A 93,603-nucleotide genomic window follows, 5' to 3' on the forward strand; every position below is an offset into this window, starting at 1 on the left:
TCGACGAGCAGCGGCGGCTGGTGGACCTGTGCGCCAAAGGCATCCGGGAGGTCCAGTCCATCCAGAAGGCCGCGTTGGGAGGTTGACCGGAATGAAAGTCGTACTCGCCAGCAAAAACGCCCACAAGCTCCAGGAGCTGCAGGACATCCTCTCCGCCCAGGGCGTGGAAGTGATTCTGGAATCCGCGGCGGGGGTGGATGTGGAGGTGGAGGAGACCGGGACCACCTTTGAAGAAAACTCCCTGCTCAAGGCCAGGGCCGTTATGGAGGCCTCCGGCCTGCCCGCCATCGCCGACGACTCGGGCCTGATGGTGGACGCCCTCAACGGGGCTCCGGGCGTCTACTCCGCCCGGTACGGCGGACCCGGCCTGGACGATGCGGGCCGGTACCGACTCCTGCTGGAGAACATGCGCGGGGTGCTGGACCGGAAGTGCCGGTTCGTCTCGGCCATCACGCTATGTATGCCCTCCGGCGACATCGTGACCGCCCGGGGGGAGTGCCCCGGCACCCTGGCCTACGCCCCTCAGGGGGAGAATGGCTTCGGCTATGACCCCATCTTCTTCGTACCGGAGAAAAAAAAGACCTTTGCCCAGCTCACGGCGGAGGAGAAAAACGCCATCTCCCACCGGGGACGGGCGCTCCAGCTCTTCCAGGAGAAGCTGTCGGCCTATCTGGCCGGGCAGAAAGAGCAATCAAACAGAATATAAGGAGTATATATGGAACTGACAAGCAAGCAGAGGGCCCAGCTCCGGGGAATGGCCAATTCCCTGGACCCCATCGTCCACATTGGAAAGGACGGCCTCGGGGACAACCTGGTCAAGCAGGCCAGCGACGCCCTGGAGGCCAGGGAGCTCATCAAGTGCCGGGTGCTGGAGAACTCCATGCTCACCGCCCGGGAGGCCGCCGACGCGCTGGCCCGGGCCGCCCGGGCCGAGGTAGTCCAGGTCATCGGGACGAAGTTCGTCCTGTACCGCGAAAGCCACAACAAGGAGAAAAAGGACAAAATCGTGCTGGTCAAGGACAAAAGGCGTCCGGAATAATACCTCCGCACGGGAGGGCAGTGAGGAAGAGGGAGTGTTCGCTATGAAGATCGGCGTCTATGGCGGAACGTTTGACCCGCCCCACATGGGGCATCTCGAGGCGGCCCGGGCGGCCATGGATCTCCTGGGACTGGACCGGATGCTGTTTATTCCGGCGGCTGTGCCGCCCCACAAGGTCCTGCCGCCGGAGGCTGCCGCCGCCGGAGACCGGCTGGCCATGGCGGAACAGATGGCCGACGGGCTGACCCTCCTGACCGGGCGGCCCGGCTGTGCCCAGGCCGACTCCACGGAGCTGCACCGGCAGGGAAAAAGCTATACGGCGGATACCCTGGACCAGCTTCGGGAAAGATATCCAGACGATGAGCTGTGGCTGCTGATGGGCACCGATATGTTCCTGACCCTGCAGACCTGGCACCAGCCCGGGCGCATCCTGGCCCAGGCCCGGGTGGCCGCCTTCGCCCGGGCGGAGTCGGACAGTATGGAGGCGATGGAGCGGCAGGCGGCCTTCCTGCGGGACAGCTACGGCGCTCAGGCGACCCTTCTCCGTCTGCCGCGGGTCACTGAGGTGTCCTCCACCTTCCTGCGCTCCCGGCTGAGAGAGGACCGGGCTGAAGTCCGGGACCTGCTTTGGTGCCAGGTATACGGCTCCATCCTGCGCCGGGGCCTCTACGGGGTGAAGGCCGACCTCCGGCATCTGGATGACGAGGACCTGCGCCGCTGTTCCTGGTCGATGGTCAAGGCCAAGCGCATCCCCCACATCCGGGGCTGCGAGGAGGAGGCCGTCCGGCTGGCCCTGCGCTGGGGGGCGGACGCGGAAGCGGCCCGCCGGGCGGGCATTCTCCACGACTGCACCAAGTACCTGGACCTGGCGGAGCAGTTGAAATTGTGTGACGAATATGGTATCGTATTGGATGATTTGGAGCAAAAGGCGGTCAAGCTGCTGCATTCCAAGACCGGCGCGGCCATCGCCCGCCATGTCTATGGGGCGCCGGACGAGGTGTGCGACGCCATCTACTGGCACACCACCGGAAAGGCGGATATGACCCTGCTGGAAAAGGTGCTGTACCTGGCCGACTACATCGAGCCCTCCCGCGAGGAGTTCCCAGGGTTGAAGGAATTGCGCCGTCTGGCCTATGAGGACCTGGACCAGGCGCTGCTGCTGGGCTGCCGGCTCACCATCGAGGATATGGAGGAGCGGGGCGTGCCGGTGCATACCAATACCCTCCAGGCCAGAGACTGGCTGAAAGGACGTAATCCATGAGCGACGAAAACGGCGCCAAGCCACAGAAAAAAAGAGGCGGAGACCGGCTGATGAAGTCGGAGAAGCGGGAAAAGCGGCCCAAGGTCCAGCGGACCGGACGGGAGTTGATCCTGCACCGGGTCTATGTTGCCCTGACGGCCGTCTCCGCCGTCATTGTAGCGCTCTTTGTGCTGTATAACATCCTGGTGGTGAAGCCCACCGTGGGCGGCAGGACGGAAAAGGACCCGGCCGCACCCGGCGCCACGGAAGATGTGACCCAGGCGCCCAACCACGTGAAGGGCGACGACGGTGATCGCAAGGAGGACTTCTTCACCTTCCTGGTGGTGGGCCGGGACACGGGCGGCGGCGGTAATACCGACACCATCATGCTGGTGTCCTACGACGTGCCCAACCAGAAGCTGTCCGTCATGAGCATCCCCCGGGACACCATGGTGAACATCCCCTATGACATCAAGCGGATCAATGCCGTCTACAACTATTACGGCGGCGGGGAGGACGGCATCGATGCCCTCTACAAGGAGGTCAGCCAATTGGTGGGCTTCCGGCCCGACTTCGAGGTGGTCATCGAATGGGCGGGCGTGGGCGAACTGGTAGACGCTATTGGCGGTGTGGACTTCGAGGTGCCCATGCGCATGCGCTACTACGACCCCACCCAAAACCTGAACATCGACCTGCAGAAGGGCTACCAGCATCTGGACGGGGACAAGGCCATGCAGCTCATCCGCTTCCGCCACAACAACGACCTGTCCGTGGGCTATGCCGACGGCGACATCGGCCGCATCGCCACCCAGCAGGCCTTCCTGAAAACCGTCATCCAGAAGTGCCTGTCCAGCATCACCGACATCGGGACCATCACCCGCCTGGTGGGGGTGTTCCTGGACAACGTGCAGACCGATCTGACCGTCAACAATCTGCTGTATTTCGGGGAAAAGGCCATTCTGGGCGGACTGAGCATGGACAACGTGACCTTTGTCACCATGCCCGGCGACTATAACGGCTACGCCTGGAGCCGCACCTACCAGAACAATCAGTCCTATGTGCTGCCCTATGCCGACGAGGTCATCGGGGTGGTCAACGAGTATTTCAACCCCTTCCTGGAGGAGCTGACCACCGAGCACCTGGACATCATGTCGGTCAATTCCAACGGGAGCCTGTCCTCCACTACCGGCGTGGTAGAGGACGCCAAGGCGGCCAGAGCCCCGGTCAAGCCCTCCAAGCCCTCCAAGCCCGCCTCCAGCCCCGCTGTGGAGCCGGTCGAGAGCGTGGAGCCCCAGGAGACCGGCACGGTGGAGCCCTCCCCGGTCCCGTCGGAGAGCGCCGCCCCCTCCCAGAGTCCGTCGGGCGGCCCCGGCGGCCCCGGCAGCACTGTTTCGCCCGGCGTGAGCCCCTCGCAGCCGCCGGCGGAGAGCGTCAGCCCGGAGCCATCTCCGACGCCGTCGGAGCGCCCCGGCGTCCTGCCGCCCGTTCCGACGCCGGTGGAGACCGGCTCCGCTGGAAGCGGCGGGGAGCAGCCGCCGGAGGGCATCCCCATCTACTGACCTGCCACACTGGAAAAAGGATAAGGAGAGCTGTCTATGATGAATCCGAAGGATATGGCCCTGACCATTGCCAAGGCCCTGGACGACAAGAAGGGTCAGGACATCAAGGTTCTGGAGACCAGCGCCCTGACCACGCTGGCCGACTATTTCGTGCTCTGTACCGCTACCTCCAGCACCCAGATTAAGGCGTTGGGGGACGAGTGTGAGAAGGTGATGAAGGAGGCGGGAGAGCTTCCCCACCACATCGAGGGGCACCGGGGGGGCACCTGGGTCCTGCTGGACTTCTCCTCGGTGGTGGTCCACATCTTCAACGACGAGGCCCGGAAGTTCTACGATCTGGAGCGCCTGTGGCGGGACGCCGCAGAGCTGGACCTGAGCGAGGTCCGAAAGCCCGACTGAAATAAAGCTTTATGCCGCTGCCCGCTTTGCGGGCGGCATGGCCGTTTTTGCGTTACGTTTGCGCAAAAAAAAGACCGCGGCACCCGCCGCGGTCTTTTTTGTGGGGAAGGCTCCCGCATCAGCTCTTGGCAAAGAGGAAAAGGGTGATGGCGACCATGGCGGATCCCACAGCGGCCAGACCCAGCAGGAAGTGAAACCCCATGTCCTGCTGTGGGTGGAAGCGCACCCACAGCCCGCAGATCAGCATACAGGTCAGCAGGAACAGGGAGAGCCCACCCAGAAGCCGGAGAAAAACCGTCATCTACTCACCTCCCAGAAACAGATCGAGCTGAGCGTCCAAAAAGGCGGCTGCGCCAGCGTCGCTGTAGATTTCAGGCCCGTAATACCGCTGAAATTCCTCTCCGCGGTAAAAGGCGAGCTGCATGGTATAAACCAGGCCGAAGGCGGCCAGCCGGCAGGCCTCTTCCGATTTGGCGGGGCCGAAATGGGCCCGGAGGTCGGGCAGAATATCCAGGGGAAGCGAGATGGGTTCTTCCAGCAGAAGGTAGGGGATGGAGGCCTGGGTCAAAGCGCGGTATTTGAGCATGGCCAGGCAGACGGGCAGGAGGCGGGCGCGGAGCTGTTGCCGAGGGGTGCTGCCTGGGGGGGCCTCTCCGGCGTGACGGCGGAACTCCGCCGCCACGATCTCATCCACGGCCGCCTTGAGCAGGGCGTCCTTGGAATGGAAGCAGTAGTTGATCATGGATAGATTGACGCCCGCTTCGGCGGTCAGCCTCCGGGTGGTCAGCTCATCGGGCGGGACGCCCTCCTCCAGCAGCCGCCTGGCCGCCTGAAGAAGTTTTTCTCGGGTGCTCTGCTGTGCCATATGCTCACCTCATATAAAACATGTTTTAAATATGTTTTATATTATACCCGGTCGGCGGCGCTGTCAAGGGAAAAGTGCGGCCTGCCCCGCCTTACTCCGGTGAAATGCTTGCAATATCAGCCCATTTCGAGTATAATAGCACGGAATGTGTTGCGAAGGTGGGAAGGGTCCCGCCGGACGCCGAACGATAAGGAAGTGCAAACGATGAAGTACGATTTTGCCAGCATCGAGCCCAAGTGGCAGAAAAAGTGGCGGGAAGAAAAGACCTTTGCCGCGGCCAACGGTGGGGACAAGCCCAAATTTTACGGCTTGGTGGAGTTTCCCTATCCCTCCGGGCAGGGCCTGCACGTGGGCCACGCCCGGCCCTACACCGCCATGGACGTGGTAGCGCGGAAGAAGCGGATGGACGGCTATAACGTGCTGTTCCCCATGGGCTATGACGCATTCGGGCTGCCCACCGAGAACTACGCCATCAAAAACCACATCCATCCCGCCCAGGTGACCTACGACAACATCGCCAACTTCACCAAGCAGCTCCAGATGTTGGGCTATTCCTTCGACTGGGACCGGGTCATCAACACCACCGACCCAGAGTATTACAAGTGGACCCAGTGGATCTTCCTTCAGCTCTATCAAAAGGGGCTGGCCTACAAGACCACCATGCCCGTGAACTGGTGCACCTCCTGCAAGTGCGTGCTGGCCAACGAAGAGGTGGTGGAGGGAGTCTGCGAGCGCTGCGGCGCCCCCGTGGTCCGCAAGGAGAAGAGCCAGTGGATGCTCAAGATCACCGAGTACGCCCAGCGGCTCATCGACGACCTGGACGATCTGGACTTCATCGAGCGGGTGAAGATCCAGCAGAAGAACTGGATCGGCCGCTCCACCGGCGCGGAGGTCACCTTCCGGGCTACCACCGGGGACGACATCGTGGTCTTTACCACCCGGCCTGACACCCTCTTCGGCGCAACCTATATGGTCATCTCGCCCGAACACGCCTATGTGGCCAAGTGGGCCGGTCAGCTCACCAATCTGGACGAGGTGCAGGCGTATGTGGCCGCCGCAGCCCGCAAATCCGACTTCGAGCGCACCGAGCTGGCCGCCGACAAGGAAAAGACCGGCGTGGAGCTCCAGGGCGTCCGGGCCGTCAACCCGGTCAACGGCAAGGAGATCCCCATTTTTATCTCCGACTACGTCCTGGCCTCCTACGGTACCGGCGCCATCATGGCTGTGCCCGCCCACGATACCCGGGACTGGGCGTTCGCCAAAAAGTTCGGCCTGCCCATTGTTGAGGTGGTCCAGGGCGGCAACGTTCAGGAAGAGGCCTTTACCCTCAAGGACGACACCGGCATTATGGTTAACTCTGGCTTCCTGGACGGCCTGACCGTCAAGCAGGCCATCCCCACCATCACCAAGTGGCTTACCGAGCAGGGCATCGGCCACGAACAGGTGAACTATAAGCTCCGGGACTGGGTGTTCTCCCGCCAGCGCTACTGGGGCGAGCCCATCCCCATGGTGTGGTGCGACCAGTGCGGCTGGGTGCCCCTGCCGGAGGAGCAGCTCCCCCTGCTGCTGCCCGACGTGAAGAGCTACGAGCCCACCGACAACGGCGAGTCCCCTCTGGCCCACATGACCGACTGGGTGGAGACCACCTGCCCCCACTGCGGCGGCCCCGCCCGGCGGGAGACCGACACCATGCCCCAGTGGGCGGGCTCCTCCTGGTATTTCCTGCGGTATATGGACCCCCACAACCAGGAGGCTCTGGCCTCCAGGGAGGCGCTGGATTACTGGTCCCCAGTGGACTGGTACAACGGCGGCATGGAGCATACCACCCTGCACCTGCTCTACAGCCGGTTCTGGCACAAATTCCTCTACGACCTCGGCGTGGTGCCCACCAAGGAGCCCTACAAGAAGCGGACCAGCCACGGCATGATCCTAGGCGAGGGTGGCGAGAAGATGTCCAAGTCCCGGGGCAACGTGGTCAACCCCAACGACGTGGTGGCCGAGTTCGGCGCTGACACCATGCGGCTGTATATCATGTTCATCGGCGACTTTGAGAAGGCTGCCGCCTGGTCTGCCAAGGCGGTGAAGGGCTGCAAGCGTTTCCTGGACCGGGTGTGGAACCTGTCCGAGCAGCTCGCCGGGGAAAAGGGCTATTCCAAGGCCAACGAATCCGCCATCCACAAGGCCATCAAGAAGGTATCCGAGGACATCGAGGCCATGAAATTCAACACCGCCATCGCCGCGCTGATGGCTTTGGTCAACGACTTCTACGCCAACGGCTGCTCTCGCGGGGACTACCAGGCTCTGCTGCTGATGCTGTCTCCCTTCGCCCCCCACGCGGTGGAGGAGCTGTGGGAGAGCCTGGGCTTCGCCGGCGAGACCGGCGGTATGGCCTGCCAGCAGTCCTGGCCCGCCTACGACGCGAGCAAGACCGTGGATGCTGAGGTGCAAATGGCCGTTCAGGTGGGCGGCAAGCTCCGCGGCACCGTCACCGTGCCCCTGGACAGCGAACAGGACGCCGTGGTGGCCGAGGCTCTGAAGGACCCCAAGGTCCAGAAGTTCACCGAGGGCATGGACATCGTCAAGGTCATCCTGGTCAAGAATAAGCTGGTCAACCTGATCGTGAAGCCGAAGAAATAAAAGTCCTCTTGACAAGACCTCTTGAATTGCATATAATAATACTGTTAAAGCCATAAGAATGGCCCTTTCGTGACGGGATTCCCCGCCACTTCGGAGGGAGGGGAAACAACAATGTCGGAAGTTCATGTCAGAGAGAACGAGTCTCTGGAGAGCGCGCTGAAGCGATTCAAGCGTAGCTGTGCCAAGTCCGGTGTTCTGGCTGAGGTGCGTAAGCGCGAGCACTATGAGAGTCCCAGTGTCAAGCGTCGCAAGAAGTCTGAGGCCGCCCGCAAGAATCGGAAGAAGTTCTATTGAGATTTAAAGCCCAGCGCCTTTCGGCGCTGGGCTTTTGTCATCCGGCCGGCGGAGCCGCCGGTTCATGCCTCGGGCACGGCCCCCATCAGGGAGGAGGTCCACCGGATCAGCGCCTGGTAGCAGGCGTCGCAGTCCGAGTCATCCAGTCCGGTCTCGGGGTAGAGGCGCTTGAGCTCGGCCATGGTGGCGGCGTAGCAGCCGGAGCGGCGGTAGTGGTCCAGCCGCAGCAGGAAAAAGGCGGACTTGGCCAGAGAGGCCAGACACCCTGCCGGGTCATCCTCGTGGAGGTAGCAGTGGCAGGCGGCGTGGTACAGATTGGCCGCCCCAATGTGTACCGCCGCCGCCGTATCGGCGGGGGAAAAGGCGGGAAGCAGATTCTCCAGTCCGCCGTACAGCGGCTTGGTGTCCAGCACGAGCTGCAGCAGATCATACCGGGGCCAGTGGAGCAGCTCCTCCCGGCCGCAGAAAAAGCCGCAGGTCAGCCCGCCGTGGGGCAGGGTCCGCAGAAGCTCCCGATAGGCCCGCAGGTCCTCCAGACCCACCTGGTCCAGCACCACCACCATGTCGATATCGCTGTCCGGTTTGCTTTCACCCCGGCCTCGGCTGCCCTGGATGCCCAAAAAGATCACACGGCCGGGAAAAGTATCCAGAAGCCGGTGGGTAAACAGCTCCAGCCAGGTGTCCAACTGAAATTCCATGGGATATTCCTCCTTCTCTCAGATTGCTCAGTATAGCAGAGCGAAGGCGGGATGGCAAGGGTAAATTATCTCAAAATTTCCGATAAAAGATCGGAAACCTCCGGATAGAGCAGAAGCGCATCGGCGATGTCCAGGCTCCGGGCGGTGTGGAGCTTCTTCCGGATGGAGGCGGCGTCGTCGAAAAGAATGAAGTGGGCTCCGTTCTGACGGTTCATATAGGTGAAGTAGTGAGCGCACAGCTCGTTGGAGAAAAAGATGACGGGTTCCCGCTCCTGGATGCGCTGTTGGAGCTCTTCCTGGGTGAGGCGGATGCCCTGTCCATTGGGGGAGGGGAGAAAAAAGTCCTCGGCGGACCGCTCCACCGCCAGGGCTACCCGTGCCGCGCCGTACTGCTGGACGGCCTCCTGAAGCCGCACCTGGAGGGAGCCGCCGGACAGGGCGGTGGGGATGAGCACCTTGGCCGTGGCGGAGTAACGGCCATACGGCTCCGGGACGTAGAGGGGCCAGCCCCGCTTGGCCAGCAGCGGGGAGAGCCCGGCGATCACCTGCCCCAGCAGGGGCAGGTGCCGGTCAAAATCGCAGATCACCCCGGTATAGCCCCGGGCGGCGCACTCCCGCACCACCTCCTGGCAGAAGGGCGCAGGGTCTCCCCGGCCGTCAAAGCCGGCGTCGTCGATGAGCATCACGCCGCCCCGGACCGGAACGGGCAGATTGGCCCGGAACAGGTGCGGACCGCCCCCTACCCGGTAGGCCATATGGGCCAGCGTGAGGCCAAAGCCCTGCGCCGCCATCATCTCGGTGGGCGGTACGGCCAGAAGCAGGTTGGTTTTTGAAAGCATATGGGTCATCCCCCTTGTCCATTTTTCCTGAAACTGATATAATGCACTCTATGCGGACAAGATAGAAAACATGAGGTGTATCCATGGGATTTTCACTGATACCGGACCGGGTCTTTTCCTCTGTGGCGGAGATCAGGCCGGAATGGCTGACCGCGCGGGGGATCACGCTGCTGCTGGCCGACCTGGACAACACGCTGGTCCGGTACGGACCCGGGGACCCCGCTCCGGAGGTGCTGGCCTGGAGGGAGGGACTGCGGACGGCGGGGGTGGAGTTGTTCCTGCTGTCCAACAGCCGGAAGCCGGACCGCCCCGGGCGTTATGCCAAACGGCTGGACATCCCCTATCTGGGACACGCGGGCAAGCCAAGGACCGCGGGGTTTGAGCAGGCCATGGCCCGCATGGGCCGGACCGCCGGTCAGACCGCCATGGTGGGAGACCAGATCTTTACCGATATCCTGGGGGCCAGGCGGATGGGAATCCTGGCCCTACTGGTGGAGCCCATCCAGTTGGCGGGCAATCCGGGGCGCTACCTGCGCTACGCCGTGGAGCAGCCCTTCCGGGCTCTGGGGAAAAGGAGGAGCCGATGAGCGTATGGTTCGGCCCTGCGGGGCTGCCGGACGATTTCCCAGGCAAGAGCTCGGTCCAGGCCCCGGCCTGGCTGGCCTCGCTGGGCCTGGACGCCTTCGAGTACCAGTGCGGCAAGGGCGTCAACGTGGGGGAAGAGACCGCACGGGCGGTGGGGACGGCCGCGCGGGAACACGGAATCCGGCTGTCCCTCCACGCCCCTTATTTCATCAACCTGGCCAACCCCGATCCGGACAGCCGGAAAAAGACCACCGGTTATATCCTGGCCGCCTGCCGGGCCGCCGACTGGATGGGGGCCGGGCGCATTACCGTTCATACCGGGGCCCTGATGAAGCGTGCCCGGCGGGAGGCCCTGGACACCGCCATCCCCTCCCTGCGGGAGGTCCTCCGGGCCTGCGATGGGGAGGGCTACGGACACCTCACCCTATGCCCCGAGACCATGGGCAAGATCAACCAGCTTGGGGATCTGGATGAGGTATTGGAATTATGCCAACTGGATGAGCGGCTGCTGCCCTGCGTGGACTTCGGCCATCTCTATGCCCGCTCCCTGGGGGCGGACGAGGGGGAGGAAGCCACGGAGCGCATCCTGGACCGCATCGCCTCCGCGCTGGGGGAGGACCGGGCGTCCCGGTTCCACAGCCACTTCTCCAAGATCGCCTTTACCCCCAACGGCGGCGAGAAGGTCCACCTGACCTTCGACCAAAAGGACTTCGGCCCGGACCCGGAGCCCCTGATGCGGGCTCTGGCCCGCCGGGGCTGGAGCCCTACCATCATCTGTGAGAGCGCCGGAACCCAGGCCAGGGACGCGCTGCATATGAAAGAGCTTTATGAAGGGTTTCTAAAATCGAAAGGAGATCACACGATATGAATCATCTGAAACAGATCGCGGCCAAGCTGCCCGAATACGGCGTTGACGCCATGATGCTCACCAGCGCACCCGGCGAGTTCTATGCCGTGGGCTTCCATGGGGAGGGCATCGTCCTTGTCGCCGCCGGTGAGGCCTATTACTTCACCGACTCCCGGTACATCGAGGCCGCCGAGAAGCAGGTCGCCGGCGCGGCCGTCGCCGTGACGGATCGGAACCGCAACTACAAGGCCATGGTCCAGGAGGTCATCGACCGCTGCGGCATCAAAAATCTGGGCTTCGAGGAGGAATACATGTCCGTGGCGGCCTTCCACGACTGGAAGGAGAGCCTGACCGCCGAGCTGGTCCCGGCCCAGAAGCTGGTGAACGGGCTTCGGGCAGCCAAGGACCAGGAGGAGATCGCCCGGATGGTCCAGGCCCAGGAGATCACCGACCGGGCCTTTGACGCGATCTTGAAATTCATCCGGCCCGGCATGACGGAGAAGGAGATCGCCGCCAAACTGGAGTACGACATGCTGCGCTTCGGCGCCCAGCGCATGTCCTTCGAGCCCATCGTGGTGACCGGCGCCAACGGAAGCCTGCCCCACGGCATTCCCGGCGACACCGTGGTGGAGCCAGGCAGCTTCCTTACCATGGACTTCGGCTGCGTCTACGGGGGGTACTGTTCCGACATGACCCGCACCATCGCCGTGGGCGAGCCCACCGAGGAGATGAAGAAGGTCTACCACATCGTGCTGGAGGCCCAGCGCGCCGGGATCGCCGCCGCCCGGGCCGGCGTGCCCGGCAAGAGCATCGACGCCGCCGCCCGGAAGGTCATTGAGGATGCGGGCTACGGAGACTATTTCGGCCACGGCTACGGCCACAGCGTGGGCATCGAGATCCACGAGTCCCCCAACGCCAACACCCGGGAGGAGACCATCATGCCGGTGGGGGCCGCCGTCTCCGCCGAGCCGGGCATCTACCTGCCGGGACGATTCGGCGTGCGCATCGAGGATGTGACCATTCTCACCGCCGACGGCTGTATCGATATCACAAAATCCCCGAAGGAACTGATAATTCTGTAAAAAGCCTTGCAAAATGGGAAAGAATAGGGTAAAATAGCTTAGTTAAATTTCAACTCTACTTTGGAGGATGGATACCAATGCCTACGATTACTGCCAGTGATTTTCGTAACGGTGTGACGTTCGAGATGGACGGCCAGGTGATGCAGGTCGTCGAGTTTCAGCATGTAAAGCCCGGAAAGGGCGCCGCTTTCGTTCGGACCAAGATGAAGAACGTGATCACCGGCGGCGTGACCGAGACCTCTTTCAACCCCACCGCCAAGTTCGAGAGCGCCTATGTGGAGCGCAAGGACATGGAGTACAGCTACAACGACGGCGATCTGTACTACTTTATGGACCCTGAGACCTACGACCTGGTGCCCATCGCCAAGGAGACCCTGGACGACTCCTTCCGCTTTGTCAAGGAGAACATGGTCTGCAAGATCAACAGCTACAAGGGCAGCATCTTCGCCGTGGAGCCCCCCACCTTTGTGGAGCTGGAGGTCACCGAGACCGATCCCGGCTTCAAGGGCGACACCGCCACCAACGTGACCAAGCCCGCTACCGTGGAGACGGGCACCGAGATCAAGGTGCCCCTGTTCATCAACCCCGGCGACCGGATCAAGATCGACACCCGCAGCGGCGAGTACCTGGAGCGCTGCAAGAAGTAAGCGCGCCCCCGCGGCCGCGATTGTATGGCCTTTGGCCAAATAAAGGAGAATTTCTGCTATGACTATTTCTGAGAAGGTTGCCTATCTGAAGGGCCTGTCCGACGGTCTGAACATCGACACCGAGAAGTCCAAGGAGGGCAAGCTGATCTCCGTGATCATCGACATCCTGGAGGAAGTCGGCATGTCCATCGAGGATCTGGAGGAGAACGCCACCGCCATGGGCGAGGAGATCGACGCCATTTCCGACGACCTGTCCGACGTGGAGGAGATCGTCTACGAGGACGACGACGAAGATGACGACGACTGCTGCTGCGACGACGACGATTTCTTCGAGGTGGAGTGCCCCAACTGCAAGGAGGAGCTCTGCATTGACGAGGACGTGTTGGAGGCCGGCTTCATCGAGTGCCCCAACTGCCACGAGAAGTTCGCGCTGGAGGTCAATGAGGATGAGTGCGGCTGCGGCTGTGGCTGCGAGGACGAGGACGACGACGAGTAATCCTGTCCCACCTGTTTCGAACAAAAAGGCCCGGCGCTCCGCGGAGCGCCGGGCCTTTTTTGATGCGGAAAGGGCGGTACACTTGGTTTTTCGGGTGTAAAAGGATGAAAAAGGAGGGGAACTCCGTGAGAGAAAAAATCCGGGTAACGCTGTTGGCCAACGCCGGGATTCTGCTGGAGGGAACGGGGGCCCGGCTGCTGATCGACGGTCTCTACGACCCGGCGGGAACGGAGTTCCAGGCGGTACCGGAGCCGGTGAAGGCCCGGCTGCTGGCGGGGGAGCCGCCGGTGGACCTGCTGGCCTTTACCCACCTGCACCCCGATCACTTCAGCCGGCGGGAGACGGAGACTTATCTGGCGCGGAACCGGGTCCGGGGAGTTCTGCTGCCGGAGGACGGTGGACCGCTGGCCGGGCCGGTGCGTCGTATGACCGGCGTGCGGGGGGCGTGGGAGCCGCTGCCTGGCGTGCGGATCACGTGGGTTTCCAGCGGTCATATCGGGCCTCAATATGCCGAGACGGCGCACTTCTGCCTGCTGGCGGAGCTGTCCGGCGTGGGGGTCTTGGTGACCGGGGACGCCGACCCGGAGCGGGGAGAACCCACCTGGCAGGAGCTGGGATGGGCCCGGCCGGATGCGGTGCTGGTCAATCCGCTGTTTTACCAGAGCCCCCGGGGCCGGGCCCTGCTGCGGGAGGTACTGCGGCCGGAGCGGGTGGTTTTATACCATATCCCCGGCGCGGACCGCGACCCTTGGGGACTGCGCCGGATGGTCCGGCGGCAGTTGGAGCGGAGCCGGGACGAGCCCTACCACCTGTCCGCCCTGTGGGGGCCTCTGGACCGTATGACGGTCACGGGGCGGGGGGAGTAACGCCGCCCCGGGCGATCAGGGCCAGCTTTCCACGCCGGGAGAGCTGCTTGAGGGCATACTCCCGGCGCAGGGCGGCGGACTTGTCGGGGCAGGCCTCCCGGTAGACCAGGGCCACGGGGACCCGGCCCCGGGTGTATTTGGCGCCCCTGCCGCTGTTGTGGGCCGCCAGGCGTCGCTCCAGGCAGTCGGTGATGCCGGTGTAAAGGGTGCCGTCGGCGCAGCGGAGGATGTAGACCCAGTAGGTCATGGCGGGAAGCCTCCCTTGTGCCCCTTTGGGCAGAATGTTGAAACAAGGAGAAACGGATTGTCTACCTTGGAGATTCCAATACCGATGGCTACGCCCCCCACGCTCCGTTCTGGGCGGGCGGGATCCGGCGGCGGTCCGCTGGACCGGGCCTCAGACCGGATGCTCCAGACGGATCAGGCCCTTGCGCAGGCAGGCGGTCAGGTCCAGCTTTTTCGTCCCGTGTTCCCGGAAGGAGACGGAGGCGATGCTGCCCGTTTTGTCCAGGAGGATGCCGCGGCCAAATTGCCTGTGGACCACCGCCGCCCCGGGGATGTAATCCTTTTCCCAAAGCGCGACGGAGGATGCGGAGGGCGGGGCCTTCCGGGGCGGAGGGAGAGGCTTCGGCCGGGGCACGGCCCTGTCTCCGGGCGGGACGGAGCCCAAAAGCTGGCGCGCGAAGGTGGAGCCCGGGGCTGGCTCTCCGAACCGGGCGGAATAGGTGAGCAGCTCAAACTGGTATTTGGCCCGGGTGACCCCGACGTAGAACAGCCGCCGCTCCTCCTCCAGGGCCTCCCGCTCCTCGGGGGAGAGGGAGCCCTCCTCCTCCGGCGCGTCCACCGCGGGGAAGACGCCGTCCATCACGTCGATCAGGACCACCCGGTCGTACTCCAGCCCCTTGCTGGAGTGGATGGTGGACAGGACAAGGGGGCAGTCGGGGTAGCGCTCCGGCCCCTCCACCACCCGCTGGAGCGCGTCCAGCCGGTCCAGCAGGCCCTGGATGCCGGAGGACTGCCGAGCCAGGGAGAGCAGGATGTTCACCCGGGCGGCGTCGGCGTGCCTGGCGGACAGGTAGTCTCCGTAGCCCATGTATTTGACAATGCGCTGGAGCGCGGCGAAGCCGCCCAGCGCGGGCAGCTTGGAAAAGTGGGTCCGCAGGGCCCTCAGGCGGCCCGCCTGCCAGGGCTCGATCTGGCCGCTGTCCAGCAGCACATCCAGTACCGACGCGTCGCCGCCGTACCGGGCCAGCACGTCCTGAAGCACCCTGCGCTTGAGGCGCAGGTCCAACTTGTAGTAGAAGCGGAGAAAGCGCTCCGCATCCCGGCCGTCCAGGGCAAAGCGGAGCATGTCGGTCAGATCCCGCACCACCGGGCTGGAGAAAAAGTAGCTCTCCCTCTGGCGGCAGCGGTAGGGGACCCCTTCCCGCTCCAGCAGATCGATCAGCGGCAGGGCGCTGTCGTTGTTGCGGTAGAGAATGGCGGTGGACCGGCTGCATTCCCGGGCGAGCCGGAGCAGATAGCGGTACTGACGGCTGTAATCCTCCAGCTCCACCACCCGAATGGGCTCCCCCTGGGGGTTGTCTGTGGTCATATGCTTGGCATGGCGGCTCTGGTTGCGCTGGATGAAGGCGTCCGCCTTTGCTACGATGGACCGGGTGGAGCGGTAGTTGGTCTCCATCAGAAGCACCCTGACCTCCGGGTAGACGGTCTGGAACTCCAGCAGGGCCTGGGGCCAGGCGGCCCGGAAGCCATAGATGCTCTGGTCCTCGTCGCCGACCAGGAACAGATTCCGGCTTCGGGCCGCCAGCAGGCGAAGAATCTTGTGCTGGATCTTGGAAGTGTCCTGGGCCTCGTCCACGCAGAGGTAGGGAAAGCGGGTCTGGTAGTAGGCCAGCAGATCGGGGAAGCGGCGCAGGATGCGGCAGGCAAAGACCATCTGGTCGTCGTAGTCCATGCGGCGGCTGCGCTCCAACTGCTGCCGATAGGCGAAGTAGACGGCGGGAAAATCCACTCCGTCCAGCCTGATCTCCCGGACCTCTTCATCGGTGAGCAGCATGTTCTTGCAGTAGGTAATCCGGGTGCGGACCTCCTTCACGTCCTGATCGGTGGGGTAATCGCCCCCGGCGGCCATCAGCTCCCGGACCAGGGCGGACAGGCGGCTCTCGCTGCTCTCCAACTCGAAGGGGACGGTCCCCTTGACCCGGGCGTAGCGGTGGATGATGGACTGGCAGACGCCGTTGATGGTGCGGAACGGGAGGGCTTCGGCGTACTCCGCTCCGAAGAAGGAGCGAAACCGGCGCTTCATGTCCCCGGCGGCGGCTACCGTGTAGGTGACGGTGAGGATATGCCCCGGATCTATCCCCAGACAGTAGAGCATATACCCCAGTCGGGTGACCAGCACGGTGGTCTTGCCGCTGCCCGGAACGGCCAGCAGGAGGGTGGGCCCGTCCACCTGCCGCACGGCGGCCTCCTGCTGGGGGTTGAGCTGGATATGGAAACTGGATTTGAATTCCTCGTAGGTCATTCGGTTCCTCACTTTCGGGATAAAAGCGCCTCAAAGCCGCGGCTTTGAGGCGCTTGGCTTACCCCAGCATGTAGGTCCAGGGGAGGTTTTCCCAGGTGGCTGCGCCGTACTGCCGGATTAGCACGTCGGTGAGATAGCGGATCTTCTCGCGCGGGGCCTCGGAGCGGCCGGTGGTCAGCATGGCGTCCAACCGGTCGCGGTTATGCCACAGGTCGGCCCAGGTTCCGCGAAGGCCTCGGGGTGGCTGACCATGGCATAGCTGGAGGCGAAGCCCTCGGACCCGGAGCCGGCGGAAAAGGGGGCTCACTGGCCGCAGGAGGCGCTCCAGCCATTGACGATCCGAGCGGTGGAGACCACCATGTGTCCCATCTCGTGGCTGTACTCATAGGGAGAGCCGAAGCCGGTGCAGTAGATGCGGTCCACCTTGGCCGCGGAGTAGTCGTAGACGTGTTCGCCATGGAAGCCGCCGCCCATGCCGCTGGGCTCGCCGTTGAAGAAGATCCTATCGACGGGGAAGAGAACGATCTCAGTGGGACGGCGGCTCCACTCTCTCAGTGCCGGAGTGCGCGGGGTCCTGCGCTCTTTATTGTAACGCATCGCTCCATAAAAAAGCAACCTTTGAAGGGCGGCAGCCGAAATTACGGCCAGGAGCACAGGGGAATGCCTGCCGAACGGAGGGGGAGGAGAGGGAAAACAACTTTTCCTTGACAAGCGGAAGGGAACTGACTATACTGACAACAACAACTGAATATGGAAAGTAGAATTCTAGGGGGACTCCATGCGGAGTTGAGATAGATTAATCTGACCCTTTGAACCTGATGGTTAAGACCAGCGTAGGGAAGCAATTCGAACAGAACGACATGATTTGTTTGTGGCCAAAAGAGTGCTTTTTCACGTGAAAAAGCACTCTTTTTATTTTTGCCTGATGAAAGAAAGGAAGATGTGCAATGCAACAGGAAGGCTGCGGCTGCCAGCGGGAGGACCTCCCCTGGTCCGGGCGGGGCACCAAGCTGGATATCTCCGGCTGCCGGTTCTCCCTCTATCCCATGGACAGCGATTTTGTCTCCATCATTTTGGGGGCGCTGGAAAAGACCGACACCTCGGCGGTGTGGAGCCAGTCCGACGCCCTGTCCACCGTCTACCGCGGACGGCTGCCCTACGTGGCCGACGCGGTGAAGGGGCTGTTTATCAACGCCTGGCGGCCGGGCGTCCACATGGCGCTGGAGGGGCAGTTCTCCAAGGGCTGCCCGGGCGACTGCGACGGGGACAGCCTGCTGGACCGTCAGGGCCCAGCGCCCAACCAGGCGCTGGCGGCGGAGCGGCACTTTCCCGTGCTGTGCAAGCTGGCCCTGTACCCCATGGGGGTGGGGGACTACATCGACCAAATCGCCCAGGTCTGGCGCATGGCGGAGGACGCCGGTCTGGCCCCCGTCACCATCCACTATGCCACCCGCATCTCCGGCGACGTCCACCAGGTGTTCGACTATCTGGAGGCGGTCTGCCGCCGCATGGAGGAGACCGTCCCCCACTACATCCTGCATTTCACCCTGTCCGTCAACAGCCCCACCCAGGAATAACGAGAGGAGAAGATCCATCATGAACGAGAAATACGGCTGGAAGCTCCAGGAGATCATCCTGGTGGCGATGCTCTGCATCGTTTTCGGCGTCGTCTATCTGGCGGGGGTCTATCTGGCCTCCTTCCTCAGCACCCTGCTCACCCCCGTCGGCCTGGCCCCCCTGGCCAACGAGCTCGTCTTCGGCGTGTGGTTCATGGCCTCCACCCTGGCCGCCTACATCCTCCAGAAGCCCGGCGCGGCCATCGTGGCCGAGGTGCTGGCCGCCCTCATTGAGGTGCTGCTGGGCAACATGTACGGCCCCATGGTCATCGTGGCCGGCATCATCCAGGGCGCCGGCGGCGAGATCGTCTTTGCCGCGGGCGGCTACAAGAAATTCGACCGCAGGATGGTTTGCCTGGCCTCGGTTGGCTGCTGCATCACCAGCTTTTTGTGGAGTTTTGTCCGCTCCGGCTACGGCAAGCTGGCCGTTCCCCTGCTGGCGGTGATGTTCCTCATCCGGCTGGTCAGCTCGCTGATTTTCTCCGGCGTCCTCAGCAAGGCCATCGGCGACGGGCTGGCCCGCACCGGACTGCTCAAGGGCTACGCCCTGGGCCGGGCCCATGCCTGAGCCGCTGCTGGTCGGCCGGGAACTGACCTTCCGCTATGGAAAGCAGTCGGCTCCCATCTTTTCCAACCTGTCTCTGACGGTGGAGGAGGGAGAGACGGTGCTGCTGATGGGGCCCTCCGGCTGCGGCAAGTCCACCCTGGCCTACTGTCTGGCGGGGCTCTACCCCGAGTATGCCGGCGAGCTGGCGGGAACGGTCCGGCTGGCGGGACGGCCGCTGGAGTCCTATGGGCCGGCGGCCCGGGCACGGACGGTCTCCATCCTCTTCCAGAATCCGGACAACCAGTTCTGCATGGACCGAGTGGACCATGAGGTGCTCTTCGCCCTGGAGAACATCAACTACCCCGGCGACCTGCGGGCCCGGATGGACGAGCTGCTGGAGCTGGCGGGCCTGAGGGAGCTGGCCCAAGCCCCCATTCGCACCCTGTCCGGCGGCACCAAGCAGAAGCTGGCCCTGTGCACCGCGCTGGCCACCGGCGCAAGGCTGCTCATCCTGGACGAGCCCTTCGCCAACCTGGACCCGGCCTCCTGCGCCCAGCTCTCCGCCCAGCTCCAGGCGCTCAACCGGCGGGGCCTGACCCTGCTGGTGGTGGACCACCGGCCCGACTGGTGGCGGAGCTTCCTGACCCGTGTGGTGCTGATGGAGGACAAAGGAAATCTGGATGCAGGGGCGTTCCCTCCGTCGGAGCTGGAGGCCCGCCGGGAGGCGCTCACCCGCCGGGGCCTGTTTCTGGACGACGGCTGGCTCAACGGGCGGAGACCGCCCGCGGTGCCCCGGCCGCCGGAGACGGCGGCGGAAGCGGAGGATCTGGCGCTGTTTCACGCCCGGGAAAAGAAGCCCTGTCTGGAGCACCTCTCCTTCCGGCTGGAGAAGGGGAGCGTTACCGCTCTTATCGGCCGCAACGGGGCGGGTAAAACCACTCTGCTCACCGCCTTGGCCGGGGTGGGCCGCCACAGAGGAAGGCTCCGGGTGGCTGGGCGGGTCGGGCTGGTCTTTCAGAACCCCCGCTTCCAATTTCTCACCCTGACGGTGGAGGAGGAGGTCCTCACCACCCTGCGCGCCGCCCGGCCCCAGGCGGCGGAGGAAGCGCGGGCGGCGGAGGCCGAGGCCCTGCTGGGAGAGTTCGGCCTGCTGCCCTGGCGGAAGCACTCCCCCTATGAGCTGAGCCAGGGACAGCAGCGGCGGCTGGCCCTGCTGTCCATGCTGGCGGGGGAGCAGTCCCTGCTGCTGCTGGACGAGCCTACCTACGCCCAGGACGAGCGGTCCACCCGCTTCATCCTGGACCTGCTGGAGCGGCGGGTGGCGGAGGGACTCACCGCCGTGCTGGCCACCCACGACCTGGCGCTGGCCCGGGCCTGCGCCAATCAGATCCTGCTGCTGGAGGACGGACGCCTGACCACTCTCGCCCCAGCGGAGCTGGACGCCTATGCCGCCGAGAGGAGGATGCCGTCATGCGAAGCCTGAATCCCGGCTATAAGCTGCTCACGCTGATTTTGGCCTCCCTGCTGCTGTCGGTGACCTTTCGCACCCGGCTGAATCTGCTGACGGCGGGGCTGGCGCTGCTGGTCACCTTCTGTACGCCCGGTGTCCGCCGGCGGAACCTGCTGCTGGCCCTGATCCCTTTTTTTCTGACGGCGGCCGGCATGTTCACCACCGGCCTGTTCTTCTCCAACGGCGGGCAGGAGGGGGTGGAGGTAACGCTGCTGGGCCAGCGGACCCTCTACGCCACCAACCTGACCACCGCCGCCCAGCTCGCCTCCCGGGTGCTGGCCTTCGGCGGCCTGGGGATGCTCTTCGCCTTTACCACCGACTCCATGGAGCTGATTATGAGCCTGATGCAGCAGTTCCGCCTGCCGCCCAAGTTTGCCTATGGCATCCTGGCAGCCTACCACTTCTTTCCGGTGGTCAAGGAGGAATACGCCGTCGTGGGGGCGGCCCTACAGGTGCGGGGTGTCAAGGCGGGCCTCTGCTCCACCAGACGGCTGTTCCCCATGCTGGTCCACGCCCTGGAGCGTTCGGAGAGCCTGGCCATGGCCATGGAGTCCCGGGGCTTTGAAAGCGGGAGCCCCCGGGCGGTGGCGTTTCGGGTGGAGCTGCGCCCGGTGGATTTCCTGTTTCTCTTCGGACTCAACGGCGCGCTGCTCGCCGGACTCATTCTGCTGTGAGAAAGGAGACGCGTTCATGATTGCGGCCAAGCGGGGGGAGTGGGCTCAGGCCTGCGCCGACTACCCCGACCTGTCCCCCTTCACCCTGCTCAAGCTGAGCATGGTGCGCTACGGCGCGGAGCTGAGCCGGGGCGCGCTGGAGCGCCTTCAGGACCCCCGCTATTCCTTCGGGCAGACGGAGCCCTTCGGCATCCGCTTCGAGGGCCGAGCCCCCGCCCTGGCCCTGCCCGGCCCCATCCTGCTGCGGGACGGCTCCTTTGTCTACATCAACTACGGGGAGCGCTTTGACGACCCCTACCGGATCGACTACGACCGGGACAGCGGCGTGTTCCTGCTGCGGGAGGGGGAGGAGACCCTGGAGGAGGTGGACTTCGTGCCCCGGCCCGCCTTCTTTGGGAAAAAGACCAGCCGGGGCACCCCCATGGAGATGCTGGCCGACGTCCGGGCCCAGAAGCTGATTCTCACCGCCTTCCAGCGGTGCCGCCTGTGGGAGGGAGGCGACCAGTGCCATTTCTGCGCCTTCTTCACCGACGGCCGCAGCCAGGGGGAGGTGGACGGTCAGGACATCTACGAGACCGTGCGGGAGGCCATCCGGGAGCCCGGACGCTTTTCGGAGATCTACCTCTCCGGCGGTACGGATTTCAGCGGGGACCCGCCCTTTGCGGCCGAGGCGGAGCGCTACATCCGGGTGCTCCAGGCCGTCGGGCGGAACTTCTCCGGCCGGTTCTCCAGCCAGCTCATGGCTCCCGCCTATCCAAAGACGCTGCTCCGGCGCATTTACGATCAGACCGGGGTGACCTCCTACTGTCCCAACATCGAGGTGTGGGATGCGGCCATTTTTAAGGAGCTATGCCCGGGAAAGGAGAAATGGGTGGGCCACGCCGAGTGGGTCCGCCGGACCCTGGACGCGGTGGAGATCTTCGGGAAAGGGCAGGTGTGTACCCAGGTGGTGGGCGGCGTGGAGCTGGCCGCCCGAAACGGCTTTGCCACCGTGGACCAGGCCCTGAAATCCAACTTTGAGGCCTGCGAATTCTTCGCCCGGCACGGGGTCAGCTACCTCAGCGTTCTCTGGCACCCCCACAAGGCCTCCCGGCTGGGGTTCCGGCCCCTGCCGCCGCTGGACTACTATATCCGGCTGGCCAAGGGCCTCCACGAGATCCGGCGGGACTACGGTTTGACCTCCACCAACGACGACTACAAGCACTGCGGGAACCACCCCGACAGCGATCTGGAAAGGTTGGATTGATATGCTGCGACTGCCTGGAAAGACCCCGCTCCCAGCGGCGGCCGCCGGCGGGCTGGAGAAGGCGGACTGCCGCAGGCTGCTCCAGGTCCCGGGGGCGGCGGCAGGGGAGCGGCACGCCTTTTTGTGCCCCTCTCTCACCAGCCTGAACGGCGTGACGCTGGCCCTGAGCCTGCCCCAGGAGCGGACGGAGCTGGGCCGGGGGCTGGTTCGCGGGCTGTGGTTTGACCAGCCTCTCACGCTGTGGCTGTGCGGAGCGGGGACCACCCTGCGGGCACGGGCGTGGGCCTACCGCTGCCACATTGCCGGTCCGGCATTTACCCGCCTGTTGGCCCGGGCCAGGGAGGCGGACCCCGCCGGCGACATCGCCTGCGCCTGGGAGCTGCTGGCGGAGGAGTGGCGGGAGACGGGGGAGCTCCCTCCGGCCCCCGAGCCGCTGCCGGACGGCCCGCCGGAGCTGCACCTGGATCACCCGCTGTTGCACACAGACCGATGAAGACAGCCCGCCCCCGCGCCTATGGCGCGGGGGCGGGCTGTGCGTTAGGGTACGGTATCGGGGCGCTGCCTGGACGCCACATAGTCCAGATAGGCCTGACGGATGGCCTTCAGGCCGCGCTGCCGGATGTAGACCACGTCCCCGGTCACCAGCAGAAACTGCTTGTCCGCCTGCCGGATGTAGTCCATGTTGACCAGAAAGCTCTGATGGCACCGGAGGAACCGCCGGTCCCGCAGCTCGCCTTCGATCTCGTTGAGGGTCTTGTAGATCACGTAGGTCCCGCCGGTGCAGCAGTGCAGGATGCATCTGGAGTTGCTGCTCTCGACATACAGGATCTCGTCGTAGGAGATGTGAAAGACCGTGGTGCGCTGCCGGATCTGATAGACGCAGGCGCTTCGGACCTGAGTGATCCGGTCCATGACCCTGCACAGCTTTTCGTAGTGGTACGGCTTGAGCAGATAGCCGTCGGCCCCCACGTCGTAGCTGTCCACCGCAAACTCCGGCGCGACCGTGAGGAAGATGATGCTCCCACCATAGCCGAACTCCCGCAGCCGATGGGCCAGAGCAAGCCCCAGCATATCGCCCAGGTAGATATCCAGAAGGACGGCGTCGAACCAAGCGCCGTCCTCGATGTCGTACAGCAGGTCCATTCCCTTTTCATACGGTACGATATCGAAGGGAATGGTCTGGGCCGAAGCATAGTGGCGGATCAGCTCTGCGATCAATTCTCGGTCGATAAAACTGTCGTCGCAAATGGCAATACGCATGTTCCAGAATCCTTTCTTTGGAAAGACTGCTTGGCAGCGATCCCATAACCGGCTCGAACGGATCAAAAAGAAGCGTATTTCGTTCTGGACGGAGGCGGGAGTTGGATGATTGACGAATTCATCGGTTTTCCATGCGTTTTCGACATGTCGAGGCACGGATACCGGAATATGCTACAATGTTTCCGGGATGGTAAAGAAGGGCTGCTTGCCCGATGGGAGTAGCGGAATGAGGAGGATAGTATGTTTGAATATCAAGCAGAGCAGGAGCGGCTGTGCCGCTCAGATGTGGGGGAATATACCGCGTTCGCTGTGCGGGCCTGCTGCAGGTGCGGCGGACAGAGGGAGACGGTAGCCTTGATCTCGGATGTGTTTTTGGACGAGGGGACGGCGGAACGGTGCGTCAGACAATGGAACCGGATGGAGCTGGATGTGATCCATTTGTGGGACGTCATTGACGATCTTTTGGCACTGTAAACCGGAAAGCAGAGCGTCATAGCAAAAAAGTCAGCAAACCATCGTTTGCTGACTTTTTTTGGTGGACCTGAAGGGATTCGAACCCTCGACCTCTCGGATGCGAACCGAACGCGCTCCCAACTGCGCTACAGGCCCATGAAAATCGCCCGGCACGAACCGAACGCCATATTATTATAGCATATTTTCTCTTTTTGTAAAGCCCCTTTTTCACAAATAGCAAAAGCGTCTTGATAATTTAGGATAAGTGTAGTACAATAACTCCTACCGGCTGATACCGGGCCTGCCCGGCCCGGCGCAAAGCAAGGCCGCGCTAGTCGGGGAGTTAGCGGTGCCCTGTACCTGCAACCCGCTACAGCAGGGATGAACCCCGGCCCCCGGAACTGCATTGTGTCGTCTGCCCCAGGCAAGTAGTGATGATAGATCGGTCCCGCGCAACGGGAACCCGTGAACCATGTCAGGCGGGGAACCGAGCAGCATTAAGCGGAACCTCCCGTGTGCCGCGGGGGCGCCGTTCTTGAGCCAACTGCCCGGGTAACGGACATAGCGCAGCATTTCAAAGGTCGGTGTGCGGCCTTGCTTTGCGCCGGAAGGGCAAATCAGATCAGCGCGAGGGGCACGGTTCGCCGCGCCCCCTTTTTTCGTGAGGTGACAGGAGCGATGTACCAGGCCCTATACCGCAAATGGCGGCCCCGAACCTTTGACGATGTGGTGGGGCAGTCCCATATCACCGAGACCCTCAAGCGGCAGGTGGCTGCAGGCCGCCTCTCCCATGCCTATCTGTTCACCGGCACCCGGGGCACGGGCAAGACCACCTGCGCCAAGATCCTGGCCCGGGCGGTCAACTGTGAGCATCCGACGGATGGCAATCCCTGCAACCAGTGCGCCTCCTGCCAGGGCATTGAGAACGGCTCTATCCTGGATGTGCTGGAGCTGGACGCCGCCTCGAACAACGGCGTGGATCAGGTCCGCGCCCTACGGGATGAGGCGGTCTATTCTCCTGCCGCGGTCCGCAAGCGGGTCTATATCGTGGACGAGGTCCACATGCTCTCCACGGCGGCCTTCAACGCCCTGCTGAAGATCCTGGAGGAGCCCCCAGCCCATCTGATGTTCATTTTAGCCACCACGGAGCTGCACAAGGTACCGGCCACCATCAAATCCCGATGTCAGCAGTTTTCCTTTCAGCGCATCCTGCCGGCGGACATCGCCCGGCGGCTGAGCTATGTGGCGGAACGGGAGGGGATCGACCTGAAGCCCGAGGGGGCGGCGCTGCTGGCGCGTCTGGCCGACGGCGGCCTGCGCGACGCGCTGTCGCTGCTGGACCAGTGCGCCGTCTCCGGCGGGCCCGTGGGGGAGCAGCGGGTACTGGACGCCCTGGGACTGGCAGGCGGTCTGGAGACCGGGCGCCTGATGGGACGGGTAGCGGATCATGACGCCGCCGGGGCCCTGGAGGACATTGCACGGCTGTATGCGGGCGGGAAGGATGTATCCGCCATTCTGGGAGAGCTGTCCTCGCTGGCCCGGGATTTGCTCATTCGAAAGACCGCGCCCACGGCAGGCGGAGCGCTCCTCACCGGCGGCTTTGACGATGCCACGCTGCGGGGCCTGTCCCAGCGCTTTACCCCCGCCAAGCTGGCCTGGGTGCTCTCCACGCTCCAGTCCACCCTGGCGGACCTGCCCCGGAGCAGCAACCGTCGGACCGACGCCGAGCTGTGCCTGATCCGGCTGTGCGACGAGACTCTGGATGACAGTGTCCCGGCCATCCATGCCCGGCTGGCCCGGGTGGAGGCCCAACTTGCCTCCGGTGTACCGATTCAAACGACAGGTGAAATGCCTTTACAAGAGAAAAGAGAAGTCAGGCCGAAGGAGTCCTTGAAAACAGAGGACCGGCAAGGAAAAATACTTGCTAATTTGGACGCCCCGGCAACGGAGACTCCCCCCCGGGAGGAGTCCTCCACAGTCCAGGAACCGGCCTCTCAGGAGGCTGTCCGGCCGGTCCGGACGGCCGAGCCGGTTTCCGCTCCCGCGTCCATGCCCAGCGGAGACTTCTGGCCCGCTCTGGCGGAGAGCCTGCGGGATCAGGTGGGGCGGAATGTGTGGTCTTTCCTGGGAAATGCCGCCATGACCAGGGGGACGCTGGAGGACGGGGTGCTCACCCTGTGGGCGGACGACGATCTGGTCAAGGGGGTCATCGGCCGGCAGGCGGTGCTGGACACGGTGGCTCGGGCGGCCAGCGCCCGGGTGGGGAGCCCGGTGCGGGTAACGGTCAAGGTGGGCAAGCCGGAGAGCGCTCCAGCGGCTCCCGCTCCCGCCCACGACAACCTGGATGATCTGCTGGCCTTCAGTCAGCAGTTTGACAACATCACCATTAAATAAGGAGTGTATGCGATATGGCGAAAGGCTTTGGAGGCCGCGGCGGCATGGGTATGGGCGGCGGCATCAACATGAACATGATCAAGCAGGCCCAGAAGATGCAGGAGAACATGCAGAAGATGCAGGCCGAGCTGGAGGCCAAGGAGTATACCGCACAGGCGGGCGGCGGCGTGGTCTCGGCCACCGTCAACGGCAAGCGGGAACTGCTGTCCATCACCATTGATCCGGAGGCCGTGGACCCCGATGATGTGGAGATGCTTCAGGATATGATCGTGGCGGCGGTGAATGAGGCCATCCGGGCCTGCAGCACCGACGCCGCCTCCAGCATGGAGAAGCTGACCGGCGGGCTGGGCCTGCCATTCTGAACGTTGAGCCATCCTATGTGAAAGGAGGCGCATATGAAGCTGAAGATCCCCAAGGTGGGGATGCGCACCATCAAGACCGCCGTGGCGGTGATGCTGTCCTATCTGCTGTTCGTCCCCTTTGATCTGATGTATCGGGAGGAGTATGGCGGCATCTGGGGGCAGATGGGACCCCTATATGCCTGCATCGCCTGCATTGTGTGTATGCAGAGCTCCCTGGGCCAGACGGTCCGCCAGGGAGTGTCCCGGCTCATCGGTGTGGCCATCGGCGGCGCTCTGGGGGTGCTGGCCCTGACCTTGGGCCCTGTGCTGTCCCATCCGGCGGTGCAGACCCTGACCCTGGGCGCGGTCTGTGTGGCGGGGATTTGGACGGGTCTGCTCCTGAAACGGCCTGCGGCCTGCCCCATGGCCTGCATTGTGCCATGCGTCATTCTGATCGGGGGGCATACCGGGGTGGAGCGGTATTATTATGCCGCCGCCCGGATCATCGAGACCGTGGTGGGCGTGGCCGTTGCCTTTGGGGTCAACGCCCTGCTGCCGGATCACCGGCGGGCGGAAGAACCGACGGAGAAGCCGGCGGACCCTTCGACCAGTGAAGAACATAAGAAATGAAAAAAGGGGGGCCCTCCAGCGCAGGAGGGCCCCTTTTCTGCCGTTTTGTTCAAACCTCCAGGGCTTCCTCCCCGGATTTGAGGAACATGGCGCTGAAGACCACGACCAGAAGGCCGCAGCAGACCAGCACGGCTCTGCCCCGCCACTGTTCCGTGCACCAGACGCCCAGGAAGGCGCCCAGAATGAAAAGGAGGATAATGGCGTAGTATTGGAGCCCCCGGCGGCGGGCGGTGGGATCGCGGTCCTGCACCGCGTGGAACAGCAGCTCAGTGCCGCTGCGGAGATTTCCGGTGCACATGGTGGTGGCACAGGGGTTGCCGCGGATCTTGCGGAAGGACTGCACCTGCACGGCGCACACAAAGGAGACCAGTACGTTGGCCGCCGTGTCCCACTCGCCGGTGGGGAGCAGGGCGACCAGACCTAAAATAGCGATCTCCAGGGCGATCACGATCTGCCGCCAGTGGATGGCCGGATGGCTGCGGAAACGGCGGCGGGTCAGCTCCGCCACCACCACGCCCAGGGCGAACGCCAGGATGGGGATGAGGTAGTGGAGCAGGGCGTCGAACTGCCCCTCGGCCAGCTTGACGCCCAGCAGGACGATGTTGCCGGTCTGGGCATTGGCAAACACTTTGCCTCGGCACAGATAGGTGTAGGCATCCAGAAAGCCGCCCGTGACGGTCAGAAGGGCACCCAGAAACAGAGTTTCGGACATCTGGTGTCCAGCGCGGTTCATGCGGTCGCCTCCTTTGACATGGATCGGGCCCCGCCGGAGCAGGACCCGGAAAATTCAATAGGTGTGGGTGCAGATCTCCCGAATCTTAGCCTGGAGGACCTTCAGGTCCTCAAAGGTTTCCGGCCGTTTCCGGGGGTCCCGCAGCAGGGCGGCGGGATGGTAGATGGCCATCATCTGGACCCCAGCCTTTTCAAACCACTGGCCGTGCTCCTTGGTGATCTTGAAATCCTCCCGGATGAGGCGCATGGCGGCAATGCGGCCCAGGCAGACGATGATCTTGGGGCGGAGCAGCGCCACCTGGTTGCGGAGATAGCCGATGCAGGCCTCCACCTCCACGTTGAGGGGGTCCCGGTTCTGGGGCGGACGGCATTTGACCGTGTTGCCGATAAACACCTTGGAGCGGTCCAGGTCGATGAGAGTGAGCATATCGTCCAGCAGCTTGCCCGCCTTGCCCACGAAGGGCTTGCCGGTCAGGTCCTCCTGTTCGCCGGGGCCCTCCCCGATGAACATGACCTCGGCGTTCCGGGCCCCGTCGCCGAAGACCACGTTGTGCCGGGTCTCGGCCAAGGCGCACTTTTGGCAGGAGAGGCAGGCGGATTCCAATTCAGGCCAATCAAGCATGTCGTTTCCTCGTTTCTTTTCCATGTTTTTTTACATTGTATCATAAAGTATGGGGGCAGGGAAAGATGCGGTTTAGCTAAAATTCACCGTTGACTTTTTTGCAGGAACTGCATATAATACATGCATCAAAGGCAATGACGAAGACCGCGCCCCGTGAGGGCCGCCAGAGAATCCGGGTCACCGACTGAGAGCCCGGTCCGGCTGGATGGGGATGCGCAACGCTTCACGAGCTGAAAGTTCGAGTCCGCAAGGAGGAGGGCTTTTCGTCGTCCCGCGTTAAGGGAGCCAAGAGGCCGGCTCAAGGGTGAGGCGGCAATGTTTGGGTGGTACCGCGGATTGTTCCGTCCCGAAACTGCAAAAAGCAGCTTCGGGACTTTTTTTATTCATTTTTGGATTTTTTAGAAAAAAGCTGTCTTTTAAAGGTACCGAAAACAGACGGAGCGGTGTACAGTATAGTTTGATGAAAGGACGTGAACGGTCATGGAATTCCTGAAAGGCGCCCCCAAAACACAGCGGCTGGAACTCAAAGACATCCTGGGAGGTGCCCATCGGAACGAGACCGTCCAGGTCGCCGGTATGGTCCATGCCAGACAGACGGTGGGCGGCGGGCTCACCTTCCTGAAGCTGCGCAAGCGGGATGGCATCCTGCAGTGTACCTGCGCCGAGGGCGTGGACGTGTCTGGCGTGCCGGAGGAGGCCGCGGTCGTGGTCACCGGCACCCTCCGGGAGGAGCCCCGGGCTCCCGGCGGGGTGGAGCTGGCGGCTCAGGCTGTGGAGGTCCTGTCCCGGCCCGCGGCCCCCCTGCCGGTGCCGGTGCCCAAGGCCAGACTGAATATCAACCTGGACACCGAGCTGGGCCTGCGGCCCGTGGTGCTCCGCCACCTGCGGGAGCGCAGCGTATTCAAGGTCCAGGAGTGCCTGGGCCGGGCATTTCGGGAGTATCTCCAGGGCCAGGGCTTCACTGAGGTCCACACCCCCAAGATCGTTCACGCCGGGGCGGAGGGCGGTTCCAACATCTTCCGGCTGGACTACTTCGGCCGCAAGGCGTTTTTAGCCCAGTCCCCTCAGTTCTACAAGCAGACCATGGTGGGGGTTTTTGAGCGTGTGTTCGAGGTGGCCCCGGTGTTCCGGGCGGAAAAGCACTCCACGGCCCGGCATCTCAACGAGTACACTTCCCTGGATTTTGAGATGGGCTTCATCGACTCCTTTGCGGACGTGATGGCCATGGAGACCGGCTTCCTCCAGTATGCTATGGAGCTGCTGCGGACGGAGTACGCCGCCGACGGGAAGCGGCTGGGCATTGCTATCCCCAACGTGGAGCGCATCCCCTGCGTCCGCTTCGATGAGGTCAAGGGCCTGGCGGCGGAGAAGTACGGCTACCAAATCCGGGACCCCTACGACCTGGAGCCGGAGGAGGAGCATGCCATCGGCCGCTACGCCAAAGAGGAGTGGGGCAGCGACTTTGTGTTCGTCACCCACTACCCCAGCAAGAAACGGCCCTTCTACGCCATGGACGACCCCGCAGACCCCCGGTACACCCTGTCCTTTGACCTGCTGTTCCGGGGCGTGGAAGTCACCACCGGCGGCCAGCGGGTCCACAGCTACGCCGAGCAGGTGAAGAAGATGGAGAAGCGGGGGATGCATCCCGAGGAATTCGAGAGCTATCTGATGATCCACAAGCACGGCATGCCGCCCCACGGCGGCCTTGGCATCGGCCTGGAACGGCTGACCATGCAGCTGTGCGGGCTGGAAAACGTGCGGTGCGCCTGCCTGTTCCCGCGGGATCTGAGCCGGCTGGAGCCTTAAGGAGAAGATCAAAATGAAGATAACCGAAGAGATGGTGGATTATGTCTCCGCCCTGTCCCGACTCAGGCTTCCAGAGGAGGAGAAGGTCAAAGTGGCCGCCGAGCTGGAGCAGATCATCGGCTACATGGATGTGCTCAATACTCTGGATACCAGCGGGGTGGAGCCCATGAGCCATGTGTTCCCGGTGAAGAATGTGCTCCGGCCCGACGTGGTGGAGCCCTCGGCGGACCGGGCCGAGCTGCTGAAAAACGCGCCGGTTCCCGACGAAGCGGCCTTTCTGGTGCCCAAGACGGTGGAATGAGGGGGAGTGGATATGGAATGGTATGAGCTGACCGCCCTCCAACTGGGCGAAAAGATCCGGGCCGGGGAGGTCTCCGCCGTGGAGGCCGCCCAGGCGGCCCTGGACCGGATGGCCGCCCTCCAGCCGGACAACAACGCCTTCATCACCACCCTGGCCGACCATGCGCTGGCCGAGGCAGAGGCGGTGCAGAAAAAGCTGGCCGCCGGGGAGGAGCTGGGCCCGCTGGCCGGTGTGCCCATGGCCCTCAAGGACAACATCTGCACCCGCGGGGTCAAGACCTCCTGTGCCTCTAAGATTCTGGGGGATTTCACCCCGCCCTACGACGCCACGCTGACCGAGCGGCTCCGGGCCGCCGGCTCGGTGCTGCTGGGCAAGCTGAACATGGACGAATTTGCCATGGGCTCCACCTCCGAGACCTCCTTCTACGGCCCGGTGAAGAACCCCTGGGATCCGGGCCGGGTGCCCGGCGGGTCCTCCGGTGGGGCCGCCGCCGCCGTGGCGGCGGGGGAGTGCTGGTACGCCATCGGCTCGGACACCGGCGGGTCCATCCGTCAGCCCTCCGCCTACTGCGGCGTCACCGGCATGAAGCCCACTTACGGCGCCGTCTCCCGCTACGGCCTCATCGCCTACGCCTCTTCTCTGGACCAGATGGGCCCCATCGCCCGCACCGCCGCCGACTGCGCCGCCGTGCTGGACGCCGTCATGGGGAAGGACCGGCGGGACGGCACCAGTCTGGATGTGTCGGCGGGCGGACTGCTGGCCGGCCTCACCGGAGATGTGCGGGGCATGAAGATCGGCCTGCCCGCCGACTGCTTTGGGGCGGGGCTGGACCCGGAGGTCCGTGCCGCCGTACTGGCCGCCGCCGACGTGTTGAAGGCCCGGGGGGCCGTGGTGGAGGAATTTGCTCTGCCCGTGATGGAATACGTGGTCCCCACCTACTATATCATTGCCGCCGCCGAGGCCAGCTCCAACCTGTCCCGGTTCGACGGGGTGAAGTACGGCTGGCGGGCGGAGGGCTACGAGGATCTCACCGATCTGTACAACAAAACCCGTACCGAGGGCTTTGGCTCCGAGGTCAAGCGCCGCATTCTGCTGGGGACCTTTGTGCTGTCCACCGGCTACTACGACGCCTACTATAAAAAGGCCCTTCAGGTGAAGGCCCTCATCAAGCGGGCCTACGACGAGGCCTTTGGGACCTATGACCTGCTGCTCACCCCCGTGGCGCCCACCACCGCGCCGCGTCTGGGGGAGAGCCTGTCCGACCCGCTGAAGATGTACCTGTCCGATATCTACACCGTGCCCCTCAATCTGGCGGGGCTGCCGGGGCTGAGTATGCCCTGCGGCTTTGACGCCCGGGGCCTGCCCATCGGGGCCCAGCTCATCGGCCCCGCGCTGGGGGAGGCCAGGGTGCTCAACGCCGCCCACGCCTTCCAGCAGGACACGCAGTTCCATACCAAGATGCCGAAGGGAGGCGCCGCGCAATGACCTGGGAGATGGTTATCGGCCTGGAGACCCATGTGGAGCTGGCCACGAAAACCAAGATCTTCTGCTCCTGCACCACCGCGTTCGGCGGCGACCCCAACACCCACTGCTGCCCGGTGTGCACCGGGATGCCTGGCGCTCTGCCGGTGGTCAACGAGAAGGTGCTGGAGTTCGCCGTCAAGGCGGGGCTGGCCCTGAATGGGACCATCACCCGCGATTGCAGGTTCGACCGGAAGAACTACTTCTACCCCGACCTACCCAAGGCCTACCAGGTGTCCCAGCTCTATCTGCCCATCGTCCGGAACGGCAAAGTGCCCATCCAAACGGCCTCCGGGGTGGAAAAGATCATCCGCATCCATGAGCTCCATATGGAGGAGGACGCGGGGAAGCTGGTCCACGACCCCTGGATCGACCAGACCCGGGCGGACTACAACCGCTGCGGCGTGCCCCTGATCGAGATCGTCACCGAGCCCGATTTCCGCTCCGCCGAGGAGGTCATCGCCTATCTGGAGAAGCTGCGCTCCATCCTCCAGTACCTGGGGGTCTCCGACTGCAAGATGCAGGAGGGTTCTCTGCGCTGCGACGTGAACCTGTCCGTCCGGCCCGCCGGGAGCGAGGAGCTGGGCACCCGTACCGAGATGAAAAACCTGAACTCCTTCAAGGCCATCGCCCGGGCCATCGAATATGAGGCCCACCGCCAGGTGGAGCTCATCCAGGAGGGAAAACGGGTGGTTCAGGAGACCCGGCGCTGGGATGAGAACAAAGACGCCACCTTTGCCATGCGCTCCAAGGAGAACGCCCAGGATTACCGCTACTTCCCCGAGCCGGACATCCCACCTATGGAGCTCTCGGAGGAATACCTGGAGCATGTCCGCGCGGAGATCCCCGAGATGGCGGAGGCCAAGATGGCCCGGTATCAGAGGGACTGGGGCCTGCCCGTCTATGACACCCGGATGATCACCGGTCAGAAGGCCCTGGCCGATTTCTTTGAGGAGACGGTGGCGCTGGGGGCGGCCCCCAAGCAGGCGGCCAACTGGATCATGGGAGAGGTGCTGCGGCAGCTCTCCGCCCAGGGCCTGGAGGCCAAGGATATGACCCTTACGCCCGGGACTCTGGCCCGGCTCATCGAGCTGGTCCAGACCGGGAAACTGAACCGCAACACCGCCGTGAAGGTATTCGACGCCGTGTTCGTGGCAGACGGCGACGTGGACGCCTATGTGAAGGAGCACGGACTGGAGCAGGTCTCCGACGCCGGGCTGGTGGGCCGGGCGGTGGAGCAGGTCTTGGCCGCCAACCCCAAGTCCATTGAGGACTATCGGGCGGGAAAGGAAAAGGCCTTCGGCTTCCTGGTGGGTCAGGTGATGCGGGAGCTCAAGGGCCGGGCCTCGCCCCAGGTGGTCAACCAGACCATCCGGGAGAAGCTGGAGCAGATGAAGTGAAGGACGGGGGACCGGCCGTGGCCGGTCCCCCGTTTTCTGTGCGGACGGTCTTTTACCGGCGGGGAAAAGCTGATATAATACCGGTAACCGACGGAGAGGGGAGAGATGGGATATGAAGTCCATTCGACGCATGGGAGCGCTGCTGTGGTGTGCGGTCCTGCTGCTGGGCGGCCTGACCCTGCCCGCGGCCGCCGACGCGCCCAGCCAGACCCTGACCATCCTGTTTACCCATGACACCCACGATCACTTTTTGCCCATGTCCGCTGAGGGGGGCGGGGAATACGGCGGCTACACCCGCCTGGCCACGCTGCTGAAGGAGCAGCGGAAAAGGCCCGCGGTGCTGGCCGACGGCTCGGCCGTCCAGGGTCCCACCGTCACCCTGGACGCCGGGGATTTTTCCATGGGCTCGCTGTTCCAGACCATCTACGCCACCGACGCGCCGGAGCTCCGGGCATTGGGGGCCATGGGCTATGACGCGACCACCCTGGGCAACCATGAGTTTGACTACCGGGCCGCTGGGCTGGCCGACATGCTCCGGGCCGCCGTGGCCAGCGGAGAGGCGCTGCCCGCCCTGGTCCAGGCCAATTACAAGCCGCCGGAGAGCGATGCGGATTCCTGGGCTGCCTGGAACGCCTATGGCGTCACCGACTACGTGGTCATCGAAAAGGAGCGGGAGTCCCGGGAGGGACCGGCAGAGCCCGTGCGCGTCGCGGTGTTCGGCGTGCTGGGGGTGGACGCCGACGAATGCGCTCCCATGTCCGGCATGGAATTCGAGCCCGTCGCCGCGGCGGCGAAGCGGGTCGTGGCCCAGATCCAGGCGGAGGCTGACGCCGATTTTGTCATCTGCCTGTCCCACTCGGGCACGGAGAACGGAAAAGGGGAGGACTACGAGCTGGCCAAGGCGGTGGACGGCATCGACGTGATCCTCTCGGGCCATACCCACGCCACCACGCCGGAGCCCATTCGGGTCAACGATACCCTCATCGTCTCCTGCGGGGAGTACACCCAAAATCTGGGGCGGCTGACCATCGCCAAAAAAACGGGCCCCGGCCAGAGTCTGAGCGTGCTGGAGTACAAGCTCCTCCCCGTCGATGAGACCGTCCCCGAGGACCCGGCGGCGGCGGCTCTGGCGGCGGCGTTCAAGGAGAAGGTGGATCGGACCTACCTGTCCGGATACGGCCTCACCTTCGATCAGGTCATTGCCCACAGCCCCTTTGACTTTACGCCCGTTGACCAGTTCGGCCAGGAGCAGGGGGAGGACGGCCTGGGCAATCTGATCGCCGACTCCTACCTTTTCGCCGTCAAAGAGGCCGAGGGGACAGATTATGTGCCGGTGGACTTTGCCGTGGTGGCCTCCGGCGTGGTGCGCGCCTCCCTGGCGGAGGGACCGATCACCGTGTCCGACGCCTTCCAGGTCTCCTCCCTGGGCTCCGGCGGGGATGGCACGCCGGGTTACCCGCTCATCTCAGTCTACATCACCGGGCGGGAGCTGAAGGATGCCTTTGAGGTGGATGCCTCGGTGACGCCACTGATGCCGGCGGCGCAGCTCTGGGGGGCGGGCATGACCTGGACCTGGAACCCCCGCCGGATGATCTTCAACAAGGTCACCGACTGCGCCCAGGTGCTGGGGGATGGGACGACCCTCCCCATCGAGGACGACCGGCTCTACCGGGTGGTCACGGGGCTCTACTCCGGCCAGATGCTGGGGGCGGTAAACGGCAAGTCTTTCGGCATTCTTACCATTACCCCCAAGGATGCGGACGGGGTGCCGGTCACCAATTTTGAAGAACAGATCATCCGCACCTCCGGCGGCTCGGAGCTGAAGGAGTGGTACGCCTTGGCAGCCTACCTGCGCAGCATGGGCACGGTGGATCCGCGCTATGCCGCGCCCGAGGGGCGAAAGCTCTCCGCCCCCTCCTGGAACCCGGTCCAGCTTCTGAAAAACCCGAACCGAATCACCCTGGCGGCTCTGGCTGGGGTCCTGGCAGTACTCCTGCTGGCGGTCCGGCTCGTCCGCCGCGCCGCGGCGGGCGGAGGCAGGCGGCGCGGCCGCGGCCGATACCGGCCCTACCGGGGCAGATAAATGGGAAACACGCCTCTGTGCAAAACACAGAGGCGTGTTTCTGCCTCAGCCCTTGGGCCGGGGCTTGAAGATGAGAGCCACCAGGTAACCGAAGAAAATGGCGGCGGCGATGCCGCCTGCGGCGGCGGTGATGCCGCCGGTGAAGGCCCCCAGAAAGCCGTTTTCGGCCACGGCCTGGGCCACGCCCTTGGCCAGCAGGTAGCCGAACCCGGTGAGAGGGACGGTGGCGCCGGCGCCGCCCCATTCCACCACATATTTATAGAGGCCCAGACCACCCAGCACCACACCGGAGACCACATAGAGTACTAGGATCTTGGCGGGGGTAAGAGGGGTGCGGTCAATGAGGATCTGTCCGATGGCACACAGGATGCCGCCGCAGACAAAAGCCCGCAGATATTCCAGAAAGACGTCCATACGCTAACCCCCCTTCTGTGTGCTGATGGCCACGGCGTGGCAGATGCCGGGGACGCTCTCCCCCTGCATGGAGGAGGTGGGGGAGAGCAGTGCGCCGGTGCCGCAGAAGAGGAGGTTCTTCCATTTCCCCTCCCGCATCCCGTTGAGCAGGTAGCCGGTGAGGACGGCGGCGGAGCAGCCGCAGCCCGAGCCGCCGCAGTGGACGTCCTGCGCCTGGGCGTCGAAGATGAGGCAGCCACAGTCGTCGTAGTTGGTCAGGTCCACGCCGTCCTTCTGGAAGAGGTCCAGGACGATCTCTCTGCCCAGGCTGCCCAGATCGCCGGTGACGATCAGATCATAAAAAGACGGCGCGCGGCCGGTGTCGGAGAAGTGGGCGGTCAGGCTCTCGTAGGCCGCCGGAGCCATGGCGGCGCCCATGTTGTTGGCGTCACAGATGCCCTTGTCCACAATCTTACCCACGGTGGCGTGGGTGACATAGGGGCCGTCCCCCTCCCGGGCCAGCACCACCGCCCCCGCGCCGGTCACCGTCCACTGGGCCGTGGGGGTCCGCTGGCCGCCGTACTCCAGCGGGGTGCGGTACTGCCGCTCCGCGGAGCAGAAGTGGGAGGAGGCCATGGCGGCGCACCACTCCCCGAAACCGCCGTCCAGCATCATGGCGGCCAGCGTGAGGCTTTCCGCCATGGTGGAGCAGGCCCCGTAGAGGCCGAAAAAGGGGATGTCCTGCCCCCGGACGGCGAAGGAGGAGGCGATGCACTGGTTCAAAAGGTCTCCGGCGAAGATATAGTCCAGCGTGGCGGCGGACTGCTTGGCCTTGTCCAGGGCGTTTTGCAGCGCCATTCTCTGCATGGCGCTCTCGGCCTTCTCAAAGCTGGCCTCGCCAAAGGTGTCGTCCTGATTGATGAAGTCAAAAGAGGCGGACAGCGGCCCTTCCCCCTCCTTTTTGCCCACCACGTTGGCGTGGCCGGCGATGGAGGGCGGGTTTGCGAAGGCCACGGTCTGCCTGCCCAGTTTTTTCGTGGTCATGGTATCTCTCCTATGCTTCAGACTGGCAATAGTTTGAACAGTTTTCCGCAAAATATCAAAAGGCTTTTTGGCAGGGGACGTGCTGGTCAAAAGCTGGAAAATGAGGTATAATACTACTACTTGCATAAAGGAGAGAGCTGACATGGTGGAAGAGCCAAAGCTTACCCTTGCATATCTGTGTCCGGAGTGCCGGCAGCCGGTCCTCGCGGAAAAAACAGTGTTCTCCCTGGCCGCCGGACCCTCCAGCGTCCCCTGCCCCTGCGGAAAATCCGCGCTGAAGATCGACATGCTGGGCGACCATGTGAACCTGACGGTGCCCTGCCTGCTGTGCGAAAAGGAGCATTCGGTCTCCTGCTCCACCCACGCCTTCCTTCATGAAAAGGCGCTGGCTTTCGCCTGCGCCGCCTCGGGGCTGGACTGTTGCTACGTGGGAGAGGAGGGCGCCGTCTTTGCCGCCATGCGCCGCCTGGAGGAGACGGTGGACAAGCTGGAGGCCTCCGCCGGAGCCGAGGGCACCTTCCTGGACGACATCATCATGCACGAGGTTCTCTCTGAGCTCAGAGACATCGCCCAGCGGGGCGGCGTCTCCTGCACCTGCGGCTCCAGAGAGTGGAAGCTCCAGGTGAATTTCAGCTCGGTGGACCTTTCCTGCGCCCAGTGCGGCGCCGCCCTGCGCATTCCAGCCGCCACGGCGGACGACTTGGAGGATCTCTGCTGCAAAAACACCCTGGTCATCCGGGGAAGAAGCGGGAACTAGAGAGGAAGCGGAAGCGTGAGTGTTTTTTATGAGCGGAGCTTTCGGGTTGACTCCCGGGATGTGGACCCCTTCAACCAATGCCGCCCCTCGGCCCTGCTGGGCTATCTCCAGGAGGCAGCCACTGAGGCAGCCTGCGCGCTGCACGTCTCCCGGGAGGAGATGATCGACAAGTACCACGTGTTCTGGATGCTGGCCCGCATGTGGTACCGGCTGGACCGGCCGCTGTTTTGGGACGACACCGTCACGATCCGGACCTGGCACCGGGGGGACAAGGGCGCCTCCATGTACCGGGACTTCGACCTCTTCCGGGACGGCGAGCGCGTCGGGGAGGCGGTGAGCGTGTGGGTGCTGGCCGATCTGGACACCCACAAGCTGTTCCGGCTGAGCAATGTAATGGAGTTCCGGGATACCACCGGCGGCGAGCTGTGTAAGGACAAGACGCTGGGGCGGCTGCGGGTTCCCGTGGCGCTGCACCCGGCGGAGGAGCGGCCCATGCGCTACAGCGACGCCGACATCAACGGCCATGTCAACAATGTCCGCTATGCCGATTTTGCCTGCGACGCCCTGGACATGCAGCGGCTGGGGGCGGGGCGGCGCGTGTCCTCGCTCCAGATCGGCTATCTCAAGGAGTGCCGGCCGGGGGAGAAGCTGCACCTGCATACCGGCTTTCAGGACGGCACCCACTATGTCCGCGGCCAGGGGATCGAGGGAAAAGCCAGATTTGAGGCCGCATTGATCCTTTCCCCCCTTGACAAGCCCGGGGCCGGGGCGTAGAATAGGCGCAATATATTTTGACCCGGGGACAGCCCAGGATGCTTTTATCTGAGATAGAAAAGGAGTGGAGTCCATGATCAACACTGACGCCGCCAGCAAATTCGCCCGGCAGGGCCTGACCTTCGACGATGTGCTGCTCATCCCTGCAGAGAGCGACATCCTGCCCGCCGACGTAGACCTGCATACCCAACTGACCAAGAAGATCAAGCTCAATATCCCGGTGATGAGCGCCGCCATGGATACCGTCACAGAATCCCGCATGGCCATCGCCATCGCCCGGGAGGGCGGCATCGGCATCATCCACAAGAACATGTCCATCGGCCAGCAGGCCGAGCAGGTGGATATGGTAAAGCGCTCGGAGAACGGGGTCATCACCAACCCCTTCTGGCTGGCCCCCGGCCATACCCTGGCGGAGGCGGACGAGCTTATGGCCAAGTACCGCATTTCCGGCGTGCCTATCTGCGACCACGGCAGGCTGATCGGCATCATCACCAACCGGGACATGAAGTTTGAAGTGGATATGGACCAGCTCATCGACAACGTGATGACCAAGGAGAATCTGGTCACTGCTAAGGAGGGCACCACCCTGGAGGAGGCCAAGCAGATCCTCCGCCGCCACAAGATCGAGAAGCTGCCCATCGTAGACGACGAGTTCCGGCTCAAGGGCCTGATCACCATCAAGGACATCGAGAAGGCCACCGTGTACCCCAACTCCGCCCGGGACGAAAAGGGCCGCCTGCTGGTGGGTGCCGCCATCGGCGCCACCGACGACGTGCTGGACCGGGTGGCCGCTCTGGTGGAGGTAGGGGCCGATGTGCTGGCGCTGGACTCCGCCCACGGCCACTCCCACAACATCATCGAGTGCGTCAAGCGCATCAAGGCCCTCTATCCCGACGTGCAGCTCATTGCCGGCAACGTGGCCACCGCCGAGGGCACCCGCGCCCTCATCGAGGCGGGCGCCGACTGCGTGAAGGTGGGCATCGGCCCCGGCTCCATCTGCACCACCCGGGTGGTGGCCGGCATTGGCGTACCCCAGATCACCGCCGTCTATGATGCTGCCCAGGTGGCCGCCGAGTATGGCGTGCCCATCATCGCCGATGGCGGAATCAAGTATTCCGGCGACATCGCCAAGGCTCTGGCGGCCGGCGGTAACGTGGTCATGCTGGGCTCCCTGCTGGCGGGCTGCGAGGAGTCTCCCGGAGACACCGAGGTCTATCAGGGCCGCCAGTTCAAGGTCTACCGCGGCATGGGCTCTCTGGGAGCCATGGCCAAGGGCTCCAAGGACCGCTACTTCCAGCAGAACAACAAAAAGCTGGTACCCGAAGGCGTGGAGGGCCGCGTGCCCTTTAAGGGTCCCGTGGGCGAGACCATCTACCAGATGATGGGCGGCCTGCGCTCCGGTATGGGCTATACCGGCTGCGCCACCATCGGGGAGCTCCACAGCAAGGCCCAGTTCATGCAGATCACCAGCGCCGGCCTGAAGGAGTCCCACCCCCACGACATCTATATCACCAAGGAAGCGCCGAACTACACCCTCAATCCGTAAGACACAGCATAAGGGCCCGACCGTCGAAGGACGGCCGGGCCCGTTTGCATCCCGCTACCACGCGATGGAGGCGGAAAAGAGGCCGGGAAGGGTGCGCAGTAGCAGGGGAGAGAGCATAAGCAGGAGAAAGAGCAGCAGGAGTGCGGCCTCCTGGGGGCGCGGATAGCGCGCCGTCTCACCCAGCAGCTCCACCCGGAAGCCCAGGCCGCTGGCAGAGAGCATCCCGCTGTGGAGGGCGGGGCGGCGGCGGAGCCGTCGCATCCGGGCCAGCCGCACGATGGCCCCGGCGTAGGCCAGACCCTCCTCTTCGGGCAGCTTTTCCAGCACCTCCTGGTCCCGCAGGCATTCCAGGTCCTGCCGCAGCCGCCGGAAAGCGAATGGGATCAGGGGGTTGAACCACTGGATTGCCTGAAGAGCCACCAAAAGTAGGTTGAGGGCATTGTCCCGGTGCCGAAGATGGGTGAGCTCATGGGCGGCCACGCTGCGGCGCTCCTCCGGCGTAAGAGCCTCCCACTGCTCCCGGACCAGGATCAGCACGGGCCGCCGCCACCCGGCCAGACAGGGACAGGAGAGCTCCGGAAACCGCGCTTGGGAGACCACCCGGACCGCCGGGGGCTCAAGCACGAAGAGCTCCCGGGCGCAGCCGGTCACCAGGGCCGCGGTCTTTTCATCGGGGCGGTCCGCCCCGCGGAGCTTTTGCCGCAGCCGGAGATAGCCCGCCGCCGGCAGCAGCAGGGAGAGGGCCGCGCCGGCCAGCCAGACCAGCAGGACCGGCATGCCGTCCATCTCGTGGACGAAAAGGCCCCGGTTGGGGGACAGGGAGGCGAAAACGTGCAGCCGAAGCGCCCCGCTGGGCTGCCAAAAGGGGCCTCCGCCGTCGGAGACCAGGCGGCCCAGGGCCCTGAATGTAAAACAGACCGGGGGAAGGGCGTAGTCCGGCCCCACCCGGCCGACGAAGGTGAAGCCGGTGCCCCAGTGCATGGATGCCGGCAGCAGGAGCATGAGGGCCAGCAGGACATACCACAGGGCCATACGGGACAGGGACCGCAGCCGTCTGCCTGCCAGACGCCGCAGCAGGAGCAGGGGACAGAGGACCAGCGAGGCCAGCAGAGTGGCGTAGCACACCGCTACGAACCAGGTGGAGAGCGTGTAGGGCAGGCGGAGCCAGTCATTCATGCCGTCCGCCCTCCCTCCTTTTTTGCAGCAGTGCCTCCAGCCGGTCCAGCTCCTCATCGGAGATCTGCCCGCTGTCCATCAGCGTGGAGACCAGGCCGGACAGGGAGCCGCCAAAGACCCGGCTCAGCAGGTCGGCGGAACGGGCGCCCTCGCAGGAGCGCCGGTCCACCGCGGCCTCGTACCGAAAGGGGCGGGCCCCGCCGTGGACCGTCACCGCCCCCTTGCGGGACAGGCGGGTGAGCAGGGTATGGACTGTGTTTGGGGCCCAGGCGGACCCCCGGCGGCGAAGCTCTTCCACCAGCGTGGACAGGGGGACGGGCCCGGTGTGCCAAAGAGCCTCCAGGACCGCCCACTCGGAATCGGACAGACGTAGCATACGACACCTCACTCACCTACATTTGTAGGTTTGTTTGCCCGCATTATACACCTACATTAGTAGGTGAGTCAAGGGCTTTCCCTCTTTTCACGCGGGGTCTTTTTTGGTATACTGGGAACAAAAGAAAGGGGGAGGTCCCATGCTGAAGCTGCTGCTGGGCCGGGCGGGGTCCGGCAAGACCACCGCCATGCTCCGGGCGGCGGCCCGGAACGGCGGGGAGCGGCGACAGCTCATCCTTGTGCCGGAGCAGGCCAGCCACGATACCGAGCGGGCCCTGTGTGCCGTGGCGGGGAACCAGGTCTCCCTCTATGCCGAGGTGCTGTCCTTCACCCGGCTGGCCAGCCGGGTCTTTTCCCAGCCGGAGGTGGGCGGCGTGGCCGTCCCCACCCTGGACCCCGGCGGGCGGCTGCTGCTGATGTACGCCGCGCTGAAGTCGGTGTCCGGCCATCTGAGCGTCTATCAGCGCCCCTCCCGCAAGCCAGCTTTCCTGACTGGCCTGCTGGCCACATTGGACGAGTGCAAGCAGTATCAGGTCACTCCGGCGGCCCTGGCCGGGGCGGGGGAGGAGACCGGGGGCCGGGAGGGGGAGAAGCTGCGGGACCTGGGGCTCATCTTCGGGGCCTACGACGCCCTGGCCGCCCGGACCGCCGCCGACCCCCGGGACCGGCTCACCCGGCTGGCGGAGGGGCTGAAAAAGGGAGCTTACGCCGGCGGCATGGACGTGTATGTGGACGGCTTTACCGACTTTACGCCCCAGCAGGGGCTGGTGCTGCGGCAGCTTTTGGCGCAGGCCCGCAGCGTCACCGTGGCCCTCACCTGTGGAGCCTTGGACGGGGAGGGGGAGTCCGGCATCTTTGCCCCCGCCCGGCGGACCGCCGCCTTTCTGCTGCGGCTGGCAAAGGAGGCGGGGACCACGGTTGAGGCGGCCCATTGGACCGGACCGGGGGCCCCCCGAACGGCGGCTCTGGCCCATGTGGAGGCCCAGCTTTTTGCCGACGTGCCGGACGTGTCGCAGGAGCCCGCCCCGGCGGTGGAGCTCTTCCAGGCCGATTCCCCCCGGTCGGAGGTGGAGCGGACGGCGGCGGAGGTGCTGCGGCTGGTCCGGGAGGAGGGCTGCCGCTTCCGGGACATCGCCGTCACCGGCCGGGGCTTTGACGCCTATGCCCCGCTGGTGGAGGAGGTGTTCGGCCGCTACGGCATCCCCGTCTTTCTCGACGGCATGACCGACATCCTCCAGCGGCCGGTGTTCGCCGTGGTTACCGGGGCGCTGGACACGGTGGCGGGGGAGTACGCCTATGACGAGACCTTCCGTTACCTGAAGACCGGCTTGACCGACCTGGACCGGGACGATGTGGATGTGCTGGAAAACTACGTCCTCAAATGGGACCTGAAGGGGAGCCGCTGGACCCAGAGGGCCGACTGGACCATGCACCCCAGAGGCTACGGCTTTGCCTGGGAGGAGGAGGACCGGGCGGTCCTGGACCGGGTCAACGCCGCCCGGCGGCGGGTGACCGGCCCGCTGGAGACCCTGCGGAAGAACCGGGATCAGACCGGCCGGGGCCAGGCGACGGCCCTCTACCGCTTTTTGGAGGACATCGGCCTGCCGGACAAGCTGGCCGCCCGGTCGGAGACGCTGCGGCGGCGGGGCGAGCTCCAGCGGGCGGAGGAGGACCGGCAGCTCTGGGACATCCTGTGTGGCGGCCTGGAGCAGTGCGCCCGGCTGCTGGACCAGGCCCCCATGGAGCTGCCCGAGTTTGCCCAGCTTTTGAAGCTGGCGCTCTCCCAGTACGACGTGGGCTCCATCCCCGTGTCCCTGGACCGGGTGACCGCGGGCGAGGCGGCCCGGATGGGCAGCCGGGCGGTGAAGGCCCTGTTTCTGCTGGGGGCGGACGACTCCGCCATCCCCCAGACCGCCCCCGCCCCCGGACTGCTCACCGACGACGACCGGAGCCTGCTGTCCTCCTTCGGGCTGGAGCTCTCCCCCCGGCTGGCGGACAAGCTGGACCGGGAAATGACCATCGTCTATGAGGCCTGCGCCCGGCCTACGGAGCGGCTGACGGTGAGCTGGCCCGCCCGGGGGCCCCAGGGAGAGGAGCGGCGGCCCTCGTTCCTGGTGGGGCGGCTGCGGCTGCTGTTCCCCCACAACCGGACCGTAGAGGAGGGGAGCCTGAACGGGGCTTTCCGGCTCGCCGCCCCCCGGCCCGCCCTGGAGATGGCCGGCCGGTCGGCCCGGGTGCGCCGGGCGCTCTGCGCCCTGCCCGAGTGGCGGGAGCGGGTGGAGCGGCTGGAGCGGGCGGCGGAGCTGACCCGGGGCAGCCTGTCCCCGGCGGCGGTGTCCGCCCTGTACGGCCGGCGGGTGCCCATGTCCGCCTCCCGGATGGACAAGTACAAGTCCTGCCACTTTTCCTATTTCATGCAGTACGGACTGAAGGCCCGGGCCCGGCAGGCCGCCGGGTTCCAGGCCCCGGAGTACGGCACCTTCGTCCACTATGTGCTGGAGCATGTCCTTCAGGACGAGACCTGCCGGGGGACCGCGGACAAAAAGGCGGTGGAGAGCCGCATCAAGGCCATCATGGAGGACTACATCCGGGAGGAGCTGGGGGGCCTGGAGAACAAGACGCCCCGGTTCGTCTACCTCTTCCAGCGGCTGGTCCGCCCGGTGACCCAGGTGGTGCGCAACGTGCTGGACGAGCTGGCCCATTCCCAGTTCCAGCCCATCGACTTTGAGCTGGGCTTCGGCACGGGGGACGGTCTGCCCCCGGTGGAGCTCACCGTGGACGGCGTCACCGTCAGCGTGTCGGGCTTTGTGGACCGGGTGGACGGCTGGGTCCACGACGGGCGGCTCTACCTGCGGGTGGTGGACTACAAGACGGGCCGGAAGTCCTTTGACCTGACGGAGATCTGGAACGGCCTGGGGCTCCAGATGCTGCTTTACCTCTTCACGCTGGAGGAGAAGGGGGCGGAGCGCTACGGCCGTGAGACGGTCCCCGCCGGGGTGCTGTACCTGCCCGCCCGGGAGGCGGTGGTCCAGGGCAGCCGGTCCATGGACGAGGTCCAGCGGCGCAGGGAGGCCGACGCCGAGCTCAAGCGCCGGGGGCTGGTGCTGGACGACCCCGAGGTGGTGGAGGCCATGGAGCCTCTGGGCCCGGAGGGGGCGCGGTTTCTGCCCCTGCGGGTCAGCGCCCGGACCGGAGCGATCTCAGGCGACGCGCTGGTGTCGGCGGAGCGGCTGGGGCGGCTGAAGATCCACACCCAGCGCATCCTGGAGGAGATCGGCCGGGAGCTGGCCGCGGGCAGCATCGCCGCCGACCCCTTCTGGCGGGGACCGGAGAAGAACGCCTGTCTCTACTGCGATTACGCCGCCGCCTGCCACTTCGAGGAGGGCCGGGGCGGGGACTGCCGCCGGTATCTGCCGAACCTGGACGGCAAGGCGTTCTGGGCGTCGATAGAGGGGCGGTCAGACCCAGGGCAAGCTGCGCCCCCAGGCGGAGGCCGCGGATAAAGGCCTGGTCCTCCAGGACGCCGAAAAGCCGGACCACCTCGGACCAGTAGGCGTCCAGAAAGTCCATGGAGCAGGTCCGCAGAAGCTCCTGGTGATAGCGGTCCACGGCCTGGAGCCTGGCGTGGTATTCCGGGGGCGTATCCTAGGGGAAGAGCTCGTTGAGCCGTAAGAGGTCAAACATATGAATCACCGGCACACGGGATAAATATCGTGTTAAGCGGAGAGAGAAAATGAGGAAGTTTGGACAACGGCTGAAGCAGTTACGCAATGACAGAGTTGAGAAACAGAAGGACCTTGCAGAATTATTGGAATGTTCTGTGCGTCATTATCAGGCGATTGAAGCCGGAACGATCAATATTCCGAGCAAAAAACTGGAATTGCTGGCGGACCATTTTGAGGTATCCATGGACTATTTAGTTGGCCGCACGGACGATCCCCAACTGCATCAGTTGGACGAATAGGAGGCGTTACACATGTCCTTTCCCCTGACCACGCAGCAGCGCGCCGTGGTGACCGACCGGGGCGGCTGCCTGCTGGTGGCCGCCGCCGCCGGTTCCGGCAAGACCCGGGTGCTGGTGGAGCGGCTCCTGTCCCGGGTGGAGGACGAGGGGCTGGACATCGACCGCTTTCTGGTCATCACCTACACCAAGGCCGCCGCCGCCGAGCTGCGCGGGCGCATCGTGGACGAGCTGGCCGCCCGGCTGGCGAAAAAGCCCGGCGACCGCCATCTGCGGCGGCAGGCCACCCTGGTCTACAAGACCCAGATTTCCACCATCCACGCCTTCTGCGCCCAGCTCCTGCGGGAGTGCGGCCACCTGCTGGACCTGGAGGCGGACTTCCGCCTCTGCGACGAGGGGGAGGCGGGGGTGCTGCGACTCCGGGCCATGGACGACCTGCTGGAAAGGCGGTATGAGACCATCGGGGAGGACCCGGATTTCGCATTGCTGGTGGACACCCTGTCCGCCGGGCGGGACGACAGCCGGCTGGTGCAGATCGCTCTGGACATCTACGGCAAGGTCCAGGCCCACCCCGACCCCTCCGCCTGGCTGAGGGAACAGCTTGCCGCCTTCGACCTGTCCGGGACGGCGGACGCGGGGGAGACGGTGTGGGGCCGGCTGCTGCTGGCCGACGCCGCACGGCAGGGGCGGTACTGGCAGGGCCGGATGGCCCACGCCCGGGAGCTGTGCGCGGGGGACGAGAAGCTGGAGCGGGGCTACGCCCCCAGCCTGTCCGCCACGGTGGAGGGCCTGGGGGCCTTTGCCGCGGCGGCGGAGGCGGGGTGGGACCGGGCGGCGGCATTGTCGGAGATCCCGTTCCCCAAGCTGGGGGCGGTGCGGAGCTGCGGCGATCCCATGGCCCAGGAGCAGATCAAGGCCATCCGAGAGAAATGCAAAAAACGGATGGGAAAGCTCCGGGAGCTGCTCCAGGACTCCAGCGCCGACCTGTTGGCCGACATGGCCCTGGTATGGCCGGCGGTGCGGGGGCTGTTCGCCCTGGTGGAGGACTTCTCCGCCGCCTATACTGCCGAAAAGCGCCGCCGGAGCCTGCTGGATTTTGCCGATCTGGAGCACCTGGCGGTGGCCCTGCTGACGGAGGACGGGGCCCCCACCGAGCTGGCGGAGCAGTGGAGCGCCCGCTTCGACGAGGTGATGGTGGACGAGTACCAGGACACCAACGAGGTGCAGAACGCCATCTTTCAGGCTGTCTCCGGCGGCGGGCGGAAGCTCTTCCTGGTGGGGGACGTGAAGCAGTCCATCTACCGCTTCCGCCTGGCCGACCCCACCATTTTTTTGGAGAAGTACCGCACCTTCCGGCCCGCGGGAGAGGCGGCGGAGGGGGAGCCCCGCCGCATCCTGCTGACCCGGAACTTCCGCTCCCGGCCCCAGGTGCTGGAGGGGGCCAACGACCTGTTCCGCGCCCTGATGTCCCGGGAGTTCGGGGAGATGGACTACGGCCCGGATGAGAGCCTCTATCCCGGCGCGGCCTTCCCGGGGGATGAGGCGGACTACGCGGTGGAGCTGGACGCCATCGACCTGTCCGGCGGCGGAGACGGTGAGGACGGCGGGGAGAGCGAAACGCCCGCCCGGGACCTGCTGGAGGCCCGGTTCGTGGCCCGGCGGGTCCGGGAGCTGCTGGACGAGGGCTTCCAGGTCTCCGATGGGGGGGGGGGGCTGCGCCCGGTGCGGTGCGCCGATATCGTGGTGCTGCTGCGCTCCCCCAATACCGTGCTGCGCCACTATGCCCGGGCCTTCGGGGAGCGGGACATCCCCTGGGAGGCCGAAGGGGGCGAGGATTTTTTTGCCTCCACCGAGGGGAACGTGGCCCTGTCCCTGCTCCAGATCATCGACAATCCGCGGCAGGACGTGGCCCTGCTCTCGGTGCTGCGCTCCCCAATCTGCGGTTTCACCGCCGACCGGCTGGCCCTGCTGCGGGGCGCGGACGGAAAGACGGACTTCTACGGCTGCCTGCTGCTGGGGGCGGAGCGGGGGGAGGCCGACTGCCTGGCCTTCCTGAAGAAGCTGGACGAGCTGCGGGACCTGGCGGGGGAGTTGAGCTGCCACCAGCTTTTGTGGCAGGTCTACGACCGCACCGACCTGCTGGGGGTCTTCGGCGCCATGGGAGACGGGGAACGGCGGCGGGGCAACCTGCTGGCGCTGGCCCAGTGTGCCCGACAGTTCGAGGAGGCCGGCCACAAGGGGCTGTTCGGCTTCCTTACCCACCTGGCCCGGCTGCGGGAGAACGGGGAGACCCTCACCGCCGCCGCCACCGGCCGGGAGGGGGCGGGGGTGCGCCTGATGAGCATCCACAAGTCCAAGGGGCTGGAATTCCCGGTGGTCATCCTGGCCGGGCTGGCCAGAAGGTTAAACCGGGAGGATATGCAGAAGCCCATGCTCTTCCACCCCAAGCTGGGGGTGGGGCCCAAGGGCCTGGACCGGGAACGGATGGTGGAGTTCACCACCCTGGCCCGGAAGGCGGTGGCCAGGCAGTTGGAGGGAGAGATGATGGCTGAGGAGCTGCGGCTGCTGTACGTGGCTGTCACCCGGGCCAAGGAGAAGCTGATCCTGTCCTGCGCCCTCACCGGAGGGGCCCGGGAGCTCCAGCGCCTGGCGGGGGACGCAGGCTGTCCCGTGGAGCCCCAGGCCCTGCTGGCCACCCAGAGCGTGGGCCAGTGGGTGCTGCTCTGTGCCCTGGCCAGGCCCGACGGGGAGGCCCTGCGGCGGGCGGCGGAGTGCTATGTGGATGTGACCGCGGCCCTGTGCGGCCCCGCCTGGGACATCCGGTGGGTGGACGGCGGACCGCTGTTCCAGGCCCCGGGCCGGCGGTCTAGCCGGCAAGAAGGACCGGAAGCGGACCTGGCGGCGGCGGACCGGGGGCTGGCGGAGCGCCTGGCCTGGACCTATCCCCACGCCGCCGACGCGGACATCCCCTCCAAGCTGACCGCCACCCAGCTCAAGGGCCGGGCCCTGGACGAGGAGGTGCGGGAGGGCGCCGGACCGGCAACGGAGCCCTCCGCCGCGCCGGCGCCTTTTGGCCGGCCCCGGTTCGCCGCCGAGGAGCTGGGCCTCACCGCCGCCCAGAAGGGTACCGCCCTGCACCTGGCGATGCAGTACCTGGATTTTGAGCGGGCAGGCACGCGGGAAGGGGCGGCGGAGGAGATCCGGCGGCTGGTGAACCGGGCCCTCCTCACCCCGGAGCAGGGCGAGGCGGCGGACCCGGCGCGTATTGCCGCCTTCTTTGCCTCGGACCTGGGTCGGGAGCTGATGGCCTCCACCAGCCTCCACCGGGAGTATAAATTTTCCATTCTGGTCCCGGCGGCGGACTATTACGCCCAGGCCGGGGCGGGGGAGAAGGTGCTGCTTCAGGGCGTGGTGGACTGCTGGTTTGAAACGCTGGAGGGCATCACCGTGGTGGACTTTAAGACCGACCGGGTGACGGAGCAAACCGTTCTGGCCCGGGCGGAGGAGTACCGGCCCCAGCTCATGGCCTACAGCCGGGCGCTGGAGGAGGTCACCGGGCGGCGGATCGTCCGCCGGGTCCTGTGGTTTTTCCGGCTGGACCGGGCGGTGGAGGTGTGAAATTTTACGGGCAAAATGCAAAAAAACAGTTGCATTTTCTGGGAGCCTATGCTATTATACTAGTTGCGTTTGTGCGCATATCCCCGGGGAGAAAGAGGTGAACGAAAATGAAGGAAGGCATCCATCCCAACTACCAGCAGACCACCATCAAGTGCGCCTGTGGTAACGTGATCGAGACCGGTTCTACCAAGAAGGACATTAAGGTGGAGGTTTGCTCCAAGTGTCACCCCTTTTTCACCGGCAAGCAGAAGATGGTGGATACGGGCGGACGTGTCAGCCGCTTCAACAAGAAGTTTGGTCTGGACCAGAAGTAAGATTGCAGCTTTTTGGACCCGTGCCGGTTTCGGCGCGGGTCCTTTCGCATATACTGAAAGCATCTGTGAACGGGAGGAAAAGTCATGCTTGAGAGAATCGACGTCAAGACCCTGGATCAAAATGTATGTTCCCTGATCGGGGACCAGTGGATGCTGATCACCGCCGGAACGCCCGAGAGATGCAACACCATGACGGCGAGCTGGGGGGGCCTTGGAGTGCTGTGGGGGACCAATGTGGCCACCTGCTACATCCGGCCCCAGCGGTACACCAGGGAGTTTGTGGAGCGGGAGGCCTACTTCACGCTGGCCTTTTTCGGTGAGGAGCACCGCAAGGCGCTGGCCCTCTGTGGGGCCAGGAGCGGCCGGGACATCGACAAGATAAGGGAATGCGGCTTTACGGTAGCCGCCGGAGCGGGAAACGCGCCCTATTTCGAGGAGGCCGAGCTGGTGCTGGTCTGCCGCAAGTTGTACTGGCAGGACATGGACCCCGCCCACTTCCTGGACCCCGGGATTGATGGCAAGTGGTATCCGGACCAGGATTATCACCGGATCTATATCGGCGAGATTGTGGAGTGTTTGAAAAAGGTCTGACGTCCGGATGGAATACGGCGGACGCTGAGGCAACGGAGGATGTATGGCAGAGAATACGACGGAAGTAAAAGTCAATCAGGCGGTGCTGGTGGGGCTTAATTCTCCAGCCCTGGACCGGGAGGAGACCGCCACGGAGCGCTCTATGGAGGAGCTCGCCGCCCTGCTGGAGACGGCGGGGGGCGGGTGCGTGGGCACGGTGCTCCAGAACAAGGATACCCCCGATCCCAGGACCTTCATCGGGGAGGGCAAGGTGGCGGAGGTCAGGGAGCTGGCCACCGCCCAGGGGGCCGACATGGTGATCTTTGACAACGCCCTGTCTCCCTCCCAGCAGCGGGTGCTGTCCGAGGAGCTGGGAGTGTCCGTCATGGACCGTTCCGCCCTCATCCTGGACATCTTTGCCCAGCGGGCCCGCACCAAGGAAGGCCGCCTTCAGGTGGAGCTGGCGCAGTACAAATACCTGCTTCCCCGCCTCACCGGCATGTGGGGCCACCTGGTGCGGCAGACCGCCTCCGGCGGGAAATCCCCCATCGGCACCCGCGGCCCCGGTGAGACCCAACTGGAGACGGACCGGCGGCACATCCGCAAAAAGATTGCCAAGCTGGAGGAGGACCTGGAGCAGGTCCGGCGGGTGCGGGGGGTGCAGCGGGAGCGCCGCATCAAAAACGAGGTGCCGGTGGTGGCCATCGTGGGCTATACCAATGCGGGCAAGTCCACGCTGCTCAACAAGCTGACCGGATCGGATATCCCCGCCAATGACCGGCTGTTCGATACGCTGGACACCACCACCCGCACCCTGGAGATCTCTGACACCTGCACGGTGCTCATCTCTGACACGGTGGGCTTTATTTCCAAGCTGCCCCACCACCTGGTGGAGGCCTTCAAGGCCACCCTGGAGGAGCTGTCCTTTGCCGATCTGCTGCTCCACGTCATCGACGGCTCCAATCCCGAGTGGCGGCAGCAGGCCGAGGTGGTGGACGCCCTCATCCGGGAGCTGGGGGCGGAGCAGACCCCCCGCATCGAGGTATTTAACAAAGCCGACCGGTACACCGGGGATATCCTCCCCCACGGGGAGGATATCGTCACGGTGTCAGCCCGGACGGGGACAGGGCTGGACCAGCTCATCGCCAGGATCGGCAAGCGGCTGGACGCCGGCGCCCACAAGGTTATCCTCCGCCTGCCCTACAGCCAGGGCGGGCTGGTGGACATGCTCTATCGGGAGGCTAAGGTGGAGGCGGTGGAATACGGGGAGACCATTCAGGTCACCGCCGTCTGCACCCCCAAGGTCCTGGGCCAGGTGGAGGAATTTGTATGGAACGATTAGAGACGCCCCGGCTCATCCTGCGGCCCTTCGAGGATCGGGACGCCGCCGATGTGTTCGAATATGGCCGGGACTCCCGGGTGGGTCCCGCCGCCGGATGGCAGCCCCACCGGGACCAGGCCGAGAGTCTGGCGATCATCCGCACCGTCTTTGCCCAGCCCGGCGTGTTCGCCCTGGAACTGAAGGAGAACGGCAAGGTGATCGGGTCCGCCGGCTATGTGGGCAGGCACCAGACCCTGCTGCCCGGTCCGGACAACGAGATCGGCTACGCCATGAGCCCGGCCTGCTGGGGCCGGGGCCTCATGCCAGAGGCCGTCCGGGAGATCCTGCGCTACGGTTTCGAGGACCTGGGCCTCAACGCCCAGTGGTGCGGCCATTACGATTTCAACGACAGGTCCCGCCGGGTGGTGGAGAAGTGCGGTTTTCGCTACCGCTTCACCGAGCAGACCTGGGTGGAGCTGATGGGAGAGGAACGCACCGAGCTCCACTATGCCCTGACCAGGGAGGAGTGGCAGGCTCTATGACGGAATATTACATCCCAACCCGCGCCTCAGAGACGGAATTTACGGAGAAGCGCTCCCGCTTCCTCGGACATGTCTGGCGGGTGGAGAGCGAAGCGGAGGCCCGCGCCCGCATTGAGGAGATGAAGAAGCGTCACTACGATGCCCGCCACAACTGCTGGTGCTACCGGCTGCGGGAGGGGGGCGTGGAGCGCTACTCCGACGACGGGGAGCCCCAGGGCACCGCCGGCCAGCCCATGCTCAACGTGTTCCAGCGGGAGGAGGTCACCAACGTAGTGTGCGTGGTGACCCGCTATTTCGGCGGTATCCTGCTGGGGGCAGGGGGACTGGTCCGCGCTTATACGCAGAGCGCCAAGGACGCTCTGAATGCCGCCGGCATCTCGGTGGTCCGCCGGTGGACTCAGGTGACTCTGACCGTGCCTTACAGCCTGTTCGAGCGGGTAAAGCTGGAGGCGGAGAGCCTGGGCGGCGTCCTGGGGGAACCGGAATACGCCGCCGAGGTGACCATGCCCGTGCTGCTTCCAGAGGAAAAGGTAAAAACCTTTACACAGCGTATCACCGAGATCACAGCCGGCGGCGTGGTCCCGGCAGTTACCGGGGAACGCCTCAAGGATGTGCCCCGGTAAAAAGAACCGCAGAAATATGAATTTTCTGTGAAATTTTGAAAAGAGGCAGGATTTCTTCCGCCCTGCGGTGTATATAACAGCAGACCCGACTCAGACCCAAACAAGGGAGGCGGAACACCTTGACAGTGAGAGAGCGGCGCGAAGCGCTGGAGCAGCAGATCCTATCCCCCTATGCCTGCCGGTCGGTGGATTCCAGGGGACGGCAGCGCCCGGCGGAGCCCTGCCCGGTCCGGACCTGCTTCCAGCGGGACATCGACCGGATCATCCACTCCAAGGCCTTTCGGCGGCTGATGCACAAGACGCAGGTCTTTCTCCAGCCCGAGGGGGATCACTACCGTACTCGCATGACCCACACCATCGAGGTGGCCCGCATTGCCCGGACCATGGCCCGGGGCCTCCAGCTCAACGAGGACCTGACGGAGGCCGCCGCCTTTGGCCACGACCTGGGGCACACCCCCTTCGGTCACGCCGGCGAGCGGGTCCTCGACGAGATTATGCCGGAGGGCTTCCAGCACAACGTCCAGTCCCTGCGGGTGGTGGACCGGCTGGAGCAGGACGGCGACGGCCTTAACCTGACCTACGAGGTGCGGCGGGGCATCCTGTGCCACACCGGGCCAGACACGGCCGAGACCCTGGAGGGCCGGCTCCTGCGGCTGGCCGACAAGATCGCCTATATCAACCACGACATTGACGACGCCATGCGGGGAGGCATCATCTACCCCATGGATATCCCCCTGGAGATCTCCAACGTGCTGGGCTTTACCCATTCCGAGCGGATCGACACCCTGACGGTGGACATCATCGAGTCCAGCGCCGGGACCGGGGAGATCCGGCAGTCCACCGCCTGCCGGGAGGCCATGCACAATCTGCGGGAGTTTATGTTCGAGGCGGTCTACCGCAACCCGGTGGCCAAGGGCGAGGAATCCAAAGCCCAGGACATGCTGCGGCGTCTGTTTGAATACTATAGAAAAGACCCGGACAGGCTGCCCCCTGAGTTCCAGGATATCCGGGAACGGGAGGGCGTGGAGCGGGCCGTCTGCGACTACATCGCCGGAATGACGGACAACTATGCGGTGGAAAAGTTCTCTCTGGCCTTTATACCCGTGTCCTGGTCAGTCAAGTAAAGGAAAAAACCGTGACAGTGCTTTCTAGGTATAGCCCTGTCAAAGTTTGGTAAAGATACGACAAAGGGGGGACATCCTTGGCCATTCCGGCGCAATTCATCGACGAGCTTACCGCCCGGTGCGACATCGCCGACGTGGTGGCCGACTATGTGTCTCTGACGCCCAAGGGGGGAAGCCTTTGGGGCCTGTGCCCCTTCCACGGGGAGAGAACCCCGTCATTCCATGTGGTGCCGGAGAAGCAGATCTACCACTGCTTCGGCTGCGGCAAGGGCGGCGGCGTCATCAACTTCGTCATGGAGATCGAAAATCTTCCTTTTCCCGATGCGGTGCGCCTGCTGGCCAAGCGGGCGGGTCTGGAGGTGCCGGAGGAGCGGGGGAGCGCCGACCTCCGCAAGAAGCGGGAGCGGCTGCTGGCCCTGAACAAGGAGGCCGCCCGCTACTTTCATGAGACCCTCCGGTCGTCGGGCGGCCGGGCGGGGGCGGAGTACCTCTTTGAAAAGCGGCGGCTGTCCAAGGGCACGGTCACCCGCTTCGGCCTGGGTATGGCTCCCGACGGATGGGACAACCTCATCCGGGCCATGGGGGAGAAGGGCTATGACAAGAGCGACCTGCTGGACGTGGGGCTGGTGGTCAAGAGCAAGGAGGGCCGGGTCTACGACCGCTTCCGCAACCGGGTTATGTTCCCCATCATCGACCTGCGGGGGGACGTGATCGGCTTCGGCGGCCGAGTGCTGGACGATGGCACGCCCAAATACCTCAACTCACCGGACACGGTGGTGTTCAACAAGGGCCGCAACCTCTTTGCCCTTAACATCGCCAAGCGCACCAAGCTGGGGCGCATCATCCTCACGGAGGGCTACATGGACACCATCTCCCTGCACCAGGCGGGCTTCGACTGCGCGGTGGCCTCTCTGGGCACCGCCCTGACCCCGGACCACGCCCAGCTTCTGGCCCGGTTTACCAAGGAGGCGGTCATCGCCTACGACGGCGATGGGGCGGGGGTCTCGGCGGCCCAGCGTGCCATCCCCATCTTGGAGAAGACGGGCATCCAGGTCAAGGTCCTGCGGATGCAGGGGGCCAAGGACCCGGACGAGTATATCAAGTCTTTCGGCCGGGAGGCCTTTGCCCGGCTGCTGGATCAGAGCGAGAACCACATCGACTACCGCATCCGGCAGATCCGGCAGAAGTACGATCTGACCGACGACGCCCAGAAGGTGGAGTTCCTGCGGGACGCGGCGGGGCTGGTGGCCTCGCTGGCCCGCCCGGTGGAGCGGGAGGTCTACGGCGCCCGCTGCGCCCAGGCGGCGGGTATCTCTGCCGAGGCCATGGCCCAGGAGGTCAAGCGGGAGCTGTCCCGCCGGCTGAAGAAGGAGAAGAAGCAGCAGGAGCGCCGGGACCTGTCCCCGGCCCTCCAGCTCCAGCCCAGGGAGCGGGCCATGCGGTACGAGAACATCCGCTCCGCTCGGGCGGAGGAGGGGGTCCTGCGGCTCGTTCTGCTGGACCCGGAGCTGCTGAAGCGGGCGGAGCGCCTGGGGCCGGAGCAGTTCTCCGCACCGCTGCTGGCGCGGGTGTTCACCCTGCTGCGGGAGCGCTGGAGCGCCGGGCTGTCTGTAAGCCTTCCCGCCCTGGCGGGGGAGCTGGAGCCCGGTGAGATGAGCCATCTGACCGGTGTGCTGAACCAGCCGGAGTCCCTGCAGAATGCCGAGGAGGCCATGGGGGACTACATAGAGATCATAGAGACCGAAGCCGCCAAGCGGGCGGGGGACGGCAGAGCCGACCCCCTTCTGGTGATGCGGGAGAAATACCGAGAGAAAAAAGGGTACGGAGGATGCATCCATGAGTGAAAAGAAAGTGATCGCCAAGACCACGGGGGATCAAAAGCCCCAGATGACCAGCGAGGAGAAGATCGAAGCCGGCAAGGCGGAGCTGATGAAGGTGGTCGAGGGCGTTTCCGGTGCGGAGAAGGTAGCCGAGCTGCTGGAAAAGGGCAAGAAGAAGGGTAAGCTGACCTCCGGCGAGCTCATGGACGTCCTGGAGGATATGGACCTGGACTCCGAGCAGATGGACAAAATCTACGACGCCATGGAGAACATGGGCATCGACACGGCAGGAGAGGACTATCTGCCCGAGCTGGCCGAGGACGTGATGCCCCCCATCGAGGAGATCGAGGAGATTCCCGAAGAGGAGATCGTGGACCCCAATACCCTGGTGGACTCCTTCGGCATCGACGACCCGGTGCGCATGTACCTCAAGGAGATCGGCAAGGTCAATCTGCTGACCCCTGAGGAGGAGATCGAGCTGGCCCAGCATATGGGGGCCGGCGACGCCGCCAAGGAGCAGATGGAGGAGATCGGGAAGGCACGGGAGAACGGGGAAGAGGTGTCCCTCACGCCTGAGGAAGAGGCCGCGCTGAAGAAGGCCATCAAGAAGGGGGAGGCGGCCAAGCAGCGGCTGGCCGAGGCCAACCTCCGTCTGGTGGTCTCCATCGCCAAACGGTACGTGGGACGGGGAATGCTCTTTCTGGACCTCATTCAGGAGGGCAACCTAGGCCTCATCAAAGCCGTGGAGAAGTTCGACTACACCAAGGGCTATAAGTTCTCCACCTATGCCACCTGGTGGATTCGGCAGGCCATTACCCGGGCCATCGCCGACCAGGCCCGCACCATCCGCATCCCTGTCCATATGGTGGAGACCATCAACAAGGTCATCCGGGTCTCCCGCCAGCTCCTTCAGGAGCTGGGGCACGACCCCACCCCGGAGGAGATCTCGGAGGAGATGAACATGCCGGTGGACAAGGTGCGGGAGATTCTCAAGATTGCCCAGGAGCCCGTCAGCCTGGAAACTCCCATCGGGGAGGAGGAGGACTCCCATCTGGGCGACTTTATCCCCGACGAGGACGCCTCCGAGCCCTCCGAGGCCGCCAGCTTCACCCTGCTCAAGGAGCAGCTTGTGGATGTGCTGGGCACTCTGACGCCCCGGGAGGAGAAGGTGCTCAAGCTGCGCTTCGGCATTGAGGACGGCCGCACCCGCACCCTGGAGGAAGTGGGCAAGGAGTTCAACGTCACCCGGGAGCGCATCCGTCAGATCGAGGCCAAGGCCTTGCGGAAGCTCCGCCATCCCTCCCGCTCCAAGAAGCTCAAGGACTTTTTGAACTGAGGTGCCGGACCATGGTGGAAGTGAAATTTTTTGACCAGGCGCTGGACAGCGACCTGACGTTCGCGGTGATTGCCGCCCGCTATGAGGATCGGTGGCTGCTCTGCCGCCACAGGGACCGGCAGACCTGGGAGATGCCCGGAGGCCATCGGGAGCCGGGGGAGAGCATCTACCAGACCGCCCAGCGGGAGCTGCTGGAAGAGACGGGGGTGGCCGAGTGCCAACTTGAGGCGGTCTCGGCCTACGGGGTCTACACCGAGGACGGGCAGCGCACCTACGGCGGGCTATTTTTCGCGGAGGTGGAGGAGCTGGGCCGTCGGCCGGAGGGCTCTGAGATTGCGGAGAACCGCCTGATGGAGGGCCTGCCGGAGCATCATATGACCTATCCGGACATCCAGCCCGTGCTGCTGCAGCGCGTCCAGCAGTGGCTGGAGGAGGGGAATTACCGTCCCCTGCTGGAGGATTTATTCGAGCAGTTATATTGAACAGGCAGGAAAAAAGACTGCGGAGCCGGCTCCGCAGTCTTTTTCCTTCATATCAGTTTCACACCGTTGTTGGCCTCTTACCGACTGATCAGGGACCAGCACGGGAGTCAGCCTTTTTTGCAAGTCGGCCTATTGCTTGGCAGTGACCGCCCGGTTAATGGCGGAGAGAATGCCGCGCAGCGGGGCCAGGTTGATGTTGTGGTCCACGCCTACGCCGAAGATGTCCTGCCCCTGTGCGTCCCGGAGCTGGATATAGGCCACGGCCATGGAGTCGGAGCCGGCCTGAATGGCGTGCTCCTTGTAATCCACGAAGGTGAAGCGGTCCATTTTCTGGCCGTGAATGGCGTTGAAGAAGGCGTCGATGGGGCCGTTGCCCTCGCCGCAGACCTCAAAGACGGTCTCTTTGTGCCGCAGCGTGCCACGGAAGACCACGTGAGACCGGCCCTGCGCGTCCGCCGTCTCCTGGAAAGCGTGCCGGAGCAGCGTGTAGGGGCTGCTGATGTCCACATAGGCGTGTTGGAACAGCTCAAAGATGCGCTGAGGCTGGAGCTCCGTCCCGACCCGGTCGGTCTCCACCTGGACAATGTGGCCGAACTCGGCATGCATGGCTTTGGGCAGGTCGTAGCCGAAGCTCTGCTGCATCACGAAGGCGGCGCCGCCCTTGCCGGACTGGCTGTTGATGCGGATGATGGGCTCGTACTGGCGGCCCACGTCGGCGGGGTCGATGGGGAGATAGGGAATCTCCCAGAGCGGAGACCGGTTCTCCTTCCGGTACTGCACGCCCTTGTTGATGGCGTCCTGATGGGAGCCGGAGAAGGCGGTGAAGACCAGCTCGCCGGCGTAGGGCTGCCGCTCGCCCACCTTCATCTTGGTGCAGCGCTCGTATACCGTACGGATGCGGTTGATGTCGGAAAAGTCCAGGCCGGGGTCCACGCCCTGGGTATACATGTTCATGGCCAGCGTGATCATATCCACGTTGCCGGTGCGCTCGCCGTTGCCGAAAAGGGTGGCCTCGATGCGCTCGGCCCCGGCCAGCATGCCCAGCTCGGCGGTGGCCACCCCCTCGCCGCGGTCATTGTGGGGGTGCAGGGAGATGACGGCGCAGTCCCGGCTGGGGAGCTTGTTGATGAAGTACTCGATCTCGTCGGCAAAGTAGTTGGGCATGCAGTTCTCCACGGTGGAGGGCAGATTCAGGATGACCTTGTTCTCCGGCGTGGCGCCCAGCTCTTCCAGCACCCGCTGGCAGATGTAGACGGCGTTGTCCATTTCGGTGCCCATAAAGGACTCCGGGGAGTACTGGTAGCGCAGGTTGGTGCCGGAGCGGATGATGGGCTCGGACAGCGCGCGGATGAGCCGGGCAGCGTCCACGGCGATCTGAGTGACGCCCTCCATATCGGTGTGGAAGACCACCTTGCGCTGGAGGGTGGAGGTGGAATTGTAGAAGTGGAGGATGACGTTTTTGGCGCCCGCCATGGCCTCGAAGGTCCGCTGGATCAGGTGGGGCCGGGCCTGGACCAGCATCTGGATGGTCACGTCGTCGGGGATGTGACCGCCCTCGATGAGGGTGCGGAAGAACTGGAACTCCGTCTCGGAAGCGGAGGGAAAGCCCACCTCGATCTCCTTCACGCCGATGTCTACCAGGGTGTGGAAGAGTTCCAGCTTTTCTTCCACGTTCATGGGGTCGATGAGGGCCTGATTGCCGTCCCGCAGGTCCACGGAGCACCAGACGGGAGGAGCGGTAATCTGCTTGTCGGGCCAGGTCCGGCGCTCCATTTGGATGGGAACGAAGGGGATGTACTTTTCAGCGGGATTTTTGAGCATGGGAAACAGCCTCCAGTCTTTTTGAGTGGCCGGGAGGGATGCAAAAACGCCCCCGACCGTTGTTACGGTCAGGGGCGTATGATACGCGGTACCACCCTGATTCGGCCGCCGGTCACCCGGACAGCCCTCGTCAGCCTCCAACAAGGCCTTGGCCGGTAACGGGGCCGGACGTCCCGCCCTACTCGCGTTCAGGCGGACAGCTCAGGGGCCAGTATGCACCTGGAATCACCGCGCCGGTTCGCACCCACCACCGGCTCTCTGAGCGGGACGCACAGGTCTTGTTCCCTTCCTCGCTTTTGCTAATCTAATATTGCTCCATATTATAAAAGAATGCCGGGCCTTTGTCAAGAAAAAATCCGGCAAATAATTTTGCAAAAAAACTTGACAAATGGAATTGTTTTGGTATAATAAATCCTGCGCCTGCGATAACGGGCGCGATACAGCGGGATTGTGTAAGGGTAGCACGACAGACTCTGACTCTGTTTGTGAGGGTTCGAATCCTTCTCCCGCTGCCACCAAAACCCTGAAGCCGCAAAGGCTTCAGGGTTTCTTGTATAATGGAAAACCACTGGCTAGGCCAGCGGGTTAAAAGAGACTACGGCGATAGGTATGAGAAAGAAACTCCCTATAGTGTTTACACCAAAGCATCGCAGGAAAGTATTTTACCAAGAAAAGCGAGTGGGAATAAGATGCCCGACAGGCCACATCTTTTGACGGGGCCAGCAGCGTTTGAGTCGCGGAAAAAGGAGAAGAGAGCCATATGAAATGGATCAGAAGAAATGGACCGGGTATCCTGGTCTGCCTGTGTATCGCCGTTCCCGCCTGGTTTTTGGGGAGAACCTTTGAGGTGGTGGGAGGGCCGGTATTCGCCATCCTCCTCGGTATGGTCATGGCTCTGTTCTGGAAAGAGCAGGGCCAGGCCCGGGCCGGCATCACTTTTACTTCGAAGAAGATACTCCAGCTTGCGGTGGTCCTGCTGGGCTTTGGCATGAACCTGTCCAGTGTCGCCAAGGTGGGGGCCCAGTCCCTACCCATCATCCTGTCCACCATCACTACCTCGCTGGTGGCGGCCTTTGTTTTACATAAGCTGCTGCATATGGACGCCAAGATATCCACCTTAATCGGTGTGGGTTCCTCCATCTGCGGCGGCTCCGCCATTGCCGCCACGGCACCCGTCATCGGCGCAGACGATGAGGAGATCGCCCAGTCCATCTCGGTGATCTTCCTGTTCAATGTTCTCGCGGCGCTGACTTTCCCGACTCTGGGCGGGATGCTGGGGCTGTCCAACGAGGGTTTCGGGCTTTTTGCCGGCACCGCCGTCAACGACACCTCTTCCGTCACTGCGGCAGCGGCGGCCTGGGACGGTATACACGGCAGCAGCACGCTGGACACTGCCGCCATCGTCAAGATGACCCGTACCCTTGCCATCATCCCTATTACACTGGTGCTGGCCTTCCTTCGCACCAGGCAGGAGGAGAAGAGCGTCCGGGGCACTGGCGTAACGGTGAGCCTGAAAGAGATCTTTCCCTGGTTTGTCCTCTTTTTTGTGCTGGCTTCGGTGGTGACGACCCTGCTACCCCTTCCTGCCGCCGTCACCGGCTTTTTGAAGAGCGCCAGCAAATTCTTCATCGTCATGGCCATGGCCGCCATCGGCCTGAACACCGACGTGGTCAAGCTGGTCCGGACCGGAGGTAAGCCCATCTTTATGGGCTTTTGCTGCTGGGTGGCCATCGCCTGCGTCAGCCTGGGGGTGCAGCACTTGCTCCATATCTGGTGAGACGAAGCCGCCCCATAGGGCGGCTGGTTTCCCCTCACGGCATGAAGGTGCAAATTCCAACACAGAAAATGGGAAATTTGATATGGTAGGATTGCTTTATTCCATAGGAAATGGGGGAAACCCATGTCCATTCATGAAGAATGCGGCGTTTTTGGCATCTATGACCCGGCCGGAGACTGCGCCCGTACCACCTATTACGGGCTTTACTCCCTCCAGCACCGGGGGCAGGAGGCCTGCGGCATCGCCACCATCAACGACCGGGAGCTGTCCTATCATAAAGACCTGGGGCTGGTGGGGGATGTGTTCCATCAGGACGTCCTGGACAGACTGGGCGGGACCATGGCGGTTGGCCATGTGCGCTACTCCACCACCGGCGGCGTCCGACGGGAGAACGCCCAGCCCCTGACACTGAAATACGTCAAAGGGACCCTGGCAGTGGCCCACAATGGCAATCTGGTCAATACGCCGGAGCTGCGTACGAGCTTTGAATATCGGGGCGCGATCTTTCAGACCACCACCGATTCAGAGCTCATCGCCTATGCCATTGCCCAGGAGCGGCTGCGCTGCGGCTCGGCGGAGGAAGCGGTGTGCCAAGCGGTCAAGGGCCTGCGGGGGGCGTTTTCCCTCATCGTCATGTCGGCCCGGAAGCTGATCGCCGCTCGGGACCCCTGGGGCTTCCGGCCCTTGTGCATGGGCAGAAGGGGGCAGGCGGTGGTATTTGCCTCGGAATCCTGCGCTCTGGACGCGGTGGGAGCCGCCTTTGAGCGCGAGATCGACCCCGGCGAGATCGTAGTGGTAGAGGACGGACAGGTCCGCTCCATCCGGGAAAACTGCGCCGGCGCCACCTCACACATGTGTATCTTTGAATACATTTACTTTGCCCGGCCCGACTCGGTGATCTGCGGGCAATCCGTCCACGAGGCCCGCCTGGAGGCCGGCCGCATCCTGGCCCGGGAGCACCCGGTGGACGCCGACGTGGTCATCGGTGTGCCTGACTCCGGCCTGGATGCCGCCATGGGCTATGCCGAGGAGTCCGGCATTCCGTACGGCCAGGGCTTTGTGAAGAACCGTTACATCGGCCGCACCTTTATCACCCCTGACCAGCAGAGCCGGGAACAGGCCGTCCGCATCAAGCTGGGTGCCCTCCGGAGCACAGTCGAGGGCCGGCGGGTGGTTATGATCGACGACTCCATCGTCCGGGGTACTACCTCCCGGCAGATCATCAGCCTGCTGCGGGAGGCGGGGGCTAAAGAAGTGCACTTCCGGGTCTCTGCCCCGCCCTTCATCGCCCCCTGCTACTTTGGCACCGATATCCCGGACAAGAAGGATCTCATCGCCTGCCACCACACGGTGGAGGAAATCCGCCGGCTTGTGGGGGCGGACACCCTGGGATTCCTCAGCGTGGATGCCCTGGAGCGCATCGCGCCCAGCGCCGCCTGCGGCTTCTGTAAGGGTTGTTTTACCGAGGAATACCCCGTGGCCACCGCCGGCATGTGATGTACTTCCATCTTTTGCAGCACGGCGGGACAAATGTTGCATAAAAGCCGGAACAAAACCGGGCTTGCTCCCTGATAGTTGCAACAAAGTTGATTTGGCTTTCAAAAAGACCCTTGACAGGCGCCGGAAAATTCCTTATACTCAGAGTATCAATTGCGAACGAAGGCGTTCCGGTCCATGTGGGCGGAGCGCCTTCTTTCCTTATCGGAAACCTTTAGAATGTGTATTTCAATGATGAAAGGGGATACCCACCATGGCGTACACCAAGGAAGACATCATCCGTATCGTAAAGGAAGAGGACATCGAATTCATCCGCATGCAGTTCACCGATATTTTCGGCCAGCTCAAGAACGTGGCCATTACCGCCTCCCAGATCGAGAAGGCCGTCAACAACCAGATCATGCTGGATGGCTCGTCCATCGAAGGCTTTGTCCGCATCAACGAGTCTGACCAGTACCTCTATCCCGACCTGGACTCCTTTGTTGTGTTCCCCTGGCGGCCGCAGCACGGTAAGGTGGCCCGACTCATCTGCGACATCTACAATCCCGACGGCACTCCCTTCGTAGGCGACCCCCGCGGCGTGCTGAAGCGGGTGCTGAAGAAGGCCGCCGACATGGGCTATGACACCTTCAACGTGGGCCCCGAGGCTGAGTTCTTCCTGTTCCAGACCGACGAGGAGGGCAAGCCCACCACCAAGACCAACGACGAGGCCGGCTACTTCGACCTGGGCCCCCTGGACCACGGCGAGGGTACCCGCCGCGAGATCTGCATAGCGCTGGAGCAGATGGGATTTGAGATCGAGGCCAGCCACCACGAGGTGGCTCAGGGCCAGCACGAGATCGACTTCAAGTATGCCGAGGCTCTGAAGACCGCCGACAACATCATGACCTTCAAGCTGGCCGTCAAGACCCTGGCCCAGAAAAACGGCCTCCACGCCACCTTTATGCCCAAGCCCATCTACGGCATCAATGGTTCCGGTATGCATACCAACATGTCCCTGTTCAAAAACGGCAAGAACGTGTTTTACGATCCCGACGGAGAGAAGGGGCTGTCCAAGGAGGCGTACAGCTTCATTGCCGGGCTGCTGGCCCATGTCAAGGGCATGTGCGCCGTAACCAACCCCCTGGTCAATTCCTACAAGCGCCTGGTGCCTGGCTACGAGGCCCCCTGCTACCTGGCCTGGTCCGCCTCCAACCGATCCGCTCTAATCCGCATCCCCGCCGCCCGCGGTCAGTCCACCCGCGTGGAGCTGCGCTCGCCCGATCCCGCCTGCAACCCCTATCTGGAGCTGGCCGTCCTACTGGCGGCGGGCCTGGACGGCATCGAGAAGGGTATGGTTCCCCCGGCTGAGATTACCGAGAATATCTTCCAGATGGACGACAACGCCCGCGCCGCCGCTGGTATCGACAGCCTGCCCGGCTCCCTGGAGGAGGCCATCAAGGCCATGCAGGCCGACCCGATGGTGCTGGAGACTCTGGGCGGGCATGTTTCCGAGAACTACATCGAGGGCAAGGCCAAGGAGTGGGACGAGTACCGCACCCGTGTCAGCTCCTGGGAGCGCGAGAAGTACATCATCAACTATTGATGGCCGGCGGTGGCCGGAATACCGTTCGAAAGGTTGACGGAGTGCTGACCCTGTGAGTAACTCCTTGACGCAAAGGAGTGATTGAAAATGGGAATGGAACAAATCATCGTGGCTTTTGAAAGTCCCAAAAGCTGCGACCGGGTCCGGGAGATTGTGGAGAACAGCGGAACGGCCTCCTGTATCGTCTGCCGTTCGGCAGCGGAGGTCAAGCGCACGGTGAACAAGCAGCGCGTCAGCACCGTGGTCTGCGGCTTCAAGCTTCCGGATGAGAGCGCAGAGGACCTGTTTGCGGACCTGCCATCCTCCTGCGCCATGCTGATGGTGGCCGTCCAGAACCTGCTGGATCTGTGCCAGACCGACGACATCTTCAAGCTGGCCTCCCCGGTGAGCCGGGGCGACCTGACCGCCTCCGTGCGGATGCTGCTGCAGATGGGGCACCGGCTGGAGAAGTTCACCCGGCCCCAGCGGAGCGGAGAAGAGCAGGCCATCATCAAGGAAGCCAAGGGGCTTCTCATGGAGCGGCACGGCATGAGCGAGGAGCAGGCCCACCGCTTCCTGCAGAAAAAGAGCATGAACTCCGGGGCCAAGATGGTCCAAACCGCCAAGCTGGTACTAGGCGGCCAATAAACAACATACGATAGATGGGGATTTCCATCGGTCGAAGGACGAGGTTGTCTTTTTGGCGGCAGTCTGGTGATTACTGGCTGCCGCCAATCTGTATATACATTGAGTATCGGCATACGGATCAAGGAGGCAGCCATGCGATTCACAAAAATGCAGGGTCTGGGAAACGACTACATCTATCTGGACTGTACCAAAGAACGGCCGGAGAACGCGCACGAGCTGGCGCGCAGGATATCGGACCGGCACTTCGGCGTAGGCTCGGACGGGCTGATTTGTGTCTGTCCCTCCCGTTCGGCGGATTTCCGCATGGAGATGTATAACGCCGACGGCACTCAGGGGGAGATGTGCGGCAACGGAATCCGCTGCATGGGCAAGTACGTCTACGACCGCGGGATGACGAACAAGACCGATCTGACCATCGAGACGCCGGGGGGCGTCAGGACCCTGCGGCTCCAGGTGGGGAAGGGGCAGGTGGTCTCGGCCACCGTGGATATGGGCGCCCCGGTCCTGGAGCCCGGCCGGATTCCCGTGGTGGCCCGGGGCAGCCGCTTCATCGGCAAGCAGCTTCACGTGCGGGGCAGGAGCTATGAGGTGACCTGCGTCTCCATGGGCAATCCCCACGCGGTGGTCTTCGTGCCGGATGTGGAGCGGCTGAATCTGGCGGAGATCGGTCCGGCCTTTGAGCGGCACGCCATCTTTCCCCACCGGGTCAACACGGAGTTTGTGCAGGTGGAGGGCCGCAGCAGCCTGCGTATGCGGGTCTGGGAACGGGGCAGCGGCGAGACGCTGGCCTGCGGTACCGGGGCCTGCGCCAGCGTGGTGGCCGGCAGTCTGACCGGCCGTTCCGAACGAACCGCCACGGTCCGGCTGCGAGGCGGAGAGTTGGATGTCCGCTGGGATCAGGAGGACGGCCACGTCTATATGACCGGGCCCGCCGTCACAGTATTTGAGGGCGAGTGGCCCGAGAAAATGTAAGGAGAGAGGAAGGGACCTATGACAGCCATCAACGAGAATTTTCAAAAGCTGCCCGGCAGCTATCTCTTTTCTGAGATTGCCCGGCGGGTGGCGGCCTATGAACAGGAGCACCCCGACAAAAAGCTGATCCGCTTAGGCATCGGAGACGTGACCCGCCCCCTTCCGGAAGCGGTGACCGCCGCCATGCACAGGGCGGTGGACGACATGGCCACCGCCGGGGGCTTCCACGGCTACGGCCCGGAGCAGGGCTACGACTTTCTGCGGGAGGCCATCGCCCGGTGCGACTATCAGGCCCGGAACGTGGACATCCAGCCCGGTGAGATCTTTGTCTCCGACGGGGCCAAGAGCGACTGCGGCAACATCGTGGACTTGTTTGCACGGGAAAACAGGGTAGCGGTCTGTGATCCGGTGTACCCGGTGTATGTGGACACCAACGCCATGGCCGGCCGGGCCGGGGACTACGACGAGGCCGCCGGCCGCTGGACCAACCTGATCTACATGCCATGTATAGCGGAAAACGGCTTTACACCCGCCATCCCGGAGGGAAGGGCCGACATGATCTACCTCTGTTTCCCCAACAACCCCACCGGCGCGGTGGCCACCCGGGCACAGCTTCAGGCCTGGGTGGATTACGCCAACGCCAACGGCTCGGTGATCCTGTTCGACGCGGCCTACGAGGCGTTTATCACCACCCCCGGCATTCCCCACAGCATTTTTGAGATTCCGGGCGCGGAGACCTGCGCCATTGAGTTCCGCTCCTTCTCCAAGACCGCTGGCTTCACCGGTACCCGCTGTGCCTATACGGTGGTGCCCAAGGCGCTGGAGCGGGGCGGGGCCAGCCTCAACAGCCTGTGGAACCGCAGACAGTGCACCAAGTTCAACGGCGTGCCCTATGTGGTCCAGCGGGGCGCTGAGGCGGTCTACTCCGACGAGGGCCGGGCGCAGGTCCGGGAGACCCTGGACTACTACCTGAATAACGCCCGGGTCATCCGGGAGGGCCTGACGGCTGCCGGACTCACCGTCTCGGGCGGGGTGGATTCCCCCTATGTGTGGGCCAGAACGCCCGCTGGCATGCCATCCTGGGACTTTTTCGACCGGCTGCTCCGGCGGGCCAATGTGGTCACTACTCCGGGTGCCGGCTTCGGCCCCAGCGGTGAGGGCTACATCCGCCTCACCGGCTTCGGCGAGGCAACCGCCACCCAGGAGGCGGTCCGGCGCATCAAGAGCGCGCTTTAATCGGATAGCAAAACGTACGACGGGGTACGGGCGTTGGGTGGCAGAAGGTGGCCGCCCGGCGCGCGTGCCCCTATTTTTTGATTCTGACCCGGAAAGGGGCTTTGTACATGCAAGAGAACAGACAAGAAGGCTATCGACAGCGGGGCTTGTACGATCCCGCCTTTGAACATGATGCCTGCGGCATCGGAGCCGTGGTGGACATCAAGGGCCGCAAGAGCCATCAGACCGTGGACGACGCCCTGAAGATCGTGGAAAAGCTGGAGCACCGGGCCGGAAAGGACGCCGAAGGCAAGACCGGCGACGGCGTAGGTATCCTGCTCCAAATTTCGCACAGGTTTTTCTCTAAGGCTGTGAAGGGATGGAATTTTACCCTTGGAGAAGAGCGGGATTACGGGGTCGGCATGTTTTTCTTCCCACAGGACAGCCTGAAGCGCAGCCAGGCCAAGAAGATGTTTGAAGTCATCGTGGAGAAGGAGGGCATGGAGTTCCTGGGCTGGCGGGCGGTCCCGGTCGAACCCGGCATCCTGGGCACGAGGGCGCTGAATAAAATGCCATGCATTGAGCAGGGCTTCGTGAAGCGGCCGGAGGGCGTGGCGCAGGGCCTGGATTTTGACCGGAAGCTCTACGTGGCCCGGAGGGTCTTTGAGCAATCGGGTGGGGACGGCACCTATGTCTGCTCGCTGTCCAGCCGTACCATCGTCTATAAGGGCATGTTCCTGGTCCATCAGCTCCGGCGGTTTTACCCGGACCTTCAGGACCAGGATTACCAGTCGGCCATTGCCCTGGTCCACTCCCGGTTTTCCACCAATACCAACCCCTCCTGGGAGCGGGCCCACCCCAACCGGCTCCTCCTTCACAATGGAGAGATCAACACCATCCGGGGCAATGCCGACCGGATGCTGGCCCGGGAGGAGACCATGTCCTCCCCTCTGCTGGACAGCGACATGGACAAGATCCTGCCCGTCATTAACGAGGCGGGCTCCGACTCCGCCATGCTGGACAACACTCTGGAGTTCATGATGATGGCCGGCATGGACCTGCCCCTGGCGGTCATGGTGGCTATCCCCGAACCCTGGAGCAACGATAAGACCATTTCCCGGGCCAAGCGGGATCTGTACCAATATTACGCCATCCTGATGGAGGCGTGGGACGGCCCGGCCTCCATCCTGTTCTCCGACGGCGACGTGGTGGGCGCGGTGCTGGACCGCAACGGTCTGCGCCCCTCCCGGTACTATGTCACCGCCGACGACAAGCTGATTCTGTCCTCTGAGGTGGGGGTGCTGGATCTCCCCGCCGAGCGCATCGTCACCAAGTCCCGGTTGCAGCCCGGCAGGATGCTGCTGGTGGATACCCGGCAGGGCCGCATCATAGGGGACGAGGAGCTGAAGGCCTCCTACGCCGCCCGGCAGCCCTACGGCGAGTGGTTGGACAAAAACCTGGTTCATCTGTCCGACCTCAGCATTCCCAACCACCGGGTGGAGATGAGCTCCAAGGAGCAGCTCGCTCGGCTGCAGAAGGCCTTTGGCTATACCTACGAGGACGTGCGCAACACCATCCTCCCCATGGCCCGCACTGGCGCCGAACCCACCGCCGCTATGGGCATCGACATTCCCCTGGCCGTCCTGGATCAGGAGGGGCAGCCTCTGTTCAACTACTTCAAGCAGCTCTTTGCTCAGGTGACCAACCCGCCCATCGACGCCATCCGGGAGGAGGTGGTCACCGATACCACCGTCTACATCGGGGATGACGGCAACCTGCTGCAGGAGAAGGCAGAAAACTGCAAAGTGCTTCAGGTCCGCAATCCCATCCTTACCTCCACCGACCTGATGAAGATCCGCCATATGAAAAAGCCCGGCTTCCATGTGGAGACGGTTTCCATCCTGTATTATAAGAACACCCCCCTCAAGCGGGCGCTGGACCACCTGTTTGTGGCGGTGGATCGGGCCTACCGCAACGGGGCCAACATCGTCATCCTCTCCGACCGGGGAGTGGACGAGAACCATGTGGCCATCCCGTCCCTGCTGGCGGTGTCCGCCATCGAGCAGTATCTGATCCGCACCAAAAAGCGTACGGCGGTGTCCATTCTCCTGGAGTCCGCCGAGCCTCGGGACGTCCACCACTTCGCCACGCTGCTGGGCTATGGCGCCCGGGCTATCAACCCCTATCTGGCTCAGGAGACCATCGTGGAGCTCATTGAGGAGGGGCTGCTGGACAAGGAGTTCCACGCCGCTGTGGCCGACTACAATTCCGCTGTCCTCCACGGCATTGTGAAGATCGCCTCCAAGATGGGCATCTCCACCATCCAGTCCTACCAGTCCGCCCAGATCTTCGAGGCGGTGGGCATCGCCCGGGACGTCATCGACGTGTATTTTACCAACACCATCTCCCGGGTGGGCGGCATCGGCCTGAGGGAGATCGGCGCTCTGGTGGACAAAAACCACGCCAGGGCCTTCGATCCCCTTGGCCTGGGCACCGACCTGACGCTGGACTCCCTGGGGGCCCACAAGGCCCGGGCGGGCCACGAGGACCACATGTATAACCCCCAGACCATCCATCTGCTCCAGGAGTCCGCCCGGCGGGGAGACTACGGGCTGTTCAAGCAGTACACCGCACTGGTGGACGATGAGCACAAGCCCCACACTCTGCGCGGCCTGCTGGACATCAAGTACGCCGAGAAGCCCATCTCCCTGGACGAAGTGGAGGGTGTGGATTCCATTGTCAGGCGCTTCAAGACCGGCGCCATGAGCTACGGCTCCATCTCCCAGGAGGCCCACGAGTGCATGGCCCAGGCCATGAACCGGCTGGGGGGAAAGTCCAACTCCGGCGAGGGCGGCGAGCGGCCCGAGCGCCTGGGCACGGACCGGAACTCTGCCATTAAGCAGGTGGCCTCTGGGCGGTTCGGCGTCACCAGCGAGTACCTGGTGTCCGCCAACGAAATCCAGATCAAGCTGGCCCAGGGGGCCAAGCCCGGCGAGGGCGGTCACCTGCCCGGCAAGAAGGTCTACCCCTGGATCGCCAAGACCCGCTACTCCACCCCCGGCGTCTCCCTGATCTCCCCACCGCCTCACCACGACATTTACTCCATCGAGGACCTGGCCCAGCTTATTTACGATTTGAAAAATGCCAACCGCAGGGCCCGTATCTCGGTGAAGCTGGTCAGCGAGGCAGGGGTGGGCACCATTGCCGCCGGCGTGGCCAAGGCGGGGGCACAGGTGGTGCTGATCTCCGGCCATGACGGCGGCACCGGCGCCGCTCCCCGCAGCTCCATCCATGGGGCGGGCCTACCCTGGGAGCTGGGTCTGGCCGAGACCCACCAGACCCTGATGGAAAACGGCCTGCGCTCCCGGGTGGTGCTGGAGACCGATGGCAAGCTGATGTCCGGGCGGGACGTGGCCATCGCCTGTATGCTGGGCGCGGAGGAGTTTGGCTTTGCCACCGCGCCTCTGGTCACCATGGGCTGCGTCATGATGCGGGTGTGCAACCTGGACACCTGCCCCGTGGGCGTGGCCACCCAGAACCCGGAACTGCGTAAGCGGTTCAAAGGGAAGCCGGAATATGTGGTCAACTTTATGCGCTTCATCGCCCAGGAGCTGCGGGAGCATATGGCCCGGTTGGGTGTGCCCACCGTGGACGAGCTGGTGGGCCGCACCGACCTGCTTCAGGTCCGGGAGCACGCCGTCAACGGCCGGGCCGCCACCGTGGACCTGTCCGTCCTGCTTGAGAATCCCCTCCACGGCACAGGGGTGAAGGAGCACTTTGAACCGGCGGACGTCTACGATTTCCACCTGGAGGATACCCTGGACCTGAAGATTCTGGAGAAGAAGCTGAAAGATGCCCTGGAGAAGGGGGAGAAAGCCTCCATTGAGATCCCTGTCTCCTCCACGGACCGGACGCTGGGGGCCATTCTGGGCTCCGACATTACCCGGCTTCACGGCAGCGCCCTGGCGGAGGACACCCTCACCGTCAAATGTACCGGCGGCGGCGGCCAGTCCTTTGGCGCCTTCATCCCAAAGGGGCTCACCCTGGAGCTGGAGGGCGATTCCAATGATTACTTCGGCAAGGGCCTCTCCGGCGGCAAGCTGGTGGTCTATCCGCCCAAGGACAGCCCCTTCACGGCAGAGGAGAACATCATCATCGGCAACGTGGCCCTGTACGGGGCGACCTCCGGCAAGGCCTTCGTCTGCGGCGTGGCGGGAGAGCGCTTCTGCGTGCGCAACTCGGGCGCCACCGCCGTGGTGGAGGGCACCGGCGACCACGGCTGCGAGTACATGACCGGCGGCCGGGTGGTGGTGCTGGGCCGCACCGGCAAGAACTTTGCCGCGGGCATGTCCGGCGGGGTGGCCTATGTCCTGGACGAGGACCGGGACCTCTATATGCGGCTGAACAAGCATCTGGTGTCCATGGATCTGGTGACGGAGAAGCACGACATCTCCGAGCTCAGGACACTGATTCAGGAGCATGTAGCCGCCACCGGCTCTCGGCGGGGTATGGAGATCCTGACCGGCTTCGACCGCTATGTACCCCTGTTCAAGAAAATTCTGCCCCATGACTATGACCGGATGCTGCGCACCATCGCCCAACTGGAGGAGAAGGGTATGAACCGGGACCAGGCCGAAGTGGAGGCCTTTTATCGGAACACGAAGGGAGGGGAGCAGTAATGGGAAAACCCACCGGATTTATGGAATATCAGCGCCGGGGCAACCCGGCCCAGGCTCCGCAGGAGCGCGTCCAGCACTTTGACGAGTTCCACCCGCGGCTGGGCCGGGAGAAGCGCCGGCGGCAGGGAGCCCGCTGCATGGAGTGCGGCGTCCCCTTCTGCCAGTCCGGCTCCGTCCTGAACGGCATGGTTTCCGGCTGTCCGCTGCACAACCTGATCCCCGAGTGGAACGATCTGATCTATACCGGCAACTTCGGACACGCCGTCCAACGGCTGCTCAAGACCAACAACTTCCCCGAATTCACCGGCCGGGTCTGCCCGGCCCTGTGCGAGGCGGCCTGCACCTGCGGCCTCAACGGCGAAGCGGTCACCATCAAGGAAAACGAGCTGGGAGCCATTGAAGACGCCTGGGAAACAGGGCTTATCCGGCCCCATCCGCCCAAGGTCCGTACCGGCAAGCAGGTGGCGGTGGTGGGCTCCGGGCCCTCCGGCCTGGCGGCGGCCGACCAGCTCAATAAGCGGGGCCACACGGTCACCGTCTTTGAGCGGGCGGACCGGATCGGGGGACTGCTGATGTACGGAATCCCCAACATGAAGCTGGAAAAGCAGATCGTCCAGCGGCGGGTCGATCTGATGGCCGCCGAGGGAGTGGACTTCGTCACCGGCGTGGACGTGGGGAAGGACAAGCCGGCCAAGGAGCTGCTGCGGGACTTTGACGCGGTGGTGCTGTGCTGCGGGGCGGGCAATCCCAGGGATTTGTCTGTGCCAGGAAGAGGTGGAAAGGATATTTACTTTGCGGTTGATTTCCTCAAATCCACCACCAAGAGCCTCCTGGATTCGCAGCTCAAGGACAAACAATATCTCTCCGCCAAGGGCAAGCGAGTGGTCATCGTGGGCGGCGGCGACACGGGCAACGACTGCGTGGGCACCTGCATCCGACACGGCTGTAAGTCGGTGGTCCAGTTGGAGATGATGCCCAAGGCGCCGGACTGCCGGACCGAACACAACCCCTGGCCGGAGTGGCCCAGGGTGTGTAAAACCGATTACGGCCAGGAGGAGGCCATCGCTGTCTTTGGACGGGACCCCCGGGTCTATCAGACCACCGTCACCGAGTGCGTCCGGGACGACCAGGGTCGCCTCACCGCCCTCCAAACGGTGAAGCTGACGCCGGACCTGAAACCGGTGGAGGGCAGCGAATCCACCATGCCCTGCGATCTGCTGCTCATCGCGGCGGGCTTTTTAGGCTGCGAGAGCTATGTACCGGAGGCTTTCGGCGCGGCCCTGACCCCCCGGGCGGCGGTGCAGACCGAGGCGGGAAGGTACGCCTCTAGCGTGCCCCGGGTGTTCACTGCGGGTGACATGCACCGGGGCCAGTCCCTGGTGGTTTGGGCCATCCAGGAGGGGCGGGCCGCCGCCCGGGAGGTGGACGAATCCCTCATGGGCTATACCAACCTGGAGTGAGAGCACCTCTTCGAATGGGCCGCAGTTTGCGGTCCATTCGCCATTTTATGGTTGCACTGGGCCGCCGTGTGCTTTATCATGTTGCCTGGTGATTGGATTGCGACGAATTGGGATGTGCTTCAAACGACTTCTGCTTGGGCTGCTGGCGCTGTCGGCGGTGTGCTCCGTGACTCTGGGCATGATGCGCTGGCAGGGCTATCTTTTACTGCCCCAAGAGGCCGACCCGCCTGCCTGGGAGGTCTTCGGCGTGGATGTGTCGGCCTATCAGGGCCGGATCGACTGGCAGAACCTGCGGGAGCAGGGGGTGGATTTCGCCTTTATCAAGGCCACGGAGGGCAGTTCGCTCCAGGACCGCTACTTTGCCGACAACTGGGCGGCGGCTCAGGCGGCGGGGGTACGTGTGGGCGCCTACCATTTTTTCAGTTATGACAGCCCCGGCGAGACCCAGGCGGATAATTTTCTCTCCATGGTGCCGGTGACGGCGGGGGCTCTGCCCCCGGTGGTGGACATCGAGTTCTATGGGGACAAGCTCCAGAATCTGCCCCGGCGGGAGGATGTAAAGGCGGTGCTGGACCCGTTGCTGGCCCGGCTGGAGGAGCACTATGGCGTGAAGCCGATCTTGTATGTCACCTATCGCTCCTACCGGCTGTATATCGCCGGCAGGGACTACCGGGACTATCCCCTGTGGTTCAGCAGCCCCGTGGTGTCCCCCATCGGCAAGGGCTGGGATTTTTGGCAGTATTCCCACAGCGCCAGCCTGACGGGCTATTCCGGGCCGGAGGCGTGCATCGACCTGAATGTGTTCCGGGGCAGTATGGAGGAGTTCCGGCGGTTTGGATGCCCGGATTGAGTGAAATAGGCGGAGGCAGTTTTCTTGCCTCCGCCTATTCTATTTCCCGGCGGATTCTGGTATAATGACTTAATAATATGGACCGCTGTGTCCTGTCGTATGGAGGTCATTATGGATATCTACGCCAAGCTGACGGAGGACCTGCAAAAAGCCTGCCCGCCCCTGGAGCTCCGGGAAAACGAGCCGATGGCCCGCCACACCACCTTCCGCATCGGCGGACCTGCCCGGCTGATGGCGCTGCCCAAAAGCGGCGCGGAGGCACAGGCCGCGCTCCAGGCTGCCGCCGGCCTGGGTGTGGAACCGATTTTCGTGGGCAACGGCAGCAATCTGCTGGTGGCCGACGCCGGGGTGACAGGCTTCGTGGTCAAGGCGGTGGATGGACTGGGCGAACTGCGCTTTGAAGGAAATTCCCTGTACGCAGGCGCGGGGGTGCTGCTGTCCACCCTGTCCGGCTTGGCGCGGGATCACAGCCTTACCGGGCTGGAGTTTGCCCATGGGATTCCAGGCTCGGTGGGGGGCGCCGTCACGATGAACGCGGGGGCGTACAACGGGGAAATGGGCGCGGTGGTGCGGGAGGTGGACTGCCTGGAGGCCGATGGCACCCGCCGCACGCTGTCCGGGGACGAGCTGGCGTTCTCCTACCGGCACAGTGCCTTTTCCGACGGGAGGCGCTTCATTCTGGGCGCCCGGATGGAGCTCACGCCGGGCGACCCGGTCAGCATCCAGATGCTGATGGACGATTTCGGCAACCGGCGCCGCCACAAGCAGCCCCTGAACCTGCCCAGCGCGGGCAGTACCTTCAAGCGGCCGGAGGGCTATTTTGCCGCCGCCCTCATTGACGAGTGTAAGCTCAAGGGGACCACCATCGGCGGGGCCCAGGTATCCAAAAAGCACGCCGGATTCCTGGTGAACGCGGGCGGGGCCACCTGCTCCGATGTGCTGGCCCTGGTGGACCTGGTACGAGAGACCGTTCTCCGGGAGACCGGCGTGGCTCTGGAGCTGGAAGTCAAGACTCTGGGTATCTGAGAGAAAAGAGGACCCCTGCTATGAAATTTATCCTGATCTCCGGCCTGTCCGGAGCCGGAAAAAGTAAAGCCGCCTCCTTTCTGGAGGATATGGGCTACTACGTGGTGGACAACATGCCCGCCGCGCTGATCCCCAAGTTTGCGGAGCTGTGCATGGCCTCGCCGGGCCGGTACGACAAGGTGGTGCTGGTCACCGATATCCGGGGCGGGCAGACCTTCGACGGCCTGTTCGACGCCTTGGACAAGCTCCACGACATGGGCTGCGACTACAAGATCCTCTTCGTGGAGGCGTCGGTGGAGGCCATCATCAAGCGCTATAAGGAGACCCGGCGTAACCATCCGCTGTCCAAGACCGGCCGCTCCCTGGAGGAGGCCGTCCAACTGGAGCGGAGCGCCCTGGAGCCGGTCCGGCAGCGGGCGGAGTACATTGTGGATACCTCGGCCCTGCCCACCGCCAAGCTGCGGGGGGAGATGCTCCGGCTGTTTGGCAGCGGCGATACCGCCTCGGCCATGAGCGTCTCCGTCATCTCCTTTGGATTCAAGTACGGCATCCCCATCGAGGCCGACCTGGTCTTTGACGTGCGGTTTTTGCCCAACCCCTACTATATTGCCGAGCTGCGGCACCAGACCGGGCTGGACCAGGGGGTGTGGGATTTTATCTTCGGCTACCAACAGACCCGGGACTTCATGAAGCACCTGGAGGGTCTGATCGGCTTTCTGCTGCCCCTGTATGTGGAGGAGGGCAAGACAGCCCTCGTCATCGGGGTGGGCTGTACCGGCGGCCACCACCGCTCGGTGGCTATCACCAGGGCTCTGGCGGAATTTATCCGGCAGAAGGGCTACAGCGCCGCAGAGAACCATCGGGACATGACCAGGGAATGACCCAAGGAGGAGCCATATGACCGAACTCTACGGCCGGAACGACCGGCGCTGGGAGCTGGGCCCGAAGATCACCGCCATCGGCGGCGGTACCGGATTGTCCACCATGCTCCGGGGATTGAAGAACTATACCCGCAATCTGACCGCCGTGGTCACCGTGGCCGACGACGGCGGCGGCTCCGGCGTGCTGCGCCAGGACCTGGGGATGCCCCCGCCGGGGGACATCCGCCACTGCATGGAGGCCCTGGCCAACGTGGAGCCCGTCATGGGAGAGCTGCTGTCCTACCGCTTTCCCAAGGACTCCGGCGCCTTGGGCGGCCAGTCCTTTGGCAACCTGATCCTGGCCGCGCTGAACGGTATCTCCCCCTCCTTCGATCAGGCGGTGGCCCGGATGAGCGAGGTGCTGGCCATCACCGGCCGGGTGCTTCCGGTGACCAACGAGAACATCCAATTGGAGGCCACCTTTGAAAACGGCAGCCACGTGGTGGGGGAGTCCCGCATCTTCCAGTTCAAGAAGGAGCAGGACTGCCGCATCGGGCATGTCCGGCTCCTGCCGGAGCATCCCCCGGCCCTGCCCGCCACCCTTCAGGCCATCGACGAGGCCGACCTCATCCTACTGGGGCCCGGCAGCCTCTACACCAGCGTGATCCCCAACCTGCTGGTGGACGGCGTGTCGGAAGCCATCCGGCGCTCGGACGCTCTGAAGGTGTATATCTGCAACATTATGACTCAGGACGGGGAGACCGAGGACATGACGGCCTCCGACCATGTGGCGGCGTTGCTGGCCCACGGAGGGACAGGTCTGGTGGACGTATGCCTTTGCAACTCCGCTCCGGTGCGCCCCGGATTGCTGGAGCGCTACCGGGAGGAGGATGCCGTGCCCATCCGGGTGGACCGGGACAGGATCGAGGCCATGGGGGTGGAGGTGGTGGAGCGCCCGCTGGCCTCCGAGACCTCGGACTATGCCCGGCATTCCATCGCCCGGCTGTCCGCCGCCGTTATGGAGCTCTTCGGGGAGCGGGCCGTCCGGGTGGCCCCGGACCGGGAGTGGGAACGGGGCGCCTATATCCTGGAGGAGTGAAAGGAGGGACGGTATGTCCTTTTCTGCGCAAGTCAAAGAGGAGCTGTGCCGGACCCCGCTGTCCCGCCGGTGCTGCGCCCGGGCGGAGGCCTACGGAATCCTCTTGTTCTGCCACAGCTTTACCGCCGCTGAGATCAAAATCGTCACCAGCGCTCCGGTCTTTGCCAAGCGTCTGCCCGCCCTCTTCCGTAAGGCGTTCAGGGTGGACTTCGACCGGAGCCCCGAACCGGCCGAGACCGGGAAGCGGATCTTTCTCATTACGGACCCGGGGAAGCTGGCGGCCATCCGGGAGGCCTACGGCTCCGACCCGGCAGTGAGTCTGGCCAACCACATCAACTTTGCCGTGCTGGAGGAGGACCACGACCGCGCGGCCTTTCTGCGGGGGGCTTTTTTGGCGGGGGGGTCGGTGAACGACCCGACCAAGAGTTACCACCTGGAGCTGGTGACCTCCCATTACAGCGTGAGCCGGGAGCTGGCGGCCCTGCTGCCCGAGGCCGGCTTCGAGCCCAAGCAGACCACCCGGAAGTCCAACTATGTCACCTATTTCAAGCCCAGCGAGACCATCGCGGACTTTTTGACGGCCGTCGGGGCCCCGCTGGCCGCCATGGAGGTCATGAACGCCAAGCTGGAGAAGCATCTGCGGGGGAGCGTGAACCGCCGGGTGAACTGCGACTCGGCCAATCTGGACAAGGCGGTGGACGCCGCCCTGCTCCAGGTGGAGGCCATCCAGCGGTACAGCGCCATCCATGGGCTGGACGCCCTGCCGGACAAGCTGCGGGAGACTGCCCGGCTGCGGGCGGAGAACCCGGAGCTCACCCTGGCTCAGCTCGCCGCCCTCTGTGACCCGCCGGTGACCAAGTCCTGCCTCAACCACCGTCTGCGCAAGCTGATGGAGCTGGCGAAAGAGTAGAATACGGCGGCGGGGCGCAGAGCGAGCGGCAGCGAGCCGCGCCTTTTGGCGCGTCAAATGCCGAAGGCGTTTCCGCAGGGCGGATTGATTCCGCCCGAGGAAGTGAAAGAAAAGGGGCCCCCACAGAATGCGGAGCATTCTGTGGAGAGACACCTGCCGGTGACAAAATCCTGCCTGAACCACCGGTTGCGCAAGCTGATGGAACTGGCGAGGGGGTGAGAGGCATGGTTGGTCAATATGAGTTTTACAGTCCCGATGTGCTGGATGCGGTTCGGCGGAAACTCACCAGGCGGGTGGAGGAGGAAAATGCCGGTCTGGCCTCTTGGCGGGCCGCAGAGAGCCAGTCCGAGTCCTGGAAGGGCCAGATCAAACTGGATTGGCGGGAAGAGAAGTTCACGCTGCGCTACTCTGAACAAATAAAAAGCAGCGGAAGCTGTGTTGGATCCGATACCTATACGGGAATAAGGGGCGGGAAACTTTTCACCGGGGCCTCCCTGTTCGCTGGAGTTGGTATGCGGCGGGAAGTCTCCTTCGGCAACCCGTTTCAAGGGGTGCTGATACCGGTACCCGACGGGGGAACAGTCATTCAGGGGCGGTTTACCCTGTCCTGGGCGGCCCGACTGCTCCTCTGGGGCGTACTTTTGCTGTGCCTCGGCATAGGCTGGTGGATGGAGGTGCCCCTGGCCTTTCTGGGCGCTCTGCTGTGCATGTATCAGATCGTCCGGGGCGAGGTGCGGGCCGACCAATGCCATGGGTCCGAGGGGCTGCTGCAAATGCTGAATGAGGTGGCGCAGGGGCGCGAGGGGGATACGGCCGGTGGAACGGGAGTTTAACAGCGCTTTGCCGGAGGCGGACATCCGGGCGCGCCTCCGGGCCAAAACCCGGCCCTGGTCCCGGGCCGATCTGTGGACGGCCCGGAACACCTTCTTCAGCCGGGCGGGCGGGGGCGGAGAAATCCGTCTGGCGAAAACCGCCGCCATGCGGGGCTATGTCTACGCCGATATCTGCATGGCCCCCCTGGAGACTGGGGGCACGGCCCTGTCCGTGACCATGGACGTGCCCAAGACCCTGTATGCGGCCGATATCGGTGTCTGTATGTTCTTCGCGGTCCATCTGGCCCTGAGCCTCGCGTTAGACGGCTGGCCCTATGTGCTTTTACACGGCTTGCGCTATGTGTGTGTGCCGGGGCTGTTTGTCTGGACGACACATAGGGCTCGGCGGCATTTGCCCGAGCTGGCGGCATTTATCAAGGAAAACCTGCTTGATTGACGCGGGCGGAGAGATGGACAGGTTCCAGAGCTTGGATGACGGCCACAGTCCGCACCGGCATTGAAGGAGCGGGCCGGGCCCTCGGGAAGGGGATGCGGAATGGAACGTGAATTTGAGCTGTCTTGTTCCCGGGAGGAGTTTTTGGACCGCGTCCGGCGGCATGTGAGTCCCCGGAATACCACGGCGCTGCCGCGGGGGATTCCGTATTATGAGGAGCTGTCCGCGTCGCGTGTACCAATGGGAGGAGAGGGAGCCTCTACGACCTCTATCTCACGCCTCAGCACAACGAAACTCTGCGGGTCCGTGTCTGCGGGGCGGAAAAGGTGTTAAAGTCTTCCGGTATCCTCTACTACCTGCCGTATCTGGTGTTCGCCCTGCTGTTCTGGTGGGCGGACCCCTTTCCGGGTTCGGCCCTGCTGTCCCTCCTGATTCTTGGTATGGGCGTGTGGGGCGGAGGGCAGGATCTGGTTTACCAAAAGAAACTGCTTTTGCTCCTGCGGGAGGAACTGGGGCTCCCCCTGTGAGGCAGGGCCCAACAAGTTTTGAATTTCATGTGATTTGATCGCGCCATGAGGAGGCCCTACCATGTCCTTTGTCCATCTCCACGTACATACGGAATATTCCCTGCTGGACGGCGCCTGCCGCATCCCCAGGCTCATGGAGCGGGTCAAGGCGCTGGGTCAGGAGGCGGTGGCGATCACCGACCACGGGACCATGTACGGCGTGGTGGACTTTTACAAGGCGGCCAAGGCGGCCGGCGTGAAGCCCATCATCGGCTGCGAGGTCTATGTGGCCCCCCGCACCCGCTTCGACAAGGAGCACGACCGGGACAAGCACCCCTACCACCTCATCCTGCTCTGCCGTAACGAGGAGGGCTACCGCAATCTGAGTCACATGGTGTCCCAGTCCTATACCGAGGGCTTTTACGTCCGGCCCCGCATCGACAAGGAGCTGCTGAGGGCCCACAGCGGCGGCCTCATCGCCCTGTCGGCCTGCCTGTCCGGGGAGGTGCCCCGGCTGCTCCTGGGGGGCAACTACGACGCGGCCCGGCAGGCAGCGCTGGAGATGCGGGAGCTCTTCGGGCCGGACAACTACTATCTGGAGCTCCAGGACCACGCCCTGCCTAGGGACCGGGAGCTGATCCAGGGGCTGGTGCGGCTCCACGAGGAGACCGGCATCCCGCTGGTGGCCACCAACGACGCCCACTACCTGACCCGGGACGACGCCGAGATGCAGGACGTGCTCATGTGCATCCAGATGGGCAAGACGGTGGACGACCCCGGACGGATGCGGATGGAGACCCAGGAGCTTTACGTCAAATCGGAGGAGGAGATGCGCGCTCTGTTTTCCGACTGGCCCGAGGCGGTCGAAAACACCGCACGGATCGCCGACGCTTGCCAGGTGGAGTTCGAATTCGGAAAATACCACCTGCCGGAGTTCAAGCTCCCGGAGGGGTACACCGACGGGGACGCCTACTTTGAAAAACTGTGTCTGGACGGTTTCCGCCGGCGCTATCCCGAGGAGCCGGAGGACTACCGCCGGCAGCTACAGTATGAGATGGACATGATCCGGAAGATGGGGTTTGTGGATTACTTCCTCATCGTTTCGGACTTTATCGGCTACGCCAAGCGCAAGGGCATTCCGGTGGGGCCGGGCCGCGGCTCGGCGGCGGGCTCCATCGTGTCCTACTGCCTGAACATCACCGACGTGGACCCCACCAAGTACGGTCTCTATTTCGAGCGGTTCCTGAACCCGGAGCGGGTCACCATGCCCGATATCGACATCGACTTCTGCATCCGGCGGCGGCAGGAGGTCATCGACTACGTCTGCCGGAAGTACGGCTCTGACCACGTGGCCCAGATCGTCACCTTCGGCACCATGGCGGCCCGGGGAGCCATCCGGGACGTGGGCCGGGCCCTGAACTTCCCCTACGCTGAGGTGGATAACATTGCCAAGCAGGTGCCCAGCGGACCCAACAACCTCCACATCACCCTGGACGAGGCCCTCAAGCTGTCCAAGCCCCTGCGGGAGCTGTATGAGGGGGACACCCGGGTCAAGACCCTCATCGACACCGCCCGGAGCATCGAGGGGATGCCGCGTCACGCCTCGACCCATGCCGCCGGCGTGGTCATCACCCGCCTGCCGGTGGCGGACTACGTGCCCCTGGCCAAGAACGACGAGTCGGTGGTCACCCAGTACACCATGACCACCCTGGAGGAGCTGGGCCTCCTGAAAATGGACTTCCTGGGCCTGCGCAACCTGACTGTCCTGGACGACACCGTCCGCATGGTACGGGAAAAGGAGCCGGACTTCCGCATGGAGGCCATCCCGGACAATGACCCGGCGGTCTTTCAGATGCTGTCGGAGGGGCGGACCTCCGGCGTATTCCAGATGGAGTCACCGGGTATGACGGGGGTGTGCGTGGGACTGAAGCCCCAGAACATCGAGGACATCACGGCCATCATCGCCCTGTACCGCCCTGGTCCCATGGACTCCATCCCCCGGTTCATCGCCTGCAAGCACGACCCCAGCCTGGTCCGCTACAAGCACCCTCTGCTGGAGCCAATCCTCTCCGTGACGTATGGGTGCATCGTCTATCAGGAGCAGGTCATCGAGATTTTCCGGAAGCTGGCGGGCTTTTCCCTGGGGCAGGCCGACATGGTCCGCCGTGCCATGTCCAAGAAGAAGCGGGCCCAGATCGAGAAGGAGCGGGGGGCTTTCATTTACGGCGACGCCGAACGAAACATTTCCGGATGTATCGCCAACGGCGTTCCGGAGCAAACTGCCAAGGACATCTACGACGAGATCAACGACTTCGCCAACTACGCCTTCAACAAGGCACACGCGGTCTGCTATGCCATTGTCGCCTACCAGACCGCCTGGTTCAAGGTCCACTACACCCGGGAGTATATGGCGGCTCTGCTGACCTCGGTGCTGGATTCCCAGGCCAAGGTGGCGGAGTACATCACCGAGTGCCGGGACAACGGCATCCAGCTCATGCCGCCGGATATCAACGAATCCGGCGCCGACTTCACCGTGGCGGGGGAGTACATCCGTTTCGGTCTGGTGGCGGTGAAGGGGGTGGGCCGCGGCTTTATCAACGGCCTGCTGGAGGAGCGGGAAAAGGGAGGGCCCTTTACCTCCTTCCCGGATTTTTGCCAGCGCCTGATCAACAACGATATGAACCGGCGGGTGGTGGAGAGCCTCATCAAATGCGGCGCTTTCGACAGCATGGGCTATCGGCGCTCCCAGCTTCTGCAGGTCTACGGTCCGGTCATCGACAGCATCGCCCAGCAGCGCCGCAAGAACCTGGAGGGCCAGTTCGACCTGTTCGGGGGAGGGGGGGCGGAGGAGAGCGCCCTGCCGGAGCTGGTACTGCCCAATATCCCGGAGTTTACCCGGCACGAGCGGATGACCATGGAGAAGGAGACCACCGGCCTCTATCTCAGCGGCCACCCCATGGACGAGTACCGGGAGGCGGTCAAGCGGGCCCGAGCCGTCCCGATCGGGGCGGTCATGGCGGACTTTGCCCGGGAGGATGGGCCGGAGACCTACCGTGACGAGCAGCGCCTCACCCTTGCGGGGGTGGTGTCCGCCTCCAAGACCAAGACCACGAAGAACAACACCCTTATGGCCTATGTTACGCTGGAGGACGACACCGGCTCCATGGAGCTACTGGTCTTTGCCCGCGTGCTGGGAGAGTGCGGCAGCTATCTCAAGGAGGGCATGGCGGTAGCGGCCTCTGGGCGTATCTCTGTGCGGGACGAGAAGGAACCCCAGATGCTGGTCGACTCTGTGCGGCCCCTGGGGGATGACGCCGGGGCCGTGCCGGAAAAGCCGAAGGGAAAACGGCTTTACATTCGACTGGCCAGCCAGGCGGACCCCCTGTTCCGGCACATCCAGCTTTTGCTGGTGATGTTTCCGGGAGAGGAGCCCCTGAAGATCAAGCTGGTGGACACCGGCCAGTGGATGACCCTGCCCTGCGTGGTCCATCCGGCCCTGGTTCGGGAACTGCGGGAGCTGCTGGGGGAAGAGAATGTGGTGCTGAAATGAAAGCTCTGGTGTGCCGTCCGCCGGACAGAGGAGGGGAGGGAAGGACATGAAAAAGCTGGTATCTCTGCTGTTTCACCGGGTGGTTCTGGTGGCGGTGTTTATCCTGATCCAGATCGCGGTGCTGCTGGTGATGATCCTGCGCTTCAACAGCTACTTCGTTTACTTTTACTGGCTGTGCGTGGCGGTCAGCATCCTGGCTGTGCTGTGGATTCTGGGGAACCGGAGCGACCCGGCCTATAAGATCGCCTGGATCGTGCCCATCCTGATCGTCCCCATCTTCGGCGGACTGTTCTACATCATGTTTGGAGGAAACCGCCTGAGCAGCCGCACCCGGCGGCGGATGCAGGGGCTGGAGCGGAAGATGGAGGAGGTTCTCCGACCGGATTTCCAGGCCGATGAGCTGCTGCCCATTGGGGAGGACGCCGTCCACCAGGCCCGTTATCTGGAGCATATGGCCCACTGCCCCGTCTACGGCAATACGGTGACGGAGTATTTTTCGCTGGGCGAATTCTGCTTTGCGCGCATGATCGAGGAGCTGAAAAAGGCGGAGCGCTACATTTTTGTGGAGTATTTCATCGTCGAGGAGGGCGAGATGTGGAACGCCATTCTGGATATCCTCAAGGAGAAGGCGGCCCAGGGGGTGGACGTGCGCTTGCTCTATGACGATATCGGCTCCATGTTCACTCTGCCCCGGGACTACGCCAGGGACCTGGAGGCCAAGACGGGCATCAAGTGCTGTGTGTTCAACCCCTTTGTGCCTATCCTGACCATCCGGCTGAACAACCGGGACCACCGGAAGATCATGGTCATAGACGGCAAGGTGGGCTTCACCGGCGGCATCAATCTGGCCGACGAGTATATCAACGCCAAGGTGAAATACGGCCACTGGAAGGACAGCGCCATTATGGTCCGGGGGGATGCGGCCTGGAGCATGGCGGTCATGTTTCTGACCCTCTGGTACGACGTGCGGGAGACCCTGACGGAGGACTATGACCAGTTCCGGCCGGTCTGGGCTCCCGGCGAGAAGCCGGAGGGCACCCAGGGCTTTGTGCAGCCCTATACTGACAACCCCCTGGATGGGGAGGCGGTGGGCCAAAGCGTCTATCTCAACCTGATCAACAAGGCCCGCAAGTATGTCTATATCACCACGCCCTATCTGATCGTGGACAACAGCATGAACAACGCCCTGTGCATCGCCGCCAAGTCCGGTGTGGATGTGCGTATCATGACCCCCCACATTCCGGACAAGAGAGCGGTCTTTGAGCTTACCCGGTCCCACTACGAGCCCCTGTTGGAGGCCGGGGTGAAAATCTATGAATATACCCCTGGCTTTGTCCACGCTAAGAACTTCGCGGTGGATGACGAATATGGTACGGTGGGCTCCATCAATTTGGACTACCGCAGCCTGTTCCTCCACTTTGAAAACGGCGTCTGGCTGTGCAGCGACCCCAGTGTGCTGGATATCAAGGCGGATTTTCTGGAGACGCTGGAGCAGTGCCAGCCGGTGACGCTGGAGCAGTGCCGGGCCCTGCCCTGGTGGCGGACGCTGTTCCGCTCGGTGCTGCGGATGTTTGCCCCGCTGATGTAGGAAAAAGAGCGGACCGTGCCATGCACGGTCCGCTCTTTTGAATCAGCGGGGTTAATGCCTTTTTGCGGCCTGCCGCTCTGATTTGCGCTGGGCCTTGGCCGACCGGATACGCTCCTTCAACTGGGCGCCGGCGGCGCGCACATCGTCCAGGGTGTACCGGCGGGAGGTCATGTGGGCGTAGCGGTTCCGGAACCGGCGGCTGTGCCGCTCGGCCTTGGCCAGCAGTTCGTCGTAGTTATCCATCAGGCTGTCCAGCCGCTCAGTCACGGGCGCGGGCAGGCTCTCCCGGGCCGCGTTGAGCTTCCGGCGCAGGGCTTCGCCGGCCTCCGCGATGTCGTCGCCCAGGTCGGCTCTGGCCAAGGCCAACTGGAGCCGCAGCTCGTCGCCGGCGGACTGGAGACGGTCCATGGCCTTGGTCACCAGGGCCAGCTTGCGGATGGTGGTGACGGTATCCACCAGCAGCAGGGTGAGGGTGGAGCCGCACAGAAGGTAACGCACCCAGTCGGGGATGGCGTGCATCAGCCGCGCCACCGGTGGGTGAATGAGAAAGACGGCGATGTAGGACATAATGCCCCAGAAGAGGCTGACCGGCAGGCAGACCCGGCCCTTGATGTTGAACCGGATGTGGCTGTAGTCCCAGTATTTGATGTGTGTGGTGGTCTCCAGGAACCAGCCTACAAAGTATTCCCAGGCGGTCATGACAAAGACAGCCACAAAGTAGAATACTACCAGGTTGTCCTTGAAGGGGGCAAAAAAAAGGATCATCAGGAGAAAGCCAACGCCGTAGATGGGGCAGACCGGGCCGTAGAGAAACCCGCGGGGCACATAGTGCCGCTCACAGAAGGAGCAGTAGCAGGTCTCCCAAATCCAGCCGCAGAAGGAGTAAAAGATGAAATAGAGGAACAGTTGGGTGATGGGGTAGCCCAGCAGCAGCGGTTCCGTCACGGGGGATCACTCCTTTTCGTCGAAGTCGGTGAGCAGCACGTCCAGCACGCCGTTGTAGACCTGCTCCGGGTGGGTCTTGAACTGGTCAGCCAACCGGTTGGCCTGCTGCTCGGTGGCGGCCAGCAGCTCCAGGGTGAGCAGGTTGCCGTGCTCGTCATCCAGGGCCAGGCGCAGGGTATAGGTGCCGTCGTCCCGCAGAATGCGCTCGGCCCGGACCTGGGCGTCCCGCCGGAGCTGGCCGTTGAGCCGGGCCACATTCTTGTCGCACTTGACCCGGACCGAGTAGGGCAGGCTGCTCTCACAGATGCCGCCGTTGCGCTTGCCCTTTTCGGTGATGGCGTAGCGGTCATCTGCACGGGTGAGGTGGTCGGTGTCCACCAGCTCGGCCACGGCCTCGGCGAAGTCGAAATAGTCCACGCCCTCGTCGCACAGGGTCAGGTCGGTGAGGGTGGGCAGGTCGATGGGGGCGGCGACCCGGGCCATGATATAGAGGATGAGGAACTTGATATCCAGCTTGTCGTGGATGAAACCAAACCGAGGCATGGTATATCCTCCCTTCGATGCGATTGCTGCACAATTTATCATTATACCGGAAGAAGGCGCGTGGAACAAGGGGTAATTTGCACAGCAAGCGGCGGGCCCGGCGGGGGACATTCCACCGCTTGACACAGATGCCCGGACAGAGGTAAGATGAGAGAAAGTTTACGCGATGGAGGACCTGACATGAGAAAGAAACTGCTGTCGCTCAGTCTGGCGCTGCTGCTGGCCCTGACGGCCTGCTCGGGCTCGCAGGCGGAGGGCACCCCGGCGCCGTCGCCCGATGCCACATGGACCCCCGCCGACGAGCCAGCCCAGGTCCAGCCGGTCGAAACGCCGGAATACGAGGGGCCCTGGAATCCGCTGACCGGGATGCCCATCTCGGAGGAGTGGGTGGACCGGCGGCCGGTGGCAATCATGCTCAACAACCTCAAGGCCGCCCTGCCGCAACTGGGGCAATCCAAGGCGGATATCATTTATGAGTGCCTGGCCGAGGGTGGGATTACCCGAATGCTGGGGGTGTATCAGAGCGTAGAGGGGGTAGGGACCATCGGCTCGGTTCGCTCCTCCCGGCCTTACTACCTGGAGCTGGCTCTGGGGCATGACGCCATCTATCTCCATGCCGGCGGCAGCGAGGATGCCTACGCCAAGATTCGCTCGTGGGGCGTGGATGCGCTGGACTGTGTGCGGGGCCCCTATGAGGGGAAGAGCGCCGGGTCCAACCTGTTCTGGCGGGATGCGGGCCGGCGGAAGAACAACGGCCTGGAGCACAGCGTGGTCACAACGGGCGAGGCGATCCAGACCTATCTCCCCGCCTCCATCCGCCGGGACCATGAGGAGGGCTATTCCTATCCGCAGAATTTTGCCGAGGATGGGGCCCCCGCGGGAGGAGAGGCGGCGGGCACAGTGACCGTGCCGTTTTCCAGCTACAAGACCGGTGTATTTACCTACGATGTGGACAGCGGGAGGTATCTGGTCGAGGAATACGGGAAGGCGTACGTGGACGGCGACACCGGCGAGCAGGTGGGCGTCACCAATGTCCTGGTCCTCCGTACGGCCTGCAAGGCCACGGGGGATAGCCTGGGTCACATCACCGTGGACCTGACCGGCGGGGGAGACGGTTGGTTCGCCTGCGGCGGAAGGCTGATCCCCATCTGCTGGAGCAAGGCTGACCGGAACAGCCCGCTTGTCTATACGACGGCCGACGGCCAGCCCCTGGTGCTGGGCCAGGGCAGTACATATGTGAACATCATTCCCAGGGAGAACGAGATCACCTGGGAATAGGACAGAAAAACCCCGCCGGTCTGGCAGCAGACCGGCGGGGCTTTTGGAAGGTTCAGCAGCAGCCCTTGACCTCACGGAAGGCTTCGCCGCAGGCGAGATGATTGGGCGGGAAGAATTCGTCCACCGGGAACTTGACATGGCGGAAGATCTCACAGGGATCGTCCTCGCCGCCGCTGCCGCAGGTGCACTCCTTGTCGGGCATGCAGTAGTCATAGACCGGCATGAGAAGCTGGGTCTCCCGCTCCAGACGGATGATGGAGAACTGGCCCAGAGTGACGTAGACCCGCTTGCCGTCGTTGCCGAAGCACAGGTCACTGCCGAAGCAGGCGCAGATGCAGGGGGGAATTTCGGTCAGCTCGCAGTCGCAGGGGCGGCACTCGCACACGTCCACCAGCTTCATGTTGAGGACGATGGGATCGACCGCCTCTACCACAGCGGTGGGCAGATTGCTCTTGCGGATGTTCTGCTCGTCCAGCCCGTCAAAGACGGCCTCGGAGCTGAAAATTTTGGCGTTGCCCTCACTGCCGAAGAGGATGACCCGCTTGTCAAAGACGGCCAGGCCGCAGATTTCCACAGGCCGGGCGGCGCCTACAAAGGCGTCGGCGGTGACACGGTAGAAATAGCGGACGTCCACGGTATAGAAACCGCGGTTGAAGCCGACGGGCTCCACGTCGATGTACACATACAGCAGTTCTGCGGTACCGGCCTTGATGCTGATGGCGCGGTCAATGGCGCACTGGGAGCACTGGGTGGGATAGAAACGAAGATCCTCAATGCAGTCCTTGTCACGGCAACTATCAAAGATTTTTTTCGTGTGTATGCACACGGCCTCCCGGATACAGGCGGTATCCTGCACGGGACCGGGCACGACCTTATCAGGCATTGTAATACCTCCTAGATTGATGGTGTCAGGATGGTTGGCTTCCATACCATTCTATGAAACCAGGAGGGTTTGGTGCGCCGCCTTTGCCTGTGATTACTTGCGAAAGTGGGAGAGGAGCTTTTCCTCGATCTGGTCACCGTAGCGCAGTCCCAGGAGAAACAGGGTTAGGCCGCAGATGCCGATCAGCACCATGCCCCAGACGGGGATGGATATGACCGAGCCTCCCACACCGCAGGCCACCAAAAGACCCCAGGGGCGGGTAAGGAGGACGATGACGAAAAAGCGGATGCAGCCGATATCGGTGAGTCCGGCCAGAATACAGATAAGGTCGTCGGGAAAGAAGGGAAAGAGAAAGACCAAAATGAGAAAAATATCCCTTTTGCGTCGGATAACATCCAGATAGCGGTCAGAGACCTTCTGACTGACGAACTGACTGGCAAACCGCTGTCCCAGAGCTCTGGCCAGCCAAAAGGCAAGCATGGAACCCAGGAGCACGGCGGCGGCCGTGAGGAAAAAGGCCTCCCACATGCCGAAGAGCAGGGCGCCGGCTGCGGCGGTGAGGTTGCTGGGGATGGGTGCAAGGATAACCGAGGCCAACTGCACCAGAAAATAGACCAGCTGCGAGTATGGCGAAAAGCGGGCGATATAGCGCTGCATCCCGTTGAGGGAACGTACGTCGAAGAAGCCGGTTCGCCAGAGAAAGAGGACCCCGCCGCCAATCACCAGCAGGGCCGCCAAAAGAGAGAGAAGCCGTCGATGCGATTTCATTGTATCCCCCACGTCTATTACAGCAGATGGAAGGCTCGGAGCCAGGCGGGAGCTGGTTCGGCCCTTGCTGTCCCTAGAGTATCATATTCCCGGGACAGATGCTATATAGAATGCCTTAAGAATTTATAAAGTCAGACAAAAGCCGACAGGCCCGGGACAGACATTTTGCTGTCCCGGGCCTGTCGGCCTCGGCTGCGCTCCTTCGGGGCCTGGTAATGACCCTTATGTTAAAGCCCGCAAAAGGGGCCCTGAAAACAAAAAAGCCACACCCAAAGGTGTGGTAGCTTCCTTGGTGGATCCGTTTTATCGGTCACTGATGGTCTGCTTTTGCTCGCTGCCAAAAATCAGATCGTCAACATCCAGAGCCCGTACATGGTTGAGAATGCTCATACTGTACAACACCTCCTTTTCTTCGATTCTGTCCTTATGATAGCGGATGACTGGAAAAAATACAAGAGAAAAGATATACAGAATGCATAAAAAACATATAAAAAGATTGTGCAGATAGCCAATTTGGCTTTTGCGCCCGACCCAAACCGGAGCCCGGTACAGTGGGCGCGGTTGGGAAGGGGGCAGCAGAAGGAACCCATGACGGGTTTGGCGATGGAATAAAAAACTCGTCGCAAGTGTTTTATCACTTGCGACGAGCTGGAGCAGGTGACGGGAATCGAACCCGCGTGTTCAGCTTGGGAAGCTGACATTCTACCATTGAACTACACCTGCAAATCAAACTGCCTAAATAATATATCACATGTGTCGGAACTTTGCAAGAGTGATTTTGACGCTTTTTCTAAGATGCACCAATCGGATACCTGAATCCTATACTGGATTGAATCTATGGTGGGTTTTCGGGCCTGAAAGGGTGTTACTGTGTACATTGTTTCTGTATTCCTGTTTGCGGCTGCCGCAAACCTGGACAGCTTTGTGGTGGGGCTGTCCTATGGAGTGCGCCGCGTACATATCCAGTTCCGCGCCAATCTGTTGATCGCAGGGATTGTCATGCTGGGAACGTTTTTGTCCATGGTGCTGGGAGCGGGGCTGAAGGGGCTCATCCCGGCGGAGTGGGGAGGGCGGCTGGGAAGCGGTATGATTCTTCTGCTGGGGGCGTATTGCCTGGTCTGCTTCTTTGTGCGGCGGGGAGAAGGGGAGGCGGGGCCGGAGGTAAAACTCCAGTATATGGGCCTGCGGGAGACCGCCGCGCTGGGCTGTGCGCTGACGGTCAATAATGTGGGACTGGGGATGGGAGCCAGCATCGCGGGTCTGGGGCTGTGGCTAACTGTGCTGGCCTCCTCTGCATGCAGTTTTTTGTTCCTCTATGCAGGGAACCGCCTGGGAAAGAGCTGGCTGTCGGCGGTGATTGGGGGATACGCCGAGCCAATTTCAGGGGTAATGATGATTGCCCTGGGCCTGTTTGAGCTGTTGGGATAAAAAAGGACTCCTCCGGAAAACCGGAGGAGTCCAGCACTACCTGGATTAGAACAGCGCGGCCCACAGGAGGAAGCCGCCGCAGGCCACCAGGCCGGTAAAGATCAGCACGATGACCAGATAGCCCATGATGTCCTTGGCGGACAGACCGGCTACGCCCAGAGCGGGCAGGGCCCAGAAGGGCTGAATCATATTGGTCCACTGATCGCCCCAGGCGATGGCCATGCAGGCACGGCCAGCCTCGATGCCCATCTTACTAGCAGCAGGCATCACGATGGGGCCCTGCACGGCCCACTGACCGCCGCCGGAGGGGACAAAGAAGTTCACGATGCCGGCGGACAGGAAGGTGAACAGGGGGAAGGTGACGTTGTTGGAGATGCTGACGAAGAAGTCGGAAATGATGGAGGCCAGGGATACGCCGTTGGCGTTGGCGGCGACCATCATGCCCATGATGCCAGCATAGAAGGGGAACTGGAGAAGGATGCCGGCCGCGCCGGAGGCAGCCTCACCGATGGCGTCCACGTACTTGCGCAGATCGCCGTGGAGCAGCACACCCACAAACAGGAAGATAAAGTTGACGATGTTCAGGTTCAGGCTGTTGGGAATCCCGGCAGGGCCGCTCTTCTGGACCACGTCGATGAAATAGAAGACGATGTAAGCAAAGCCGGCCACAATGGTGATGATCCACAGAATTTTGCTGTGCTCCATCTTTTCAGCCGGGGTGCTGACGGAATACTCCTTCTCAGCCTCGTCCACCAGCAGAGCGGGGTCCACAGTAATGGTGTGCTCCGTATCGGGATGCATAGCGTAGTTGACGAAGGGCATCACAATCAGGATAACCGCGCACATGAGCAGGTTCATGGGATGGAAGATGGTCAGATTGGTGCCGGCCTGGTAGGTGGCCTCGCCGATGGTGTAGCCACCCGAGATGGTCAGCGGGATAGAGCCCGACAGACCGGCGTGCCAGATGACAAAGCCGGAATAGGCCGAGGCGATGAGCAGACGGTAGTCCACATCGCGGACACGGCGGGCGACTTCCTTGGCCAGCAGGGCGCCGGCGATGAGGCCGAAGCCCCAGTTCAGCCAGCAGCAGATGACGGACACAAAGGTGGTGATGAGAATGGCGCTCTTCTTGTTCTTGGCGGTAGAGGCGATAGCGCCCAAGAACCGCTTAAAGACCTTGGCGGAGGCCATGGCGGAGCCCAGCACCAGAACCAAGGCCATCTGCATCGAGAAGGCCAGCAGATTCCAGAAACCGCTGGTGTTGCCCCACGCCTTGATCATGGCGACAGGGCCCTGCTGTGTACCGAGCATTGCGGCGACATACACAACGATGCTCAGGATGATGGCGAACAGGAACGGGTCCGGCAGCCACCGGTTGACTACGCGCACGCAGCCATTGGTAAATTTTTTGAACATGCATTTCCCTCCTTGCAATATTCCATCGTGAACAAACCCCAACACAATTTGTTCACAATTCCAGACCTCATTATAAACCAAAAACCTTTTTTGTCAACATAAATCGGCAGGGTTTCCGTCAGTGAGACCGGGAGCCGTTGGGGCGCAAGGGGTTCAACAAACTGGTCAAAAACTAAAAAATGAATGGACTATTTCATAAAGTCCTCATCTGCTGAGGGATCATTCCAATGTGACAGGTGAAAAAAACATCACTTTTTATGCAAAAATAAAGCAAATTACTGGTGCTACCAATCGACGATTGGGTACGCAAAAAGCCGCAGGCGACTGCCTGCGGCTTTTTGCGTGTGGGTGTTGGGGTTTCCTCTATGAATGGAAGGGAAATGGGTGTTGATCGGAAAGATGTAAAGGTTGGAAGCTGGATAGTGCTTAGAAGAAGATGGCCCAGCCCAGGAAGCCGAGGCAGGCGACGATACCGGTGAAGATGGTGACGATGACCAGGTAGCCCATGATGTTGCGGGCGGAGAGTCCGGCGATGCCGAGCGCGGGCAGGGCCCAGAAGGGCTGGATCATATTGGTCCACTGGTCGCCCCAGGCGATGGCCATGGCGGCTCGTCCGGCCTCGATGCCCATCGTGGTGGAGGCGGGCATGACGATGGGGGCCTGTACCGCCCACTGACCGCCGCCGGAGGGGACGAAGAAGTTGATGAGGCCGGCAGACAAGAACGTCAGCATGGGGAAGGTGACTTCATTGGAGACGCTGACGAAGAAGTCGGCAATGATAGAGGCCAGGGATACGCCGTCGGCGTTGGGCGCCACCATCAGGCCCATGATACCGGCATAGAAGGGGAATTGAAGAAGGATGCCGGCGGCGCCGGAGGCGGCATCACCGATGGCGTCCACATATTTACGCAGGTCGCCGTGGAGTAGAATGCCCAGGAACATGAAAATCATATTGACGATGTTCAGACCCAGGTTGAAGCCGCTGGTGAAAAAATAATAGATGATGTAAGCGAAGCCCAACACCAGAGTGATGATCCAGAGAACTTTGCTGTGCTCCAATTTTTCGGCGGGGGAGCTGATGGTGTAGGTCCGCTCCTCCTCATCGACCAGCCGGGCGGGGTCCACGGTAACGGTGTGCTGTACATCAGGGTGCATAGCATAGTTGACGAAGGGCATCAGGACCAGAATCACGCCGACCATGAGCAGGTTCATGGGATGGAAGATGGTCTGGCTGGTGGGCACCTGATAGACGACTCCCAGGATCTCGCTTCCTGTGGATATCTGGAGGGGAATGGAACCGGAGATGCCGGCGTGCCAGATGACGAAGCCGGAATAGGCAGAGGCAATCAGCAGGGCGTAGTCCACGTCGCGGACCCGACGGGCCACTTCCTTGGCCAGCAGGGCGCCGGCGATCAGGCCAAAGCCCCAGTTCAGCCAGCAGCAGATGGTAGAGACGAAGGTAGTGACAACAATGGCGCTTTTCTTGTCCTTAGCCAGACTTGCAATGGAGCCCAGCGCCTTT

85 protein-coding genes, 3 tRNA genes, 1 other RNA gene, 1 riboswitch and 1 other annotated feature are annotated in these 93,603 nt (G+C 63.5%); of the genes, 65 read left to right on the forward strand and 24 right to left on the reverse strand.

Annotated elements, in window-relative coordinates; translation table 11 throughout:
- Window positions 1-91 precede the first annotated feature (91 nt).
- Genes B3H64_RS05920 through rsfS form a run of 5 tightly spaced genes read left to right on the forward strand, consistent with a single transcriptional unit; the run spans window position 92 to window position 4,237 of the window.
- Window positions 92-706 carry an XTP/dITP diphosphatase gene (locus tag B3H64_RS05920; protein WP_286733730.1) on the forward strand — a complete coding sequence of 205 codons (615 nt, stop codon included), beginning with the start codon at window positions 92-94 and terminating at the stop codon, window positions 704-706.
- Window positions 707-715: 9 nt separating this feature from the next.
- A complete protein-coding gene (gene yhbY / locus B3H64_RS05925) occupies window positions 716-1,039 on the forward strand; it encodes a ribosome assembly RNA-binding protein YhbY (protein WP_050618067.1) in 324 nt (107 codons plus the stop codon).
- Window positions 1,040-1,082: 43 nt separating this feature from the next.
- The gene (gene yqeK / locus B3H64_RS05930) at window positions 1,083-2,300 is read left to right on the forward strand and encodes a bis(5'-nucleosyl)-tetraphosphatase (symmetrical) YqeK (protein ID WP_286733733.1); all 1,218 of its coding nucleotides are present in this window, start codon (window positions 1,083-1,085) and stop codon (window positions 2,298-2,300) included.
- Window positions 2,297-3,838 (forward strand): LCP family protein, encoded by a 1,542-nt coding sequence (locus tag B3H64_RS05935; RefSeq protein ID WP_286733735.1) that lies wholly within the window; start codon window positions 2,297-2,299, stop codon window positions 3,836-3,838. Before yqeK ends, B3H64_RS05935 begins: the two co-directional genes overlap by 4 nt.
- A gap of 39 nt (window positions 3,839-3,877) precedes the next feature.
- A complete protein-coding gene (rsfS, locus tag B3H64_RS05940) occupies window positions 3,878-4,237 on the forward strand; it encodes a ribosome silencing factor (RefSeq protein ID WP_286733865.1) in 360 nt (119 codons plus the stop codon).
- Between the two features lie 118 nt (window positions 4,238-4,355).
- Here the strand turns inward: rsfS and B3H64_RS05945 are convergent, their stop codons facing one another.
- Entirely contained in the window at window positions 4,356-4,538 is a 183-nt protein-coding gene (locus tag B3H64_RS05945) for a hypothetical protein (protein WP_278894850.1), read from the reverse strand.
- Window positions 4,539-5,102: a TetR/AcrR family transcriptional regulator gene (locus B3H64_RS05950; protein WP_286733739.1), complete on the reverse strand. Its 564-nt coding sequence runs from the start codon at window positions 5,100-5,102 to the stop codon at window positions 4,539-4,541.
- A 204-nt stretch (window positions 5,103-5,306) separates the two neighbouring features.
- On the opposite strand from B3H64_RS05950, the gene leuS reads away from it, so the two are divergent.
- Both leuS and rpsU read left to right on the forward strand, forming a co-directional pair.
- A complete protein-coding gene (leuS, locus tag B3H64_RS05955) occupies window positions 5,307-7,739 on the forward strand; it encodes a leucine--tRNA ligase (protein WP_286733740.1) in 2,433 nt (810 codons plus the stop codon).
- Window positions 7,740-7,850: 111 nt separating this feature from the next.
- Window positions 7,851-8,033 carry a 30S ribosomal protein S21 gene (gene rpsU / locus B3H64_RS05960; RefSeq protein WP_050618074.1) on the forward strand — a complete coding sequence of 61 codons (183 nt, stop codon included), beginning with the start codon at window positions 7,851-7,853 and terminating at the stop codon, window positions 8,031-8,033.
- Between the two features lie 62 nt (window positions 8,034-8,095).
- Here the strand turns inward: rpsU and B3H64_RS05965 are convergent, their stop codons facing one another.
- Together B3H64_RS05965 and B3H64_RS05970 are read right to left on the reverse strand one after the other, a co-directional pair.
- Window positions 8,096-8,731 carry a nucleotidyltransferase domain-containing protein gene (locus tag B3H64_RS05965; RefSeq protein WP_278894846.1) on the reverse strand — a complete coding sequence of 212 codons (636 nt, stop codon included), beginning with the start codon at window positions 8,729-8,731 and terminating at the stop codon, window positions 8,096-8,098.
- A gap of 65 nt (window positions 8,732-8,796) precedes the next feature.
- A complete protein-coding gene (locus B3H64_RS05970; protein WP_238072661.1) occupies window positions 8,797-9,570 on the reverse strand; it encodes a hypothetical protein in 774 nt (257 codons plus the stop codon).
- An 83-nt stretch (window positions 9,571-9,653) separates the two neighbouring features.
- Here B3H64_RS05970 and B3H64_RS05975 point away from each other — a divergent pair, with 83 nt between their 5' ends.
- The 6 genes from B3H64_RS05975 (at window position 9,654) to B3H64_RS06000 (ending at window position 14,093) form a co-directional block, all read left to right on the forward strand.
- Window positions 9,654-10,157, forward strand: a complete 504-nt coding sequence (locus tag B3H64_RS05975) for a YqeG family HAD IIIA-type phosphatase (RefSeq protein ID WP_238072660.1) — start codon at window positions 9,654-9,656, stop codon at window positions 10,155-10,157.
- Window positions 10,154-11,023, forward strand: coding sequence for a TIM barrel protein (locus tag B3H64_RS05980; protein ID WP_286733758.1), 870 nt, complete (start codon window positions 10,154-10,156; stop codon window positions 11,021-11,023). Before B3H64_RS05975 ends, B3H64_RS05980 begins: the two co-directional genes overlap by 4 nt.
- Window positions 11,020-12,084: a M24 family metallopeptidase gene (locus tag B3H64_RS05985; protein WP_286733761.1), complete on the forward strand. Its 1,065-nt coding sequence runs from the start codon at window positions 11,020-11,022 to the stop codon at window positions 12,082-12,084. Before B3H64_RS05980 ends, B3H64_RS05985 begins: the two co-directional genes overlap by 4 nt.
- Window positions 12,085-12,161: 77 nt before the next feature.
- Window positions 12,162-12,731 (forward strand): elongation factor P, encoded by a 570-nt coding sequence (efp, locus tag B3H64_RS05990; RefSeq protein WP_050618080.1) that lies wholly within the window; start codon window positions 12,162-12,164, stop codon window positions 12,729-12,731.
- Between the two features lie 58 nt (window positions 12,732-12,789).
- The gene (locus B3H64_RS05995; RefSeq protein ID WP_050618081.1) at window positions 12,790-13,227 is read left to right on the forward strand and encodes a CD1247 N-terminal domain-containing protein; all 438 of its coding nucleotides are present in this window, start codon (window positions 12,790-12,792) and stop codon (window positions 13,225-13,227) included.
- A gap of 125 nt (window positions 13,228-13,352) precedes the next feature.
- Window positions 13,353-14,093 (forward strand): MBL fold metallo-hydrolase, encoded by a 741-nt coding sequence (locus B3H64_RS06000; RefSeq protein ID WP_286733765.1) that lies wholly within the window; start codon window positions 13,353-13,355, stop codon window positions 14,091-14,093.
- Here the strand turns inward: B3H64_RS06000 and B3H64_RS06005 are convergent.
- The 4 genes from B3H64_RS06005 to B3H64_RS06020 form a co-directional block, all read right to left on the reverse strand.
- Complete coding sequence (locus B3H64_RS06005; RefSeq protein ID WP_286733767.1) at window positions 14,074-14,340, reverse strand: GIY-YIG nuclease family protein; 267 nt, start codon at window positions 14,338-14,340, stop codon at window positions 14,074-14,076. The genes B3H64_RS06000 and B3H64_RS06005 overlap by 20 nt on opposite strands.
- Before the next feature lie 150 nt (window positions 14,341-14,490).
- Window positions 14,491-16,620 (reverse strand): ATP-dependent helicase, encoded by a 2,130-nt coding sequence (locus B3H64_RS06010; RefSeq protein WP_286733768.1) that lies wholly within the window; start codon window positions 16,618-16,620, stop codon window positions 14,491-14,493.
- Window positions 16,621-16,678: 58 nt separating this feature from the next.
- Entirely contained in the window at window positions 16,679-16,801 is a 123-nt protein-coding gene (locus B3H64_RS06015; RefSeq protein ID WP_278320006.1) for a hypothetical protein, read from the reverse strand.
- Between the two features lie 122 nt (window positions 16,802-16,923).
- Window positions 16,924-17,217 (reverse strand): hypothetical protein, encoded by a 294-nt coding sequence (locus B3H64_RS06020; RefSeq protein ID WP_154666652.1) that lies wholly within the window; start codon window positions 17,215-17,217, stop codon window positions 16,924-16,926.
- Window positions 17,218-17,377: 160 nt separating this feature from the next.
- A riboswitch (TPP riboswitch) is annotated at window positions 17,378-17,477 on the forward strand.
- Window positions 17,478-17,567: 90 nt separating this feature from the next.
- Here B3H64_RS06020 and B3H64_RS06025 point away from each other — a divergent pair.
- The 6 genes from B3H64_RS06025 to B3H64_RS06050 are packed head-to-tail and all read left to right on the forward strand — an operon-like array spanning window position 17,568 to window position 22,706.
- On the forward strand, window positions 17,568-18,197 hold the full coding sequence (locus tag B3H64_RS06025; protein WP_094762401.1) for a YkoF family thiamine/hydroxymethylpyrimidine-binding protein: 630 nt from the start codon (window positions 17,568-17,570) through the stop codon (window positions 18,195-18,197).
- A gap of 19 nt (window positions 18,198-18,216) precedes the next feature.
- Window positions 18,217-18,804: an ECF transporter S component gene (locus B3H64_RS06030; protein WP_050618085.1), complete on the forward strand. Its 588-nt coding sequence runs from the start codon at window positions 18,217-18,219 to the stop codon at window positions 18,802-18,804.
- Complete coding sequence (locus B3H64_RS06035) at window positions 18,797-20,266, forward strand: ABC transporter ATP-binding protein (protein ID WP_050618086.1); 1,470 nt, start codon at window positions 18,797-18,799, stop codon at window positions 20,264-20,266. The genes B3H64_RS06030 and B3H64_RS06035 overlap by 8 nt, the downstream gene beginning before the upstream one ends.
- A complete protein-coding gene (locus B3H64_RS06040; RefSeq protein WP_050618087.1) occupies window positions 20,254-20,967 on the forward strand; it encodes an energy-coupling factor transporter transmembrane component T family protein in 714 nt (237 codons plus the stop codon). Before B3H64_RS06035 ends, B3H64_RS06040 begins: the two co-directional genes overlap by 13 nt.
- Before the next feature lie 16 nt (window positions 20,968-20,983).
- Window positions 20,984-22,213, forward strand: coding sequence for a radical SAM protein (locus B3H64_RS06045; protein WP_050618088.1), 1,230 nt, complete (start codon window positions 20,984-20,986; stop codon window positions 22,211-22,213).
- A 1-nt stretch (window position 22,214) separates the two neighbouring features.
- Window positions 22,215-22,706 (forward strand): hypothetical protein, encoded by a 492-nt coding sequence (locus B3H64_RS06050; protein WP_050618089.1) that lies wholly within the window; start codon window positions 22,215-22,217, stop codon window positions 22,704-22,706.
- A 44-nt stretch (window positions 22,707-22,750) separates the two neighbouring features.
- On the opposite strand, the gene B3H64_RS06055 is transcribed toward B3H64_RS06050, so the two are convergent.
- Window positions 22,751-23,473 carry a LytR/AlgR family response regulator transcription factor gene (locus tag B3H64_RS06055; protein WP_286733778.1) on the reverse strand — a complete coding sequence of 241 codons (723 nt, stop codon included), beginning with the start codon at window positions 23,471-23,473 and terminating at the stop codon, window positions 22,751-22,753.
- 240 nt (window positions 23,474-23,713) lie between these two features.
- Here B3H64_RS06055 and B3H64_RS06060 point away from each other — a divergent pair, with 240 nt between their 5' ends.
- Window positions 23,714-23,947 carry a hypothetical protein gene (locus B3H64_RS06060; RefSeq protein ID WP_050618091.1) on the forward strand — a complete coding sequence of 78 codons (234 nt, stop codon included), beginning with the start codon at window positions 23,714-23,716 and terminating at the stop codon, window positions 23,945-23,947.
- A gap of 59 nt (window positions 23,948-24,006) precedes the next feature.
- On the opposite strand, the gene B3H64_RS06065 is transcribed toward B3H64_RS06060, so the two are convergent.
- Window positions 24,007-24,082: transfer RNA gene (locus B3H64_RS06065), tRNA-Ala, on the reverse strand.
- Window positions 24,083-24,252: 170 nt separating this feature from the next.
- On the opposite strand from B3H64_RS06065, the gene ffs reads away from it, so the two are divergent.
- The 4 genes from ffs to B3H64_RS06085 all read left to right on the forward strand — a co-directional run bounded on the left by ffs (window position 24,253) and on the right by B3H64_RS06085 (window position 27,291).
- Window positions 24,253-24,518: signal recognition particle sRNA large type (gene ffs, locus B3H64_RS06070), an RNA gene on the forward strand.
- A gap of 86 nt (window positions 24,519-24,604) precedes the next feature.
- On the forward strand, window positions 24,605-26,320 hold the full coding sequence (gene dnaX / locus B3H64_RS06075) for a DNA polymerase III subunit gamma/tau (RefSeq protein WP_050618092.1): 1,716 nt from the start codon (window positions 24,605-24,607) through the stop codon (window positions 26,318-26,320).
- Window positions 26,321-26,334: 14 nt separating this feature from the next.
- Window positions 26,335-26,682, forward strand: a complete 348-nt coding sequence (locus B3H64_RS06080; protein WP_050618093.1) for a YbaB/EbfC family nucleoid-associated protein — start codon at window positions 26,335-26,337, stop codon at window positions 26,680-26,682.
- 33 nt (window positions 26,683-26,715) lie between these two features.
- Entirely contained in the window at window positions 26,716-27,291 is a 576-nt protein-coding gene (locus B3H64_RS06085) for an FUSC family protein (RefSeq protein WP_050618094.1), read from the forward strand.
- Between the two features lie 49 nt (window positions 27,292-27,340).
- On the opposite strand, the gene B3H64_RS06090 is transcribed toward B3H64_RS06085, so the two are convergent.
- Both B3H64_RS06090 and B3H64_RS06095 read right to left on the reverse strand, forming a co-directional pair.
- Window positions 27,341-28,024, reverse strand: coding sequence for a YoaK family protein (locus tag B3H64_RS06090; protein ID WP_050618095.1), 684 nt, complete (start codon window positions 28,022-28,024; stop codon window positions 27,341-27,343).
- A 54-nt stretch (window positions 28,025-28,078) separates the two neighbouring features.
- Complete coding sequence (locus tag B3H64_RS06095; protein ID WP_050618096.1) at window positions 28,079-28,645, reverse strand: uracil-DNA glycosylase; 567 nt, start codon at window positions 28,643-28,645, stop codon at window positions 28,079-28,081.
- A gap of 480 nt (window positions 28,646-29,125) precedes the next feature.
- Here B3H64_RS06095 and aspS point away from each other — a divergent pair, with 480 nt between their 5' ends.
- From aspS to B3H64_RS06120, 5 genes are all read left to right on the forward strand, one after another.
- Window positions 29,126-30,451 (forward strand): aspartate--tRNA(Asn) ligase, encoded by a 1,326-nt coding sequence (gene aspS, locus B3H64_RS06100; RefSeq protein WP_050618097.1) that lies wholly within the window; start codon window positions 29,126-29,128, stop codon window positions 30,449-30,451.
- A 13-nt stretch (window positions 30,452-30,464) separates the two neighbouring features.
- The gene (gene gatC, locus B3H64_RS06105; RefSeq protein WP_050618098.1) at window positions 30,465-30,752 is read left to right on the forward strand and encodes an Asp-tRNA(Asn)/Glu-tRNA(Gln) amidotransferase subunit GatC; all 288 of its coding nucleotides are present in this window, start codon (window positions 30,465-30,467) and stop codon (window positions 30,750-30,752) included.
- A gap of 12 nt (window positions 30,753-30,764) precedes the next feature.
- Window positions 30,765-32,237, forward strand: a complete 1,473-nt coding sequence (gene gatA / locus B3H64_RS06110; protein ID WP_238072642.1) for an Asp-tRNA(Asn)/Glu-tRNA(Gln) amidotransferase subunit GatA — start codon at window positions 30,765-30,767, stop codon at window positions 32,235-32,237.
- On the forward strand, window positions 32,234-33,673 hold the full coding sequence (gene gatB, locus B3H64_RS06115; protein WP_286733786.1) for an Asp-tRNA(Asn)/Glu-tRNA(Gln) amidotransferase subunit GatB: 1,440 nt from the start codon (window positions 32,234-32,236) through the stop codon (window positions 33,671-33,673). The genes gatA and gatB overlap by 4 nt, the downstream gene beginning before the upstream one ends.
- 112 nt (window positions 33,674-33,785) lie before the next feature.
- Entirely contained in the window at window positions 33,786-35,756 is a 1,971-nt protein-coding gene (locus B3H64_RS06120) for a bifunctional metallophosphatase/5'-nucleotidase (protein WP_286733788.1), read from the forward strand.
- 45 nt (window positions 35,757-35,801) lie between these two features.
- On the opposite strand, the gene spoVAE is transcribed toward B3H64_RS06120, so the two are convergent.
- Together spoVAE and spoVAD are read right to left on the reverse strand one after the other, a co-directional pair.
- Window positions 35,802-36,170 carry a stage V sporulation protein AE gene (gene spoVAE / locus B3H64_RS06125; protein ID WP_094762402.1) on the reverse strand — a complete coding sequence of 123 codons (369 nt, stop codon included), beginning with the start codon at window positions 36,168-36,170 and terminating at the stop codon, window positions 35,802-35,804.
- Window positions 36,171-36,173: 3 nt separating this feature from the next.
- Entirely contained in the window at window positions 36,174-37,193 is a 1,020-nt protein-coding gene (gene spoVAD, locus B3H64_RS06130; protein WP_050618102.1) for a stage V sporulation protein AD, read from the reverse strand.
- 142 nt (window positions 37,194-37,335) lie between these two features.
- Between spoVAD and B3H64_RS06135 the strand changes: the two genes are divergently transcribed.
- The 3 genes from B3H64_RS06135 (at window position 37,336) to guaB (ending at window position 40,270) form a co-directional block, all read left to right on the forward strand.
- Complete coding sequence (locus tag B3H64_RS06135; protein WP_286733791.1) at window positions 37,336-37,950, forward strand: hypothetical protein; 615 nt, start codon at window positions 37,336-37,338, stop codon at window positions 37,948-37,950.
- Window positions 37,951-37,965: 15 nt separating this feature from the next.
- Window positions 37,966-38,724: an acyl-[acyl-carrier-protein] thioesterase gene (locus B3H64_RS06140; RefSeq protein ID WP_050618104.1), complete on the forward strand. Its 759-nt coding sequence runs from the start codon at window positions 37,966-37,968 to the stop codon at window positions 38,722-38,724.
- Window positions 38,725-38,797: 73 nt separating this feature from the next.
- On the forward strand, window positions 38,798-40,270 hold the full coding sequence (gene guaB, locus B3H64_RS06145; RefSeq protein ID WP_256303267.1) for an IMP dehydrogenase: 1,473 nt from the start codon (window positions 38,798-38,800) through the stop codon (window positions 40,268-40,270).
- Window positions 40,271-40,324: 54 nt separating this feature from the next.
- Here the strand turns inward: guaB and B3H64_RS06150 are convergent, their stop codons facing one another.
- A complete protein-coding gene (locus B3H64_RS06150; RefSeq protein ID WP_286733796.1) occupies window positions 40,325-41,446 on the reverse strand; it encodes a M56 family metallopeptidase in 1,122 nt (373 codons plus the stop codon).
- On the reverse strand, window positions 41,439-41,822 hold the full coding sequence (locus B3H64_RS06155; RefSeq protein ID WP_286733798.1) for a BlaI/MecI/CopY family transcriptional regulator: 384 nt from the start codon (window positions 41,820-41,822) through the stop codon (window positions 41,439-41,441). Before B3H64_RS06155 ends, B3H64_RS06150 begins: the two co-directional genes overlap by 8 nt.
- Window positions 41,823-41,961: 139 nt before the next feature.
- On the opposite strand from B3H64_RS06155, the gene B3H64_RS06160 reads away from it, so the two are divergent.
- The 12 genes from B3H64_RS06160 to B3H64_RS06215 all read left to right on the forward strand — a co-directional run bounded on the left by B3H64_RS06160 (window position 41,962) and on the right by B3H64_RS06215 (window position 57,532).
- Window positions 41,962-45,324: a PD-(D/E)XK nuclease family protein gene (locus tag B3H64_RS06160; RefSeq protein WP_286733800.1), complete on the forward strand. Its 3,363-nt coding sequence runs from the start codon at window positions 41,962-41,964 to the stop codon at window positions 45,322-45,324.
- A gap of 230 nt (window positions 45,325-45,554) precedes the next feature.
- On the forward strand, window positions 45,555-45,785 hold the full coding sequence (locus B3H64_RS06165; protein WP_286733803.1) for a helix-turn-helix domain-containing protein: 231 nt from the start codon (window positions 45,555-45,557) through the stop codon (window positions 45,783-45,785).
- A 12-nt stretch (window positions 45,786-45,797) separates the two neighbouring features.
- Window positions 45,798-49,400: a helicase-exonuclease AddAB subunit AddA gene (gene addA / locus B3H64_RS06170; RefSeq protein ID WP_286733805.1), complete on the forward strand. Its 3,603-nt coding sequence runs from the start codon at window positions 45,798-45,800 to the stop codon at window positions 49,398-49,400.
- A 107-nt stretch (window positions 49,401-49,507) separates the two neighbouring features.
- The gene (gene rpmE, locus B3H64_RS06175) at window positions 49,508-49,714 is read left to right on the forward strand and encodes a 50S ribosomal protein L31 (RefSeq protein ID WP_050618109.1); all 207 of its coding nucleotides are present in this window, start codon (window positions 49,508-49,510) and stop codon (window positions 49,712-49,714) included.
- A gap of 84 nt (window positions 49,715-49,798) precedes the next feature.
- A complete protein-coding gene (locus B3H64_RS06180; RefSeq protein ID WP_050618110.1) occupies window positions 49,799-50,305 on the forward strand; it encodes a flavin reductase family protein in 507 nt (168 codons plus the stop codon).
- 43 nt (window positions 50,306-50,348) lie between these two features.
- Complete coding sequence (gene hflX, locus B3H64_RS06185; RefSeq protein WP_050618111.1) at window positions 50,349-51,626, forward strand: GTPase HflX; 1,278 nt, start codon at window positions 50,349-50,351, stop codon at window positions 51,624-51,626.
- Window positions 51,614-52,147: a GNAT family N-acetyltransferase gene (locus B3H64_RS06190; protein ID WP_278894573.1), complete on the forward strand. Its 534-nt coding sequence runs from the start codon at window positions 51,614-51,616 to the stop codon at window positions 52,145-52,147. Before hflX ends, B3H64_RS06190 begins: the two co-directional genes overlap by 13 nt.
- Complete coding sequence (locus B3H64_RS06195; RefSeq protein WP_050618113.1) at window positions 52,144-52,770, forward strand: YigZ family protein; 627 nt, start codon at window positions 52,144-52,146, stop codon at window positions 52,768-52,770. The genes B3H64_RS06190 and B3H64_RS06195 overlap by 4 nt, the downstream gene beginning before the upstream one ends.
- Before the next feature lie 119 nt (window positions 52,771-52,889).
- Window positions 52,890-53,894, forward strand: a complete 1,005-nt coding sequence (locus B3H64_RS06200) for a deoxyguanosinetriphosphate triphosphohydrolase (RefSeq protein WP_050618114.1) — start codon at window positions 52,890-52,892, stop codon at window positions 53,892-53,894.
- Window positions 53,895-53,971: 77 nt separating this feature from the next.
- Window positions 53,972-55,738: a DNA primase gene (gene dnaG / locus B3H64_RS06205; protein WP_050618115.1), complete on the forward strand. Its 1,767-nt coding sequence runs from the start codon at window positions 53,972-53,974 to the stop codon at window positions 55,736-55,738.
- Window positions 55,731-57,050 (forward strand): RNA polymerase sigma factor RpoD, encoded by a 1,320-nt coding sequence (gene rpoD / locus B3H64_RS06210; RefSeq protein WP_238072629.1) that lies wholly within the window; start codon window positions 55,731-55,733, stop codon window positions 57,048-57,050. The genes dnaG and rpoD overlap by 8 nt, the downstream gene beginning before the upstream one ends.
- An 11-nt stretch (window positions 57,051-57,061) precedes the next feature.
- The gene (locus tag B3H64_RS06215; RefSeq protein WP_286733816.1) at window positions 57,062-57,532 is read left to right on the forward strand and encodes an NUDIX hydrolase; all 471 of its coding nucleotides are present in this window, start codon (window positions 57,062-57,064) and stop codon (window positions 57,530-57,532) included.
- Between the two features lie 129 nt (window positions 57,533-57,661).
- On the opposite strand, the gene leuA is transcribed toward B3H64_RS06215, so the two are convergent.
- A complete protein-coding gene (leuA, locus tag B3H64_RS06220) occupies window positions 57,662-59,353 on the reverse strand; it encodes a 2-isopropylmalate synthase (RefSeq protein WP_278894579.1) in 1,692 nt (563 codons plus the stop codon).
- 67 nt (window positions 59,354-59,420) lie between these two features.
- Window positions 59,421-59,653 (reverse strand) — a binding site (T-box leader).
- Between the two features lie 141 nt (window positions 59,654-59,794).
- On the opposite strand from leuA, the gene B3H64_RS06225 reads away from it, so the two are divergent.
- From B3H64_RS06225 to cls, 19 genes are all read left to right on the forward strand, one after another.
- Window positions 59,795-59,868 (forward strand) — tRNA-Gln (locus tag B3H64_RS06225).
- A gap of 245 nt (window positions 59,869-60,113) precedes the next feature.
- Window positions 60,114-61,130 carry a YeiH family protein gene (locus B3H64_RS06230; protein ID WP_050618119.1) on the forward strand — a complete coding sequence of 339 codons (1,017 nt, stop codon included), beginning with the start codon at window positions 60,114-60,116 and terminating at the stop codon, window positions 61,128-61,130.
- Between the two features lie 123 nt (window positions 61,131-61,253).
- Window positions 61,254-62,627 carry an amidophosphoribosyltransferase gene (gene purF / locus B3H64_RS06235; RefSeq protein WP_050618120.1) on the forward strand — a complete coding sequence of 458 codons (1,374 nt, stop codon included), beginning with the start codon at window positions 61,254-61,256 and terminating at the stop codon, window positions 62,625-62,627.
- Between the two features lie 253 nt (window positions 62,628-62,880).
- Window positions 62,881-64,212 (forward strand): type I glutamate--ammonia ligase, encoded by a 1,332-nt coding sequence (gene glnA / locus B3H64_RS06240; protein ID WP_278894583.1) that lies wholly within the window; start codon window positions 62,881-62,883, stop codon window positions 64,210-64,212.
- Window positions 64,213-64,299: 87 nt separating this feature from the next.
- Entirely contained in the window at window positions 64,300-64,839 is a 540-nt protein-coding gene (locus B3H64_RS06245; RefSeq protein ID WP_278894584.1) for an ANTAR domain-containing response regulator, read from the forward strand.
- Window positions 64,840-64,971: 132 nt separating this feature from the next.
- Window positions 64,972-65,811: a diaminopimelate epimerase gene (dapF, locus tag B3H64_RS06250; protein WP_050618122.1), complete on the forward strand. Its 840-nt coding sequence runs from the start codon at window positions 64,972-64,974 to the stop codon at window positions 65,809-65,811.
- A gap of 18 nt (window positions 65,812-65,829) precedes the next feature.
- The gene (locus tag B3H64_RS06255; protein ID WP_286733825.1) at window positions 65,830-67,047 is read left to right on the forward strand and encodes an LL-diaminopimelate aminotransferase; all 1,218 of its coding nucleotides are present in this window, start codon (window positions 65,830-65,832) and stop codon (window positions 67,045-67,047) included.
- 107 nt (window positions 67,048-67,154) lie between these two features.
- On the forward strand, window positions 67,155-71,705 hold the full coding sequence (gene gltB / locus B3H64_RS06260; RefSeq protein ID WP_286733828.1) for a glutamate synthase large subunit: 4,551 nt from the start codon (window positions 67,155-67,157) through the stop codon (window positions 71,703-71,705).
- Window positions 71,705-73,165, forward strand: a complete 1,461-nt coding sequence (locus B3H64_RS06265; RefSeq protein WP_286733830.1) for a glutamate synthase subunit beta — start codon at window positions 71,705-71,707, stop codon at window positions 73,163-73,165. Before gltB ends, B3H64_RS06265 begins: the two co-directional genes overlap by 1 nt.
- 112 nt (window positions 73,166-73,277) lie before the next feature.
- On the forward strand, window positions 73,278-74,015 hold the full coding sequence (locus B3H64_RS06270) for a glycoside hydrolase family 25 protein (protein ID WP_286733831.1): 738 nt from the start codon (window positions 73,278-73,280) through the stop codon (window positions 74,013-74,015).
- A 111-nt stretch (window positions 74,016-74,126) separates the two neighbouring features.
- The gene (gene murB / locus B3H64_RS06275) at window positions 74,127-75,041 is read left to right on the forward strand and encodes a UDP-N-acetylmuramate dehydrogenase (protein ID WP_286733834.1); all 915 of its coding nucleotides are present in this window, start codon (window positions 74,127-74,129) and stop codon (window positions 75,039-75,041) included.
- A 20-nt stretch (window positions 75,042-75,061) separates the two neighbouring features.
- A complete protein-coding gene (gene rapZ, locus B3H64_RS06280) occupies window positions 75,062-75,922 on the forward strand; it encodes an RNase adapter RapZ (RefSeq protein WP_050618128.1) in 861 nt (286 codons plus the stop codon).
- Between the two features lie 16 nt (window positions 75,923-75,938).
- Complete coding sequence (locus tag B3H64_RS06285) at window positions 75,939-77,000, forward strand: gluconeogenesis factor YvcK family protein (protein WP_050618129.1); 1,062 nt, start codon at window positions 75,939-75,941, stop codon at window positions 76,998-77,000.
- Window positions 77,001-77,013: 13 nt separating this feature from the next.
- Window positions 77,014-77,910, forward strand: a complete 897-nt coding sequence (gene whiA / locus B3H64_RS06290) for a DNA-binding protein WhiA (protein ID WP_286733839.1) — start codon at window positions 77,014-77,016, stop codon at window positions 77,908-77,910.
- A gap of 224 nt (window positions 77,911-78,134) precedes the next feature.
- Entirely contained in the window at window positions 78,135-78,743 is a 609-nt protein-coding gene (locus B3H64_RS06295; protein WP_050618131.1) for a hypothetical protein, read from the forward strand.
- Window positions 78,727-79,179 carry a hypothetical protein gene (locus B3H64_RS06300; RefSeq protein WP_050618132.1) on the forward strand — a complete coding sequence of 151 codons (453 nt, stop codon included), beginning with the start codon at window positions 78,727-78,729 and terminating at the stop codon, window positions 79,177-79,179. Before B3H64_RS06295 ends, B3H64_RS06300 begins: the two co-directional genes overlap by 17 nt.
- Before the next feature lie 323 nt (window positions 79,180-79,502).
- On the forward strand, window positions 79,503-79,703 hold the full coding sequence (locus B3H64_RS06305; protein WP_050618133.1) for a hypothetical protein: 201 nt from the start codon (window positions 79,503-79,505) through the stop codon (window positions 79,701-79,703).
- Between the two features lie 61 nt (window positions 79,704-79,764).
- Window positions 79,765-83,232 carry a DNA polymerase III subunit alpha gene (locus tag B3H64_RS06310; protein ID WP_286733845.1) on the forward strand — a complete coding sequence of 1,156 codons (3,468 nt, stop codon included), beginning with the start codon at window positions 79,765-79,767 and terminating at the stop codon, window positions 83,230-83,232.
- A gap of 46 nt (window positions 83,233-83,278) precedes the next feature.
- A complete protein-coding gene (cls, locus tag B3H64_RS06315) occupies window positions 83,279-84,820 on the forward strand; it encodes a cardiolipin synthase (RefSeq protein WP_286733847.1) in 1,542 nt (513 codons plus the stop codon).
- Window positions 84,821-84,871: 51 nt separating this feature from the next.
- Here the strand turns inward: cls and B3H64_RS06320 are convergent, their stop codons facing one another.
- Together B3H64_RS06320 and B3H64_RS06325 are read right to left on the reverse strand one after the other, a co-directional pair.
- Entirely contained in the window at window positions 84,872-85,765 is an 894-nt protein-coding gene (locus B3H64_RS06320) for a putative ABC transporter permease (protein WP_238074832.1), read from the reverse strand.
- 6 nt (window positions 85,766-85,771) lie between these two features.
- Window positions 85,772-86,308: a DUF4364 family protein gene (locus tag B3H64_RS06325; RefSeq protein WP_050618137.1), complete on the reverse strand. Its 537-nt coding sequence runs from the start codon at window positions 86,306-86,308 to the stop codon at window positions 85,772-85,774.
- A gap of 180 nt (window positions 86,309-86,488) precedes the next feature.
- Between B3H64_RS06325 and B3H64_RS06330 the strand changes: the two genes are divergently transcribed.
- Entirely contained in the window at window positions 86,489-87,586 is a 1,098-nt protein-coding gene (locus B3H64_RS06330) for a DUF3048 domain-containing protein (RefSeq protein ID WP_286733854.1), read from the forward strand.
- 52 nt (window positions 87,587-87,638) lie between these two features.
- On the opposite strand, the gene B3H64_RS06335 is transcribed toward B3H64_RS06330, so the two are convergent.
- From B3H64_RS06335 to B3H64_RS06345, 3 genes are all read right to left on the reverse strand, one after another.
- Window positions 87,639-88,469, reverse strand: coding sequence for a hypothetical protein (locus B3H64_RS06335; RefSeq protein WP_050618139.1), 831 nt, complete (start codon window positions 88,467-88,469; stop codon window positions 87,639-87,641).
- 93 nt (window positions 88,470-88,562) lie between these two features.
- Window positions 88,563-89,237: a TVP38/TMEM64 family protein gene (locus tag B3H64_RS06340; RefSeq protein WP_286733857.1), complete on the reverse strand. Its 675-nt coding sequence runs from the start codon at window positions 89,235-89,237 to the stop codon at window positions 88,563-88,565.
- 649 nt (window positions 89,238-89,886) lie between these two features.
- Window positions 89,887-89,960 (reverse strand) — tRNA-Gly (locus tag B3H64_RS06345).
- A 147-nt stretch (window positions 89,961-90,107) separates the two neighbouring features.
- Between B3H64_RS06345 and B3H64_RS06350 the strand changes: the two genes are divergently transcribed.
- Complete coding sequence (locus B3H64_RS06350) at window positions 90,108-90,665, forward strand: manganese efflux pump MntP family protein (RefSeq protein WP_050618141.1); 558 nt, start codon at window positions 90,108-90,110, stop codon at window positions 90,663-90,665.
- A gap of 45 nt (window positions 90,666-90,710) precedes the next feature.
- Here the strand turns inward: B3H64_RS06350 and B3H64_RS06355 are convergent, their stop codons facing one another.
- Together B3H64_RS06355 and B3H64_RS06360 are read right to left on the reverse strand one after the other, a co-directional pair.
- On the reverse strand, window positions 90,711-92,081 hold the full coding sequence (locus B3H64_RS06355) for a short-chain fatty acid transporter (RefSeq protein ID WP_050618142.1): 1,371 nt from the start codon (window positions 92,079-92,081) through the stop codon (window positions 90,711-90,713).
- Between the two features lie 426 nt (window positions 92,082-92,507).
- On the reverse strand, window positions 92,508-93,596 hold the full coding sequence (locus tag B3H64_RS06360; protein ID WP_422652814.1) for a short-chain fatty acid transporter: 1,089 nt from the start codon (window positions 93,594-93,596) through the stop codon (window positions 92,508-92,510).
- Window positions 93,597-93,603 lie beyond the last annotated feature (7 nt).

The sequence above is a fragment of the Intestinimonas sp. UBA1698 genome (genome assembly GCF_002320075.1).
GTDB classification, from domain to species: Bacteria; Bacillota; Clostridia; order Oscillospirales; family Oscillospiraceae; genus Intestinimonas; species Intestinimonas massiliensis.

Excerpts from the sequence above, each read along its gene's own strand:
- B3H64_RS05920 (WP_286733730.1), top strand. The coding sequence starts at position 92 with ATGAAAGTCGTACTCGCCAGCAAAAACGCCCACAAGCTCCAGGAGCTG.
- yhbY (WP_050618067.1), top strand. The coding sequence starts at position 716 with ATGGAACTGACAAGCAAGCAGAGGGCCCAGCTCCGGGGAATGGCCAAT.
- yqeK (WP_286733733.1), top strand. The coding sequence starts at position 1,083 with ATGAAGATCGGCGTCTATGGCGGAACGTTTGACCCGCCCCACATGGGG.
- B3H64_RS05935 (WP_286733735.1), top strand. The coding sequence starts at position 2,297 with ATGAGCGACGAAAACGGCGCCAAGCCACAGAAAAAAAGAGGCGGAGAC.
- rsfS (WP_286733865.1), top strand. The coding sequence starts at position 3,878 with ATGAATCCGAAGGATATGGCCCTGACCATTGCCAAGGCCCTGGACGAC.
- B3H64_RS05945 (WP_278894850.1), bottom strand. The coding sequence starts at position 4,538 with ATGACGGTTTTTCTCCGGCTTCTGGGTGGGCTCTCCCTGTTCCTGCTG.
- B3H64_RS05950 (WP_286733739.1), bottom strand. The coding sequence starts at position 5,102 with ATGGCACAGCAGAGCACCCGAGAAAAACTTCTTCAGGCGGCCAGGCGG.
- leuS (WP_286733740.1), top strand. The coding sequence starts at position 5,307 with ATGAAGTACGATTTTGCCAGCATCGAGCCCAAGTGGCAGAAAAAGTGG.
- rpsU (WP_050618074.1), top strand. The coding sequence starts at position 7,851 with ATGTCGGAAGTTCATGTCAGAGAGAACGAGTCTCTGGAGAGCGCGCTG.
- B3H64_RS05965 (WP_278894846.1), bottom strand. The coding sequence starts at position 8,731 with ATGGAATTTCAGTTGGACACCTGGCTGGAGCTGTTTACCCACCGGCTT.
- B3H64_RS05970 (WP_238072661.1), bottom strand. The coding sequence starts at position 9,570 with ATGCTTTCAAAAACCAACCTGCTTCTGGCCGTACCGCCCACCGAGATG.
- B3H64_RS05975 (WP_238072660.1), top strand. The coding sequence starts at position 9,654 with ATGGGATTTTCACTGATACCGGACCGGGTCTTTTCCTCTGTGGCGGAG.
- B3H64_RS05980 (WP_286733758.1), top strand. The coding sequence starts at position 10,154 with ATGAGCGTATGGTTCGGCCCTGCGGGGCTGCCGGACGATTTCCCAGGC.
- B3H64_RS05985 (WP_286733761.1), top strand. The coding sequence starts at position 11,020 with ATGAATCATCTGAAACAGATCGCGGCCAAGCTGCCCGAATACGGCGTT.
- efp (WP_050618080.1), top strand. The coding sequence starts at position 12,162 with ATGCCTACGATTACTGCCAGTGATTTTCGTAACGGTGTGACGTTCGAG.
- B3H64_RS05995 (WP_050618081.1), top strand. The coding sequence starts at position 12,790 with ATGACTATTTCTGAGAAGGTTGCCTATCTGAAGGGCCTGTCCGACGGT.
- B3H64_RS06005 (WP_286733767.1), bottom strand. The coding sequence starts at position 14,340 with ATGACCTACTGGGTCTACATCCTCCGCTGCGCCGACGGCACCCTTTAC.
- B3H64_RS06010 (WP_286733768.1), bottom strand. The coding sequence starts at position 16,620 with ATGACCTACGAGGAATTCAAATCCAGTTTCCATATCCAGCTCAACCCC.
- B3H64_RS06015 (WP_278320006.1), bottom strand. The coding sequence starts at position 16,801 with ATGCTGACCACCGGCCGCTCCGAGGCCCCGCGCGAGAAGATCCGCTAT.
- B3H64_RS06020 (WP_154666652.1), bottom strand. The coding sequence starts at position 17,217 with ATGCGTTACAATAAAGAGCGCAGGACCCCGCGCACTCCGGCACTGAGA.
- B3H64_RS06025 (WP_094762401.1), top strand. The coding sequence starts at position 17,568 with ATGCAACAGGAAGGCTGCGGCTGCCAGCGGGAGGACCTCCCCTGGTCC.
- B3H64_RS06030 (WP_050618085.1), top strand. The coding sequence starts at position 18,217 with ATGAACGAGAAATACGGCTGGAAGCTCCAGGAGATCATCCTGGTGGCG.
- B3H64_RS06035 (WP_050618086.1), top strand. The coding sequence starts at position 18,797 with ATGCCTGAGCCGCTGCTGGTCGGCCGGGAACTGACCTTCCGCTATGGA.
- B3H64_RS06040 (WP_050618087.1), top strand. The coding sequence starts at position 20,254 with ATGCGAAGCCTGAATCCCGGCTATAAGCTGCTCACGCTGATTTTGGCC.
- B3H64_RS06045 (WP_050618088.1), top strand. The coding sequence starts at position 20,984 with ATGATTGCGGCCAAGCGGGGGGAGTGGGCTCAGGCCTGCGCCGACTAC.
- B3H64_RS06050 (WP_050618089.1), top strand. The coding sequence starts at position 22,215 with ATGCTGCGACTGCCTGGAAAGACCCCGCTCCCAGCGGCGGCCGCCGGC.
- B3H64_RS06055 (WP_286733778.1), bottom strand. The coding sequence starts at position 23,473 with ATGCGTATTGCCATTTGCGACGACAGTTTTATCGACCGAGAATTGATC.
- B3H64_RS06060 (WP_050618091.1), top strand. The coding sequence starts at position 23,714 with ATGTTTGAATATCAAGCAGAGCAGGAGCGGCTGTGCCGCTCAGATGTG.
- dnaX (WP_050618092.1), top strand. The coding sequence starts at position 24,605 with ATGTACCAGGCCCTATACCGCAAATGGCGGCCCCGAACCTTTGACGAT.
- B3H64_RS06080 (WP_050618093.1), top strand. The coding sequence starts at position 26,335 with ATGGCGAAAGGCTTTGGAGGCCGCGGCGGCATGGGTATGGGCGGCGGC.
- B3H64_RS06085 (WP_050618094.1), top strand. The coding sequence starts at position 26,716 with ATGAAGCTGAAGATCCCCAAGGTGGGGATGCGCACCATCAAGACCGCC.
- B3H64_RS06090 (WP_050618095.1), bottom strand. The coding sequence starts at position 28,024 with ATGAACCGCGCTGGACACCAGATGTCCGAAACTCTGTTTCTGGGTGCC.
- B3H64_RS06095 (WP_050618096.1), bottom strand. The coding sequence starts at position 28,645 with ATGCTTGATTGGCCTGAATTGGAATCCGCCTGCCTCTCCTGCCAAAAG.
- aspS (WP_050618097.1), top strand. The coding sequence starts at position 29,126 with ATGGAATTCCTGAAAGGCGCCCCCAAAACACAGCGGCTGGAACTCAAA.
- gatC (WP_050618098.1), top strand. The coding sequence starts at position 30,465 with ATGAAGATAACCGAAGAGATGGTGGATTATGTCTCCGCCCTGTCCCGA.
- gatA (WP_238072642.1), top strand. The coding sequence starts at position 30,765 with ATGGAATGGTATGAGCTGACCGCCCTCCAACTGGGCGAAAAGATCCGG.
- gatB (WP_286733786.1), top strand. The coding sequence starts at position 32,234 with ATGACCTGGGAGATGGTTATCGGCCTGGAGACCCATGTGGAGCTGGCC.
- B3H64_RS06120 (WP_286733788.1), top strand. The coding sequence starts at position 33,786 with ATGAAGTCCATTCGACGCATGGGAGCGCTGCTGTGGTGTGCGGTCCTG.
- spoVAE (WP_094762402.1), bottom strand. The coding sequence starts at position 36,170 with ATGGACGTCTTTCTGGAATATCTGCGGGCTTTTGTCTGCGGCGGCATC.
- spoVAD (WP_050618102.1), bottom strand. The coding sequence starts at position 37,193 with ATGACCACGAAAAAACTGGGCAGGCAGACCGTGGCCTTCGCAAACCCG.
- B3H64_RS06135 (WP_286733791.1), top strand. The coding sequence starts at position 37,336 with ATGGTGGAAGAGCCAAAGCTTACCCTTGCATATCTGTGTCCGGAGTGC.
- guaB (WP_256303267.1), top strand. The coding sequence starts at position 38,798 with ATGATCAACACTGACGCCGCCAGCAAATTCGCCCGGCAGGGCCTGACC.
- B3H64_RS06150 (WP_286733796.1), bottom strand. The coding sequence starts at position 41,446 with ATGAATGACTGGCTCCGCCTGCCCTACACGCTCTCCACCTGGTTCGTA.
- B3H64_RS06155 (WP_286733798.1), bottom strand. The coding sequence starts at position 41,822 with ATGCTACGTCTGTCCGATTCCGAGTGGGCGGTCCTGGAGGCTCTTTGG.
- B3H64_RS06160 (WP_286733800.1), top strand. The coding sequence starts at position 41,962 with ATGCTGAAGCTGCTGCTGGGCCGGGCGGGGTCCGGCAAGACCACCGCC.
- B3H64_RS06165 (WP_286733803.1), top strand. The coding sequence starts at position 45,555 with ATGAGGAAGTTTGGACAACGGCTGAAGCAGTTACGCAATGACAGAGTT.
- addA (WP_286733805.1), top strand. The coding sequence starts at position 45,798 with ATGTCCTTTCCCCTGACCACGCAGCAGCGCGCCGTGGTGACCGACCGG.
- rpmE (WP_050618109.1), top strand. The coding sequence starts at position 49,508 with ATGAAGGAAGGCATCCATCCCAACTACCAGCAGACCACCATCAAGTGC.
- B3H64_RS06180 (WP_050618110.1), top strand. The coding sequence starts at position 49,799 with ATGCTTGAGAGAATCGACGTCAAGACCCTGGATCAAAATGTATGTTCC.
- hflX (WP_050618111.1), top strand. The coding sequence starts at position 50,349 with ATGGCAGAGAATACGACGGAAGTAAAAGTCAATCAGGCGGTGCTGGTG.
- B3H64_RS06190 (WP_278894573.1), top strand. The coding sequence starts at position 51,614 with ATGGAACGATTAGAGACGCCCCGGCTCATCCTGCGGCCCTTCGAGGAT.
- B3H64_RS06195 (WP_050618113.1), top strand. The coding sequence starts at position 52,144 with ATGACGGAATATTACATCCCAACCCGCGCCTCAGAGACGGAATTTACG.
- rpoD (WP_238072629.1), top strand. The coding sequence starts at position 55,731 with ATGAGTGAAAAGAAAGTGATCGCCAAGACCACGGGGGATCAAAAGCCC.
- B3H64_RS06215 (WP_286733816.1), top strand. The coding sequence starts at position 57,062 with ATGGTGGAAGTGAAATTTTTTGACCAGGCGCTGGACAGCGACCTGACG.
- leuA (WP_278894579.1), bottom strand. The coding sequence starts at position 59,353 with ATGCTCAAAAATCCCGCTGAAAAGTACATCCCCTTCGTTCCCATCCAA.
- B3H64_RS06230 (WP_050618119.1), top strand. The coding sequence starts at position 60,114 with ATGAAATGGATCAGAAGAAATGGACCGGGTATCCTGGTCTGCCTGTGT.
- purF (WP_050618120.1), top strand. The coding sequence starts at position 61,254 with ATGTCCATTCATGAAGAATGCGGCGTTTTTGGCATCTATGACCCGGCC.
- glnA (WP_278894583.1), top strand. The coding sequence starts at position 62,881 with ATGGCGTACACCAAGGAAGACATCATCCGTATCGTAAAGGAAGAGGAC.
- B3H64_RS06245 (WP_278894584.1), top strand. The coding sequence starts at position 64,300 with ATGGGAATGGAACAAATCATCGTGGCTTTTGAAAGTCCCAAAAGCTGC.
- dapF (WP_050618122.1), top strand. The coding sequence starts at position 64,972 with ATGCGATTCACAAAAATGCAGGGTCTGGGAAACGACTACATCTATCTG.
- B3H64_RS06255 (WP_286733825.1), top strand. The coding sequence starts at position 65,830 with ATGACAGCCATCAACGAGAATTTTCAAAAGCTGCCCGGCAGCTATCTC.
- gltB (WP_286733828.1), top strand. The coding sequence starts at position 67,155 with ATGCAAGAGAACAGACAAGAAGGCTATCGACAGCGGGGCTTGTACGAT.
- B3H64_RS06265 (WP_286733830.1), top strand. The coding sequence starts at position 71,705 with ATGGGAAAACCCACCGGATTTATGGAATATCAGCGCCGGGGCAACCCG.
- B3H64_RS06270 (WP_286733831.1), top strand. The coding sequence starts at position 73,278 with ATGTGCTTCAAACGACTTCTGCTTGGGCTGCTGGCGCTGTCGGCGGTG.
- murB (WP_286733834.1), top strand. The coding sequence starts at position 74,127 with ATGGATATCTACGCCAAGCTGACGGAGGACCTGCAAAAAGCCTGCCCG.
- rapZ (WP_050618128.1), top strand. The coding sequence starts at position 75,062 with ATGAAATTTATCCTGATCTCCGGCCTGTCCGGAGCCGGAAAAAGTAAA.
- B3H64_RS06285 (WP_050618129.1), top strand. The coding sequence starts at position 75,939 with ATGACCGAACTCTACGGCCGGAACGACCGGCGCTGGGAGCTGGGCCCG.
- whiA (WP_286733839.1), top strand. The coding sequence starts at position 77,014 with ATGTCCTTTTCTGCGCAAGTCAAAGAGGAGCTGTGCCGGACCCCGCTG.
- B3H64_RS06295 (WP_050618131.1), top strand. The coding sequence starts at position 78,135 with ATGGTTGGTCAATATGAGTTTTACAGTCCCGATGTGCTGGATGCGGTT.
- B3H64_RS06310 (WP_286733845.1), top strand. The coding sequence starts at position 79,765 with ATGTCCTTTGTCCATCTCCACGTACATACGGAATATTCCCTGCTGGAC.
- cls (WP_286733847.1), top strand. The coding sequence starts at position 83,279 with ATGAAAAAGCTGGTATCTCTGCTGTTTCACCGGGTGGTTCTGGTGGCG.
- B3H64_RS06325 (WP_050618137.1), bottom strand. The coding sequence starts at position 86,308 with ATGCCTCGGTTTGGTTTCATCCACGACAAGCTGGATATCAAGTTCCTC.
- B3H64_RS06330 (WP_286733854.1), top strand. The coding sequence starts at position 86,489 with ATGAGAAAGAAACTGCTGTCGCTCAGTCTGGCGCTGCTGCTGGCCCTG.
- B3H64_RS06335 (WP_050618139.1), bottom strand. The coding sequence starts at position 88,469 with ATGCCTGATAAGGTCGTGCCCGGTCCCGTGCAGGATACCGCCTGTATC.
- B3H64_RS06340 (WP_286733857.1), bottom strand. The coding sequence starts at position 89,237 with ATGAAATCGCATCGACGGCTTCTCTCTCTTTTGGCGGCCCTGCTGGTG.
- B3H64_RS06355 (WP_050618142.1), bottom strand. The coding sequence starts at position 92,081 with ATGTTCAAAAAATTTACCAATGGCTGCGTGCGCGTAGTCAACCGGTGG.